This is a genomic window from Actinoplanes sp. NPDC089786 (assembly GCF_040684855.1).
In the GTDB taxonomy this organism is placed as follows: Bacteria; Actinomycetota; Actinomycetes; order Mycobacteriales; family Micromonosporaceae; genus Actinoplanes.
This window is the reverse complement of sequence record NZ_JBFBGU010000022.1, coordinates 1-115343: the sequence shown is the minus strand read 5'-3', so window position 1 is coordinate 115343 and position 115343 is coordinate 1. Positions and strand designations below refer to the sequence as shown.

General features: G+C 71.0%; 102 protein-coding genes, 2 pseudogenes and 1 riboswitch (1 of these 105 running past the window's edge). Of the genes and pseudogenes, 57 read left to right on the top strand and 47 right to left on the bottom strand.

Annotation, left to right across the window (positions count from 1 at the left end; genetic code table 11):
* Positions 1 to 680, top strand: the 3' portion of a protein-coding gene (locus tag AB0O15_RS39045; RefSeq protein ID WP_364330058.1) for an ATP-binding protein. 112 nt of this gene lie to the left of the window's left edge; 680 of the gene's 792 nt are visible here — the last part of the coding sequence; the start codon falls outside the window, past its left edge; the stop codon is at positions 678 to 680.
* 105 nt (positions 681 to 785) lie between these two features.
* Here the strand turns inward: AB0O15_RS39045 and AB0O15_RS39040 are convergent, their stop codons facing one another.
* Entirely contained in the window at positions 786 to 1226 is a 441-nt protein-coding gene (locus AB0O15_RS39040; RefSeq protein ID WP_364330055.1) for a prepilin-type N-terminal cleavage/methylation domain-containing protein, read from the bottom strand.
* 87 nt (positions 1227 to 1313) lie between these two features.
* Positions 1314 to 1877: a TetR/AcrR family transcriptional regulator gene (locus tag AB0O15_RS39035; protein WP_364330052.1), complete on the bottom strand. Its 564-nt coding sequence runs from the start codon at positions 1875 to 1877 to the stop codon at positions 1314 to 1316.
* 109 nt (positions 1878 to 1986) lie between these two features.
* Between AB0O15_RS39035 and AB0O15_RS39030 the strand changes: the two genes are divergently transcribed.
* Complete coding sequence (locus tag AB0O15_RS39030) at positions 1987 to 2820, top strand: alpha/beta hydrolase (RefSeq protein ID WP_364330049.1); 834 nt, start codon at positions 1987 to 1989, stop codon at positions 2818 to 2820.
* Between the two features lie 88 nt (positions 2821 to 2908).
* A complete protein-coding gene (locus AB0O15_RS39025) occupies positions 2909 to 3757 on the top strand; it encodes a helix-turn-helix domain-containing protein (RefSeq protein WP_364330046.1) in 849 nt (282 codons plus the stop codon).
* Here AB0O15_RS39025 and AB0O15_RS39020 read toward each other — a convergent pair.
* Positions 3754 to 4593 (bottom strand): SDR family oxidoreductase, encoded by an 840-nt coding sequence (locus AB0O15_RS39020; RefSeq protein WP_364330043.1) that lies wholly within the window; start codon positions 4591 to 4593, stop codon positions 3754 to 3756. The two genes, AB0O15_RS39025 and AB0O15_RS39020, sit on opposite strands and share 4 nt — an antisense overlap.
* Positions 4594 to 4749: 156 nt before the next feature.
* Positions 4750 to 4839, top strand: a riboswitch (glycine riboswitch).
* Between the two features lie 145 nt (positions 4840 to 4984).
* Between AB0O15_RS39020 and AB0O15_RS39015 the strand changes: the two genes are divergently transcribed.
* Together AB0O15_RS39015 and AB0O15_RS39010 are read left to right on the top strand one after the other, a co-directional pair.
* Positions 4985 to 6340 (top strand): L-serine ammonia-lyase, encoded by a 1356-nt coding sequence (locus AB0O15_RS39015; protein WP_364330040.1) that lies wholly within the window; start codon positions 4985 to 4987, stop codon positions 6338 to 6340.
* 46 nt (positions 6341 to 6386) lie between these two features.
* Complete coding sequence (locus AB0O15_RS39010; protein WP_364330037.1) at positions 6387 to 6779, top strand: ankyrin repeat domain-containing protein; 393 nt, start codon at positions 6387 to 6389, stop codon at positions 6777 to 6779.
* Here the strand turns inward: AB0O15_RS39010 and AB0O15_RS39005 are convergent.
* A complete protein-coding gene (locus AB0O15_RS39005) occupies positions 6776 to 7711 on the bottom strand; it encodes a hypothetical protein (protein ID WP_364330034.1) in 936 nt (311 codons plus the stop codon). The two genes, AB0O15_RS39010 and AB0O15_RS39005, sit on opposite strands and share 4 nt — an antisense overlap.
* Before the next feature lie 31 nt (positions 7712 to 7742).
* On the bottom strand, positions 7743 to 8915 hold the full coding sequence (locus AB0O15_RS39000; protein ID WP_364330134.1) for an RNA polymerase sigma factor: 1173 nt from the start codon (positions 8913 to 8915) through the stop codon (positions 7743 to 7745).
* Positions 8916 to 9197: 282 nt separating this feature from the next.
* Between AB0O15_RS39000 and AB0O15_RS38995 the strand changes: the two genes are divergently transcribed.
* Together AB0O15_RS38995 and AB0O15_RS38990 are read left to right on the top strand one after the other, a co-directional pair.
* A complete protein-coding gene (locus tag AB0O15_RS38995) occupies positions 9198 to 12176 on the top strand; it encodes a glycosyl hydrolase 115 family protein (RefSeq protein WP_364330031.1) in 2979 nt (992 codons plus the stop codon).
* Positions 12173 to 13408, top strand: a complete 1236-nt coding sequence (locus AB0O15_RS38990; RefSeq protein ID WP_364330028.1) for an SGNH/GDSL hydrolase family protein — start codon at positions 12173 to 12175, stop codon at positions 13406 to 13408. The genes AB0O15_RS38995 and AB0O15_RS38990 overlap by 4 nt, the downstream gene beginning before the upstream one ends.
* Positions 13409 to 13565: 157 nt before the next feature.
* Here the strand turns inward: AB0O15_RS38990 and AB0O15_RS38985 are convergent, their stop codons facing one another.
* On the bottom strand, positions 13566 to 14114 hold the full coding sequence (locus AB0O15_RS38985; RefSeq protein ID WP_364330025.1) for a TetR family transcriptional regulator: 549 nt from the start codon (positions 14112 to 14114) through the stop codon (positions 13566 to 13568).
* Positions 14115 to 14359: 245 nt separating this feature from the next.
* On the opposite strand from AB0O15_RS38985, the gene AB0O15_RS38980 reads away from it, so the two are divergent.
* Entirely contained in the window at positions 14360 to 15358 is a 999-nt protein-coding gene (locus AB0O15_RS38980) for an NAD(P)-dependent alcohol dehydrogenase (protein WP_364330022.1), read from the top strand.
* A gap of 3 nt (positions 15359 to 15361) precedes the next feature.
* Here the strand turns inward: AB0O15_RS38980 and AB0O15_RS38975 are convergent, their stop codons facing one another.
* On the bottom strand, positions 15362 to 16900 hold the full coding sequence (locus tag AB0O15_RS38975) for a phospholipase D-like domain-containing protein (RefSeq protein WP_364330019.1): 1539 nt from the start codon (positions 16898 to 16900) through the stop codon (positions 15362 to 15364).
* Positions 16901 to 16940: 40 nt separating this feature from the next.
* Positions 16941 to 21179, bottom strand: coding sequence for a CHAT domain-containing protein (locus AB0O15_RS38970; protein WP_364330016.1), 4239 nt, complete (start codon positions 21177 to 21179; stop codon positions 16941 to 16943).
* Between the two features lie 67 nt (positions 21180 to 21246).
* Here AB0O15_RS38970 and AB0O15_RS38965 point away from each other — a divergent pair, with 67 nt between their 5' ends.
* From AB0O15_RS38965 to AB0O15_RS38955, 3 genes are all read left to right on the top strand, one after another.
* The gene (locus AB0O15_RS38965) at positions 21247 to 21762 is read left to right on the top strand and encodes a putative immunity protein (protein ID WP_364330013.1); all 516 of its coding nucleotides are present in this window, start codon (positions 21247 to 21249) and stop codon (positions 21760 to 21762) included.
* An 86-nt stretch (positions 21763 to 21848) separates the two neighbouring features.
* On the top strand, positions 21849 to 22478 hold the full coding sequence (locus AB0O15_RS38960; protein ID WP_364330011.1) for a fasciclin domain-containing protein: 630 nt from the start codon (positions 21849 to 21851) through the stop codon (positions 22476 to 22478).
* Positions 22479 to 22518: 40 nt separating this feature from the next.
* The gene (locus tag AB0O15_RS38955; RefSeq protein WP_364330009.1) at positions 22519 to 24030 is read left to right on the top strand and encodes a molybdopterin-dependent oxidoreductase; all 1512 of its coding nucleotides are present in this window, start codon (positions 22519 to 22521) and stop codon (positions 24028 to 24030) included.
* Here AB0O15_RS38955 and AB0O15_RS38950 read toward each other — a convergent pair.
* The 3 genes from AB0O15_RS38950 to AB0O15_RS38940 all read right to left on the bottom strand — a co-directional run bounded on the left by AB0O15_RS38950 (position 24025) and on the right by AB0O15_RS38940 (position 27015).
* Complete coding sequence (locus AB0O15_RS38950; RefSeq protein WP_364330006.1) at positions 24025 to 24525, bottom strand: glutathione peroxidase; 501 nt, start codon at positions 24523 to 24525, stop codon at positions 24025 to 24027. The genes AB0O15_RS38955 and AB0O15_RS38950 overlap by 6 nt on opposite strands.
* Positions 24526 to 24604: 79 nt before the next feature.
* Positions 24605 to 26467: a serine hydrolase gene (locus AB0O15_RS38945; RefSeq protein ID WP_364330003.1), complete on the bottom strand. Its 1863-nt coding sequence runs from the start codon at positions 26465 to 26467 to the stop codon at positions 24605 to 24607.
* A 32-nt stretch (positions 26468 to 26499) separates the two neighbouring features.
* On the bottom strand, positions 26500 to 27015 hold the full coding sequence (locus tag AB0O15_RS38940) for a CocE/NonD family hydrolase (RefSeq protein WP_364330000.1): 516 nt from the start codon (positions 27013 to 27015) through the stop codon (positions 26500 to 26502).
* A gap of 30 nt (positions 27016 to 27045) precedes the next feature.
* On the opposite strand from AB0O15_RS38940, the gene AB0O15_RS38935 reads away from it, so the two are divergent.
* The gene (locus AB0O15_RS38935; protein WP_364329997.1) at positions 27046 to 27660 is read left to right on the top strand and encodes a YdeI/OmpD-associated family protein; all 615 of its coding nucleotides are present in this window, start codon (positions 27046 to 27048) and stop codon (positions 27658 to 27660) included.
* On the opposite strand, the gene AB0O15_RS38930 is transcribed toward AB0O15_RS38935, so the two are convergent.
* From AB0O15_RS38930 to AB0O15_RS38915, 4 genes are all read right to left on the bottom strand, one after another.
* On the bottom strand, positions 27646 to 27945 hold the full coding sequence (locus AB0O15_RS38930; RefSeq protein WP_364329994.1) for a hypothetical protein: 300 nt from the start codon (positions 27943 to 27945) through the stop codon (positions 27646 to 27648). The two genes, AB0O15_RS38935 and AB0O15_RS38930, sit on opposite strands and share 15 nt — an antisense overlap.
* A gap of 66 nt (positions 27946 to 28011) precedes the next feature.
* Positions 28012 to 29973, bottom strand: a complete 1962-nt coding sequence (locus AB0O15_RS38925; protein WP_364329991.1) for a GGDEF domain-containing protein — start codon at positions 29971 to 29973, stop codon at positions 28012 to 28014.
* A gap of 116 nt (positions 29974 to 30089) precedes the next feature.
* The gene (locus tag AB0O15_RS38920; RefSeq protein ID WP_364329988.1) at positions 30090 to 31823 is read right to left on the bottom strand and encodes a hypothetical protein; all 1734 of its coding nucleotides are present in this window, start codon (positions 31821 to 31823) and stop codon (positions 30090 to 30092) included.
* 147 nt (positions 31824 to 31970) lie between these two features.
* Positions 31971 to 32252 carry a M55 family metallopeptidase gene (locus AB0O15_RS38915; protein WP_364330131.1) on the bottom strand — a complete coding sequence of 94 codons (282 nt, stop codon included), beginning with the start codon at positions 32250 to 32252 and terminating at the stop codon, positions 31971 to 31973.
* Positions 32253 to 32595: 343 nt separating this feature from the next.
* Here AB0O15_RS38915 and AB0O15_RS38910 point away from each other — a divergent pair, with 343 nt between their 5' ends.
* Positions 32596 to 33192, top strand: coding sequence for an NAD(P)H-binding protein (locus AB0O15_RS38910; RefSeq protein ID WP_364329985.1), 597 nt, complete (start codon positions 32596 to 32598; stop codon positions 33190 to 33192).
* A gap of 39 nt (positions 33193 to 33231) precedes the next feature.
* Here AB0O15_RS38910 and AB0O15_RS38905 read toward each other — a convergent pair whose 3' ends face one another.
* From AB0O15_RS38905 to AB0O15_RS38895, 3 genes are all read right to left on the bottom strand, one after another.
* Positions 33232 to 34218 carry an LLM class flavin-dependent oxidoreductase gene (locus tag AB0O15_RS38905; protein WP_364329982.1) on the bottom strand — a complete coding sequence of 329 codons (987 nt, stop codon included), beginning with the start codon at positions 34216 to 34218 and terminating at the stop codon, positions 33232 to 33234.
* A 215-nt stretch (positions 34219 to 34433) separates the two neighbouring features.
* Positions 34434 to 35033: a nitroreductase family protein gene (locus tag AB0O15_RS38900; protein WP_364329979.1), complete on the bottom strand. Its 600-nt coding sequence runs from the start codon at positions 35031 to 35033 to the stop codon at positions 34434 to 34436.
* A 46-nt stretch (positions 35034 to 35079) separates the two neighbouring features.
* Complete coding sequence (locus tag AB0O15_RS38895; RefSeq protein WP_364329977.1) at positions 35080 to 35577, bottom strand: methyltransferase domain-containing protein; 498 nt, start codon at positions 35575 to 35577, stop codon at positions 35080 to 35082.
* Positions 35578 to 35838: 261 nt separating this feature from the next.
* Between AB0O15_RS38895 and AB0O15_RS38890 the strand changes: the two genes are divergently transcribed.
* A complete protein-coding gene (locus tag AB0O15_RS38890) occupies positions 35839 to 36252 on the top strand; it encodes a MerR family transcriptional regulator (RefSeq protein WP_364329974.1) in 414 nt (137 codons plus the stop codon).
* A gap of 33 nt (positions 36253 to 36285) precedes the next feature.
* On the opposite strand, the gene AB0O15_RS38885 is transcribed toward AB0O15_RS38890, so the two are convergent.
* Together AB0O15_RS38885 and AB0O15_RS38880 are read right to left on the bottom strand one after the other, a co-directional pair.
* The gene (locus tag AB0O15_RS38885; protein WP_364329971.1) at positions 36286 to 37149 is read right to left on the bottom strand and encodes a 2-dehydropantoate 2-reductase N-terminal domain-containing protein; all 864 of its coding nucleotides are present in this window, start codon (positions 37147 to 37149) and stop codon (positions 36286 to 36288) included.
* Positions 37146 to 39347, bottom strand: coding sequence for an MMPL family transporter (locus tag AB0O15_RS38880; protein ID WP_364329968.1), 2202 nt, complete (start codon positions 39345 to 39347; stop codon positions 37146 to 37148). Before AB0O15_RS38880 ends, AB0O15_RS38885 begins: the two co-directional genes overlap by 4 nt.
* A gap of 205 nt (positions 39348 to 39552) precedes the next feature.
* On the opposite strand from AB0O15_RS38880, the gene AB0O15_RS38875 reads away from it, so the two are divergent.
* Positions 39553 to 40128: a helix-turn-helix domain-containing protein gene (locus tag AB0O15_RS38875; RefSeq protein ID WP_364329965.1), complete on the top strand. Its 576-nt coding sequence runs from the start codon at positions 39553 to 39555 to the stop codon at positions 40126 to 40128.
* A 62-nt stretch (positions 40129 to 40190) separates the two neighbouring features.
* Here AB0O15_RS38875 and AB0O15_RS38870 read toward each other — a convergent pair whose 3' ends face one another.
* Entirely contained in the window at positions 40191 to 40784 is a 594-nt protein-coding gene (locus AB0O15_RS38870; protein WP_364329962.1) for a helix-turn-helix domain-containing protein, read from the bottom strand.
* Positions 40785 to 40837: 53 nt separating this feature from the next.
* On the opposite strand from AB0O15_RS38870, the gene AB0O15_RS38865 reads away from it, so the two are divergent.
* Both AB0O15_RS38865 and AB0O15_RS38860 read left to right on the top strand, forming a co-directional pair.
* The gene (locus AB0O15_RS38865) at positions 40838 to 41722 is read left to right on the top strand and encodes an SDR family oxidoreductase (protein ID WP_364329959.1); all 885 of its coding nucleotides are present in this window, start codon (positions 40838 to 40840) and stop codon (positions 41720 to 41722) included.
* A gap of 2 nt (positions 41723 to 41724) precedes the next feature.
* On the top strand, positions 41725 to 42924 hold the full coding sequence (locus AB0O15_RS38860) for an FAD-binding protein (protein WP_364329957.1): 1200 nt from the start codon (positions 41725 to 41727) through the stop codon (positions 42922 to 42924).
* A gap of 6 nt (positions 42925 to 42930) precedes the next feature.
* On the opposite strand, the gene AB0O15_RS38855 is transcribed toward AB0O15_RS38860, so the two are convergent.
* Entirely contained in the window at positions 42931 to 43455 is a 525-nt protein-coding gene (locus AB0O15_RS38855) for a peptidase inhibitor family I36 protein (protein ID WP_364329954.1), read from the bottom strand.
* 96 nt (positions 43456 to 43551) lie between these two features.
* On the opposite strand from AB0O15_RS38855, the gene AB0O15_RS38850 reads away from it, so the two are divergent.
* A complete protein-coding gene (locus tag AB0O15_RS38850; RefSeq protein WP_364329952.1) occupies positions 43552 to 44658 on the top strand; it encodes an NAD(P)/FAD-dependent oxidoreductase in 1107 nt (368 codons plus the stop codon).
* On the opposite strand, the gene AB0O15_RS38845 is transcribed toward AB0O15_RS38850, so the two are convergent.
* From AB0O15_RS38845 to AB0O15_RS38820, 6 genes are read right to left on the bottom strand one after another with little or no spacing between them, the layout of a single operon-like run.
* Positions 44630 to 45685 (bottom strand): hypothetical protein, encoded by a 1056-nt coding sequence (locus AB0O15_RS38845; protein ID WP_364329950.1) that lies wholly within the window; start codon positions 45683 to 45685, stop codon positions 44630 to 44632. The genes AB0O15_RS38850 and AB0O15_RS38845 overlap by 29 nt on opposite strands.
* Before the next feature lie 19 nt (positions 45686 to 45704).
* Entirely contained in the window at positions 45705 to 46493 is a 789-nt protein-coding gene (locus AB0O15_RS38840; protein WP_364329948.1) for an oxidoreductase, read from the bottom strand.
* 2 nt (positions 46494 to 46495) lie between these two features.
* On the bottom strand, positions 46496 to 47290 hold the full coding sequence (locus AB0O15_RS38835; protein ID WP_364329946.1) for an alpha/beta hydrolase: 795 nt from the start codon (positions 47288 to 47290) through the stop codon (positions 46496 to 46498).
* Between the two features lie 39 nt (positions 47291 to 47329).
* On the bottom strand, positions 47330 to 49960 hold the full coding sequence (locus tag AB0O15_RS38830) for a LuxR family transcriptional regulator (protein ID WP_364329944.1): 2631 nt from the start codon (positions 49958 to 49960) through the stop codon (positions 47330 to 47332).
* Positions 49961 to 49972: 12 nt separating this feature from the next.
* Positions 49973 to 51547 (bottom strand): MFS transporter, encoded by a 1575-nt coding sequence (locus AB0O15_RS38825; protein ID WP_364329941.1) that lies wholly within the window; start codon positions 51545 to 51547, stop codon positions 49973 to 49975.
* A gap of 20 nt (positions 51548 to 51567) precedes the next feature.
* A complete protein-coding gene (locus tag AB0O15_RS38820; RefSeq protein ID WP_364329938.1) occupies positions 51568 to 53049 on the bottom strand; it encodes a cytosine permease in 1482 nt (493 codons plus the stop codon).
* A gap of 60 nt (positions 53050 to 53109) precedes the next feature.
* Here AB0O15_RS38820 and AB0O15_RS38815 point away from each other — a divergent pair, with 60 nt between their 5' ends.
* Entirely contained in the window at positions 53110 to 53853 is a 744-nt protein-coding gene (locus AB0O15_RS38815; RefSeq protein ID WP_364329935.1) for a 3-hydroxybutyrate dehydrogenase, read from the top strand.
* A gap of 29 nt (positions 53854 to 53882) precedes the next feature.
* Here AB0O15_RS38815 and AB0O15_RS38810 read toward each other — a convergent pair whose 3' ends face one another.
* Entirely contained in the window at positions 53883 to 54581 is a 699-nt protein-coding gene (locus AB0O15_RS38810) for a 2Fe-2S iron-sulfur cluster-binding protein (protein WP_364329932.1), read from the bottom strand.
* 56 nt (positions 54582 to 54637) lie between these two features.
* Here AB0O15_RS38810 and AB0O15_RS38805 point away from each other — a divergent pair, with 56 nt between their 5' ends.
* Both AB0O15_RS38805 and AB0O15_RS38800 read left to right on the top strand, forming a co-directional pair.
* Positions 54638 to 55399: an ATP-binding cassette domain-containing protein gene (locus AB0O15_RS38805; protein ID WP_364329930.1), complete on the top strand. Its 762-nt coding sequence runs from the start codon at positions 54638 to 54640 to the stop codon at positions 55397 to 55399.
* On the top strand, positions 55396 to 56142 hold the full coding sequence (locus AB0O15_RS38800; RefSeq protein WP_364329927.1) for an ABC transporter permease: 747 nt from the start codon (positions 55396 to 55398) through the stop codon (positions 56140 to 56142). The genes AB0O15_RS38805 and AB0O15_RS38800 overlap by 4 nt, the downstream gene beginning before the upstream one ends.
* 66 nt (positions 56143 to 56208) lie before the next feature.
* Here AB0O15_RS38800 and AB0O15_RS38795 read toward each other — a convergent pair.
* A pseudogene (locus AB0O15_RS38795) lies at positions 56209 to 56577 on the bottom strand (Uma2 family endonuclease); the annotation flags it as partial.
* A 233-nt stretch (positions 56578 to 56810) separates the two neighbouring features.
* Between AB0O15_RS38795 and AB0O15_RS38790 the strand changes: the two are divergent.
* The 9 genes from AB0O15_RS38790 (at position 56811) to AB0O15_RS38750 (ending at position 63296) form a co-directional block, all read left to right on the top strand.
* On the top strand, positions 56811 to 57854 hold the full coding sequence (locus AB0O15_RS38790) for an acyltransferase (protein WP_364329924.1): 1044 nt from the start codon (positions 56811 to 56813) through the stop codon (positions 57852 to 57854).
* 92 nt (positions 57855 to 57946) lie between these two features.
* The gene (locus AB0O15_RS38785; RefSeq protein WP_364329922.1) at positions 57947 to 58405 is read left to right on the top strand and encodes a hypothetical protein; all 459 of its coding nucleotides are present in this window, start codon (positions 57947 to 57949) and stop codon (positions 58403 to 58405) included.
* 55 nt (positions 58406 to 58460) lie between these two features.
* Positions 58461 to 58853 (top strand): YbaB/EbfC family nucleoid-associated protein, encoded by a 393-nt coding sequence (locus tag AB0O15_RS38780; protein WP_364329919.1) that lies wholly within the window; start codon positions 58461 to 58463, stop codon positions 58851 to 58853.
* Entirely contained in the window at positions 58850 to 59161 is a 312-nt protein-coding gene (locus AB0O15_RS38775; protein ID WP_364329916.1) for a type VII secretion target, read from the top strand. The genes AB0O15_RS38780 and AB0O15_RS38775 overlap by 4 nt, the downstream gene beginning before the upstream one ends.
* 16 nt (positions 59162 to 59177) lie before the next feature.
* Positions 59178 to 59879 carry a hypothetical protein gene (locus AB0O15_RS38770; protein ID WP_364329913.1) on the top strand — a complete coding sequence of 234 codons (702 nt, stop codon included), beginning with the start codon at positions 59178 to 59180 and terminating at the stop codon, positions 59877 to 59879.
* A 2-nt stretch (positions 59880 to 59881) separates the two neighbouring features.
* Positions 59882 to 60634 carry a hypothetical protein gene (locus AB0O15_RS38765; protein WP_364329911.1) on the top strand — a complete coding sequence of 251 codons (753 nt, stop codon included), beginning with the start codon at positions 59882 to 59884 and terminating at the stop codon, positions 60632 to 60634.
* Positions 60635 to 60655: 21 nt separating this feature from the next.
* Positions 60656 to 61102: a hypothetical protein gene (locus AB0O15_RS38760; RefSeq protein ID WP_364329910.1), complete on the top strand. Its 447-nt coding sequence runs from the start codon at positions 60656 to 60658 to the stop codon at positions 61100 to 61102.
* A 150-nt stretch (positions 61103 to 61252) separates the two neighbouring features.
* Entirely contained in the window at positions 61253 to 62047 is a 795-nt protein-coding gene (locus AB0O15_RS38755) for a polysaccharide deacetylase family protein (RefSeq protein WP_364329907.1), read from the top strand.
* A 127-nt stretch (positions 62048 to 62174) separates the two neighbouring features.
* Positions 62175 to 63296: a peptidase gene (locus AB0O15_RS38750; RefSeq protein ID WP_364329904.1), complete on the top strand. Its 1122-nt coding sequence runs from the start codon at positions 62175 to 62177 to the stop codon at positions 63294 to 63296.
* Between the two features lie 108 nt (positions 63297 to 63404).
* Here AB0O15_RS38750 and AB0O15_RS38745 read toward each other — a convergent pair.
* From AB0O15_RS38745 to AB0O15_RS38725, 5 genes and pseudogenes are all read right to left on the bottom strand, one after another.
* Positions 63405 to 63590: pseudogene (locus tag AB0O15_RS38745) on the bottom strand (SAM-dependent methyltransferase); the annotation flags it as partial.
* Positions 63591 to 63666: 76 nt separating this feature from the next.
* Entirely contained in the window at positions 63667 to 67242 is a 3576-nt protein-coding gene (locus tag AB0O15_RS38740; protein ID WP_364329901.1) for a S8 family serine peptidase, read from the bottom strand.
* A gap of 77 nt (positions 67243 to 67319) precedes the next feature.
* On the bottom strand, positions 67320 to 68222 hold the full coding sequence (locus tag AB0O15_RS38735; RefSeq protein ID WP_364329898.1) for a carbohydrate ABC transporter permease: 903 nt from the start codon (positions 68220 to 68222) through the stop codon (positions 67320 to 67322).
* Positions 68219 to 69148 carry a sugar ABC transporter permease gene (locus AB0O15_RS38730; RefSeq protein ID WP_364329895.1) on the bottom strand — a complete coding sequence of 310 codons (930 nt, stop codon included), beginning with the start codon at positions 69146 to 69148 and terminating at the stop codon, positions 68219 to 68221. Before AB0O15_RS38730 ends, AB0O15_RS38735 begins: the two co-directional genes overlap by 4 nt.
* 3 nt (positions 69149 to 69151) lie before the next feature.
* A complete protein-coding gene (locus tag AB0O15_RS38725) occupies positions 69152 to 70465 on the bottom strand; it encodes a sugar ABC transporter substrate-binding protein (RefSeq protein WP_364329892.1) in 1314 nt (437 codons plus the stop codon).
* A gap of 234 nt (positions 70466 to 70699) precedes the next feature.
* Here AB0O15_RS38725 and AB0O15_RS38720 point away from each other — a divergent pair, with 234 nt between their 5' ends.
* The 9 genes from AB0O15_RS38720 to AB0O15_RS38680 all read left to right on the top strand — a co-directional run bounded on the left by AB0O15_RS38720 (position 70700) and on the right by AB0O15_RS38680 (position 80400).
* A complete protein-coding gene (locus AB0O15_RS38720) occupies positions 70700 to 71377 on the top strand; it encodes a response regulator transcription factor (protein WP_364329889.1) in 678 nt (225 codons plus the stop codon).
* A complete protein-coding gene (locus tag AB0O15_RS38715; RefSeq protein WP_364329886.1) occupies positions 71370 to 72809 on the top strand; it encodes a HAMP domain-containing sensor histidine kinase in 1440 nt (479 codons plus the stop codon). The genes AB0O15_RS38720 and AB0O15_RS38715 overlap by 8 nt, the downstream gene beginning before the upstream one ends.
* A 320-nt stretch (positions 72810 to 73129) precedes the next feature.
* Positions 73130 to 74305, top strand: a complete 1176-nt coding sequence (locus AB0O15_RS38710; RefSeq protein ID WP_364329883.1) for a hypothetical protein — start codon at positions 73130 to 73132, stop codon at positions 74303 to 74305.
* Positions 74292 to 76649, top strand: coding sequence for a nitrate- and nitrite sensing domain-containing protein (locus tag AB0O15_RS38705; RefSeq protein ID WP_364329880.1), 2358 nt, complete (start codon positions 74292 to 74294; stop codon positions 76647 to 76649). The genes AB0O15_RS38710 and AB0O15_RS38705 overlap by 14 nt, the downstream gene beginning before the upstream one ends.
* 15 nt (positions 76650 to 76664) lie before the next feature.
* Positions 76665 to 77123, top strand: coding sequence for a roadblock/LC7 domain-containing protein (locus AB0O15_RS38700; RefSeq protein ID WP_364329877.1), 459 nt, complete (start codon positions 76665 to 76667; stop codon positions 77121 to 77123).
* Positions 77120 to 77581: a DUF742 domain-containing protein gene (locus AB0O15_RS38695; protein ID WP_364329874.1), complete on the top strand. Its 462-nt coding sequence runs from the start codon at positions 77120 to 77122 to the stop codon at positions 77579 to 77581. Before AB0O15_RS38700 ends, AB0O15_RS38695 begins: the two co-directional genes overlap by 4 nt.
* Complete coding sequence (locus tag AB0O15_RS38690; protein ID WP_364329871.1) at positions 77559 to 78164, top strand: ATP/GTP-binding protein; 606 nt, start codon at positions 77559 to 77561, stop codon at positions 78162 to 78164. The genes AB0O15_RS38695 and AB0O15_RS38690 overlap by 23 nt, the downstream gene beginning before the upstream one ends.
* A 57-nt stretch (positions 78165 to 78221) precedes the next feature.
* Positions 78222 to 80138, top strand: coding sequence for a KUP/HAK/KT family potassium transporter (locus AB0O15_RS38685; RefSeq protein ID WP_364329868.1), 1917 nt, complete (start codon positions 78222 to 78224; stop codon positions 80136 to 80138).
* 43 nt (positions 80139 to 80181) lie between these two features.
* Complete coding sequence (locus tag AB0O15_RS38680) at positions 80182 to 80400, top strand: hypothetical protein (RefSeq protein WP_364329865.1); 219 nt, start codon at positions 80182 to 80184, stop codon at positions 80398 to 80400.
* 9 nt (positions 80401 to 80409) lie between these two features.
* Here AB0O15_RS38680 and AB0O15_RS38675 read toward each other — a convergent pair whose 3' ends face one another.
* Positions 80410 to 82326: a Xaa-Pro dipeptidyl-peptidase gene (locus AB0O15_RS38675; RefSeq protein WP_364329862.1), complete on the bottom strand. Its 1917-nt coding sequence runs from the start codon at positions 82324 to 82326 to the stop codon at positions 80410 to 80412.
* Positions 82327 to 82685: 359 nt separating this feature from the next.
* On the opposite strand from AB0O15_RS38675, the gene AB0O15_RS38670 reads away from it, so the two are divergent.
* A complete protein-coding gene (locus tag AB0O15_RS38670; RefSeq protein ID WP_364329859.1) occupies positions 82686 to 85520 on the top strand; it encodes an aminotransferase in 2835 nt (944 codons plus the stop codon).
* 26 nt (positions 85521 to 85546) lie between these two features.
* Here AB0O15_RS38670 and AB0O15_RS38665 read toward each other — a convergent pair whose 3' ends face one another.
* The 3 genes from AB0O15_RS38665 to AB0O15_RS38655 form a co-directional block, all read right to left on the bottom strand.
* On the bottom strand, positions 85547 to 87529 hold the full coding sequence (locus AB0O15_RS38665) for a M48 family metalloprotease (RefSeq protein WP_364329856.1): 1983 nt from the start codon (positions 87527 to 87529) through the stop codon (positions 85547 to 85549).
* Complete coding sequence (locus AB0O15_RS38660; RefSeq protein WP_364329853.1) at positions 87529 to 88002, bottom strand: hypothetical protein; 474 nt, start codon at positions 88000 to 88002, stop codon at positions 87529 to 87531. The genes AB0O15_RS38665 and AB0O15_RS38660 overlap by 1 nt, the downstream gene beginning before the upstream one ends.
* Positions 88003 to 88113: 111 nt before the next feature.
* Positions 88114 to 88719, bottom strand: a complete 606-nt coding sequence (locus tag AB0O15_RS38655) for a lysoplasmalogenase (protein ID WP_364330128.1) — start codon at positions 88717 to 88719, stop codon at positions 88114 to 88116.
* A 99-nt stretch (positions 88720 to 88818) separates the two neighbouring features.
* On the opposite strand from AB0O15_RS38655, the gene AB0O15_RS38650 reads away from it, so the two are divergent.
* Positions 88819 to 89664, top strand: coding sequence for a GNAT family N-acetyltransferase (locus AB0O15_RS38650; protein WP_364329850.1), 846 nt, complete (start codon positions 88819 to 88821; stop codon positions 89662 to 89664).
* Here the strand turns inward: AB0O15_RS38650 and AB0O15_RS38645 are convergent.
* Positions 89618 to 90571: an NADP-dependent oxidoreductase gene (locus AB0O15_RS38645; RefSeq protein WP_364329848.1), complete on the bottom strand. Its 954-nt coding sequence runs from the start codon at positions 90569 to 90571 to the stop codon at positions 89618 to 89620. The genes AB0O15_RS38650 and AB0O15_RS38645 overlap by 47 nt on opposite strands.
* A gap of 168 nt (positions 90572 to 90739) precedes the next feature.
* Here AB0O15_RS38645 and AB0O15_RS38640 point away from each other — a divergent pair, with 168 nt between their 5' ends.
* Genes AB0O15_RS38640 through AB0O15_RS38630 form a run of 3 tightly spaced genes read left to right on the top strand, consistent with a single transcriptional unit; the run spans position 90740 to position 93697 of the window.
* Positions 90740 to 91369: an NAD(P)H-binding protein gene (locus AB0O15_RS38640; protein WP_364329846.1), complete on the top strand. Its 630-nt coding sequence runs from the start codon at positions 90740 to 90742 to the stop codon at positions 91367 to 91369.
* Positions 91366 to 92229: an SDR family NAD(P)-dependent oxidoreductase gene (locus tag AB0O15_RS38635; RefSeq protein ID WP_364329844.1), complete on the top strand. Its 864-nt coding sequence runs from the start codon at positions 91366 to 91368 to the stop codon at positions 92227 to 92229. The genes AB0O15_RS38640 and AB0O15_RS38635 overlap by 4 nt, the downstream gene beginning before the upstream one ends.
* A 16-nt stretch (positions 92230 to 92245) precedes the next feature.
* The gene (locus AB0O15_RS38630) at positions 92246 to 93697 is read left to right on the top strand and encodes a glycosyltransferase family 39 protein (RefSeq protein ID WP_364329841.1); all 1452 of its coding nucleotides are present in this window, start codon (positions 92246 to 92248) and stop codon (positions 93695 to 93697) included.
* A 27-nt stretch (positions 93698 to 93724) separates the two neighbouring features.
* Here the strand turns inward: AB0O15_RS38630 and AB0O15_RS38625 are convergent, their stop codons facing one another.
* Entirely contained in the window at positions 93725 to 94435 is a 711-nt protein-coding gene (locus AB0O15_RS38625; RefSeq protein WP_364329838.1) for an SDR family oxidoreductase, read from the bottom strand.
* 56 nt (positions 94436 to 94491) lie between these two features.
* Entirely contained in the window at positions 94492 to 95358 is an 867-nt protein-coding gene (locus tag AB0O15_RS38620; RefSeq protein ID WP_364329835.1) for an aldo/keto reductase family oxidoreductase, read from the bottom strand.
* Between the two features lie 76 nt (positions 95359 to 95434).
* Here AB0O15_RS38620 and AB0O15_RS38615 point away from each other — a divergent pair, with 76 nt between their 5' ends.
* From AB0O15_RS38615 to AB0O15_RS38595, 5 genes are all read left to right on the top strand, one after another.
* Complete coding sequence (locus AB0O15_RS38615) at positions 95435 to 95875, top strand: helix-turn-helix domain-containing protein (protein ID WP_364329832.1); 441 nt, start codon at positions 95435 to 95437, stop codon at positions 95873 to 95875.
* A 39-nt stretch (positions 95876 to 95914) separates the two neighbouring features.
* Positions 95915 to 96310: a VOC family protein gene (locus tag AB0O15_RS38610; RefSeq protein ID WP_364329830.1), complete on the top strand. Its 396-nt coding sequence runs from the start codon at positions 95915 to 95917 to the stop codon at positions 96308 to 96310.
* Between the two features lie 235 nt (positions 96311 to 96545).
* Complete coding sequence (locus AB0O15_RS38605; RefSeq protein WP_364329827.1) at positions 96546 to 98573, top strand: SpoIIE family protein phosphatase; 2028 nt, start codon at positions 96546 to 96548, stop codon at positions 98571 to 98573.
* A 143-nt stretch (positions 98574 to 98716) separates the two neighbouring features.
* Positions 98717 to 99337, top strand: a complete 621-nt coding sequence (locus AB0O15_RS38600) for a M23 family metallopeptidase (protein WP_364329824.1) — start codon at positions 98717 to 98719, stop codon at positions 99335 to 99337.
* 307 nt (positions 99338 to 99644) lie between these two features.
* Positions 99645 to 100163: a GNAT family N-acetyltransferase gene (locus tag AB0O15_RS38595; RefSeq protein WP_364329821.1), complete on the top strand. Its 519-nt coding sequence runs from the start codon at positions 99645 to 99647 to the stop codon at positions 100161 to 100163.
* A 49-nt stretch (positions 100164 to 100212) separates the two neighbouring features.
* Here the strand turns inward: AB0O15_RS38595 and AB0O15_RS38590 are convergent, their stop codons facing one another.
* On the bottom strand, positions 100213 to 101412 hold the full coding sequence (locus AB0O15_RS38590; RefSeq protein WP_364329818.1) for an epoxide hydrolase family protein: 1200 nt from the start codon (positions 101410 to 101412) through the stop codon (positions 100213 to 100215).
* A 151-nt stretch (positions 101413 to 101563) separates the two neighbouring features.
* On the opposite strand from AB0O15_RS38590, the gene AB0O15_RS38585 reads away from it, so the two are divergent.
* The 6 genes from AB0O15_RS38585 (at position 101564) to AB0O15_RS38560 (ending at position 107967) form a co-directional block, all read left to right on the top strand.
* On the top strand, positions 101564 to 102190 hold the full coding sequence (locus tag AB0O15_RS38585; protein WP_364329815.1) for a hypothetical protein: 627 nt from the start codon (positions 101564 to 101566) through the stop codon (positions 102188 to 102190).
* A gap of 196 nt (positions 102191 to 102386) precedes the next feature.
* The gene (locus AB0O15_RS38580) at positions 102387 to 102782 is read left to right on the top strand and encodes a hypothetical protein (protein ID WP_364329812.1); all 396 of its coding nucleotides are present in this window, start codon (positions 102387 to 102389) and stop codon (positions 102780 to 102782) included.
* Between the two features lie 371 nt (positions 102783 to 103153).
* Positions 103154 to 104191: an LLM class flavin-dependent oxidoreductase gene (locus AB0O15_RS38575; protein ID WP_364329809.1), complete on the top strand. Its 1038-nt coding sequence runs from the start codon at positions 103154 to 103156 to the stop codon at positions 104189 to 104191.
* Positions 104192 to 104429: 238 nt separating this feature from the next.
* Positions 104430 to 105098 (top strand): uridylate kinase, encoded by a 669-nt coding sequence (locus tag AB0O15_RS38570; protein WP_364329806.1) that lies wholly within the window; start codon positions 104430 to 104432, stop codon positions 105096 to 105098.
* Between the two features lie 336 nt (positions 105099 to 105434).
* Positions 105435 to 106841: an amidase gene (locus AB0O15_RS38565; RefSeq protein WP_364329803.1), complete on the top strand. Its 1407-nt coding sequence runs from the start codon at positions 105435 to 105437 to the stop codon at positions 106839 to 106841.
* A gap of 247 nt (positions 106842 to 107088) precedes the next feature.
* Positions 107089 to 107967, top strand: a complete 879-nt coding sequence (locus tag AB0O15_RS38560) for a hypothetical protein (protein WP_364329800.1) — start codon at positions 107089 to 107091, stop codon at positions 107965 to 107967.
* Between the two features lie 507 nt (positions 107968 to 108474).
* Here AB0O15_RS38560 and AB0O15_RS38555 read toward each other — a convergent pair.
* Positions 108475 to 108606, bottom strand: a complete 132-nt coding sequence (locus tag AB0O15_RS38555) for a hypothetical protein (protein ID WP_364329797.1) — start codon at positions 108604 to 108606, stop codon at positions 108475 to 108477.
* A 537-nt stretch (positions 108607 to 109143) separates the two neighbouring features.
* Between AB0O15_RS38555 and AB0O15_RS38550 the strand changes: the two genes are divergently transcribed.
* Complete coding sequence (locus tag AB0O15_RS38550) at positions 109144 to 111021, top strand: RICIN domain-containing protein (protein ID WP_364330125.1); 1878 nt, start codon at positions 109144 to 109146, stop codon at positions 111019 to 111021.
* Positions 111018 to 112358, top strand: a complete 1341-nt coding sequence (locus AB0O15_RS38545) for a NucA/NucB deoxyribonuclease domain-containing protein (RefSeq protein ID WP_364329795.1) — start codon at positions 111018 to 111020, stop codon at positions 112356 to 112358. The genes AB0O15_RS38550 and AB0O15_RS38545 overlap by 4 nt, the downstream gene beginning before the upstream one ends.
* 68 nt (positions 112359 to 112426) lie before the next feature.
* On the opposite strand, the gene AB0O15_RS38540 is transcribed toward AB0O15_RS38545, so the two are convergent.
* The 3 genes from AB0O15_RS38540 to AB0O15_RS38530 all read right to left on the bottom strand — a co-directional run bounded on the left by AB0O15_RS38540 (position 112427) and on the right by AB0O15_RS38530 (position 115131).
* Complete coding sequence (locus AB0O15_RS38540) at positions 112427 to 112951, bottom strand: hypothetical protein (RefSeq protein ID WP_364329792.1); 525 nt, start codon at positions 112949 to 112951, stop codon at positions 112427 to 112429.
* A gap of 331 nt (positions 112952 to 113282) precedes the next feature.
* Positions 113283 to 114083, bottom strand: coding sequence for an alpha/beta hydrolase (locus AB0O15_RS38535; protein WP_364329789.1), 801 nt, complete (start codon positions 114081 to 114083; stop codon positions 113283 to 113285).
* 205 nt (positions 114084 to 114288) lie between these two features.
* Positions 114289 to 115131 (bottom strand): hypothetical protein, encoded by an 843-nt coding sequence (locus AB0O15_RS38530; RefSeq protein WP_364330122.1) that lies wholly within the window; start codon positions 115129 to 115131, stop codon positions 114289 to 114291.
* Positions 115132 to 115343: the final 212 nt, after the last annotated feature.

Below are 115343 nucleotides of genomic sequence, written 5' to 3'. Positions count from 1 at the left end.
AGGACCGGCTCCGCAGCTTCGTCGCCGACGCCAGTCATGAGCTGCGTACGCCGCTGGCCACCATGCACGGCTGGATCGATCTCTACGTCCAGGGCGGCCTGCGCGAACCCGGAGAGCTCGACCACGCGATGGAACGGATGCAGGCCGAGGTGGGCCGGATGCGGCTCCTCGTCGACGAGCTGGCGCTGCTGGCCCACCTCGACTCGGACCGGCCGCTGGACCGCCGGCCGGTCGACGTGGTGGCGCTGGCCGGCGAGGTGGTCGAGGACGCCCGGGTGGTCAGCCCCGACCGCGCCATCACCCGGCTCGGCGTGGCCGAGGCGGTCGTCGACGGTGACGGGCCGCGGATTCAGCAGGTGCTGCGCAACCTGGTCGGCAACGCGGTGCAGCACACTCCGCCCGGCACGCCGGTCACGGTCACGATCGACCAGCCGGGGCGCGAGGTGGTGATCGCGGTACGCGACGAGGGCGACGGGATCGCGCCGGAGCACCTGGCGCATGTGTTCGAGCGCTTCTACCGGGCCGATCCCAGCCGCAGCCGCGGCGGGGGCGCCTCGTCGGGCCTGGGCCTGGCCATTGTGGAGGCGATCGTGATCGCGCATGGCGGCACCGTCGGGGTGATCTCGGCGCCGGGGGAGGGCACCACCGTGCGGATCTTGCTGCCTTGTCGTACAAATTGACCATTGTGGATTTTTGTCCGGTCTCCTGACCGTCGTCACCTTCGGCCCCGCCTCTCGCCAGGCCGGCGAGAGGCGGGGGTACGGGTCAGCTGCAGACCATCGGGGTCAGCTGCAGGTGGCCAGGGTCAGCGCGCCGGCGGCCGAGCTGACCGAGCCGCCGTTGGCGCTGTTGTAGAGGTACCACTTGCCGCTGCCGCCGGTGTTGTTGGCGCACAACAGGTAGCTGGTGCCGTTGTTCTTGTACCCGAGCTGGGTCTTGTCCGACAGGGCGATGGTCTGCGCGGGGCCGGTCCCGCCGATCTGCAGGGTTACGCTGCCGGTGCCGGTGATGCTGTCCGGATAGGTGTTGTTGTTGCTGGTGTAGAACTGCTCCACCGCGCTGACCCCGCCGCGGACGTCGGACTGCGCCGACTTGTCCGCCGCGCCCTGGCGGTAGTTGAGATAAACCGGCACCGCGATCGCGACGAGCACGCCGATGATCACCACGACGACCAGGAGCTCGATGAGGGTGAAGCCCTCGTCGCCGGGTTTGATGCTGCGCTTCATTGGCAATCCTCCGTGTGGGTCGGCAGCCCGGGGGTTTGGCTGCCGTGCTGCCCTCGATCGGCGACCCGGCGGAGAACTTGAGGAAGGTCAGAGCGCGGCGTCGATCAGCGTCGCGGCGGCCGCGCGGGCGTGCCCGGCGGCGTCACTGGTGCCGGCGATGGCGGCGGTGGTCTGTGCGCCCTCGGCGAGGATGGCCAGCTGCGGCGCGAGCGCCGGTGGGCCGCCGGCCTCGGTGATCAGCTCGGCCAGGCGGGCCTGGAACTGCGCCTTGTGCTCGCGGACGATCCCGGCGATACCGGGCGCGGCGCCGCCCAGCTCGCCGAAGGTGTTGATGAAAACACAGCCGCGGAAGTCGTCCTCGTCGAACCAGCGGGACAGCATGTCGTAGACGGCGAGCAGCCGGTCACGAGGCGTCCCGCCGCTCGCCAGGGCCGCCTCGACGAGGTCGTCCCAGGCCTGGTGCCGGCGCCGCAGAACCTCTTCGACCAGGCCTTCCTTGGACGGGAAGAGCTGGTAGAGGCGCTTGAGGGAGACCCCGGCCTCGGTACGCAGCGCGTCCATCCCGACCGCCTGGACGCCCCGGCGGTAGAAGAGCCGGTCGGCCGCGGCCAGCACCTGCTCGCGAATCTCCTCGTCAGCCCCGACCGGCATGCGTGACCACCCTCACCTGGCGCTTCCCTTGGCACTGAGAACGTACGTTCTCTACGCTACTCCTGTCGCCGGAGAACGATCGTTCTCCGCCAGATCGAAGGAGACGGCGATGCCGTACATCAAGGTCGGAACCGAGAACAGCACCAGCATCGACCTCTACTACGAGGACCACGGGCAGGGGCAGCCGGTCGTGCTCATCCACGGCTACCCGCTCGACGGCCACTCCTGGGAGAAGCAGAGCGCGGCGCTGCTGTCCGCCGGCTACCGCGTGATCACCTACGACCGCCGCGGCTTCGGCCGGTCCAGCCAGCCCACCGTCGGCTACGACTACGACACCTTCGCCGCCGACCTCAACACCGTGCTGGAGACCCTCGACCTGACGAACGTGGTGCTCGTCGGGTTCAGCATGGGCACCGGCGAGGTCGGCCGCTACCTGGGCCGCTACGGCTCCGGCCGGGTGGCCAAGGCCGCGTTCCTGGCCTCCCTGGAACCGTTCCTGCTCAAGACCGACGACAACCCGACCGGTGTGCCGCAGGAGGTCTTCGACGGCATCCAGGCCGCGGTCACCGCCGACCGGTACGCCTACTTCACCGAGTTCTACCAGGGCTTCTACAACACCGACGACACCCTGGGCAGCCGCCTGTCCGAGGAGGCCCTGCGCAACAGCTGGAACGTCGCCGCCGGCGCCTCCTGGTACGCGTCCAGCGCCGTCGTGCCCACCTGGCTGACCGACTTCCGCGGCGACCTCGCCGCCATCGACGTGCCGGCCCTGATCCTGCACGGCACCGCCGACAACATCCTGCCGATCGACGCCACCGCCCGCGAGTTCCACAAGCGGGTCCCGCAGGCCGACTACGTCGAGATCGAGGGCGCCCCGCACGGGCTGCTCTGGACCCACGCCGACGAGGTCAACGAGGCGCTGCTGGCCTTCCTGGCCAAGTAGTCAGCGGCGAGCACGCCGAGCCCGCCCGCGATCAGCACGATGGACCCGGTCATCACGTCGTGCGCGGGCCGGCGTGGATCATTGCAGCATGCCGGTGGATCTGACCCGCACGCTCTTCGACAGCCGTGACGCCGGCTGGCGGTCGGTCGACCTGCGGCTTCTCTCGATCGCGGGGGAGGCCGACCGGGTCGAGCTGCCGGGCATCGGCGCGCAGCTGATCGACCTGCAGATCCAGGGCGCCCGGACAGTACGCAGCCGGCGCGGGCGAGGCTGGGCCGAGGGGCTGGTGCGGGCCGGGTCGCTGTCCACGACGGCGCCGCACGTCCCCAGCGACCTGCGGTGGACCTCGCCGACCGGCGACGAGCGGGTGACCCAGATCCGCCTGCTCATCCCGGCGCTGACGATGACCCGGGTCGCCGACGAGGTGGGTGCGACGCGCCCGGCCGACGCCCTGGCCTTCGACGACGACGTGCTCCGGTCGGTCCTGACCCGGCTGCATCGCGCGGCCCGCGCGGGGGTGAACGACCCGTACGCCGCGACGGCCGCCGAGTTCATCGCGGTGCACCTGCTGACCAACCACGGAACGGCGCCGGAACCGGCCGGGCCGCGCCGGGACGACGTACGCGTAGCCCGGGTTGTCGATCTTCTGCACGCACGCCTGGACACGCCGGTGTCGCTGGCCGAGCTCGCCGCCGCGGCCGGGCTCAGCCGGTTCCATCTGTTGCGCCTGTTCAAGCTGCACACCGGCGAGACGCCCGCGCAGTTCCATCTGCGGCTCCGGATCGAGCTGGCCCGGCGGCTGCTGCGCACCACCCGGGCCGGGGTCTCGGAGATCGGCCTGCGCTGCGGGTTCATCGATTCGTCCCACTTCGCGAGGACGTTCCGCCGGCACGTGGGCGCGTCGCCGTCGGACTACCGCGACCAGGCGCGGTCCTAGCCCTCGACGACGGAATCGGTGACGACGGAATAGGCGACGTCGCGCTGGGCGTCATGCTCGGCCAGGCGGGCGACCAGCGAGGCGCGGATGTCCTCGTACGTGTCCGAGCCCAGCGGCAGGCGCAGCGGCGTGCGGCCGGAGTCGACCAGGTCGACCATCGCCGCGGCGATCTTGCCGGCGTCGTTGGGCAGCCGGAACTCGCCACTGGCCAGCGCGCGCCGGACGTCGCCGGCCGGCGTCCCGTCGTACTCCGGCATGATCTCCGCGGTGTCGAGCGCGGTGCCGAACCCGGTCGGCGTCGCGCCCGGCTCGACGATGGTCAGGCCGATGCCGAACGGGGCGATCTCGCGGGCCGCCGTCTCGCAGAACCCTTCGATGCCCCACTTCGAGGCGTGGTAGTAGCCGAAGTTCGGGTAGGTGGTCTGCCCGCCGGCCGTCGACACCTGCAGGATGCGGCCGTGGCCCTGCGCGCGCAGATGGGGCAGCGCGGCCCGGATGACGTGGATCGACCCGAGCAGGTTGGTGTCGATGACCCGGCGGATCTGCTCGTCGGAGGCCTCCTCGACCGCGGCGAAGACCCCGTACCCGGCGTTGTTGACCACCACGTCGATGGCGCCGAGCGCGGCGAACGCCTCGGCCACCACCCGATGGGCCTGCTCGGCGTCGGTGACGTCCAGCCGGGCCACCCAGAGCTGGTCGCCGTACTTCGCGCTGAGGTCGGCCAGCGCCTCGGGCCGGCGCAGGGTGGCCGCGACCCGGTCGCCCCGGTCGAGCAGCCGTTCGGTGAGCAGCCGGCCGAACCCGGAGGACGTGCCGGTGATGAACCATGTCGTCATGGCCCGAAACTAGCGCCGGGCTGACCGCTCGTCCGGTCCAGGATTGCCATGTCGGGTGGCCGATGTTGCTGTCCGGCCATGTCCCGGCAACGCCGCAGCCCTGGTCGGGTCATGAAACACGGGCTAACCTCGACGGGACAACTGAAGATCCGCCGCGTACGTCGAGCGGGAGAGTCCCGAGGTCTTCGGGCGCCGTAGGAGCAACTTCTCCCCAGAATCTCTCAGGCACCGTACCGCTCGAACCAGGCGACTCTGGAAAGCCGGGACCCTCATGTCCCGCGCCGAAGGTGAAAGCCGCCACCCGGCGGTGAATCTCTCAGGCACCGATGACAGAGCGGGGAGGCTCAACCCAGCCCGGGGCGCGTGCTCCGGGAGAGAACGAGGCCTCCGCATGACCGTCAGCGCGTTCGACCTCTACTCGATCGGCATCGGCCCCTCCAGCTCCCACACGGTCGGCCCGATGCGCGCGGCCAAGATCTTCGCCTCCTCGCTGGGCGACGTGACCCGGGTGCGGGCCGAGCTGTTCGGCTCGCTCGCGGCGACCGGCCGCGGTCACGGCACGCCGGGGGCGGTCATGCTCGGCCTGGCCGGTGAGGATCCCGCGACCGTCGACGTCGACCGGGTCGAGGACCGCCTCCGGTCGATCCGCGAACATCGCAAGATCACGCTGCCGGGTGGCCGTACCGTCGTCTTCGAACCCGACCGCGACGTGGTCCTGCACCGCCGACGGTCGCTGCCGGCCCACCCCAACGGCATGACCTTCTCCGCGTACGACGAGCACGGCGCCGTGGTCGAGCAGCGCACGTTCTTCTCGGTGGGCGGCGGCTTCGTCACGGGCGCGCGGCCCGACGGCGGCATCGCGCTGGTCCCGGACACCACGGCCGTCGCGCACCCGTTCACCACCGGCGCCGAACTCCTGCGCCGCTGCCGGGAGACCGGGCTGTCGATCTCCGACCTGATGCTGGTCAACGAGCAGGCCTGGCGCACGCCCGAGCAGATCCGCGCCGAGCTGCTGGACATCTGGCGGGTCATGGCCGAATGCGTCGACCGTGGCTGCCGGCGGAGCGGCGTCCTGCCCGGCGGCCTGAACGTCCCCCGCCGCGCGCCGGACCTGTTCGCCAAGCTCAGCGCCCGGCCGGACGACGCCGACCCGCTGCACGTGGTCGACTGGGTCAACCTGTTCGCGCTGGCGGTCAACGAGGAGAACGCCTCCGGCGGGCGGGTCGTCACCGCGCCCACCAATGGCGCCGCGGGCATCATCCCCGCGGTGCTGCACTATTACGTACGCTTCGTCCCCGGCGCCTCCGACGACGGGATCGTGCGCTTCCTGCTCACCGCGGCCGCCATCGGCATCCTGATCAAGGAGAAGGCGTCCATCTCCGGGGCCGAGGTCGGCTGCCAGGGCGAGGTCGGCTCGGCCTGCGCGATGGCCGCCGGCGCCCTGTGCGAGCTGCTCGGCGGCAGTCCCGAGCAGGTGGAGAACGCGGCCGAGGTGGGCATCGAGCACAACCTGGGCCTGACCTGCGACCCGATCGGCGGCCTGGTGCAGGTGCCGTGCATCGAGCGCAACGCGATCGCCTCGGTCAAGGCCATCAACGCCGCCCGGCTGGCCCTGCACGGCACCGGCGAGCACACGGTCAGCCTCGACAAGGTGATCAGGACCATGCGCCAGACCGGCCGCGACATGCACTCCAAGTACAAGGAGACCTCGCGCGGCGGCCTGGCCGTCAACATCGTGGAGTGCTGACCCGTCCGGGGTGTGTAGGTACGGCCGGGGCGGGTAGTCGGACGACGTGGCTGACCTGGACGAGGAAGCGATCGCGTACGCCCACCGCATGTTCGACCTGGCACGCGCCGGCGACACCGAGGAGCTGGCCGGCAACGTCGCCGCCGGCCTGCCGGCCAACCTCACCAACGACAAGGGCGACACCCTGCTGATCCTGGCGGCGTACCGCGATCACCCGGACACCGTGGCCGCGCTGCTGGAGCTGGGCGCCGACCCGGACCGGGTCAACGACCGGGGCCAGTCCGCGCTGTCCGCCGCGGTGTTCCGGCAGAACGCCGTGACGGTGAAGGCCCTGCTCGCGGCCGGCGCCGACCCGGCCGCGGGCACGCCGTCGGCGGTGGCCACGGCGGAGTTCTTCAAGCTCCCGGAGATGTCGGAGCTGCTGCGCCCGGGGTCTTAGCCACGCTGGAAGGGGGCGACGGCGGACAGCAACCACAGGTTGGTCGGGACCAGCGAGCGGACCGGGCCCCAGGGCCAGGAGACGGCCAGCCTCCCCATCCGGCGGTAGCACCGGACCGCGGCGGCACGGTCGCCGAACCAGAAGAACGTGGTCGCGAACATGCCCAGGGCCAGCTCGGCGTCGATGCCGCCCGGCTCGAACCGCGGGTGCCAGACCGAGTGCCCGGCCGCCGCCCGGATCTCCGGCAGCGCGGCCCGCATGTGCGCCTTGGTCGCCGCCCGGGTGGGCATCTCCAGCGCGTGCTCCAGGTGGGCCTCCGCGACCAGGGCCGGCGTCGGCGACCCGGGCGCCGCGCTCTCCCACACCCCGAACGCGAACTTGTGCACCTGATACCAGTCGCCGCCCCACTTCGGCATCAGTTGCTGCAGGTGTTCGGTGTGGGCGAGCGGCTGCTGCGGGTCGATCGTGGACAGCCGGTGGTAGCGGCGCCACGCCTCGTCCAGGCCCACGTCCAGGCCACGGCCCGAGGTCAGCAGCATCGTCCAGACCGCCGGATCGCCCGGGTGCCGCGCGGCGCCCTCGAGGAGCACCTGCTCGGCCTGTTGCAGCCGCCGGCCGAAACCCTGGCGCCGCCGAGCGCTGACCCGCTCGAGGTCGCCGCGGATCTTCCACCCGAGGAACGTCAGGTGGTGGCCCAGCATCGCGTAGGGCGCGCTGTCCTCCGGATGGTCCCGGATCAGCCCGCGCAGCCAGTCCTCCAGGCCGCGGCCCTGCCCACCGACCCAGAGCAGCCGGGTGCGCTCGGCGGGCGTCGCCGCGTCCAGCACGGCGCGTCCGGCCGGCCAGTCACGCCGCTTCACCGCCGCCCGGAACTCGCGGGCGGCGGGCCATTTGGCGGCGGCCAGGGGTTGGAAGGCTCGTACGTTCGGCACGGCGCGCATGGTAACGGAGCCGGCCCGGGGTTCAGGCGAGCTGGTCGCGGCGGCGGGTGAGGTAGGCGGTCTCGGCGGTGTTGCCGGCCAGGTCGATGGCTTTGTCGTACGCGGACCGCGCGTCGCCACCTCGGCCCAGCCGGCGCAGCAGCTCGGCGCGGGCCGCGTGGTAGGCGTGGTAACCGGACAGCCGGTCGCCGAGCCGGTCGATGGCCGCCAGCGCCACGTCGGGGCCGTCGAGCTCGGCGACCGCGATGGCCCGGTTGAGGGCGACGACCGGTGACGGGTCGAGGACGACGAGCTGGTCGTAGAGGGCGACGACCTGGGACCAGTCGGTGTCCCGCACGTCGCGGGCCGAGGTGTGCACGGCGTTGATCGCCGCGAGGATCTGGTACCGCCCCGGCGCCACGCCGCTGGCCAGGCGTTCGCGCACCAGCCGGTGGCCCTCGGCGATCAGCGCCGTGTCCCAGGCCCCGCGGTCCTGGTCGGCCAGGGTGACCAGTTCGCCGCCGGCCGAGACGCGGGCGGTGCGGCGGGCCTCGGTGAGCAGCATCAGCGCCAGCAGCCCGGCCACCTCGCCGTCGCCGGGCAGCAGGCCGCGGATCAGCCGGGTGAGCCGGATCGCCTCGGCGGTCAGGTCGTGGCGGACCGGATCGGTGCCGGGGCCGGTCGCCAGGTAACCCTCGTTGAAGATGAGGAACAGCACGGTGAGGACGCCGGACACCCGGGACGGCAGGTCCTCCGCGGCCGGCACCCGGTAGGGGATGCCGGCCGCCTTGATCTTGTCCTTGGCCCGGGTGATCCGCCGTCCCATGGCGGTCTCCTGCACCAGGAAGGCCCGGGCGATCTCGGCCACGGTCAGCCCGCCGAGCATGCGCAGGGTCAGCGCCACCCGGCTCTCCGGCGCGAGGGCCGGGTGGCAGCAGGTGAAGATCAGCCGGAGCCGCTCGTCCTCGATGGCGCCGGTCGGCTCGGGCGGGTCGTCGACGGACAGCATCGTGGCCTCCTTCTGCTTGTCGTCCCGCTTGTTCTCACGCCGGATCCGGTCGATGGCCTTGCGGTTGGCGGTGGTGTTCAGCCAGGCGGCCGGATTGGGGGGTACGCCGTCGGCGGGCCACCGTTCGACGGCGGTCGTGAACGCCTCGGCAGCCGCCTCCTCGGCGATGTCGAGGTCGCCGAACCGCCGGGTCAGGGTGGCGACCATCCGCCCCCACTGCTCGTGGTGGGCCTGTGTGATCGCCTCGCGGATCTGATCCTCGCTCACCTGGCCAGCATCTCCTGTCGTCCGTGGGTCCCTCGCGGGCGGCCTGTCATCCGTTCTACGAACATCCTGGCCGCAATCCGACACCAGTTCGTCGGCGCCTGGAAGTTCCGGGATCTTGGCCGGCCGAAAGGCGCACTCCAGCGCTTGACGACATAGACGGACGCCTCTACGTTACGAATATTGTCCGGGATGTTTCCGGAACTTTCAGTGAGGTGTGTGCCGATGAGGTCGTTCCTTGCCCTGGCCCTGATCGCGCCCTTGACGGCGGCCCCGGCCACCCATCCGCCGGCTGCTCATCCGCCGGCCGCGTCGCCGGAGAAGGGTGGCTACGTCGCCTTCCACGACGGCCCCGGCCGCTTCCCGGTGGTGGCCGGCCGGCGGGCCGCGCCGATCGTGGTCAGCACCGCCGACCACGCCGGCGTCATCCGGGTCGCCGACGACGTGCGGGCCGACCTCGGCAAGGTCACCGGCGTGCAGCCGGTGATCGGGCACGACCGGGTGCCGGCCGGCGCCGACCCGGTCATCATCGGCACGCTCGGCAAGAGCCCGCTGATCGACCGGATCGTCGCACGGGGACGACTCGACGTCCGCGGGCTCCGCGGCAGGTGGGAGACCACCATCGAGCAGGTGGTGACCGATCCGCTGCCCGGTGTCCGGCGCGCGTTCGTGATCGCCGGCAGCGACCAGCGCGGCACGATCTACGGCGCCTACGACCTGTCCCGCCGGATCGGGGTCTCACCCTGGTCCTTCTGGGACGACGTGCCGGCCGCCCGGCACGACGCCGTCTACGTGCTTCCCGGCCGGCACACCCAGGGCACGCCGGCGGTCAAGTACCGCGGGTTCTTCATCAACGATGAGAACCCGGCCACCGGCACCTGGGCGCCCGGATACTTCGGTCCGGGCAAGGCGCCCGGTCATCCGGGCGGGCTCAACGCGGCCTACTTCGCCAAGGTGTTCGAGACCATGCTGCGGCTCAAGGCCAACTACCTGTGGCCGGCCGTGTGGGGCCGGGCGTTCGCCGAGGACGACCCGCTCAACCACGCCACCGCCACCCTGTACGGGGTGGTCATGGGCACCTCGCACGAGGCGCCGATGATGCGCGGCATCGAGGAGTGGAACCGGCACGCGGTCAACGGCACCGACCCGTACGGCGGGAACGGGCAGTGGAGCTTCGTCCGCAACTCGGCCGCGCTCAAGGCGTACTGGCGGGACGGCGCGCAACGGATGAAGGACCAGGACATCGAGGGCGTCATCACGCTCGGCATGCGCGGCAACGGCGACACCAGCCTGCCCGACGGCGACGGCATCGACCTGATGAGCTCCATCATCGACACCCAGCGGCAGATCCTGCGCGACACCGGCCTGATCGACCGGCCTCAAGTACAAACTCTGTACAAAGAAGTACAGCGCTACTGGGACGCGGGTTACCGGCCGCCGGACGACGTCACCGTGGTCTTCTGCGACGACAACTGGGGCAACCTGCGCAAGCTGCCGGACGCGTCGCTACCCGCGCGCAGTGGCGGGTACGGCATGTACTACCACTTCGACTACGTCGGGGTCGGGCGCAACTACAAATGGGCCGACACGGTCAACCTGACCAACACCTGGGAACAACTGCACCGTGCGTACGCCTCGGGCGTCGACCGGCTGTGGATGGTGAACGTCGGCGATCTGAAGAACGAGGAGGCGCCCACCCAGTTCTTCCTCGACTACGCCTGGGATCCGGACTCGATCCCGGTCACCGGCATCCAGCGCTGGCTCCGGGCGTACGCGGCGGAGAATTTTGGTCCTGGTCTCGCGCCGGCCGTGGCCGACCTGCTGCACGAGTACGCGACGCTCCAGTCGCGCCGCAAGCCTGAGCTGCTCAATCGGCGGATCACCGGCGAGACGCCCGAGGTGATCTACGACGACCAGGGCAACCCGTTCAGCCTGACCGCCTACCGCGAGATGGACCGCGTGACCGCGCAGTGGCAGACGCTCGCGGCCAAGGCCGATCGGGTCCGCCGGCTGGTCCCGGCCGCCCACCAGGACGCGTTCTACCAGCTGGCCTACTACCAGATCAAGGACACGGCGCTGGTGTACGCGCTCCGGCAGGCCCAGTTCACCAACATCGCGTACGCCGCGCAGGGCCGCGCCGCCACCAACGCCCGGGCCGACCGGGCCGAGGCGCTGTTCGCCCAGGACCAGGCGATGAGCCGCTACTACAACACCACGCTGGCCGGCGGGAAGTGGAAGGGCTGGCAGACCCAACCCAAGATCGGGTACGGCGACGTCGAACGGTACGGCCCCAACGCGCCGTGGCAGCAGCCCGAACTGAACAACGTGGCCCTGCCCGACGCGATCTACCCGCACCTGAAGCGGATCACCGTGCCCCCGGCCGCCGCGCTGGGCGTGGCCCTCGACGGCGGCGACCCGACGACCCTGCCGTCGTTCAGCCCGTGGCAGAGTCAGCCCGCGCAGTACCTCGAGGTCTACAACAAGGGCGCCACCCCGTTCAGCTACCGCATCACCGCCGCGAAGCCCTGGGTGCACGTCACCCCCGCCTCGGGCCGGGTCACCGACCAGGTCCGGGCCACCGTGACCGTCGACTGGCGACGGGCCCCGCATGGCACGACGACCGTGCCGCTCACCGTGACCGGCGCGGGAAGCTCGGTCGTCGTCCAGGCCCCGGTGCACCGTCCGTCGGTCGCTCCGTCGGGCTTCCTGGAGGCGAACGGTTACGTCGCCATGGAGGCCGACCACTACAGCCGCAAGGTCGGCGACTGGCAACTGCTGCCGGACATCGGGCGCACCGGCAACGGGCTCACCCCACGCGGGTCCTCCGGGCGGCTGGAGTACGCGATGACGCTGACCACCACCGGTCCGGTCCGCGTGGCGGCCTACCTGTCGCCCCGCAACAACGTGCTGCCGACCCCGGGCCTGCGCTACGCGGTCTCGATCGACGGCGCCACACCCCAGGTCGTCGACATCATCGGGGCGACCGGCTCGGACGACACCACGATGAATCCACAGTGGGCCCGCAACACCTCGGACAACGTCAACGTGACCCGGACCGTGCACCAGGTCGATCGGCCGGGCCGGCACACGCTGGCCTTCTGGATGGTCGACCCGAGCGTGATCGTGCAGCGTCTGGTCGTCGAGACCGCGCCGCTGCCGTACAGCTACCTCGGCCCGCCCTCGTCCCTGCGGGCCCGATCGTGAGGCGGCGAATTCTCCTCGGCCTCGGCGGCGCGGCCTTCCTCCCGGCGTTCCCGAAGCCGGCCCGCCGCCGCTGGGTGCACACCTGGGTCTCCATGCCGCAGCTGACCGAGCCGAACAACCTGCCACCCCCACCGTTCACGGGCGCCGCCTCGGTTCTCGTCGACACCACCCTGCGGCAGACCGTGCACACCTCGATCGGTGGTTCACAGCTGCGGGTACGGTTCTCGAACGCGTTCGGCGGCGCCGCGCTCCCGATCACCCGGGCCGCGGTGGCGCTGCCGGCCGGCGGGCGGGCCGGCGCCTCCGGCATCGTTCCGGGCAGCGGCCGGCCGCTCACCTTCGGCGGGCACACGTCCACGGTGGTTCCGGTCGGCGCCCAGGTGGTGTCCGACCCGGTGGCGATGCCGGTGACCGCCCGTACCAATCTGACCGTCACCGCCTACCTGGCCACCGGGCAGCAGACGCTGAACCTCACCTCACACCCCGGCTCGCGCACCACCAGCCATCTGATCAACGGTGACCACCTTCTCGACGCCGACCTGGCCGGCGCCACCCCGGTCGACCACTGGTACCTGCTCAGCGGCGTCGAGGTGCTCGCCGGCGGCGCCGCCCTGGTCATCGTCGGCGACTCGCTGACCGACGGCCGCGGCTCCACCACCAACGGCAACGACCGCTGGCCCGACCAGCTGCTCAACCGCCTGCCCGAGCGCGTGGCCGTGCTCAACCAGGCGGCCGGCGGCAACCGCGTCCTCAACGACGGCCTCGGCCCGAACGTGCTGGCCCGGCTCGACCGCGACGTGCTCGCCCTCGGCGCGGTCCGCTGGACGCTGATCTTCGAGGGCGTCAACGACATCGGCACGGCGGCCGCCACCGACACCGCCCAGCAGCAGGTCACCGCCGACCTGATCGCGGCCTACGGGCAGGTCGTCGCCCGCGCCCAGGCCCGCGACATCGACGTGTTCGGCGCGACGATCACCCCGTTCGGCGGCAACACGAACTACGACGACCCGGGCGGGCTGCGCGAACGTTCCCGGCAGACGGTCAACGCGTGGATCCGCCGAGGCGGCGCCTTCGACGAGGTGGTCGACTTCGACCGGGCCGTCCGCGACCCGGCCGCCCCACGACGTATCGCCCCGGCCTACGACGTCGGCGACGGCCTGCACCTGAACCCGGCCGGTTACGGGGCGCTGGCGTCAGCGGCGTTCAAACGCCTGCGTGACCGCCTGGGGTAGCGCCGTCCGGCGGCCGGACCGGCTGTGGCGTGCTGGTGTCAGCGGCGTCCGCGCCTTTCCGGGCGGCTGCCGCGTTCCAACGCCTGCCCGGCCGGCTGTGGCGTGCTGGTGTCAGCGGCGTTCGAACGCCTGCGCGGCCGGCTTTGGCGTGCTGGTGTCAGTGGCGTTCGAACGCCTGCGCGACCGCGTGGCGTAGCGCCGCCTGGTTCTCGTCGTGCCGGGCCGCGGTGGGCAGCGGACCCATCGCCGTCCAGGTCAGGGCCATCGTGGACAGCAGGGCCAGGATGTTCTCGGGGCTGATGGCCGGGTCGAGCGTGCCGGCGGCCTGGGCCTCGGCGATGGCGTCGAGCTTCGCGCGCAGGCCGTCCGCGTCCAGGGGCAACTCGACGCATTCGAGCCGGGCCCAGATCAGCAGGCGGATGACGTCGGGGCGCGCTCGGGCGGCTTCGTAGAGCGCAACCGCGTACCCCGGGAGGTCCTCGGCGGTGAACGGCGTCTCGTCGACGATGGCGTTCGCGTGGGCCCGGACCACCGCGCCGAACAGGGCGAACTTGTCGCCGTAGTAGGCGTACATCTGGGCCTTGCTGACCCCGGCCTCGGCGGCGATGCGGTCGACCCGGGCGCCGGCGATGCCGTGCTTGGAGAAGTCGGCGGTCGCCGCGGCGAAGATGCGACGGCGCTTCTCAGGGGGGTTCCGGGTTCTCACGGCCCTATGTTACCGACTAGTTGGTAGCAAGGCGTGCGGCCGTCGCGGCCCGGCGCCCCTAGTTACCGACTAGTTGGTAGCAAGGCGCGCGGCCAACGGGGCCCGGCGCTCCTAGTTACCGACTAGTTGGTAGCAAGACGTGCGGCTGGCACGGCCGGCGCTCTTAGTTACCGACTAGTTGGTTGCTAAGGGCGGCCCGAGGCTCGTACGTTAGTTACCAACTAGTCGGTAACTAAGGAGTTGCGGTGCTCAAGTACAGCGTCGACAAGCCCGGCGGCCCCATCAGCGTGATCGAGGCCGAGGCCCGGCCGCTCGGCCCACGCGAGGTCGACGTCCGGGTCACCCACTGCGGCGTCTGCAACACCGACGTCAGCCTCATCGACAACGCGTACGGCATCTCCCGCTACCCGATGGTCGTCGGCCACGAGGCGGTGGGCGTGGTCATCGGCGTCGGCGACGAGGTCGACCCGTCGTCGATCGCGGTCGGGCAGCGGGTCGGGGTTGGGGCGGTCGCCGGGTCGTGCCAGGCCTGCGAGTGGTGTCTGAGCGGACGGCAGAACCTGTGCCCGCGCAAGGATGTCACCGCCACCCGCGGCGGTGACGGGGGTTTCGCGAGCCAGGTCCGGGCGAGCGACTGGCGGCATGTGCAGCCGATCCCCGATGGGCTCGACCCGGCCACAGCGGCGCCTCTGCTCTGCGCCGGCGCCACCGTGTTTCCGCCGCTGCTCCGGCATGGGGTGAGGCCGATCGACCGGGTGGCGGTGGTCGGTGTCGGTGGTCTCGGCCACCTCGCGCTGCAGTTCCTCCGGGCGTGGGGCTGCCACGTCACCGCGATCTCGTCCAGCGAGAGCAAGGCCGGTGACGCGCGGCGGTTCGGGGCGCACGACGTGGTGGTGGTGGGGGAGGAGCCGCCGGCCGGCGCCTTCGACTTTGTCCTGTCCACCGTGCCCGCCGACCTGCCCTGGGACGCCTACCTGGCGGCGCTGCGGCCCGGCGGCACGCTCTGCCTGGTCGGCGTGCCGCACGGACGGCTGTCGTTCGCCCCGCTGGGGATGTTCACCGGGGAGCGCAAGGTGGCCGGCGGCAACGTCGGGACGCCGTCCGAGCAGCGGGCGATGCTCGGGTTCGCGGCCAGGCACGGCATCGCGGCCCAGGTCGAGACCTTTCCGGTCGCGCGGATCGACGAGGCGCTCGATCGGGTACGCCAGGGCACGGCCCGCTACCGCGCCGTGCTCGAGATGTGACGCCTACGGCGGGCCGACGAGGGTCAGCACGGTTTCGAGCGGGTCGAAGCCGTCCGGCATGCCGGGGGTCCGCCACGAGCCGGCCGGTTCCTTGGGCGGCAGCCACTCGGGGCGGAACATGCCGATGGCCAGGTCGAGGTTCTCCAGGTGGGGGCGCAGCTCGTCGCTGATCGGCGTACGCAGATGTTCGGCCCACAGCTGCGCCCGCAGGTCTCGCACGTCGTCGCCGGTGGTGACCACCGCCGTGGTCAGCTCGGTGTCCACCCCGGCCATCGACCGGCTGAAGAAGTTGGCCGAGCCGACCGCCGCGAACCGGTCGTCGATGATGACGATCTTGGCGTGCACGGTCAGGTGTTCGACCCGCCACAGGCCGACGTTGCGCCGCAGCCGCTGGGGCAGCGGCTCGATCACCTTCTTCTGCAGGTCGGCGTTGACCGTGCCGTTGATCAGCGGCGTGGACTCGGCCGGGTCGCGGGTGCCCGAGCCGACCAGGATCACCTTGACCCCGCGGGCCGCCGCCGCCCGCAGGTACGGGTACAGCTCGAAGCGGCGGTCACCGCCCGGGTACTCGCGGAAGTACTGGTCCTCGATGTAGATGTAGCGCTGCGCGGCGCCCAGCGCCTGCACCAGGGTCAGGTAGATCTCGTGTACGCCCTCCGGCGACCCGTCGCTGTACGGCCGCCGCTCCCACGGCAGCAGCGAGTCGATATACCACGGCCCGACCGACCGCAGAACCTGGCAGGCCGACCCCGGTGCCGGCTGGGCGGGCTGGGCCGGCGCCGGCGCGATCTCGGCGGCCATGCCCTGCGGGTTGAGCACCGGCAACCCCTTGACGGACGGCCAGACGTACCGCCGGCGCGGCAGGTTCACCGCCCCGATCCAGCGCATCCGCAGCGCCCGCCAGACATCGGTGGTGGCCGGGCCCCGGATGATCGTCCCCGCGTCGTGCCAGCCCCACCGCCCGCCGCGCACGGCCAGCCGCCGGTGGGGTGTCTCGTCGACCCGGCTGGCCGCGTAGTCGATGCCGCCGACGCCGGCCGTGAGCTCGTTGCCGCGCCGGATCAGGGTGACCTTCTGGTGGTTGGAGCCGACGCCCGACCCGGACCAGTCGAGCAGGACCCGGTCGGCCAGCGGCGGCGGATCCGTACGCGGGTCGCCCTTGGGCCGCCAGCGTCGCAGCCGATGGGCCGAGCTGACGTTCTGGTGGAACGGCCCGATCGTCGGCCGCACGATGCTGCTGCTGACCACGGCGCCGGCCAGGATCACCCGGACGTCGACGCCGTCTCTCGCCAGCCCGGCCAGGATCTCGCCCAGGGCCTGGTAGCCGGGCTCGCCGGGCTGCTTGCCGGTGAGGTCCATCGCGGGCTCCAACTGCAGACCGCAGATGTACGCCGCGTCGCCCGGCCCGAGCGACGTCAGCAGCTCGCGCATCCGCCGCATCCACACCCGCCCGTCCACGACGAACTCGACCGACGAGTTCTCGTAGTGCGGGGTGATCGCGGGGGAGAGGTACCGGTCCACAAGATCGTCGAGCGACGTCATGGCCAAGACCATATAAACGCCGCCCTGCTCACCGCGACCCTCAATCGAGACCGGGGTCGCCATGGCTGCCGCCGATGTGCACAAAACCGGCCCACAACAGCGGCTCGTCCGGATATCGCGCACGGAGCTGGACGACGGCGTCGGCCAGGGCCGCGGCGGTGTCGGCGGCGCCACCGATTCGCAGGCGCAGGTAGAAGGCGCGTGCCGCCCTCGCCGCGATCGCGTCGGCGACCGCCCACATCGTGCCGACCACGGCGCGGAAACCGGACAGGAACAACGCGGTGCCGAGGTGGATCGACTCGTCGGCGAGGCGGGCGCCGGTCGTCGCGGTCCGGCAGGCTGACAGGTAGGCGAGTTCGGCGTCGTCGCGGTGCGCGGCGGCCAGGTCGAGCACGGTCAGCACGCCGTCGGCCAGGGCAATGCCCCCGGCCGCGGGGTCGAGCCCGTTGTGGAGTCCGTGGCTGGCGACATGCAGGAAGCGGTGCCGGCCCAACTCGTCCAGGACGGTCCGCCGGGTCGCGCGGAGGTTCAGGAACGAGGAATGCCGGGCCTCGGGCACCGCCTCCATGACGGCCGCGACCTCGGCCCGGACATGCGGCAGGGGCTGGGCGGCGCGGTGCTCCTCCACGGCGATGGTGAGCAGGTCCTCGATCGTTCCGGCCGGCGCCGGCCGGGCCAGGGATCGGGCCAGGGCGGTCAGGCTGGGCACGTACGAGCAGATCGCGACGTCGGCCAGGCCCGACGCGCCGGCCCGATCGTGCGCGGCGTGCAGCGGGAGCAGCGACAGCAGGCCGGTCGGGCACCAGATCAGCCGGTGCCGGCCCGCGCCCGGTGGGATCGCGTCGAGGACCGGCCGGGCCACCGACTGCCAGAGCCAGCCGAGCAGCGGCCACAGCCGGCCGCTTGCGTCGGCGGCGCCGCCCCGCTCGTACTCGTGCAGCAGATCGAGGAACTCGCCGCATCGTCGCACCAGGTCGTCGTAGCGCAGATCCGGCAGTTCGACGACCCGCACCCCGCCGGCGGAGACCAGAATGGCGTCGCAGCGCCATGCCTTCACCACCACGACGATGACCAGACGGCGGCCCAGCCGGGCGATGAGATCGTCCAGCCGGAAGCCGTCGCCCTCCGCCGCCGGCACGTCCGCGGTGGTCTGCCGCCACAGGAGGAGGCGTCCTCGCTCGAGGTAGCCGACGGCCCGCTCGGGCTGCCCGGCCGCGACGGCGAAGGACGCGGCCGACGACGCGAGGTCCTGGAACTGTTCCACCGCCCTCTCCTGGTCGGCTCGCGGCAGGTCTTTCGGCGCGGCGATCTCCAGCAGGTCGACGACCTCGTCCCAGGCGTCGAGGGCTTCCTCCGGGGTGGCGTGCCGTTCGGCGACGTGTGTCCAGACGATGCCGGCGTTGAAGCGCGTCAGCGCGGACGGCAGGGTGGAGCGGACGATCTCGCGACACAGCTCCGTCACGTCGGCGGCCGTCGCCGGATCGTCGGCCAACAGCTGCGCCAGCGACAGGACGGCCTCGTACCGCAGAGGCTCGTCGGCGCCGTAGTGCGTCACCACGTCACGGAGGATCGCGAGCGCCTCCGTACGGTCGGACTCCTCCGCCGCCTCGGTCCTGGCCCGCCTGGCCAGGGCCCGGGCGAGCATGGCGTGCCGGTCGAGGCGCTGTGGATGGATCGACGGCGTAGCGTCCAGCGCCATCCGGAAATGAGTGACCACCTCGGTCAGATCCACGGCGTCATCACCCTCGCTGTCCATCTGCAGCAGGCATGACGCGAGGTTGTGGTGAACCGTCGCGTACATCCGCTGCGTCGGGTCCGAAACGAGGGTGAGCGCATCGCGCAACGCCTGAACGGCGCGGACGAGGTCGTCGGCGTCCCGGTCCAGCCGGAACCGGCGCCGGTACGCGCCGGCGACCCCGTTGTGGACCGAGATCCGGGTCGCCGCCGGGGTGTCGTCGTCCACGGCGGCCAGTGCGCGCTCGATCTGTTCGATCGACTCGTCGAGGTCGCGCCGGGCGCCACGGAGTTCGAACCGGTGGGCCAGTTTCTCGCTCAGGTACACCAGCCGGTCCCGGAACCAGGGCGAATCCGCCGTGGTCACCATGACCGAGTCCCGCATCGTCGCGATGGAGCGGTCCAAGTCACCGAGGTCGCCGCCGACGTTGTGCCGCGACGCCAAGGCCCCGGCGAGGTCCGAGAGGACGATGCCCCGCAGGCATCGCCCCATGATCCTGGGCAGCACCGCGTCGGCCAGGCCGACGCACTCGGTGAGGTCGCGTTCGTCGGAAGTCTCGGCTACCCGCGAGAACAGCACACTGACGAGTCTGACCTTGCTGACAACATCCCGGGGTTCCAGGAGCGCGGTGGCGCGCAACACGGCGGCTACGATCCGGGAGCTGACATCCCGGTTCCCTGGCCCGCGCGCGAGCCGATGGTCCCATTGCCGGAGGGTCAGATGTGACGTCGCCGATGTTGTGAGTCGCCGCGTCACGTCGAGCTCTTCAGCCCGGCCGGCGGCCGCCATGGCTCCGAGATCGGCGTCCATGACGTCCGAGAGAGGCGCCGCGTCCAGGATGTGGCCGGCGATGATGTCGAGGGCCCTCTCCTCTTCCCAATGGTCGGTGAGCGATCGCGCCCGATCGAGGATCGCCACCAGCCGGGCGGTGGCGGCCGTCGGGAGACCCGGTGCCAGCGAACGGCCGACCTCCCCCAGGACCAGCGCGTTGTACGCGTAGCCCATACGGACCCGCGGTTCCTCGACGGTCAGGATCTCGTCGGAGTCCAGGGCCTGGAATGCCCGGAACCAGTCCTCGACGACACCGGAACGCGCGTACCGCCAGAGCATGGCGTCGGCCAAGGCGAGTCTGGAGGTGCCGTCGGACGCGGTCTTCTCGGGGAGTGACTCCATCACCGCGATGGCGGCGTCCAGATCAGCCGGGTCCCCCAGCGCCTTGAACCGTGCCATCAACGCGTTGGCGTGCATGGGCATGAACGGTGGAAAGCTCGCACCCAGGGCCGCCGCCATCTGGACCATCACGGTCCCGTTCTCCTCGGTCTGGTCCCGGTTGAAGCGGCGCAGCGCCAACGAGTAGAGCGGCATCGCGACGACCGGTTGCCGGGAGCGGGTGAGGCGCGGCACCGCGGGCTCGGCTGCGCGGATAACCGCGTCGAGGGCAGCGGGCGGGTGCTCCAGATCGCGAGCCGCCCACCCGGAGATGAGCTGACCCAGCGCCGAGCCGATGTCATCGCGGACCTCCGGCGGCAGGTCCGGAAGGTCTACACACCCGGCCAGAATCGCTATCAGTCGTGCCAGGTCCGCGTGGGGCAGCCCAAGGTCGGTCAGCAGCCGATCCTGAAAGGTGACCCAGTAGCGCATCAGATCGAAGGCGATGTGTTCCCGGGCCGGACCGTCGTCGACGGCGTCGAACAGGTCGATGGCCGCCCGCAGATCGCACACCCGCCCATCGCTCTGAAACCGGGCCAGCATCGTGCCGAGAAGGAATTGCAGGGCGTCCTGCGCGACGGGCATGTCCCTCGCGGCGGCGGTCAGGGCTGACGCCAGGCGGCTGCCCGACTCGGCGTCGTCCGGGCATGCCCGGGTCGCGCGGACATACTCAGCGCCGACTCGCAGGTTGAAGTCCTCGTCCTCACCGCTGAGCAGCAATGCCCTCGCGGCGGCGCCGACCGAGTCGAAGAGGTCCTGCGAGTTGCCGTCGGCGTCATAGCGGTCGCACAACAGCGACGCGAGCAGCGCTTGGAGAGCGGCCGCCTGTTCGCCGTCGGGGGCCGCTCTACGGATCCGGGCCCGGATGCGATGAACCGCGGCTTCCAGGTCCGTACGCAGATAGGCGGCGTAGTAGCGCGACATCACCACGTAGTCGTACGCCTCCGAGCCGACGCCGTCGTCGTCCGCGTCGGCGCTCAGCTCCGCCAGCACCATGTCCAGCGTGTCCCGCGACGGGTCCAGCTCGGCCCGCCGGCGCCAGGCCAGAAGGCGGGCGGTCCGCGCCGCCCCGTCGGTCGTCGCCTCCGCCATCAGCTCGAAGAGGCTGATCGCCTCGCGGAACGACGCTTCCGTCCGGGTGAGCTCCCAATGGAGGATCAGTCCCGAGGCGAGCCGCCCCAGGTCGTCCGCGTCTGACGTCTGTTCCGCCAGGTCACGGGCGGCCGCAACGGCTTGCTCGGACAGCCCGGGGTCGTCGTCCTCGAGGACGCGGTCGAGCAGGTTGTCCGCGCGTTCCCGCCATGCGGCAAGGGTGTCCGGGGCATCCGCGTCCACCTGTCGACCGTAACAAGGCCGGTCGGCGCTGGCTCACACTCGTGGTGGAGCGGCGATAGGATCGGGCGTGATTCTGCCGAAGGTGCGTGATCCTCGCTTCGTGACGGTGCGGCGGGGCGGCAGCCTCACCGATGCCGATCACCAGCTGCTGGCGCTGTGGGCGGCCACCTGCGCTGAGCACGTGCTCGGCCTGTTCGAGGCGGTCCGGCCCGACGATCCGCGGCCGCGCCAGGCGATCGAGCAGGCCCGGGCCTGGGTGCGCGGCGAGGTCAAGATGATGCAGGCGCGCGCGGCGGGCGGCCACGCCATGGGAGCGGCCCGAGACCTGCGTGGGGCGGCCCGGTTCGCCGCGTACGCCGCCGGCCAGGCCGCGGTGGTCGCCCACGTCGCCGCGCATGAGCTCGGCGCGGCCGCCTACGCGATCAAGGCCGCGCGGGCGGCGGCGCCGGAGGGCGCGGGCGACGCGGCGGCGCGAGCCGAGTGCCAGTGGCAGCGCGACCAGCTGCCGGACGCCGTCCGCGGCCTCGTGCTGGACGATCAGAGGCTGCGCAACGACCTCTGCTGGTCGGCTTTCACCGGCTGACCGGAAAGCATTACCTTTTCCGACCCATCCGGCACCTGACTTGCCCCGAATGACTCATGACAGATCATGACGATGAGGGGTAAACGATGCGAATCACCAAGCTCACCGCGCTCGCCGCGGCCGGTCTTTTCACGCTTTCGATCGCCGCGTGCGGCAGTGACAGCGACACCGGCGGCGGGACCGAGGCGGCCGCGCCCGCTCCGACGACGATGGCCAGCTCGGCGCCGGCGATGATGGCCGGGGCCAACTTCGGGCCGGGCTGTTCGGCCGTGCCGACGGACGAGTCCAACCCGGGCAGCTTCGCCTCGATGGCCAAGGTGCCGGTGGCGACCGCCGCCTCCGGCAATCCGGTGCTCTCCACGCTGGTGGCCGCGGTCAAGCAGGCCGGCCTGGTCGACTCGCTGAACACCGCGCCGGATCTGACCGTCTTCGCGCCGGCCAACTCGGCCTTCGACAAGATCCCGGCCGCCGACCTGAAGAAGGTGCTGGCCGACAAGAAGACCCTGACCAGCATCCTCACTTATCACGTGGTGGCCGGGAAGCTCACGCCGGAGCAGCTGGCCGGCACCCACAAGACCCTCGAGGGCGAGTCGCTCTCGGTGGAGGGCAGCGGCGAGGACTTCAAGGTGGACGGGCAGTCGGCCGTGGTCTGCGGCAACGTGCAGACGGCCAACGCCAACGTGTACATCATCGACACGGTCCTGATGCCCAAGTAGTGACCACGGCCCCCACCCAGCGCTGAGGAGAAGAGGCATCATGCGCCGCATCATTCCGGCCGCGCTGCTCGGGGTACTTTCCGCCGCGGGCGGGGTGGCAGTGGGCGAGCTTCTCGCCGCCGCCACCCGCCCGCCGGCGGGGCCACTGGTGGCGGTGGGTGGCGCGATCATCGACGCCACGCCGACCCCGGTGAAGGAGTTCGCCGTCCGGCAGCTCGGCACCTACGACAAGCCGGTGCTGCTCGGCTCCATCGCGCTGGTGCTGGCCCTGTTCGCGGCCGGGCTCGGCGTGCTGACCGTCCGGCGGCGCGGGGCGGGGGTCGCCGGGGCCGTGCTGCTCGGGGTGGCGGGCGCCGCCGCCGCGGTGTCCCGGCCGTCGGCGGGGTGGTTCGACGCGGTGCCGTCGCTGGTCGCGGCGGCCGTGGCCGGTGGCGTGCTGATCGCGGCGACCACCCGGAGCGTCCAGGTCGCGCAAGAAGGCAAGCCTTTTCTCGTACGCGTGGATCGTCGCGCTTTTCTCAAGACCGCCGCCGTCATCGCGGGTGGAACCGTTGCCGCCGGTGGCGCCGCCGGAATCGTGCAGCGGGCGCGCGGCGGAGCCCTGACCGAGTCACGGGCGGCGATCCGGCTACCGGCGCCGGCCGACCCGGCCGCACCCCGCCCCACCGGCGTGGGAGCGGGATTCATGACCCGCAACGCCGACTTCTACCGCGTCGACACCGCGCTCACCGTCCCGCGCATCGACCCGGCGTCGTGGCGGCTGCGGCTGCACGGCATGGTCGGCCGCGAACTGAGCCTGAGCTTCACCGACCTGCTCGACCGGCCGCTGATCGAACGGGACATCACCCTGAACTGCGTCTCCAACGAGGTCGGCGGGCCGTACATCGGCACCGCCCGCTGGCTGGGCGTGCCGCTGGCCCCGCTGCTGCGCGAGGCCGGCCTCGATCCCACGGCCGATCAGCTGGTGGCCCGCTCGGCCGAGGGCATGACGATCGGCACCCCGGTGGCGACGCTGCTGGACGGCCGCGACGCGATGCTCTGTGTCGGCATGAACGGCGAGCCGCTGCCGCTCGACCACGGCTTCCCGGTGCGCATGCTGACCCCCGGCCTGTACGGCTACGCCGGCTCCTGCAAGTGGCTGACCGAGCTCGAGCTGACCACGTTCGCCGACTTCGACGCCTATTGGGTACGCCGCGGATGGGCCGCCCAGGCGCCGGTGAAGACCGCCTCCCGGATCGAGCGACCGCTGCCGTTCGCGCAGCTCAAGCCCGGTCCCGCAACGGTCGCCGGAGTGGCCTGGGCGCAAGGGCGGGGGATCAAGGCGGTTGAGGTACGGGTGGACGACGGCCCGTGGCGACCGGCCGAACTGCTGCCCGTGCCCTCGGCCGACACCTGGGTCCAGTGGCGGCTGACCTGGACCCCCGAACCGGGGCCGCACACCCTGGCGGTGCGCGCCACCGACCAGACCGGCGCCCGTCAGACCGAGGCCCGCGCGACCCCGTTCCCGTCCGGCGCCACCGGCTGGCACACGATCACCGTCACGGCCTCATGACGAGGGCAGCGCCGACTCGACGGCGGCGACCACCTCGGGGGAGTCGGGCTGGGTCTGCGGGCTGAACCGGGCCCGGATCGCGCCGTCCGGCCCGACCAGGAACTTCTCGAAGTTCCAGCGGATGTCGCCGGAGTAGCCCTCGGCGTCCGGCTCGTCGGTCAGCGCCCGGTACAGCGGGTGCCGCCCGTCGCCGTTGACCTCGACCTTCTCGGTCATCGGGAAGGTCACGCCGTAGGTCGCGCTGCAGAAGTCGGCGATCTCGTCGGCGGTGCCCGGCTCCTGGCCGCCGAACTGGTTGCACGGCACGCCCAGCACCGAGAACCCCCGCCCGGAGTAGCGCTCGTGCAGCTCTTCCAACGCCGCGTACTGCGGGGTGTTGCCGCAGCGGGACGCCACGTTGACGACCAGGGTGGCGGCGCCGCGGAACTGGGCCAGGTCGAGCGGCTTGCCGTGGAGATCGGCGATCTGGGCGTCATAGATGGTCGGCTGCGTCACGCGGTCCTCCTGGGGGCTCTGATCTTCCAGAACCCACAGTAGCGAGGCGCGACGCAGCCGACATCGACTCGGCCGTGGGTCAGCCGTTCAGGACCATGGTGCCGATCTCCTGGCCCAGCTTGGTGGTGTCGTGGCCGCGCCGGTTGCTCATCACCGCGACGACGATGTCATCGTCCGGGTAGACCTGGAGGTAGGAGCGGGCGCCGGTGTTGGCGCCGTCCTTGGCGGCCACCTTGTGGCCGCTCTCGGTGTAGACGCTCCAGCCGTACGAGTAACCGGACGCGCCCCACATGGCGGTCATCGACGGGGCCGACAGGATCTCGCCCTTGGCCAGCCGGTGACCGAACCAGGCCACGTCGGCCGGGGTCGACTCCATGCCGCCGCCACAGGTCTTGGCGCTCTCGTCCTCGAACGGGATCTTCTTGTTATCGGCGTCGTAGATCGGCGAACGGCGTACGCCGGTGTCGCTGAGCCGCTTGGCGCGCAGCGTGCCCAGCCCGTACGGCGTGGTCAGCCTGGTCCGGATCAGATCGGCGGTGTTCTGGCCGGTGGCCTGCTCCAGCGCCGCGCACAGGATGGTGTAGCCGTGGGTGCTGTAGTGGTACGAACCGACCGTGCAGACCAGCGGGTCCTTCCAGAACACCTGCGCCGACGCCAGCGAGGTCGCGTACGGCGTGTTGCCGCCGAAGCCGGTGCCCTCGTCGTAGTGCTGCACGCAGCCGGTGTTGTCGGCGAGCTGCTTCAGCGTGTGGGTGTGCTGTTTCGGGATGGCCGGCAGGTACTTGGCGGTCTTGTCACCCGGCTTGATCACCTTCTGGTCGGCCAGCTTCAAGGTCAGCGCGCCGGTCACCGCCTTGCTGACCGAGGCCAGGCCGAGCACGTGCTTCGAGTCGAGCCAGACGTCGTTCGCCACGTCGGCCTGCCCGAAGCCGCGTACGTAGCGGTACTGGCCCTTCTGCACGATCGCGACGCTGACGCCGGGCACCTTCTCGTCGGTCAGGTGCTTCTGGATCCGGGCGTCGATCGTGGACCGCAGGCTCCACGTGGGACGCTCGTTGTTCTGCCGCCAGATGCCCGCGTAGCGCACACCCGCCGAGGTCTGGTACCGCTCGTACGAGATGAGCCGGAACCCTTCGTCGGAGTAGCGGCTCCACCAGTTGTTCCACGCGGCGGCGGTCATGTCCCGGCGTTCGCGCCACTCCCGCTTGCCCGGGTTGGCGACCCAGACCCCGGCGTACCGCTGACCGGCCGGGGTGGTCGCCGAGTCGAGGGCCGTCATCCGGAAGGCGCCCTGGTTCTGGGTGAAGATCGTGCCGTACTGGGCGCTGGTCAGGTCGCGGTGCAGCTGCCAGGCGAGCTTCTCCTTGTTGTCCACCCAGACCGCGGCGTACCGCATTCCGGCCGGCGTGCGGTACTGCTCGACGTCCAGCGGCAGCCGCCCGGCCGCCTTCTGCTCGTCGTGCCAGGCGCCGAACGCGGCGCCGGTCAGGTCGTGCCGCATCGAGGAGCCCAGCTTCTCGACGTTCTGCACCCAGACCGCCGCGTACCGCCGCTGACTGCCGATCTGGTACACCTCGACATCGACCGGGCGCAGCCCGTCGGCGGTGGCCTTGGCCTTCTCGGTGGCGAACTGCGCCTCGGTCAGGTCGCGCAGCGAGCGCCAGTCACGGTTGTCGACGTTGCGCTGGAACACCGCGCCGACCTGGTACGGCCCCGGCGACGCGTCGACCTCCAGGTCGAGCACCAGGAAGCCGTCGGCCTTCATCGTGGCGAAGGTCTGCGCGAAGGCGGCGCTGGACTGGTCGCGGACGGAGAACCAGGCGACCGAGGCCGGGTCGAACACGGACGACGGGGGACCGGGGTGAGCCTCGGCCGGAATGGCACCGGCCGACAGGGCGACCACCAGCGCGGCGGTGACGCGCAGCTTTCGAGAAACGTACATGTCCAGATTATGCAGTCGTATCCACTTTGGGATCATTCAACGCGCGGGCGGTGGCCGCGCCGGAAGACGTACGCGGTGGGTGACAACCGCACGGCGACCTCGGTGATGCCCTCGGGCCGGACGGTGACCAGGTCGTCGCAGACGTTGATCGACCGGCCGCGCTCGTCGACGTCGCACAGCCGGACGAACAGGTCGTAGCCGGGCCGGTCGGCCCGCAGCCACACCTGCGCCGTGACCTCGCCGATGACCTCCAGGTCGGACTCGAGCGCCGATGAGGTGAAGGTCAGCACGTCGGCACGCTTCTCCAGCGGCCGGTTGTCCCTGGGGCCGGGTCGGTTACCGTCCAGCTTCGGCCCGCCCAGCGCCGGGGTCGGGTCGTCCGGGTCGTAGGTGAAGGTGCTCGGCGGCGAGGCCGGGTTCACACCCCGCTCCAGTGCCCCGCCGGAGCGCAGGTGCCAGCGCTGCCGGTGGCTACCTGCCCGCGCACCCGGAAGCCGTTCCCGCCGCCGCGGCCGCCGCGCTGACGGCAGCCGGCCGGCCGGAGCCACCCGGCATGATCGCTCGGCTAGCCTGCGGTGGTGGCGGAAACTGACCTGGACGAGTTGATCGTGGCCGACGGCGCGGCGCTACGCGCGTGGCTGCTGGAGAACCACACCGCCTCCCCGGGCGTGTGGCTCGCGCTGACCCGGAAGGGCGGCTCCGTCACCACGCTGACCTGGCAGCAGGCGGTCGACGAGGCGCTGTGCTTCGGCTGGATCGACGGGCAGGCCCGCAAGCGCGACGACGAGAGTTCCTGGCGGCGGTTGACCCCGCGCCGGTCCCGCAGCATCTGGTCCCAGCGCAACGTCGCCAACGTGGCCCGGCTGGAGGCGGCCGGCCTGATGTTGCCCGCGGGCCGCGCCGCGGTGGACGCCGCGAAGGCCGACGGGCGGTGGGCGGTCGCCTATGCGCCGCCGTCGGAGGCGCAGGTGCCGGCCGACCTGCTGGCCGCGATCGCCGCGGACCCGGCGGCGCAGGCGATGTTCGACGTGCTGACCAAGTCCAACCGCTTCTCCCTGATCGGCCGGGTCAACGGCGTCAAGCGGGCCGAGACGCGCAGCCGGAAGATCGCCGAGTTCGTGGCGATGCTGGCCCGGCACGAGACGATCCACCCGCAGAAGGCCAGGCCGGCCGGGGAGTCACCGCACCGGTAGCGGCACCCGCCGGCCCAGGCCGAACTGCGGAGCCTGGGTGTCGGTCACCATGGCGAAGGCGCCCGCGGGCACACCGTCGCGGGTCGCCACCCGGGACGCCGCCGCCAGCAGCGTCCTCTCGCCGGCGCCCGCGATGAAGAAGATGTAGGCGTCACCGAACTCCTCGCCGTCGTCGTACTCCTCGATGCCGAGCTCCTCCTCCAGATCGATCATGAAGTCACCGACGTCATCGATCCACTCGTCGTCAGCGGTCATCGGGAAGTGGATCTCCACCAGCACAGCCATGACACACATGATCCAGCACCAGCGGCCGCCACCCCTCGTCAGGTCGGCCGACCGGGGGAGGGGGACTCAGGCGTCGTCGTGCAGCCTGGTCAGCACCTCGTCGTGCATGCGCGGCTCGAAGACGGCCTGGCCGCCGTTGCGCTTGGCCCAGTACATGGCCGTGTCGGCGTCGCGGACCAGGGACTCCGCGTCGGCGGCGGTCGTGTTGTGGGCGAGTGCCAGGCCGATGCTGGCGGTGACCACGAGTTGCCGCCCGGCCAGCCGGTGGGGGCGGTTGAGCGCCGCCTGGAGCCGCTCGGCCATCGTCGCGGGAGTGTGGCCGTCGTCGAGCGCGTCCAGCAGGACCAGGAATTCGTCGCCGCCGAACCGGCCGGCCGTGCCGTGGCGGCCGAGCTCGGTGCGCAGGCGCTCGGCGACCTCCATCAGGATCTGGTCGCCGACGCTGTGCCCGTACGTGTCGTTGACCAGCTTGAACTCGTCGAGGTCGACGAACAGGACGGCGACGCCGGGGCCGGACGCCACCGCCGAGGCCAGCAGCTGCAGGAAGTACGGGCGGTTCGGCAGGCCGGTGAGGTGGTCGTAGAGGGCGCTCTCGCGCAGCTGCTCCTCCTGCGCGCGGAGGGTCCGCAGCACCGCCTGGTAGTCGAGGGCGACGGTCAGCAGCGCGGCCCACTGGTTGATCGGCTCGCGCCCGGTGGCCGCCTGCAGGTCGACCCGGTCGACCGTGGCGAGCAGTCCCCAGTCGCGGTTGCGGACCCGCACCGGCACGACGAACGTCAGCAGGCCGGGCTCGGCGCGGCCCGCGTCCAGGGTCGCCTGAGGAGGGAACCCGCTGGCCCGGACCGGCGGCAGCGGCCCGGTGCGGGTCGCGCGGTCGAAATGGCCGACGATGGCCAGGGGCTGATCGCCGGAGCCGGGCGTCTCGGTCCACAGCCCGAGGCAGCCGGCCCGCGCCGACGTGCGCCGCAGCCAGCCGAGCTGCCGGGGATCTTCCTCGTGGCTGCGCAGCAGGTCGAGGCTGATGTCGTACTGGTTGCTCAGGGCGAGCTGGAGCTTGGTGCGTTCCCGGTACTGCGACCGGCCCTCGGCCCGCAGCGTGTCGGGCGAGCGCACCGCGTCGGCCTCGCTGCCCGGGAACTCGGCCGCCGGGCAGCCGCACGACTCCCGCACGACCAGGTGGGTCGCCACCTCGTGGCGCACCGGCCCGCCGCCGCTGCCGTCGATCGCCGACAGCAGCACCTCGGCCGCGGTGGAACCGACCCGGAACAGCGGCTGCCGCACGGTGGTCAGGCGCGGCTCGGTGAACGAGGCGTCGGACAGGTCGTCGAACCCGACGACGGCCTGGTCGCCGGGGAGCCGGCAGCCGGCCGCGGTCAGCACCTCGATCAGGCCGATCGCGTTGAGGTCGGTGCCGGCCAGCACCGCGGTCGACGGCAGCCCGGCGGCGAGCATCGCGCGGGCCGCGCCCTCGCCGCCGGCCTTCTGGTTGTCGTCGGCCTCGAAGATCAGGTCGGGGTCGGGCGTGATGCCGTGCGCGATCAGCGACCGCCGGTACGTCTCACAGCGCTCACGCTGGTCCTGGGCGCCCATGAAGCCGGCGAACGCGATCCGCCGATGTCCGTGCCGGATCAGGTGTTCGACCGCCGCGCGCACGCCGACCCGGTTGTCCGGGAACACCGTCGGACAGTCCAGTTCGGGGTATTCGTGGCTGACCACGACGACCGGCCGGCCGCCGGCCTGGATCTCGTGCAGGTACTTCCCGCTCGCCGCGTTCACGATCACCACGAAGCCGGCGGCATGGTCCCAGGCCAGCGGATGAGGCGGGTGGGGCGGCTCGCTCAACTCGAGCTGATCGGTGCCCGCGTCCAACGTCTGCACGGCGACCACGGCCGCGCCGGCGTCGGCGGCGACCTGGGCGATCCCTTCGAGCACACCACCGAAGTACCAGCCACCGAGGAAGGGCGACAGCACGCCCACGACGGGCCTGACCCCGGACGGCTCGGGGTCGGACACCCCACTTTCGACCATCGTGCCCCTTCCGCGAGCCCGGGCGGATGTTACCCGGCACTACACAGAGGAGACGATACCGCTACAGCCGCCGGTAACCGACTGGCAAGATCTCGCACGGTCCGTACCGTAAATGATCAAAGCTTTCGCTTGCGGTCGGCGGGCACGCCGTGCGGGGGCGATTTCGGCAGCAGCCACACCGGGTTGGACGCCGCGATCAGGCGGTTGTCGGCCAGCCGCACCTGCGTACGCACGTAGGCGCCGGCCCCGGGACGAACCTTGAGCGACGTGCCCGCCGAGACCCGCTGGACCGTGACCGCCGGCGTCAGGTTCTTCAGGCCGGCGAGGTCGGTGACCCCGGTGATGATCTCCAGGACCGACCCGGCGGGCAGATCCGTCGCCACCGCGTCGACCGTCACCGACTTGTCCTTGGTGATGATCACGGCGCCCATCGCGGAACCGCCGGCCACCCGCAGGTCGAGCGAGCCCCGGTAGGCGGCCGGGTCGACGAACCAGGCCGCGCCCTTCTTCAGCGCCGGCACGACATCGGTACGCCGCCGGGTCGGCGCCCACGCGTACGTCAGCCAGCGCTCGGGCCCGGCCAGCCAGTCCTCGCCGTCGTGCTCGTCGCTGGCGCCCACCGCCGTGAAGAACATCGCGTTGCGGGCGGCGACGTCGAACACCCACAGCAGGTCCTCCTGCGGGTCGCGACCGATCTCGACCAGGTCGACGCCGAGCATCCGCTTCTCGATCATCAGGGTCGCGAGCTGCTCGCGGGTCGCCACGTCCATCGGATGGTTCCAGCACACGATGCCGCCGTGGTCGTGCAGGAAATCGACCATCCTGCCCATCGCCGCGGGGTCGTCGTCGCGCACCGGCGGGGACGGGAAGGCGGGCAGCGTCTGGTCTCCGCCGTACCAGTTCAGGTGGCGGACCAGCGAGATCTCGTACGCGCGGTAGTGCTTGACGTCGGCGTACTCCTCGTCGTACGCCGAAAGCACCTCGGCCCTGAGGTCTTCACCCGCCTGACCGGCGCGCCGCTCCCGCTGGAAGGTGAGCCGGTCGACCACGAAGCCGGCCTGCCGGTCCGGTCCGGCCGCGACACCCACCCGCAGGCCGCGCATGCTGTTGTCGCCGGCCACCAGGCCCGGCCAGAGCCGCTTGACGTCGTCGGCGAGCCGCAGCGTGAGCCGGGTCCAGACGCCGGCCGGGGCAGGAAGATCAACAACCCCGAGCAGACCATTGCTGGTGTACGCCGGGAGCACGGCGCCGCCGATCCGGTAACGCAGCACGTACTCGCCGGCCGGTAACCCACCCCGGGCCGGGTGGTACGACAGCTTCATCTGCACCAGCAGCGTCGCGTCCGGACCGGCCAGCTCCGGCAGGACGTCCAGGCTGAGCACGGTGTCGGCGATGCACGTGTGATAAACCGTGTTCCAGGCCGAGCCGACCTGCCACAGGATCCCGCCCGTGGCGCCGGCCCCGCGCGCGGTGAGCCGCAGCGCCCGGCCCGGGTCGTCCGGACTGTGCGGGCCGTCCACGAACGCCGACGCGGCCGTGGTCAGCAGTCCCTCGATGCTCGGCTTCCACGTCCAGGCCAGGCCGGCCTCGAGCTCGACGAGCCCGTCGAAGTGGACCGCCTTCCGATGGTCATGAGCGGCGATCCGCCAGTCGTGATCGGTCCACCACACCAGATCCACGGCGTGCTGCCGGGCCTGCTGAAGGTGGGCCTCGAAGCTGGCGCCGCCCTCACTGAACGGCCCGTGGATGTGCATCGCCATGCTGATCGGCTTGAGCACCGGTTCGGCGGGTTCGGTGGCCGTGATCCCCACTCCAGCCACCGCGGCCGCAAGAACGGAACGGCGTTTCACCGCCACAGCATATCTACGCCTTACGGAGAATATCCGCCCTTTCGTCCGTCCGAGCGGCCACCTTGTTACCAACTAGTCGGTAGCGTTCGCTGAGCTCCGCCGACCGGTCGACCGGGAGCGGCTACTCGACGCGATGCCCCGGCGTGGTCACAGCGCGCCGAGAACGGCGATGAGCTCGATCATCCGATGGGCCGCCGGAAAGTCGGGAGCCGCGTAACGCAGAGTGCATCCGTCCAGGCGTTCGATTCCCGGCACCAGCAGGGCGTGGTCGGTCATGTCGGGCCGTAGCACGTCGACCTGGAGCTCGACCGCACCGGTGAAACCAAACGGTTGGACGGCGCCGCGGCCGGTCAGCGCCGGCGGCACCGCGGCCTCGATGTCGTCGCAGGCCTGATCGGGATGGGTGACCGCGGCGGCCTGGAAGCCCAGGGCGGTCCGCGGCCGGCATCATGAGCCGGCGCATCATCATGCCGGGTCACGGCGAGAAGCCGCCGGCCGGGAGCGCGCCGTGGCCCGGTTCAGGCAGCCGCACCGCTCGGGTCGGCGCCTCCCCGTCGGGGTAGGTGATGCCGAGACGGCGCCAGAAGTCGGTGAAGATCCAGATGTCGTCCAGGGTGCAACGGTCGTCGACACCACCGCCGCGTCACCATCGCAGCCATCGCCCCCGTCCTACCGCGTGGCAGCGCCGAAGGCCGTCGTCGGCTTCGTACAGTGACCTTCACCAAGGTCCAGGTTGGACCCAGACGATACGGAAGTGCTGACGATGCGGGTGTTGCTCACCGGGGCGACCGGATTTATCGGGTCAGAAACCCTTCGACAGCTGGTCGACCGGCCCGACGTGAGCAGGGTGACGTGTTTGGTGCGGCGTCCGGCGCCGGTCGACTCGGACAAGGTCGAGTCGCTCGTGTTGGGCGACTTCGACGTGTACGGCACCGAGGTGGTCGACCGGTTGGCTGGTCACGATGCCTGCATCTGGGCACTGGGCAGCCGCTTCGCTCCGGGCGGCGACAAGGCCCTCCATCATCGATTGACCGTCGATTACCCGATGGCGTTCGTCGACGCGTTGCCGCCCGGCGATTTTCGATTCTGCTACGTCAGTGGTTGGGGCACCAAGCCGGAGAGCGTGAAGGGACGGGCCGAGATCGCGCTGCGCGAGTTCGCGGCGCGGCGGCCAGGCATGGAGGTGTTCTGCTTCCGCCCGGCGAAGGTGCTTCCGCGGGGGACGAATGCCTTGGTCCGCGCGCTCTACGGGCCGCTGTCGGTCGGGGTCGACGTGCTGGCCCAGGCGATGATCCGGGTTGCTCTGGACAAGCCCACCGAAACCACCGAGGTCATCGAGAACAAGCACATCCGGACGCTGGGCCGGTGAACCCGGGCCCGTGCGTGGTCCGGTCGCTTGTGGACGGGTTCAACGCGCGACCTCGAGGAAACGCTCGAGCTCCCGCTCTCTGTCAGGACCGCACGGCTGGAAGACGATCTCCGTGATCCCCTGCGAGCTGATCTTGTCGAGCTTCTCGCGCATTTGCGCCCGGGTCCCGGTGAGAGTGACGTCGCGCAGCGTGACGTTGCCGCCGGCGTTCCAGGCGGCCTGGTCGGCCTCGTTGAGGCCGACACAGTGCTGGGCGTGGACGGCAAGGTGACGCTCGGCGGCCGGTGCTCGCTCCACCACGTCCATCCACTGCTCACCGCCCGGAAGCGCGCGGACGGCGTCCGGCCCGCCGAACTCGAAGGCGCCGTGCAACGACAGTGCCCATCCCGGGCCGCCGGCAGCACGAGCGTGCTCGGAGTCGTCGCTCTCGTCGTCGTCCAGGACGGTGCCCCAGGCCAGGTAGGCCGACCAGGGGTAGTCGTGTGCGAACTCCGGCAGCAGCAAGGTGGTGAACAGTCCGTCGCCGAGCTCGTTGGCCACCTTGTTGCCCTTCGGGCCCAGTGCGCCGACGATCACCGGGACCTGCACCGGACGGTGTGGGGCGTGCCCGTCAGGGTGCAGCATCTGCATGCTGGCTCCTTCCCACTCGACCACCTCACCGCGCAGGAGGCCTTGGTAGGCACGGATGTAGGAGTCCATGAACGACCAGGTGACCGCCCCGTAGCCCATCGCCCGGCGGCCGGTGAACCCGGTGCCGAACGCCACCGCGACCCGGCCCGGAGCGAGGGCACACAGCGTCGCCGTGGCGGCGGCGTTGACCATCGGGTGCCGCAGGCTGGGGACCAGGACACCCGGGCCGAGGCCAATGCGCTCCGTCCGGACCGCGGCCAGGGCCAGTGTCATCCACACGTCCGGGCTTTGTTGCGGGGTGTCATAGACCCACGCCCGCTCGTAGCCGAGCGTCTCTGCCACCGCGATCATGTCGGGCGAGTCCAGAGCTGTCGGGAACGCACACGACACCTTCATGGTCAGTCCCTCATCTGTAACAGGTGGGCGCCTCAGCTCCGCAGCACGCGGCAGGCCGACATTCGCCGAGCGAGCGCTTACTAAGCGCATAGTCACAGGCTGCGCTCAAGTGTGTCAACCCTCACGCCTCACCCCTGGACGACCTTCGTTGCAGTGCGCAGGAAAGGCGTCATCACCAGCTTGGCTGCACCACGGCAGGCGGCAGCCACGAATGGTCAATCGAGCCAGGTGACCAGTTCGTCGAGGGGTTTCCGACGTGACGACAGCCGGCTCGTCCGGGCGGCCGAGTCGTCGGACTTGTGGCCGAGGGTCATGACGCCGGTGAGCATGGTGCCGTCGGGGAGTTCGGCCACCTCGGCCAAGGCGCCCAGTTCGTCGGGTGCGGCCGGGCTGTAGAAGCCGCTGGCGAGTCCTTCGTTCGCGGCGGCAAGTTGGAGCAGGACGAGCAGCGCGCCGGCGTCGAACCACCAGAACGGGACCGGCCAGGGGATCTCGGCGCCGTCGTCCTGGATCTTGTCGGGTTCCTGGTAGCGGTCGTGGTAGGCGCCTTCGCGGATGCCGAGGGCCAGGTGCACCGGTGCCTGAGAGATCCAGGACTGGTGGCCGTGCCGCAGGTACCAGGGTTCCGCGATGGCGGCGAGCCGGGCGCGCCGAGCCGGATCGGTGATCACGACGATGCGGTGCCCCTGACTGAATCCCGCGCTCGGGGCGCGGTGCACGACTCCGACGATGCGTCGGACAACGTCGGCGGGAACCGGGTCCTGGCGGTATTGGCGGGTCATCCGCCTCTGGCGCAGGAGGTCGGTGAAATCCATGGGGTCTCCCTACGTGGGGGCGGTGCACGGAGTGGGGCGGTGAGGATCAGAGCGGCGTGTACCCGATGACGCACGCCGCCGGCGGGTCGAGATCGAGCATCTCGATGCGCAGGCGCTCGAATCCGGCGTCGGTGAGCGTCTCGGCCAGCGTTTCCGCGGCTGTTGCCGAGGTGGCCGCGGTGGCGCCGGGACAGCGGGGTTGCGACAGCACGGCGAAACGTCCGCCTGGCCTCAGCATCCGGCCTATCTCCCGGATCCGGGCAGTGGGTTCGGGCCACATCCCGACCGTGTTGACCGCGAGCGCGGCATCGAACGGCCCGTCGCCGACCGGCAGGTTCTGGACCGACGCGTGAACCAGCCGTACCCGACCGGCTCTCACCGCGGCGCGGTTGCGGCGACGAGCTTGACGGATCATGACCGCGGAATGGTCGACGCCGACGATTCGTCCACGGGTGGCCCGGGTTGCCAGGGCAGCCACAGCCACCCCGGGACCGCAGCCCACCTCGATGACGCGATCCGCCGGCTGGATGTCGAGCAGTCCCACCGCCCACCGGTTGCGTGCCACGTTGGACGGGCGCCGGCCCATGATCCAGCCGGCGGCCTGTCCCGCCAGCCCGCTCGGTTGATGAAACTGGGCCAGGCCGCCATGGGACGACCACCACAGCAGAAGGCGGTCCAGTGATCTCCGCTTGATGTCCATAGGCCGAGGCTTGATGTCCATCGGCCGAGAACATCACTTCGAGTACGCTCGAAGTCAATGCCCAGTCCGGAGCGCACCCAGGCTTCCCCTGCGACACCGGCTCCCTTGTCGATCGGGGACCTGTCGCGGCAGACCGGCGTGCCCGCCACGACGCTGCGGTACTACGACGAGCTCGGATTGGTGAAACCCGACTCCCGCGCGGCGGCCGGTCGGCGGCGTTATGCCGCCTCGGCGGTCAGGGCCGTCGGCGTGATCGTCTTCCTCCGCGAGGTCGGCCTCTCGTTGGCCGACATCGGTGACTTCCTCGCCGGTGACCGGCCGAGCCAGCATCACATCATCGATCGCAAGCTGGCCGACCTGGCCGAGCAGCAGGACCGCATCGAGACGGCCCGTACCGCTCTGGAACACGGCAAACGGTGTCCCGCCGCGGAACCCATGCAGTGTCCTCGCTTCTGGTCGATCATCGAACGACTCCAAGGCGGGCTCACCGTGAAGGAAAGCCATTCCCGAGCCCATTGACGCAGGCCCCTGTGCGGTGAGACCAGGGATCGCCTACTGGGCGCGCATCTGGTCGGCCAGCCGTTCGAGTTCGGCCGCTTCCGTCGCGGGTGACGTGTTGCTGAGCCCGCTCTGTGTGGCCGTCGGGCTTCGCAGGAACCGCCGGATGACGGGCACGAGCACTCCGTCCGGCAGGGTGCGCACCGCGGCGAAACCGCGCGGGACCGGCGGCGTCGGCAGGGCGGCCAGGTTCTGCCGCATGCGGCGGATCATGCCGCGGACCGCGTCCGGATCGCCGGCGAGCGCCGCCGGGCCGCCCGCCGCGGCCGCCGCCTGCCCGAGGGGCACCGCGAATGCGGCGTGCGTCTTGAGCCAGGCGTCCATCCGCGGCTCGGCCCTGGCGTTGATCCCGGCGGTGCGGAACGTCCGCACGATCCGCTCGAGTCGAGGGCTGTCGCGCCCGCCGGGTTCGCCGATCGGCATCGGGACGCGGCGGGTCACGAAGCTGGGCGTACGGTGGCGGACCACGTCCCCGTCCATCGTGCCGCCGCCGGTGGGGAAGCCGAGCAGCACCCGCTCGTGGCCGATCACCGCGCCCAGCGGCTCGGCGCCGGCCGCCCACGCGTGCAGGAACAACACGTCGCTGTCGAGGCCGGCGACCGATTCCAGGACGGGGTCCACCTGATGGGCGCGGACCACGACGGCGATCAGGTCGTACCCGTCGGCCGGGTCCTCGACCACCGGCACCGGCACTTGCCGGACGACCGGGCTGTCGCCCTCGGCGAGCTGAATGCCGTGCCGGCGCAGGGCGGCCAGGCGCTCGCCCCGGGCGAGGAGCGCGACGTCGTGCCCGGCCTCGTGCATGCGGGCCGCGAGCAGGCTGCCGAGGACCCCGGCGCCGTATACGAGCAGCCTCATGCCGGCGTCCGCTCGGGGATGCCCACGACCGGTTCGAGGGGCACGTCGTCGAGCCGATGGCGTAGTTTCTCGCCGTCGACATCGAGGTCGGGCAGGAGCCGGTTCAGCCGGCCGGGCAGCCACCAGGCGGCCCGGCCGAGCAGCGTCATCACGGCCGGCACGATCGTCATCCGGACGACGAACGCGTCGAAGAGCACGGCCACGGCGAGCGCGAAGCCGATCGACTTGATGACCGGGTCGGGCGCGAGGATGAATCCGGCGAAGACGCTGACCATGATGATCGCGGCGGCGGTGACCACCCGGGCGCCGTGGCCGAAGCCGGTGATCACGGCCTCGCGGGGTGCGGCGCCTCGTACGTGGTCCTCGCGCATCCGGGTGACCAGGAAGACCTGGTAGTCCATGGCCAGGCCGAACACGATGCCGATCAGGATGACGGGCAGGAAGCTGATGATCGGCCCGGTCCGTTCCACGCCGAGCAGGCCGGCCGCCCAGCCCCACTGGAAGACCGCCACGACGGCGCCGAAGGTGGCGGCGACGCTGAGCAGGAACCCGAGCGTGGCCTTGATCGGCACCAGCACCGACCGGAACACCAGCATGAGCAGCAAAAATGCCAGACCGACGACAATCGCCAGGTACGGGATGAGCGTGTCGCCGAGCTTGGTGGAGACATCGATGTTGATGGCGGTCAGCCCGGTGACGCCGATGCTCGCACCGGCGATGGTGCCGTCCAGTCGCCGGACGGCCTGCACCAGGTCGCGGGTGGTGGAGTCGCCGGGTCCCCCGGCCGGGACGACGGTGAGCAGGGCGGTGTCCCCGGCGGGGTTGACGGCGCTGACGGCCGCGGCGGCGACACCGGGCAGGCCGGTGATTCTCCGCGCCACCTGCGCGGCGGAGGTCTTCGCGGCGCCGGCCGGGGTGTCGACCACGACGGTCAGCGGCCCGTTGAAACCGGCCCCGAAGCCGGCCGCCAGCAGGTCATAGGCCTTGCGCTGGGTGGTGTCCGGTGCGGCGGTGCCGTCGTCCGGCATGGCCAGGCGCAGGTCCAGCGCCGGGACGGCGACGATGCCGAGCGCGGCCACGGCGACCATGAGCGCGACGACCGGCCGGCGGGCGATCCGGCGGGCCCATCGGGTGCCTGAGGTGGTGGTTCGGCCGGCTGCGGGCTCGCCGGCGGGCCGGCTCCGGGAGCGTCGACCGAGGACCCGGCGTCCGGCGAAGCCGAGCATCGCGGGCAGCAGCGTCAAGGCGATGACCACGGCGACCGCCACGGTGAACGCGGCGGCCAGGCCCATCTGGGTCAGGAGCGGCACGCCGACGACGGAGAGCGCGGCCAGCGCGATCACGACGGTCAGCCCGGCGAACACGACCGCCGAGCCGGCGGTGCCGACCGCCCGGCCGACGGCGTCCAGGGGGTCGCGGCCGTCGCCGAGCTCCTGGCGATAGCGGGAGACGATGAACAGGGCGTAGTCGATCGCGACCGCGAGGCCGAGCATCAGCGCGAGGATCGGCGTGGTCGAGGACAGGTCGACGAAGCCCGTGGCGGCGGTGACCGCGCCGACGCCGACGCCGATGCCGAGCAGCGCGGTCAGCAGAGGCAGGCCGGCCGCCACCAGCGACCCGAACGTGATCACCATGACCATGGCGGCCACCGCGACACCGATCACCTCGCCGAGGCCCTGCTCGTTCGGCGGCTGCAGCGCGTCACCGCCGACCTCGACGGTCAGGCCCGTCCCGCGGGCCCGCTCGGCGATGCCGATGAGCGCGTCCCGGTCGCCGTCGGTCAGATCCTGCGCGGCCACGCGGTAGGTCGCCTGCGCGAAACCGATGACGCCGGCCGGGTTCACCGCTCCGGAGGAGAACGGGTCGGTCACGGAGACCACCTGGGGGGCCCGTCGCAACTCGTCGACGACCTGTTCGACGGCCGCTTTCGCGGGCGCGTCGGTGAGGCGCTGCCCGGCCGGTGCGGCGAACACCACCCGTGCGGTGGCGCCGCCGGCTGAGGCCTGCGGGAACCGTTCCCGCAGCAGGTCGATCGCCTCCTGCGACGGTGTCCCGGGAATGCGGAGCGCCCCGGACGTCGGGCCGGACAGCGCCACGGCGCCGGTCAGGGCGGCCGCCAGGACGGCCAGCCACAGCCCGGTGACCAGCCATCGCCGGCGGAACGCGAACCGGCCCAGCCGGTACAGGAACGAAGCCATCTCGGGTCTCCTCCGGAAAGTTGGTGTGCTCCGGAAGCTAGCCGATCGTGCAGTCGAATGCTGCACGATCGTGAAGTAGCTCACTTTACGATCGTACAGTTATGAGCTTTACGATCGTGCAGTTGTCTCCTGAACGATCGGCCAGTTAGGCTTCGTGGCATCACCGGGTTCGCGAGGGCACCACCGGGTTCAGCAAGGAGGACGCATGTCCGTGACCGCGGTCCGGGCGCCGGACAGCCGGCACCGTTTCGTCGACGCCGCGATCCGCCTGTTCGCCCGGCACAGCTTCGCCGGCACGTCGCTGCAGATGATCGCCGACGAGGTGGGCGTCACGAAGTCGGCCGTGCACCACCATTTCCGCACCCGCGAGGAACTGCTCACCGCGGTGGTCGAGCCGCTGGCCGGGGAGTTGCGGGCGGCCATTGGGGCGGCCGAGACGCAACGGACCCGGCGGGCCCGCGCTGAGCGCATGCTCACCGGCTTCATCGACATCGTGATCCGCAACCGCGTTCTGGTCCCCGTGCTGGTCGGCGATCCCGGTGCGATCGAGATCCTGCGCTCGCACGCGGACATGAGTGCCCTGGGCGAACGTCTGCTCCAACTGCTCGCCGACGTCGATCCCGGCGTGGGCGGGTGGATCAAGGCCGATCTCACCGTCTCCGGGATCGCCTGCGGGATGGGCATGAGAGCGCTCGAACTCGACGACGACCTGCTGCGCGAGCACCTGGTCGGAGCCGGCCGGCGCATCCTCGGGCTGCGTGCCCCGCGCTGCCTCCGCTGACCCCGGCGGCCGCCGACAGGCGGCGGCCGGCGCCGCAATGTGAGCCGCACGGCACGGAACCCTCAGGGCGGCGAGTCGAGCAGGGGACGGGTGACGCGCAGCAGGTGCCGTCGGACGTGCTCCGCGGGACTGCCGTCGTGGCCGGCCATTCCCCACGTGATCATGGCGCCGTTGTAGGTGGCATGGATCGTCTCCGCTGTTCCCTCCTCGACGCGGGCGGGGTTCAGCTCGCCGACGTCGGTCGCGGCTTGGAGCACCGCGCCGATCGCCGTCTCCACGGCGGCGGCGTACTGGCGAGTGATCTGCTGAAACTCCGGATTCGACAGGTCCATGAGCAGAAACGCCAGATGGTTGGCGAACTCGGCCGCGTTCCGGACGGTGCCGGCCATCGCCACCAGGGTCTCGATCAGCGCCGTCATCGGGCGTTCGGCCGACCGCGCGGCGGCCAGGCGGGCCGGCACGGTCGCGACGGCGTCGCCGGCGAGCGCCAGCAGCAGTCCATCCTTCGAGCCGAAGCGACGCAGCAGGGCGGCGGCGGTCAGCCCCACGCGATCGCCGATCTGCGCAAGAGTCGCGTTCGCGGGTCCGGCCTGACCGACGGCGTGGGCAGCGGCGGCGAGGATGGCGGCATCCGAGACGGTCCGCGGTCGAGCCATGGGTTGCACACTAGCGGGTCGCAGCAGTTAGTAAATCGTGATTCACTAACGTCATGCAGACGTCGCTGACCAAGCCATTGACGGACAAGATCGCCCTGGTGGCGGGGGCCACTCGCGGAGCGGGACGGGGCATCGCCGTGGAACTCGGCGCCGCGGGCGCGCGGGTTTACGTCACCGGTCGCAGTTCGCGGGCCGGGCGGTCGGACATGGACCGGCCCGAAACGATCGAGGAGACCGCCGACCTGGTCACCGCGGCCGGTGGCCACAGCATTGCCGTGCGCTGCGACCACAGCGACGTGCGGCAGGTGGCGGCGCTCATCCGGCGGGTCGAGGACGAGCAGGACCGGCTCGACGTCCTGGTCAACGACATCTGGGGTGGAGATCCGCTGACCGAATGGGGCACGCCGTTCTGGCAGCTGGACCTGGCCGCGTTCCGCGCCATGTGGGAACGCGCGGTGCTGACCCATCTCATCACCAGCCAGCACGCCGTCCCGCTGATGATGCGGCGCCGCACCGGCCTGATCATCGAGGTGACCGACGGGCTGGGTCGCGAGTACCGCGGCAACCTCGCCTATGACCTCACCAAGACCGCCGTCAACCGCCTGGCCCTGGCCCAGGCGGAGGAACTGCGCGAACACGGGATCACCGCGCTGGCCGTCACTCCGGGCTTCCTGCGGTCCGAGGCGATGCTCGACCACTTCGGCGTCACCGAGGACAACTGGCGCGACGGCGGCGACCGCGACCCCCACTTCCTGGCCTCCGAGACGCCTCGCTACATCGGACGCGCGATCAGCGCGCTCGCCGCCGATCCGCACATCGCCGAACGAGCGGGTCAGGTCCTCACTTCCTGGGACCTCGCCGAGCACTACGGCCTGCACGACGTCGACGGGCGCCAACCGAACTGGGCTCGGCACATCGGCAGCGCGGTCCCGGCGTAGCCGTGGTTCTCGCCCGCTTCGCCCACATCCGGCCGGCCGCGGTGCTGCCCTGCGCCACGACGGCCGACGTCGCCGCGGCCCTCGCCACGGCGCGGCGGCGGCGCCTGCCCGTGGCCGTACGGGGTGGCGGCCACTGCTTCGCCGGACGATCCACCACGACCGGCGTCGTGATCGATACCAGCCCGATGGCCGGGGTGCGGCTCGACGGCAGCCGCGCCGTCATCGGCGCCGGCACGCGCCTCGCCGAGGTCTACGACCGGCTCGGCGCCCACGGCCGGACCATCCCGGCCGGGTGCGGGCCCACCGTGGGCATCACCGGGCTCACGCTCGGCGGCGGGCTCGGTATCCTCGGCCGCCGTCACGGACTGACCTGCGACAGCCTTCTGGCGGCAACACTGGTCCGGGCCGACGGCCGGACGGTCGAGGCTGACGACGACCTGCTGTGGGCCATGCGCGGAGGAGGCGCCCCCGGCGTGGTCACCTCCCTCACCTTCGCGACCGTGGCCGCGCCCACCCGCACCGCCTTCCGGTGGAGCTGTCCCGCCGATGGCGCGGCCGACCTCCTCGACGCCTGGCAGCACTCGCTACCCGAGCTCGACGAGACGACCGCGCCCAGCCTCACCATCACCGCTCCGGCAGACCCGAGGCTCGCACCCCGCGTCGCCGTCTTCGGTGCCGCAGCCGACGGCGCCGCGGTCGACCTGCTGCGCCGCCGCCTCGGGCAACGGCCCAGCGCTGACGAACGGCACCACGACACCGTGCAGGTGGTGAAGAGGTGGCTGGCCACACCGGACGACGGCGGTACCCGTTTCGCCTACCTGCGCTCCGAGTTCTTCCGGTCCACGCTTCCCGCCGCCGAGCTGCTCGAACGACTCATCACCGACCGGACACCCGGCGAAGAACGAGAACTGGACTTCACCCCGTGGGGAGGCGCCTACAACCGGCTGCCGGCCGACGCGACGGCCTTCCCTCACCGCGACGCCCGATTCCTGCTCAAACAGACCGCCACCGTACGGGCCGACCAGCAACCCAGCAGTTGGCTGGACGACTCCTACCAGCTCACCCATCTCCACGGCACCGGCGGCGCCTATCCCAACTTCCCCGAGCCCCAGCTGAACACCGAGGCCTACTACCTGACCAACACGGACCGGCTACGCCGGCTCAACGCCGTCCACGACCCCTCGAGCCTGTTCACCCACTGACAGCGGTCACGGTTGCCAGGTGATGTGGTAGACGAAGGTCGGCGTGGTGCACGTGTTGTTCTCGTCGTACACCCAGCCGTCCATGATGTAGCTGAACGGCGTGCTGCCCCAGATGTAGTTGTTGGGGAGGTAGCCGTACTTCGAGTAACGGTACGAGCCGTCGTGCGCCCGGTCCCAGATCGTGATCCAGCCGGTCGTGCGGTTCCAGATGGAGTACGTGTGGTCCTGCCAGACGCTGCCTTCGAACCGCCAGCCGTGGCACAGGATGTCGGCGCGGGGATAGAAGATGCCGTACCCGGTGAAGTTGGTCCCGGTCCAGACGCAGATCCGGTCGACCGGGCACTTGTAGCTGTAGCTCTCGGTGCTGTGCCAGATCTGGGCGCCGCTGATCGTGGTGATCAGGTGTGGCGCCTCGGCGGTGGTCGCCCGGGCGGGCGGGCTGCCGGCCAGCAGCGCCATGCCGAGGGCGGCGGCCAGGGCCAGCACGGCCGCAGTGCGCCGGATTCGCGATGGGTCGCGCGTGACGATCATGTTGTCTTCCCTTCCGGGCGGCGCGGGCGCGTCGCGTAGGGGGCCATCGGAGCACGCGGCGCCTTCATTCCGCCTTCACCGCCGTACGCTTGTCCGGTGATCACCGCGAATCAAGCCACGGCGACGGTCATCGGGGGCGGGCAGTCCGGCCTGTCGGCGGCCTATCACCTTCAGCGGCGCGGGATCGATCACGTGGTGTTCGACGCCGAGCGTGGGCCGGGTGGCGCCTGGCAGCACCGGTGGGAGTCGCTGCGGATGGCCACCGTGAACGGCATCTTCGACCTGCCGGGGTTCCCCAAGCCGCCGATCGACCCGGCGGAACCGAGCCGCACCGCCGTGCCGGAATACTTCGCCGGCTTCGAACGGGCCACCGGTCTGTCGATCCGGCGCCCGGTGCGGGTCACCGCGGTGCGCCGGGCCGGCCGCGAATTCCTGGTCGAGACCAGCGCCGGTCGGTGGACCGTCCAGGCGGTGATCAACGCTACCGGCACCTGGACCAACCCGGTCCGGCCGCACTATCCGGGGCAGGAGACCTTTGCCGGGCTCCAGCCGCACACGCACGACTACGTGTCGGCCGAGCAGTTCGCCGGGATGCGGGTGGCCGTGGTCGGCGGCGGGATCTCGGCGATCCAGCAGCTCGAGGAGATCTCCCGGGTGGCGACCACGTTCTGGTACACCCGCCGCGAGCCGGTCTTCCGGGACGGCGCGTTCGAGCCCGAGATCACCGGCCGCGAGGTCATCGCCAAGGTCACCGCGGACGTCGAGGAGGGCCGCCCGACCGGCAGCGTCGTCTCCTACACCGGCCTGCTCTGGACGCCCTACGCGCTGGCCGCCAAGAAGCGCGGCGCCCTGGAACGCCGCCCGATGTTCACGGCCATCAAACCTTTTGGGGTACGCGAGGAGGACGGCTCCTTCACCTCGGTGAACGCCATCCTCTGGGCCACCGGCTTCAAGGCCGCCCTCAGCCATCTCGACCCCTTGGGCCTGCGCAACGACCGGGGCGGCATCCGGCTGATCGGCACCCAGGTCGCCGGCGAGCCCCGCGTCCACCTGATCGGCTTCGGCCCGTCCCAGTCGACCATCGGCGCCAACCGCGCCGGTCGCGAGGCGGCCGGCGCCATCGCCCGGCTGCTCAAGGACACCGGCGCGGTCTTCGCCGAACCCGGAGGGCGTTCTACCGCTCGACCGCCAGCGTCAGGGTGACGTCGGAGCTGTCGGTGATGGATCGCGTCCGCGGGCGCTTCCCGGCCTCGGTGACCAGCGTGCCGCCCGAGGTGAGGGTGAACGTGACGTCCTTGAGGCCGGCCGGCTCGGGCACGTCGATGGACGCGTTGAAGCCACCCTGGGCGATCTCGAGGACCTCGATCTTGGTGCTGAGCGGGTGCGCGGCCAGGCCCGCGCCCTTCACGGTGAGGTGCCGGCCGAGATCCAGTTCGAGCCGCCAGGCGGTGGTGTCCCGGGGCTCGGATCGGCCCTGGTGCTGGACGGTCAGCAGGAGCCAGGCGTGGCCCGGGGCGGCCCACCCGCGCTGGAAGCTGTACGCGCCGAGCCTCGCGTCGATGTCGAACTGCGCGTTGTAGGCGGTCACCGTGCTCGCCAGGCCGGTGCCGGGGGTGAACAGCGTCGCGTTGCCGCTCTTCAGGGGGTAGTAGGCGGCCGGGCTGTAGCCGCCACGGTCGCCGGTGCGCAGGCTCAGCGTCTGGGTCTTACCCAGTTCGGTCGCCGCCAGCAGGGGCTCGCTGCCGGCCGGGATGCTGGCGATGAGCAGGCCCCCGGCCTCGGTGAGGACGGGCAGGCCCTTGACCGGGATGTCCACGTCGCCGGCCTTCAGCGCCACGGTCGGGTCGGCGCCCTCGCGCACGATCTCGCGTGTGAGGGCGCCGTCCTCGGCGTACGCGATGACCAGCTCCCGGCCCGGCCCGGCGGTCACCCCGACGTCGTAGTCGTCGGAAAGGTCGAGAAAGCTGGCCTGGGCGCCGGTCAGCGCCGGCGTGACGAAGACGTATTCGAAGCTCAGGCCGTACCGCGGGCCGGTGATGCGGATGGAGGCGGTGCTGTGCTTCAGCTCGTGCAGGGTCTCGAGGTCGTGGGCGTCGCCGCGGTCGGCGTCGGTGCGGTAGACGGCGTAATTCGCGTCCACTGTGGTCGACTTCGGCGCGGCTTCGCCGCAGCCAGCCGCCGCGGCGGGGAACATGACGACGGCGACGGCCGCCCAGACCCTCGGATTCATGACCTCAACGCTAACCGTCTCAGAGTGTCGTGATGAGACCGCCGTCGATGGCGATGTCGGCGCCGGTGATGTTGGCGGCCCGGTCGCTGGCCAGCAGCAGGACCAGGTCGGCGACCTCCTCCGGCTCGGTGAACCGGCCGGTGGCCGACTCGGCGGCGGCGCCCCGGGCCACGCCCTCGGGGTTGGCCCCGGAGGCCTGGGCGACGGTGGCCGCGACGCCTCCGGGACCGAGCCACAGGGCGGTGGCGACCGGTCCGGGGCTGACCGTGGTGACCCGGATGCCGTGCGGCGCCACCTCCTTGGACAGCGACTTGCTGAAGCTGGCCAGGGCGGCCTTGGCCGCGCTGTAGTCGATGACCAGCGGGTCGGGCAGGCGGGCGTTGACCGAGTTGACGGTGACGATCGCGCCGGCGCCGCGGTCGATCAGGTGCGGCAGGGCGGCGCGGGTGGTGCGTACGGCGGCCAGGAAGTTGATCGTCAAGGTCGTGGCCCAGTCGTCGTCGGTGACCGACAGGAACCCGCCGGTGCGGGGCACGACGGCGCCGACGTTGTTGACCAGGATGTCGAAACCACCGTGTTCGGCCACGGCGGTCTCGATGAGCCGGGCCGGACCGCCGGGGGTGGCCAGGTCGACCGCCACCGGGTGGACGGCGGCGCGGGCGGCGAGGTCGGACAGTTCGGTGGTGGCGGTGCGCGCCCCGGCCACGACGGTGACGCCCTCGCCGGCCAGGGCCCGGGTGATGGCCAGGCCGATGCCCTTGCTGGCGCCGGTCACGACCGCGGTCTTTCCGCTCAGACGCAGGTCCATGGTCAGAGGGAGTGCTTCTCGAGCCACGACAGGGTGGCGTCGGCGACCTCGCGCCAGCCGTTGTCGATGGTCAGCGAGTGGGCCCGGTCGGGGAACTCCACGATGTCGGTGACGGCGTCGGAGTGCCGGTACTGCTTGAGCGTGGCCCGGGTGACCGACTCGGGCACGGTGTGGTCGCGGCCGCCCATCATCAGCAGCAGCGGGCCGCGCAGCTCGTTGGCGGTGTCGACCTTGGCCGGCGAGTGCGGGTCGAAGTTGGCCGCGGCGGCCTCGAAGAGCGGCTTGCCCGGCGCCGGGATCGCCCAGCGCTCGAACAGCTCGGCGGACTCCTGCTCGGTGATCGCGTTGCCGAACGCGTACCGGAACTGCTCGGCGGTCAGCGACACCGCCTTGTGCCGGTTGGCCGGGTTCTTGAACACCGGGAAGGTGGCCCGCAGCGAGGACAGCGGCACCGGCAGCACGCCCTTGATCTGCGCGGCGTCGATCGCGACGGCGGCCGCGGCGAGGTCCTGGCCGAGCAGCTTCTGGGCGACCATGCCGCCGAACGAGTGCCCGACCAGGATGGGCTTGGCGTCGAGCCGGTTGATGATGGCCGTGTAGTGGGCGACCACGTCGTCGATGCCGTGGTCGGCGAGGCTGTCCGGGTTGGCCCGGGCCGCCTCGACGGTGTCCGGTTCGCCCGGCCAGCCCGGCGCCGAGGTGTCGTACCCGGCCGCCTGGAAGTGGGTCTGCCAGCTCGCCCAGGAGGTGGAGGACAGCCAGAGTCCGTGGATGAAGAGCACATGCTTGTTCGCCATGGACGGAACGTACGTGGCGGCGCCGGCGCTTCGCTTACGTCATGTGACGGTATCGCGCAGCTCGGCCCGCGAGGTGATGCCGAGTTTGGGGAAGATCCGGTGCAGATGGGAGCTGATCGTCCGATGTGAAAGGTAGAGCCGCTGGCCGATCTCGCGGTTGGTCAGCCCGCCCGCCGCCATCTGGGCGATCTGGAGCTCCTGCGGGGTGAGCCGGTCGCGGGCGTCGGGGACCCGGCCGCGGCTGGTCTCGCCGGACGCGCGCAGCTCGGCCCGCGCGCGGTCGCCCCACGGCGGCAGGCCCAGCGCGTCGAACGTGTCGCGGGCGGCCCGCAGGTGGGCCCGTGACTCGGCCGCCCGCCGCCGGCGGCGCAACCATTCGCCGTACCCGAGCTGGGCCCGCGCCCGCGGGAAGGGCCAGGCGTCGGTGGCCGCCTCGTACAACGGTTGCGCCGCCCGGTCATCGGCCAGCAGGGCGTGCGCGTACCGCAGGCCGATGTGCAGCACCGGCGACGGCGTACGCCGCCCGACCGCCGTCATCTCGGCCACCACGCCCCGGACCGCGTCGGGCTGCCCGCTGCGCACCGCCGCCTCGGCCAGGTCGCCGACGGCGTGACCCCGGATCGCCGGGTGGTACGCGGGATCGGCCGGGTCGAACATACGCCGCAACTCGGTCAGCGCGTCTTCGTGGCGGCCGTCGGCCAGCGCCGCCGCGCCGCGGGCGTGCTGCACGGCGGCCAGCACGGCACGCGCGTCGCCCGGCAGCGCGGCCTTCTCGGCCTCGGCCGCGTGCCGGTGGGCGTCGTCCTGTTCGCCCCGCACCGCGGCCAGCATCGCCTGCGCGGTCCGCGCGGTGGCGGCGATGAGCGGCTGCGAGGTGTCCCGGGCCAGCCGGTACGCCTCGTCCGCGGCCGGCATCGCCACGCCCAGGTCGACCAGGTAGGCGCAGCTGCGCGCCTGCAGCGTGAGGGCCCGGGCCAGCAACGCGAGCCGGCCCTCGGCCCGCAGGCCGGCCAGCGAACCGGCGAAGAACCCGGCGGCCAGGTCGAAGGCGCCGATCGCGTGGGCGGCGTTGCCCAGCATCCGGGCCGCACGCCCGTCGCCGGCCACCCGGTTGCGCCGGAGCCGTTCCAGGACGACCCCGCCGTGCTCGATCGGCGAGGCGAAGGCCAGCACCATCAGCAGCCGGGGGTCGTTCTCGTCCACCGGCACGTGCGAGGCGGCGGCCACCACACTCTGCCGGGCCTCCACGCCCGGCTCGGTCCACCAGCACCGCAGCGCCGCTCCGTACAGCAGGTTCAGGGCGAGATCGGGGTCGTCGGCCGCGGCCCGCTCGGCGACCTGCGCCAGCGACCACGCGGCCTGGGCCCGGCCGAGCACACCGTCGTCGAAGCTGTCCCGGATCCACGCCGTCCGCCAGCGCTGCCGCTCGGACAGGCCGGCCCGCTCGGCCTCGGCCAGCAGGCGGGCCACCCCGTCGCTGCGGCCCAGCTCGAAGGCGAGTTCGGCCGCGCGGAGCAGGCGCTCGCCGCGTACGACGGGGTCGCGGGTCAGCTCGGCCGACCGCTCCATCGCGGCCGCGCCGGCGGCGACGCCACCCCGGCGCTGGGCCCGGACCGCCGCCGCCTCCAGCTCGGCGGCGACCGCCGCGTCCGGACCGGAGGTGGACGCGGCCCGGTGCCAGACCCGGCGGTCGTCGTCGGTCACCACCTCGGCCAGCGCGGCGTGGGCGGCGTGCCGGCGGCCGAGGGTGGCCCGCTGGCGGATGGCCGAGCGCATCAGCGGGTGCGGGAAACGCAGGCGATCGGCGTCGACCTCGACCAGCCTCGCCGCGATGGCGGGTTCCAGGTCGCCGACGGCGCCCCCGGACCCGGCCAGCGTCTCGGCCAGGGCGTCGCCGTCGTTGAGCGCGGCGACCAGCAGCATGGTCTGGGTGACCGGCGGCAACTCGGTCACCCGGGCCGCGAACGCGTGCTCCAGCCGCGCGGTCAGGGGCAGCACGGCCGAGGAGGCGTCCACGATGGTGGGCAGCTCGACCAGCGCCAGCGGGTTGCCCGCCGCCTCCCGGAGCACCCGCTCGCGCACCTCGGGCCGCAGCCCCGGCGCCCGCGCGTCGACCACCAGCTCAGCCTGGGCGCGCTCCAGCCGGGGCAGCGCCAGCTCGGGCAGCCCGCTGCCGGCGAACGGCCCGTCGAACCCGTCGCGCACCGCCGCCAGCAGCACGATGGGCTCGAAGTCGAGCCGCCGCGCCACGAAGACCAGCACCTCCGCGCTCTCCCGGTCGAGCCATTGCGCGTCCTCGACCAGCAGCAGGACCGGCGCCTGGGTGGCCGCCTCGCCCAGCAGGCTCAGCGTCGCCAGGGCGATCAGGAACAGTTGCGGCGCGGCCGGGCCGCTGCGGCCGAACGCGGCCAGCACGGCCTCGCGTTGCGGCGGCGGCAGGCGGTCGGCCTGGTCGAGGATGGGCCGCAGGAGCTGGTAGAGGCCGGCGAACGCGATCTGCGCCTCGCTCTGCACCCCGGTCGTCGTGAGGATGAGCGCCGGCCGGGCCCCGGCCCGCCGGGCCACCTCGGACAGCAGCGCCGACTTGCCGATCCCGGCCTCGCCGCGCACGACGGTCGTCCGGCCGGCCTCGAGGACGCGGAGCTCGTCGTCGCGCCCGAACAGCTCCATGCCGACATCCTGCTAGATCGGGCCGAACTCGGCCCCCTCGGCCGGTGTGAAGGACAGCACCAGGACACGGTCGGCCTGAAGGTAGATGGACAGGTCGGCGGCGACGCTCCGCATGTCCGCCGCCGGTGTCACCGCGATCGCGAGCGCGCCGGCGTCGACGTAGTCGCCGAGCAGGAGCGCGTCGCGGCCGAGTTCGGGCCGGCGGACCGGAACCGCCACCACGCGGTGGCGGGGGAGCCGGTACCGCAGCCCGGCGGCCATCGTGCCGGGCTGTTCCCCCTCGCCGGCGCCGTAGACGATGACCAGCTCGTCGTTGGCGGCGAGGTCGGCCAGCTCGGCCACCACCGCGGCCGCGCCCAGCCGGGTCTCCGGCTCGCCGACGACCGCGATCGTCATCGACGTGGGTCCCGGCTCGGGCTCGGATCGCACCGCCAGCCCGAGCCCGACGGACAGGCCGTGGGTGCCGACGTAGACGGCCGCCACCAGCAGCAGGGCGGCAAGAAGGAGCCAGGCCGCGGCGTACGAGTGGGTCAGCCCGATCGCCCCCGCCACCAGCGCCGGCGGAACCAGCGCGCCGAGCGCACCGACCGAGCCGGTCACGCCCATCACCGCCCCGGCGTCCCGCGGTCGCGCGGCCTTGCCGATCAGGGCCAGCAGGGCGCCGCTGGCGACCCCGTCGCACACGGCGATCCCCGCGACCACCGGCACCAGCAGCCACCACACCGGCGGCAGCATCGCCCCGACCGTGTAGAGGCCCGCGGCCGCGCCGTAACAGATCATCACCAGCCGGGCGGTCGGCCGCCGGTCGGTCCACCAGCCACCGGCCAGCCGCGCGGCCGCGGCCAGGACGACCACCACGCCGCTGGCGGCCAGAGCCCGGAACCAGCCGAGGCCGGCGGCAACGGTCAGGAACACCGGCAGGTAGGCCGCGATCGACACGATCCCGCCGAGCGCGAGCAGGTAGAGCAACGACAACGAGGTGGACGAGGCCAGCCGGACCATCGCCCCGCACTGACGGACCAGGGACCCTCGGGGACGGGCCGGCACCGGATCGCGGAGCACCGCCGCGGCCAGCCCGGCGAAGCCGGCCAGCGCTCCCGCCAGCACGAACGCGGCGTGCCGTCCCGTTGGGTCGAATCGCCACGACACCGCCGAGATCGCCACCGCGACCACCACACCGAGACCGAAAAACCCCAGACCCAGACCACGCCGGCCGTACGGCAGGACGCGGGCCGCCAGGGCGCCGCCGACCACGAACGCGGCCCCCGCCACGCCCGCCGCGGCCCCGGCCACCACGACCGCGGGCAGCGAGCCGGCCAGTCCCAGCCCGGCCACCGACAGCGCCGACACCAGGCTGACCGCGGGCATCATCACCCGGGCGCCGTACCGATCGGTGAGCACACCCACCGGCACCCGCACCAGCGCCGCGACCAGCAGCGGAAGCCCGATCAGCAGGACATGGAGCCCGGGGCCGGCGACGAACCGTTCGTGCAGCTGCGGTCCGATCAGGATCGAGGCGCGCAGGTTCAGCCCCAGCCCGAGGGTCGCCACGGCCAGGGTGGTCGTCGTCCGTCTCGGCACGGTCATGTTGCCCCTGGCCGAGCGTGTCACGAGGCCGGGGACGGGCGGACGGACAAGCGGTCCGGCTCGCTCTCCTGGCGGCGGACCGCCCGGGCGCCGCCGATCAGGGTGCCGACCAGGCCGATCACCAGGGCGACCAGGATGCCCAGGCCGGCGTACGCCCACGGGCCCTCGCGCCCGCCCAGCCCGAGCGGGCCGAGCAGGTAGCCCTGCCAGCCCAGCCAGCCGGCGAACGAATTGGTGACCAGCCCCCAGCCCACCGCCGTCCCGACCACCACCAGCGTCAACGGCAGCGGGCGGACGTTGCCGTAGCGGCCGCGCGGGTCGAACAGCTCGTCCTCGGCGTAGTCGCGGCGGCGCAGGGCCACGTCGGCCAGCATCACGCCGCACCAGGCGGCGATCGGGACGCCGAGGGTGATCAGGAAGCCCTGGAACGCGCCGATGAAACTGTTGCCGAAGAAGACCACGTAGATGGTTCCGGCGATCATGATGACGCCGTCGACGGCGGCGGCCAGGTAGCGCGGGATGCGCACGCCGGCGGTCAGCAGGGCCAGGCCGGACGAGTAGATGTCGAGCACCGCGCCGCCGATCAGGCCGAGCACGGCGCCGATCGCGAACGGGACCAGGAACCAGGTCGGCAGCAGGGTGGTCAGCGCGCCGATCGGGTCGGCGCCGATCGCGTCGGACAGGCTGGTGGACGAGCCGGCCAGCAGCAGCCCGAAGACCAGCAGGAGGACCGGGCCCAGCGCGGCGCCGAAGGTGGTCCAGCCGAACACGCCCCGGCTCGACGCGCTCCGGGGCAGGTAGCGCGAGTAGTCCGCCGCCGCGTTGACCCAGCCGAGGCCGAAGCCGGTCATCAGGAAGACCAGCGCGCCCATCACCTGCTGGGCCGAGCCGGCCGGCAGCGACGAGACGGCCGGCCACGAGATGTGCCCGGCCGCGAGCACCATGTAGACCACCGTGAGCACGGCCGTGACCAGGGTGATGATCGTCTGCAGGCGCATCACCACGGCGAAGCCGGCCACCCCGGCCAGCACGGTGACGGCCGAGACGACGATCAGCGCGACGACCTTGGTGCCGGTGCCGCCGCCCCAGCCCAGCCGGGTGAACACGGTCGAGGTGGCCAGCGTGGCCAGGATGACCAGGACCGTCTCCCAGCCGACGGTCAGCAGCCAGGACAGCGCCGCGGTCAGGCGGTTGCCGTTGACGCCGAAGGCGGCCCGGGACAGCACCATGGTCGGCGCCGAGCCCCGCTTGCCGGCCAGCGCGATCACGCCGCACAGCGCGAACGAGATCACCACCCCGATCACGCCGGCGATCGCCGCCTGCGCGAACGAGACGCCGAAGGCCAGCGTGAACGCGCCGTAGCTGACGCCGAGCACCGAGATGTTGGAGGCGAACCAGGGCCAGAACAGCGACCGGGGCCGCCCGGTCCGCTCGGCCTCGGTGATCACCTCGATGCCGTTCCGCTCGAGTCGGAGCAACTCGGTCCGGGCGTCGGATGCCATCCCCTCATCCTGCCCCGGCCGCGGGCCGCGATCCATAAGGTGTGACGAGGGAGGTGTCCGATGACGTTGGACGGGCGTACCGCGGTGGTGACCGGGGGAGCGAGCGGGATCGGGCGGGCCTGCGCGGAGCGGCTGGCCGCCGAGGGCGCCGCGGTCGTGGTGGTCGATCGGGACGCCGGCGGCGCGGCCGAGGTGGCCGGGAAGGTGGGCGGGCGCTCGATCGCCCTCGACCTCACCGACCTGGCCGCGATCGACGCGCTCGACATCGAGGCCGACATCCTGGTCAACAACGCGGGCATGCAACACGTCGCGCCGATCGACGAGTTCCCGGCCGAGGTGTTCTCGATGATGATGCGGCTGATGGTCGAGTCGCCGTTCCGGCTGGTGCGGCGCTTCCTGCCCGGCATGAAGGCGCGCGGCTGGGGCCGGGTCGTCAACATCTCGTCGGTGCACGGCGTGCGCGCCTCGGAGTTCAAGGTCGCGTACGTGACCGCCAAGCACGCCCTGGAGGGCCTGTCGAAGGTGGTCGCGCTGGAGGGCGCGGCGTACGGCGTGACCTCGAACTGCGTCAATCCGGCGTACGTGCGGACGCCGCTGGTCGACAAGCAGATCGCCGCCCAGGCCGCCACCCACGGCATCGCCCCCGACGAGGTGGTGGAGCGGATCATGCTCGCCCCGGCGGCGCTCAAACGGCTGATCGAGCCCGAGGAGGTCGCCGAGACCGTGACCTACCTCTGTCTCCCCGCGGCCTCGTTCATGACCGGCTCGTCGGTGATGATCGACGGCGGCTGGAGCATCCATTGAGCCTCGAGCTGGTCAACGCCGGCTGAGGCTCAGAGGTCGAGCACGACCGGTCCGGTGGGCCGGGCCGAACAGATCAGCACGGCCCCGTCGGCCGGCGGGTCGACCGGTTCCGCGGTGTAGTCGACCGCGCCGGACAGCAGGCCGGTCTCGCAGGTGTGACACACCCCGGAGCGGCAGGACCAGCGGGCCGGCACGTCGCACGCCTCGGCCAGGTCGAGCAGGCTGGCGCAGCCGGACGGCCACGGGACGGTGAGGTCGCTGCGGACGAAGGACACCGCCGGCCCGTCGCCGGTCGCACCCTCCGGCGCGTGCGGCGGGCGGCCGGGCTTGGCGCTGATGCCCGGGGTGAGCCCGGGCTGGGCCCCGAAGATCTCGGTGTGTACGCGGCCGGCCGGCACGCCGGCCTCGGTCAGCGCGGCGAGGACGACGGTCTGGAAGGCGGCCGGACCGCAGACGTACGCCTCGGCGTCGGACGGCAGTCCGAGGGTACGCAGCACAGCACCCGACAGGTGGCCCGCGCTGTCGTAGACGTCGTCCGGGCGGGGCCGGCTGAGGAAGACGTGTGCGTGCGCGTTCGGCAGGGCGGCGAGCAGCCCCGCCACCTCGGCGGTGAACGGCCGCTCGGCCCCGTCGCGCGCGGCCTGGATCCACCACACCTCCCGCGCGGACTTCTGCGCGGCCAACGCGTGGAGCATGGCGAGCCCTATGGCATCAATGTGGCTTGCCATGGCATCACTGTGGTGTCATAGTGGTGCCACACCGGCATCACCGAACGGGAGACGCGATGATGGAGAAGCAGGGACCGGCGATCCGGGTCAGCGGATTGCGGAAGTCGTACCAGAAGCTGGACGTGCTCAAGGGCGTCGATTTCGAGGTGGCGCGGGGCAGCATCTTCGCGCTGCTCGGCTCGAACGGCGCCGGCAAGACCACGATCGTGCGGATCCTGTCCACGCTGCTGAGACCGGACGACGGCGCGGCCGGCGTCAACGGGTACGACGTGGTGTCGCAGGCGGCGCGGGTGCGTGAGTCGATCAGCCTGACCGGGCAGTTCGCGGCGGTCGACGAGATCCTCACCGGCCGCGAGAACCTGGTCATGATCGGCCGGCTCCGGCGCGTCGACGACCCGCGCAAGGTGGCCGACGACCTGCTCGAACGGTTCGGGCTGGCCGAGGCGGCGGGCCGCCGGGTGGCGACCTACTCCGGTGGCATGCGCCGGCGCCTCGACATCGCCATGAGCCTGATCGGCGACCCGCCGATCATCTTCCTCGACGAGCCGACCACCGGACTCGACCCGGAAGGCCGCATCGAGGTGTGGCAGGTGATCCAGAAACTCGCGCACCACGGGACGACCATTCTTCTCACCACCCAATATCTCGACGAGGCCGAGAAACTGGCCGACCGGATCGCCATCCTGCACAACGGCACGATCATCCGGTCCGGAACGCTGGCCGAACTGAGAGAACTGCTACCACCGGCCAAGGTGGAGTACGTCGAACGGCAACCGACCCTCGAAGAGATCTTCCTGGCGATTGTGGGGCAGCGATGAACGACATCCGCGTCATGCTCGGGCGGTCCATGCGACACGTGACCCGCAGCCTGGACACCATCATCACGGTCACCATCACACCGATCGCGCTGCTGCTGCTGTTCCGCTACGTGTTCGGCGGCGCCATCCAGACCGGCGGCGGCAACTACACCAACTACCTGATGCCCGGCATCCTGCTGATCGCGATCGCCAGCGGCATCTCGTACACCGCGTTCCGGCTCTTCAACGACATGAAGTCGGGCATCTTCGAACGCTTCCACTCGATGCCGATCGCCCGATCCTCGGTGCTGTGGGGCCACGTGCTGACCTCACTGGTGTCCAACGCCATCTCGGTGGTGGTCATCGTCCTGGTCGGGCTGATCATGGGCTTCCGCTCGCCGGCCGGGGTGCTGTCCTGGCTCGCCGTGGCCGGCATCCTCGGCTTCTTCACGCTCGCCCTGACCTGGCTGGCCGTGATCCCCGGCCTGACCGCGACCACCCCCGACGGCGCGTCCGCCTTCTCCTACCCGCTGGTCTTCCTGCCCTTCGTCAGCTCGGCCTTCGTCCCCACCGGCACGATGCCCGGCCCGGTGCGGGCCTTCGCCGAGAACCAGCCGGTCACCTCGATCGTCAACGCGATCAGGGCATTGTTCGACCAGCAGCCGGTCGGCAACGACATCTGGATCGCCCTCGCCTGGTGCGCCGGCATCCTGGTCGTCGCGTACGCCTTCGCGATGGCCGCCTACCGCCGCAAGATCGCCTGAACCCGCGGCCGGTCCCCGGACCCCTTGCTCAGCCGGGCAAGGGGTCCAAGGTCGTTCCGTGACCCGGAACCTCGCGTACTGATCGGTCTTGACGACCCGATCGGTCGTCTCCGACCCCGGAGAGACCACCTCGATCACCAGAAGCACATGCTCGGGTCGTGTCGGAGTCACATCGATGGTCTCCGCCCGGTACACCGTCACGTCCGGACGACGGTTGTTGAGCGGCACATCCTGAAGCCGGACATCGAAGTCGGTGTCAGCGGTCCAATCCGGCCCCGCGGCCGCATCCAGGGCGTTCGCCAGCAGCCGGGCCAGGCGGTTGTGCCGCTTGGACGCGCTCGGACAAACGAGAGCCATGCCGTCCACGATCTCGATACCCGCACACTGCTCTTCCGTCCATGACGCGTACTGCTCGGCCGTGACCTGCTGATGCATCCAGGCCGGCGCGACCATCTCGACAGTCATACTCCTCCTGGAGGGCCCGGCGCCATGCAGCTCGAACGGCGCCACGACTTGACGGTTCTTGCGGTCTTCGACGACCGGTCAAGGGGCCGGTGGGGTTCGAAGAGCCGGATACCGTACTGTGCTCGCGGTTCTGATGTCGCAGTGGGAATTCGGGGGAACTCATTGTGTCGACCGGCCTCGAGCTGCATAAGCCCGTGCCCGTCGTGGCGACGCCGCGTGTCGGTGGGCGGCTCGCCGTGCTCGACGGGCTGCGGCTGTGTGCCGCGCTGGCGGTGGCCTTCTTCCACTTCACCGCGATCAACGCCGACAAACTGTGGGGGCCGGGTGAGGCGCCGTTCCAGCGGGCGGTGCATGTCACCTCGTACGGCTGGCTGGGTGTCGAGCTCTTCTTCATGATCAGCGGGTTCGTCATCTCGCTGAGCTGCTGGGGACGCACCGTCGGGGCCTTCGCGCGGTCGCGGCTGATCCGGCTGTTCCCGGCCTACTGGGCCGCGGTGCTGCTCACCGCGGCGGTGGTGACGATCTGGCCGTCCTTCGAGAAGCCGGTCAACCCGCAGCAGGTCGTGGTCAACCTGACCATGCTGAACGAGCCGCTCGGCATCCCCGCGGTGGATCTGTCGTACTGGACGCTCTGGGCCGAGGCCCGGTTCTACCTGCTCTTCGCCGTGGTGGTCGCGCTTGGCGTGACCCGCCGGCGGGTCCTCTGGTTCGGGTACGCCTGGCTGATCGCCGCGGCCGTCTCGGTCAAGGCCGGGCTGCCGGTGCTGACCATCCTGCTCCAGCCCGCGTACGCGCCGTACTTCGTGGCCGGGATCGGCTTCTTCCTGGTCCACAAGTTCGGCTCGGACATCCGCCACTGGGGCCTGATCGTGTTCTCCTGGGCGATGGGCATGTACTCGCTCGGCGCCCGGGTCGCGGCCACCGGGAAGACCGAGCACCGCGAGCTCTCGCTGACCGTCGCCATGCTGATCGTGACCATGTTCTTCCTGATCGTGGCCGCGGTGGCGCTGGGCTGGACGGCCCGCGTCCGGTGGCCCTGGCTGGCCACCGCCGGGCTGCTCACCTATCCGTTCTACCTGCTGCACCAGCACATCGGCGGCACGCTGATCCAGCACCTGCCGGAGATGCCGCGCCCGGTCACCGTGGTCCTGGTCATCGCGGCCATGCTGGCCCTGGCGTACGCGGTGCACCGGCTCGTCGAGCGCCCGCTGGCGGCGTACCTGAAGAAGCGTCTGACCGCCTCCTGACCGGCGGTTTCTCCAAGGACAGCGGTGGTCAAGGCGCGTGACACCCGTCCCATTTCACGCCGATCTTGACCGGATGGCCGAGAATGGGACGCATGATCGCGAGACGGATCGCCGCCGTGGTTGCCGCCCTGCTGGCCGGCGCCGGGGTCGGCGCCTGTGGCAGCGCCACCACGGCCGAGGCTCGGCGTAACGACCAGCCCGCCGCGATCGCGCCGGCGCCCGAGGCTCGGCGGGCCGCGTCCGGCGTCCGGGCGGTGGCTCGAACCTCGGCGGTCGTCCGGAATGTCCCGTCCGCGTTCCCGCTGCCGGCGGGCAGCCGGGTGGCCGACCTGTCCGACCCCGAGTCGGGCGCCTCGTTCACGCTGACCGCGCCCGACCCGGCCGCGGTGCTGTCGTTCTACCGCCGCGAGCTGCCCCGCGCCGCGTTCACGATCGTCGCCGACCGGGTCGAGGACGACGCGACCAGCCTGTCCTTCCGTGACGCGCACGGCTGGGCGGGCGCCATCTTCGCCACCACCCACCGGGTCACGGTCGCCGTCAAGCGCGCCTGACCTGCCGTTGCTAGACTCCTCGGCCTATCGGCGTACGTCTCTCGACGGGGGTGTCATGACGGCCGCAGGAGGTCCGCTCGACCCTGACTCGGCGCTGGACTACCTGCAGAACTGGCAGGGGCGCATCGAGCGGATGGCGGCCGACACCCAGGCCATGAGCGACCGGCTCGGCGAGCTGCGGGTGTCCGCCGAGGACGGCGACGGCATCGTCGCGGTGACCATCGACTCGACCGGTGTCCTGGCCGACCTGCGGTTCACCGAGCGCGTCCAGCGGATCGCCCCGGACGCGTCGTCCCGGGCGGTGCTGACCGCGTTGCGCGCGGCCCGGCTCAAGGCGGCCGAGCGGTCCCGGCAGATCATCGAGGAGACCGTCGGCCCCGATTCGATCGCCGGCCGCACCATCGCCGAGCGGATGGAACAGCAGCTGAACGGGGGATCAGAGGCATGACGGACGCGGTTTCGGTGGACGGGCAGCAGATCCGGTCACATGTCAGCAACCTCGACGGCCTGCGCGACCGGGTGGCGGCGATCCGGAGCGCCAGCGCGTCGATCGCCCAGGACGACGAGGCGTACGGGCTGCTCTGCGGGTGGATGTCGGGCATTCTCGAACGCCGGCACCAGGCCCAGGAACAATTCTTCGCGCAGGTGGCCGAGAACCTGAGCCTGGCCGGTGACGCGCTGATCCAGACCGCGGACGACTACGACGAGGCCGACAGCGAGGCCGCGGACGGGGTCCGCCAGGCCGGTGGCCGGTAGCGCCGGGGAGCTCACCATGTCTGACCGATCACTGGTCGCCGACGTCGCGACGACCCGCACCGCCACCACCGCCGCACCGCTGGCCGACAGCTTCCAGGGGCTGCAACAGGCGATCAGCGGCGGCAGCTGGGTCGAGGGGGCGCTGGCCGGCGGCGCGTTCGCGCTCGAGGTCACCGCGACCGTGCTCGACCCGTTCAGCACGCTGCTGGCCGGGGGTCTGAGCTGGGCGATGGAGTACTTCGAGCCGCTGCGCGAGATGCTCGACCAGCTCGCCGGCATCCCGGACCGGGTGGCGGCGCACGCCGAGACGTGGTCGAACATGTCCGGCGAGCTGGCCGCCCTGGCCCAAGACCTGCAGGCCGGCCTCGACGCCGACTTCCCGGACTGGCAGGGCGCGGCCGCCGACTCGTACTACAGCCTGATGTCCTGCAATGTGGACGCGCTGGGCGGGCTCAGCGTGCTGGCCTCCGGGATGGCTTCGGCCACCCAGGCCGCCGGCAACCTGGTGCAGTTCACCCGCGACATCGTCCGCGACCTGATCGCCGACCTGGTGGCGCGGGTGATCGTCTGGGCCGCCGAGTCGCTGCTGATCGTCACCATCCCGGTGGTGGCGGCCCAGATCGTCTCGGCCGTGGCCAAGTGGGCCGGGCGGATCCTGTCGTACACGACCGCGCTGGTCACGAGCCTGCGGAACCTCACCGCACTGCTCGAGGGGTAGCGGTGGCGGGACGTAATCGAGGCGGCGGGTCGGACGGCGGCGGGGACGAGCCGGAGTTCCGGCCGTTACGGCCGCGCGCGGGGCGGTCCGCGGGCAGCATGCGGCAGGCCGAGGCCGCGGTCGGTGACGCCACCCGAGGCGGGCAGGTCGGCTCGGGCGCGCCCCGCCCCGCCCGGAGCCGGCCGGGGCGGGGGACACCCGGGCGTACGCCGCCGGGCACGACGACACCGGACGGCCGGCCCTGGCCGCCGACCGGGCCCACCGGCCGCAAGCCGGTCGCCGGTCAGCCCGGCGCGGCCGAGTGGCGGTACGAGCGCTACCGGCAGAAGGCCTACAACAGCGGCAAGTCGCCCGACGACCTGCTGTCCTTCGACGACTACAAGCGGCTGCACTACGACCAGGCCGCCTCCGGTCAGCGCCCGGGCCGGTCCGGCGGGCCGGAACAGGTCGCGGCCAAGCGGTACCTGACCGAGAACCACGGCGTGGACCAGGTCGAGAACGTCAACCTCGGCGGCCGGTTCCCGGACGGCGTACGCGACAACAACTCCGGCGGCACCGATTACTTCGAGGTCGGCGCGACCACCCAGGGCGGCCTGCCGGAGAGCCGGGAACGCAAGAAGATCGCCGAGGAACTGGGCGTCCTGGGGCCGAACGACACCCTCCAGTTCGTCGACAAGAAGGCGCCCGAAGAGGAGAACTGGATCAAGTACAGTGCAGGTGACGATCCGCACTCCAAGCGCCGACCCACCCCCTGACCTGCTGCGGAAGGCCGCGTGATGTCCCAGTTCCACAACATCTTCTGCGCCTCGGACGCGCCGATCTCCCGGCGCGACATCGCCGAGTACGCGGTCGACGGCTGGTACGGCGACGGGGAGCCGATGTTCAGCCCCGACCCCAGCGATGACGACGACGCGGGCTGGGAGAGCATGCAGATGCGCCTGCCCGGCGTGGCCAAGCCGATCATCTTCCAGCACGACGTCGACGCCGCCACGATCAGCGAGCTGGTGGCGGAGGCGATCGCCGAGCGCCGGGTCACCGAGGAGACCGCCGGGCGGCTGCGCGCCGGCCGGCAGATAATCGGCATCGAGCTGTTCCCGGAGACCTTCGACGACGACGCCTGGGAGCTGCTCGACCAGATCCAGGCGTTCATCGCGACCCGCCTCAACGGCATCCTGGTCACGACCGACGGCGTCTACGACAACAACCTGCAACACCTTGATTAGGGGGCCTTCCCTAGGCCGATAGGCCGAGCTTTCTCCGGGCGCGACTCCGCCGTGTGGGGGAAGCGCCGACCACCGATGATCCACAATGCTGCGAGCCACACATCGAGACGGGGGAATGTGGTGGCTGCGGGGTTGAGTCGGCGTGCTGTCGTGCGGGGGGCTCTGCTGGGTGGCGCCGGGGTGGCGGTCGGCGTGGCCGCGGCGCCCGCGGTGCGGCACTGGTGCGGGTGGGACCGGCCTCCGGTGGCCGGCGGGTACGCGGCCGCCGCCGACGACCTGGGCGCGGTCGCCCACCCGGACGTGAAGATCCACTACCGGGGGCGGACCGAGGAGCCGCTGGTCGCCTTCACCTTCGACGACGGGCCGGCCCCGCATTGGACGCCGGACGTCCTCGACGTTCTCGACCGGGCCGACGCGCCGGCCACCTTCTTCATGGAGGGCCGCAACGTCGCCCGCCACCACGACCTGATCCGCGGCCGGATGGATCGGCACGCGATCGGCAACCACTCCTGGTCGCACCCCGATCTGGCCACGCTCGACCTGCGCGGGGTGTACGACGAGCTGCGGCGCACCGACGACGTGATCCGCCGCTACACCGGTCGCACCCCGACCCTGTTCCGGCCGCCGTTCGGCCACCTCGGCGGCTCGACCGTGCTGGCCGCCGCCAAGATGGGCTACGACCTGGTGCTGTGGTCGGACGAGATGCACGAGCGCAGCTTCCGCGGCGACCCGGGCGCCCAGGCGGCGTTCATCGTGGACTCGGTGCGGCCGGGCGCGATCGTGCTGGCCCACGACGCCGGTGACGATCGCCGGCTGATCACCGTGCGCGGCCTGGCGGCCATGATCGACGGCCTCCGGCGGCGCGGTTTCCGCCTGGTCACCGTCCCGGAGCTGCTCGCCGCGGCCGAGCCGGAGACGGAAGGCCCGGTGCGAGCCCTGCACTGAGGGGTTCCGCAGATGCTGCGAGGGGGTGGCGTCGCGGCTGCTGGAAGGTTAGTTTCCATTTACATCGATCGATGGAAGCTCCCGACCTCACGTCGTCATCCCCAGGAGGCTGAACACAATGACATCGATGTCACCGTACCGTCGATGGCTGGCCGCCGCCGCGGCCGCCGTACTCATGACCGCCCTCGCCGCCTCGCCCGCGGAAGCAAATCCGGAAGCAAAGCTGTCCGACCTCCAGCGCATGACCCGGCAGCGTCCGCTGGTCGCCGCCGCCTCCACCGTCCGATGGGAGATCGAACACCGCGCCTACCCGGGCTACGCCGGGATCGTCCTCGAGGAATCGAGCGTCGCCCTGTGGTGGAAGGGCGCCGTGCCCGCGTCCATGCGGCGGGTCATCGCCCAGGCCTCCCGGTCAGCGCCGGTGCGGGTCCACGAGGCCGACCACTCGATGGCCGAGCTGCGCGCCGCCGCCGGCCGGCTGCGGGCGAGCTGGCCGGGCGGCGGTGACGCGGTCCAGGCGATCAAGCTGCGGCCCGACGGCGGCGGCCTGGTCGTGTCCGTCCCGTCGTCGCTGCGGGCCGCGGTGCCGGACGTGGGCGTGCCGGTCGACGTGGCCGTGGAGGCGCCGCTCGAACCGACCAGCCGGGACGACGACCGGGCGCCGTGGCGGGGCGGGGCCACGATCGTGAACACCGACCAGGGCACCGCCTGCACCTCGGGCTTCGGCGTGCGTAACGGGTCGGCCAGCTACATCCTCACCGCCGCGCACTGCGGGCAGACCGGCCAGCGCTTCACCGACGGCCGGGGCGAGGCCATCGGCACGATCGGCGCGCGCAACCAGGACCACGACGTCGAGCTGGTGCCGACGTCCAGCGTCGACGGGTACGTCTACGTGGGCACGCCCACCGACAACGTGACCGCGTCGGTCGAGGGCTGGGGCTGGACGTTCGTCGGCGAGTACCTGTGCCAGTCCGGCGTCACCAGCTCGCGCCAGCTCGGCCGCCCGGTCTGCAACCTGAAGGTGCTGTTCTTCTACGCCGACCGGGAGGATCTGGTCGAGGCGGAGCAGACCGAGGGGCAGACGGCGGCCCGGCCGGGTGACAGCGGCGGCCCGATCTATTCGGTGTCGGCCAACGGCAAGATCCGGGCCAAGGGCACGACCACGCGCACGGCCGGGGCGCGGATCGGGTTCCAGGACTACGGGACGGCGTGGCGCGACTTCGGCGGCATCGTCCCGGCCACCCGGTAGCGCCTACGGTTTGCGGGCGACGCCGCCGTACGAATCCTGGTGGGCGTCGTCCGCGCCGGGCTCCGGCCGCCACCGCGAGATCGTGACCACGCCGGGTTCCACCAGCTCGAGGTAGGCGCGGCAGGCCTGGGCGTTCTCCACGATGGCCGGGAAGACCGCGCTGACCTGGTCACCGACCTCGCGGTCGGCGGCGTAGTTGTCCTTGCCGCCCAGCCAGTAGTTCCAGACCCGGGCGCTGTGCGGCACGCCGGTGTCGAACTTGGGGGCGCTGGAATCCGGCGTGGCGGTGGTCATGAGGGGTGCCTCTCATGTGGACGCGGACGGGGCCTGCCAGCAGGCAGGGTACTGGGCCGGCCCCGGCCGCGCCACGTCACGTCAGCCCGAATGCCCGGGTGATCCGCTGGTCGACGGTGTTGCCCTTGGTGTCCCGGGCGGTGGTGCGCAGGGAGACGAATTGCGCGGTGGCCGGGGCGTCGAGGTGCGTACGCCAGCCGCGGTTGCCCTCCCGCAGCCGGCCGGGCCGCCAGGTGACGCCGTCGTCATAGGACACCTCGAGCGCCACCGACCGGATCGGACCGGCGCCCGTGGCGGTGGGCAGGGTGAGCGCCGAGATCGTCAGGCCGGCGTCCCGGGCCGCCCTGCCCGCGACGTCGGTGTCCACCGCGTAGTCGAGCTGGATCAGCGCCGGGACCTCGATCGGAGCCCCCGGAGCGACGGCACCCGAGGTGAAACCCCACTCCGTGCGGGTGTCGATCGAGTACGGACCGGCCCACGCGTCGCGCTTGTTCTCGGAGACCAGCCGGTAGGGCAGCCGTTCGTCGGCCAGGTTGCCGGCCTTCAGCTGCCGGTCGTAGCGATCGGTCTGGCCGACCAGCCGGTCGCCCTGGTAGAGCCGGATGGTGTTGTCCGCGTCCCAGGTGAACGTGTTGCCCTCGTGCGCGGCGCCCGAGTCACCCCAGCCGGGGATGACCGCGAAGAACCAGCCGCCCTCCTGCCGGAACACCGGGTTCGACGTGGCGTCCGGGATGAGGCGTGGCCGTTGCACCGGCCCGAACCAGTGCTCCTTGCGCACCGAGCCGGCCGGATACACCGTCGGGGCGTTGCGCTGGCCCTGCTCATCCAGGATCTGGACGTCGGTGGTCCAGGGAACCCCGGCGGTCACCCAGTCGACCCGGTCCCCGATGGCCGGGGTCACCGTGTACTCCAGCGAGCCGTTGACGTCCGAGCGGTTCTCCAGCAGCTGGGCCGGCCGCCAGTTGCGGAACGACGTGTTGATCCGGGCCAGGTTCTGGGCGGTGGCGCGGTAGGTGAGGTCGGCCGGCATCCGGGCCGGATAGTCGTGCACCAGGTCGTAGACGTACTCGGTGGACGGGCGCGAGGTCAGGGCGAGCCGGACGCGCCGCTCCGCCTGGATCCGGGTGATCAGCCGCTCGCCCTCGTCGCGGGTGAGGGTGGCCACGGTCAGCGGCGGCGGGTCGGCCGGCGCCCACACCGAGTCCGGCCAGGGCGCCGGCCGCCCGATGCCGTCGTTGACCACGACCAGCAGGCTCGCGCCCGCGGCGGCGGCCTCGGCGGCCTGCTGTTCGAGCGGGACCGTGTCGGTGCGGCGGACCACCAGGGCCTTGCCGCGGGCGTCCCCGCCGAGCACGGCGTCGACCTGGCTGTGCCCGCGGGGGAGGGGCGTCCGGGCCCGCTGGACGCGTACGTCGTCGTACGTCTCGCCGCCGGAGGCCACGGTCAGGGCGGGCTGGGTGAGGCGCCAGCGGCTGCCGAAGGCGAAGGTTCCCTCGGTCACCTTCCGGCTGGTGGGCAGGACCCACACGCTGTCGTACTCGGCGCTCGGGTTCCAGGCGTCCACCCACGAGCCGGCGCCGAAGTCGCGCTCGATCCGGTAACGCGACGCGGTCACGACGGCCGGCTGCGGTGTGGTCGCGGCGACCGGCTTGGCCTTGGCCGCGTCGAAGACGACCGTACGGTCCTGGTCGAGCTCGATGACCGGCACCGGCATGATGGCGAGGCCGCGGGACGACGGGCCGTGCGCGCCCTCGACGTCGGTGCTGAGCCAGGCGGTGTAGCCGCCCTCGGGCAGCCGCAGGGCCAGGGTGCCGGTGGCGTCGATCTGCTCGGTCCGGTTGAGGCCCGGCCCGAGCAGGACGAGCTGGCCGCCGGTCGGCTTCCCGGCGCGGTTCTTGGCCTTGAGGGTCAGCAGATGGCGTACGCCCTCGCGGCCGGCCGCGAGCGACGTCCGGATCGCCTGGTGGCCGGTCGCCGTCGCGCTGATGAACCCGGAGTGCAGCCGGTCGGCGGGCACCTGGTCGAACTCGAGGCTCGCGGTGACCGAGGCGGAGCCGTGCGCGGGCACCGTGATCTGCCGCGCCGACAGCGTGACGAAGTCGAGCCCGTCGAGCCTCAGGTCGAGGGTCACGGCCTGGTCGCCGGTGTTGGTGTAGCGGATCTCCCGGTCGACCGGGCCGTCCGGGGCGGTCGGGTAGGCCGGGTAGCCGAAGTTGACGACACCGGTCGCGAACACCGGGGCCGCCGTCGCCGCGGCCACGTCCAGTCGTCCGCTGCCGGCTTGGTAGATCGACACGTCCGGGGTCGGCTTGGTCGTGCTGACCAGCGCGTCCTTGAGCTGCTGGGCGGTCAGTCCCGGGTGTTCGGCGGCCAGCAGCGCCGCGGCGCCGGCGACGTGCGGGGCGGCCATCGAGGTGCCGCTCATCGTCAGGTACGAGCCTTCGCCCTCCGGGGCGTACTGCGAGCGGGCGGCCAGGATGCCGGCGCCCGGGGCGGTGAGCTCGGGCTTGACCGCCCGGTCGCCGAGCCGCGGTCCCTGGCTGGAGAAGAAGGTCAGCAGGTCGTCGTGGTCGACCGCGCCGACGGTCAGCGCGGCGTCGGCGACGCCCGGCGTGCCCACCGTGTACGCGCTCGGCCCGTCGTTACCGGCCGAGATCACGAACAGCGCGCCGGTCTCGGCGCTGAGCTGGTTGACGGCCATGCTCATCGGGTCGGTCCCGTCGGTCGGGTCCGCGCCCAGGCTCAGGTTGACGATGCGGGCGTGCTGCTCGCGGGTCGCCCACTCCATCGCGCTGATGATCCAGGACTCCTGGCCGAAGCCGTCGTCGGCGAGGACCTTGCCGATGTGCAGCCGCGCGCCGGGCGCGACGCCGCGCTCCAGGCCGCCGGAGGCGGCGCCGGTGCCGGCGATGGTGGACGCGACATGGGTGCCGTGGCCCGCGCCGTCCTCCACCGACGCGACGCCGGGCACGAAGGACCTGGTCGCCGCGATCTGACCGGCGACGTCCGGGTGGGCGGTGTCGATGCCGGTGTCCAGCACCGCGACGTCGACGCCGGCGCCGGTGTTGCCGGTCTTCCACACCTCGGGCGCGCCGATCTGCGCGGTGCTCTCGGCCAGCGCGCCCTTGGCCTTGCCGTCCAGCCAGACCTTGGCGATGCCGCTGGTCTTCAGGTTGGCGAGGAACGCGCCCGAACGCTCGGCGCTCAGGGCGGCACTGCGGATGCTGTTCAGCGGCCGGACGCCGGAGGCCCCACGCAGGGTGGTGGCGGTGCGCTGGGCGGCGGCCGACCGGTAGGTGACGATCAGCGGGATCCGGGCGCTGTGGGCGTCGTCGTACCCGTACTCGATCAGCTCGCTGAGGTTGAAGAGATCCTTGTCGAGCCGGCCGGAGGCCAGATAGGGCAGCGCGGCGTGCGGATAGACGTACGTGTCACCACCCTCGCGATGCTGGAGGAAGCCGGTCAGCCGGCCCTCGGCGTCGCGTACCTCGGGGTTCGACTCACCGCCGGTGACCTTGTCCCCGGTGATGAGCGTGACAGCGGTTCCGGCGGGGGCGGCCGGTGGTGCGGCGGCTGCGGCCGAGGCCGGGGCGACAACGGCCTGGGCGACGAGGATCGCCGCCAGCCCGAACCCGTGGAGGCGCAGAGACAACGAGAACCTCGCATACGTCGATCGATGGGAGCGTTCCCAGGATGATCAACGTATGTTACGAGGACAAGTCTCCGGACTCAGCCTTTGATGCCGGTTTCGGCCACACCCTGCACCAGATAGCGCTGGAGCAGCACGAACACCAGCACCAGCGGCGCGATCGAGACCGCGGCGGCCAGGAACAGCTCGTGCAGATTGATCGTCTGGGCGGTGAGGAACGTGCTCAGCGCCACCTGGACCGTCCACTTCGACGAGTCCTGGCCGACGATCAGCGGCCACAGGAACTGGTTCCAGTTGGTGATGAACGTGATCACCGCGATCGCCGAGAAGAAGGCCCCCGAGTTGGGCACCACGATCCGCCAGAACGAGCCGAACCAGCCCAGCCCGTCGATCCGGGCCGCCTCCTCGAGACCGCGCGGGAAGTTGAGGAAGTACTGCCGGAACAGGAACGTGGTGAAGCCGCTGAACAGGACCGGCACGATGATGCCCTGATAGGTGTCCACCCAGCGCAACTGGGACACGATGATGAACGTCGGTATGAACGTCACGGCCGGCGGGATCATCAACGTGACCAGCACCGCGTAGAAGATCGGGGTGGCCCAGCGGTACGGGATGCGGGCCAGGCCGTAGCCGGCCATCGAGCACAGCAGCAGCATCCCCAGGGTCTGCAGGACGGCCACGATCGCCGAGTTGCCCAGCGCCTGGAGGATGTTGACCGACGGGTCGGTGAACAGCTCCCCGAAGTTCTCCCAGTGCAGGGTGGTCGGGAACAGCTTCCAGTCGGCCGCGGTGATCTCGGTGTCGACCGAGAGCGCGTTGCGGACGATCAGATAGAACGGCACCAGGAAGAGCACGGCCGCGATGGTCAGGACGAGGTAGCGGGCCGAGGTGGCGAGCGCTTCGGCCGGCGTGCGGCGACGGGGGTTGGGCGGTGGCGAGGCCTCGTCCTCGGCGGCCACGGCCGGCGTCGTGGTGACGGTCATTCAGCCCTCCCGAAACCGAAGATCCGGCCCTGTGCCAGCGTCACGATCATGATCAGCAGCGCCAGGATGACGGCGCCGGCCGTGCCGTGCCCGTAGTCCTGGTTGCCCTGCGCCGTGTAGTACAGATAGACCAGCGGTGGCCGGGCGAACGACGAGTTGCCGAGCAGGTTGAAGAACTCGTCGAAGGCCTGGTACGCGTTGATCAACAGGAGCAGCAGGACCGCCACCGACGTCGCCCGCAGCTGCGGGAAGGTGATGTAGCGGAAGGTCTGCCAGCCCCGGCCGGCGCCGTCCACGTCGGCCGCCTCGTAGAGCTCCTTGGGAATCCGCTGGAGCCCGGCGATGAACAGGATCATGTAGAAGCCGAGCTGGAGCCAGAGCCGTACGGTGACGAGCACCAGCCAGTACCAGGGCGGGTCGCTGGAGGCCAGCCAGGCCACGTTGTCCACGCCGAACCAGCCGAGCACGGTGTTGGCCAGGCCGAACCGCACCCCGTTGAAGATGGACAGCTTCCAGACCAGCGAGGCCACCACGTACGAGCAGGCGGTCGGCAGGAAGAACACCGACCGGAAGAACGTGCGCATGAACCGGATCCGGTTGAGCAGCAGCGCCAGCCCCAGCGCCAGCGCGAAGGTCAGCGGCACGATGAACGCGGCGAAGACGGTGAAGGTGACCAGGCTGTCCAGGAACGGGCCGGGCTTGAGCAGGTCGATGTAGTTGCTCAGCCCGACCCAGTCGCCCGGGGTCACGGTGTTCTGGGCCCGCGAGAAGCTCAGGATCACCGACCAGATGATCGGCACGTAGACGAAGACGATCAGGCCGATCAGGAACGGGCCGACGAACACCCAGAACGCCGGGGCGACGCCGCGGACCCGTCCCTTGTTGCGCGCCGGGCTCGGCGGCGCCGCCACTTCGGTGGTGGCCATGCCTCAGCCGAAGAGCCGCTTGAGCTCAGCGTTGACGGCCTTTTCCGCCGTGGCGATGCTGCTGTCGATGTTGGCGCCCTTGCGGACGATCGCGGTGGCGGCGTCGGCGTAGGCGCTGTTCATCTTCGGCGTCCAGGCCGGGTTGGCGGCGACGGCGTAGTCGTTGAAGATCTTCAGCGCGTCGGCGGCCGGGCCCGCCTGGAGCTTGCTCGCCTTGGCGGCCAGCGACTTGCGCGGCGGGACGTGGAACCCGTAGCTGAGGTTGAAGTCCTCCTGGTTCTTGAGGTTCTCGATCCAGAGCCATTTGATGTACGCCTTGGCGGCGTCGACGTTCTTGGCCTTGGCGCTGACCATCGCGCCCCAGCCACCGGCGAAGGTGGACGGCTTGCCGACCGTCTTGCTGAAGGCCGGCCAGGGTACGACGCCGAAGTCGTCACCGACGGCCTTCTGGATGCCGGGCATGGCCCACAGGCCGCACCACTGCATGGCCGCCAGGCCCTGGGTGAACGAGGAGGGGTCCCACCAGTCGGTGGGCGAGCCCAGCAGGATCGACTTGGAGTTGAAGAGCTCCTGCATCTTGGCGAACGACTGCTTGGCCTCGGGGCTGGTGAAGCCGGGCTTGTTGTCGGCCGTGAGGTAGTCGCTGCCGACCGACCAGAGGATCTGGCCGAGCAGCGATCCGCCGCCGAACGCCGGGGTCACGCCGGCGTCGTTGCCGATGAACAGGCCCTTCTGCTCCTTGGTGTTCAGCGCCTTGGACGCCGCGATCAGCTCGTCGATGGTGGTCGGCGGCTGGATGCCGGCCTTGGCCAGGACGCTCTTGCGGTAGTAGAGGACGCCCATGTCGTCGACCATCTTGATCATGTAGATCTTGCCGTCGACGGTGGACGACTTGATGTCCGCCTCGGTGTAGTCGCTCTTCACGTCGGCGATGATGTCGTCCAGCGGCACGATCTGACCGCTTCTGACCTGGTCGATGTTGGGCGTGCTCTCGAAGACGTCCGGTCCCGACGTGGACAGCAGCCCCGAGTTGAGCTTGGAGGTGTAGTCGCCGGGCGTCCACTGGACGTTCACGGCGGCCTTGTCGTACTCCTTGGCGTAGCGCTCGACGGCCTGTTGGGTGCCGGCCTCGCCGTACTGGTGGTACCAGACGTTGAGCGGCGGCTTGGACCCGCTGCCTCCACCGCTGCTGCTGCCGCCGGACAGGCCGGAACTGCCCCCGCTGCACGCGGACAGGATGGGTCCGGCGGCGAGACCCGCCGCGCCGAGGCCGAGCCCTCGAAGGAGTCGTCGGCGATCGATTCCGTGGTCCTCCATGGCCAGCTCCCTGCCTGATTCGAGGCCGGTGAACTCGGCGACCCGAGACCACGACCGGGAACGTTTTGACACATATGAAACATGCTTGCAATCTGGTGCGACCGACCCTAGTACGCGTTCGTCGGCCGCGCACCTATCAAATTGATCACGGCGGTGACCGGGCCGTTCACGGTGCCGGCCGAGCCTGAAGCTCGCTTCAGGTCGGCGATACCGCGGCCTGGCATCATGTCGCCGGTGCGCATACTGCTGGTCGAGGACGAGCGCGACCTGGCCGCCTCGCTGCGGGCCGGGCTCGAGGCCGAGGGGTACGCGGTCGACGTCGCCCACGACGGGCGGGACGGGTGGAACCTGGCCCGGCTGTACCGGTACGACGTGTTCGTCCTCGACCTCATGCTGCCCGGCCTGAACGGCTTCCAGCTGTGCGAGCGCGTCCGCCGGGCCGGCCTCACCGCGCCGGTGCTGGTGCTCACGGCCAAGGACGGGGAGTACGACGAGGCGGAGGCGCTGGACACCGGCGCCGACGACTACCTGACCAAGCCGTTCTCGTACGTCGTCCTGCTGGCCCGGCTCCGGGCGCTCCTGCGCCGCCGGCCCGGACCCGCGCCGACCGAGTTGCGGGTCGGCGACCTGATCATCGACCAGGTCCGGCGCCGCTGCCGGCGTGGCCCGCAGGAGATCCCGCTGACCGCCAAGCAGTTCGCCGTGCTGGTCGCCCTGGCCCGCCGGCCGGGCGAGGTGGTCAGCAAGACGGAGATCATCGAGGAGGTGTGGGACATGGCGTTCGACGGCGACATCAACATCATCGAGGTGTACGTGTCCGCGCTGCGCCGCCGCGTCGACCTGCCGTTCGAGCGCCGCAGCATCGAGACCGTGCGCGGCGTCGGCTACCGGCTGGTCGACGGCCGTGCTTAGGCCGAGGCTCACCTCGGTCCGGGTCCGCACCACGCTCGCCGCGACGGCGGCGGCCGCGATCTGCTTCGGGTCCGGGGCCCTGTGGCTGCGCCACGAGCTCTACGACAACCGCTTCCAGGCGTCCACCGCGCAGACCGCGATCGGCGCGTGGGCTCTCGCCGACGCGGACGCCTCCGGTATCGGACGCCCGCCGGCCGACGGCTCGACCCGGTGGCTCGCGATCGACGGCGACAATCACGTGCGGGCGACCGAGAGCACCGATCGGCGGCGGGCGGCCGGGCTGACCGGCCACGGCGACCTGCCGGCGAAGGTCGACCCGGCGCGGCTGAGGGCCGGCCGCCGGCACCTCGCGAGCGGGATCAGCCAGGTCACGGTCCGGCTCGACGGCCGACCGGCCACGTTCGTCGCCGCGGACGTCCCGGCCGGCACCCGGACGTTCGTCGCCGCGGATGTCCGGGCCGGCGCCCGGACCGGGGTCACCTACTTCGTGCTGGTGTCGCCGGCCGAGGCCGAGGCCGCCGTCGACGCGGTCGACCCGGTCCTGGCCACCGGGTTGCCCGTCGCGGTGCTGCTGGTCGCCGCGGTCGCCTGGTTCACCGCGGGGCGGGCCTTGAAGCCGGTCGCCGCCCTGGTCGAGGCGGTGAGCGACGGGCTGGCCGCGATCACCTCGGCCGAACTGGACCTGCGGGTTCCGGTGCCGGACACCGGCGACGAGATCGAGGCGCTCGCGCTGACCGCCAACGCCACCCTGAACCGGCTCGAGGAGGCCGCGGTCCGGCAGCGCCGCTTCATCACCGACGCCGCCCACGAGTTGCGCAGCCCGCTGGCCGGCCTGCGCAACACGGTCGAGGTGGCCCGGGCCGGCGCCTTGGCCGCCGACCGGCCGGCCGCCCTGGACGTCGTGCTGGCGTCGGCGCGGCGGTTGCAGGACCTCACCGAGGACCTGTTGCTGCTGGCCCGGCTGGAACGACCGGGAACGCGGCCGGAACACCACGTCGACCTGGCGGCGATCGCGGAGGAGCAGGTGGCGGAACGGCGGTACGGGGGTGGTGGCCGGGTCGCGTTCACCGCGGTGGTGACCGGTCCGGCGGTGGTGACCGGGGACCAGCTTCAGCTGGAGCGGCTGGTGCGCAACCTGCTGGACAACGCGGACCGGCACGCCCGCGCCGCGGTGACGATCACGGTCTCGGCCGGGGGCGCCGAGGTGGTCACCGAGGTCGTCGACGACGGCGCCGGCATCGCGGCGGCCGACCGTGAGCGGGCGTTCGAACCGTTCACCCGGCTGGACGAGGCCCGGGCCCGGGACGGCGGCGGCTCCGGCCTGGGGCTGGCCATCGTCCAGGACATCGCGGCCCGGCACGGCGGCCGGATCCAGGTCGACAACGCTCCCGGGGCCCGGTTCACCCTCCGGTTTCCGGCCGCCGCGACCTGAGCCCGGCCGCGAGGAGCGGTGATCATACGACTCGCAAGATCACAGGACAAGGTTCGAACATGATCACTGTCTGAACGCCCATCATTCCTAACTGGATCTCCGTAACAATCGGTCAAGGCTCCTTAACTCGTTGCGGTTCAACGTGAGTAAATTCACCCCGACCATCCTGCGGTTTGTTCCCAGGACGGACTGTTTCGGAGCAAGCGCGGTGTTCGCGCCGAGGGTGAGTGAAGATGACTGCAGGGACGCGTCAGCGTCGGCGTGGGTGGCCGTTCGGCTCGATCTCGCGGAGGCTGTACCCACTTGTCATGATTGTTCCGGTGACCTTGCTCTTCTCCATGGTCTGGCAGTCGGTGGGGGAGCAGGTCTCGTTCGCCGACCTCGAGCGTGACGGCGTCCGGTACATCCAGGCGCTGGTGCCGCTGGAGATCGCGCTGGCCAACGCCGAGTCGGCCGCGGTCAGCGGGGCCCCGCCCCAGCGCGAGGTGCTGATCCGCGCGGTCGACGCGGTCGCCGCCGTCGACAGCGAACTCGGTGGCCGGCTGCGTACCCAGGACCGATGGACCGGACTTCGCACCAAGATCGAGTCTCTGCCGGCCAGCGGCACCCCGGCGACGATGATCGACGCCTACAGCGGAACCAACGACCTGCTGCTGGCCCTGATCGACAAGGTACGCAACAACTCGAAGCTGATCCGCGACCCGGACGCCGACAGCTACTACCTGGGTGACGGCGCGGCCCAGGAGCTCCCGGAAGGCATCACCGCTGCCGCCGGCTACACCGATCGCCTGATCAGCGCGGCCGGACTGACCGGGTCGGCCCGGGCCGACGCCCTGGTCGACATCAACGCGGCGCGCTCCGACCTGGTCAGCAATGCTCGCGACCTCACCGACGACGTCCGGCTGGCCGTCGAGGGCACCGGCAGCCGGAGCCTCGGCGGCGCCCTGCTGAACAAGCTCGACCGCTTCAACCGGTCGATCGACAGCCTGCTGCCGCTGATGACGCCGCTGACCTCCGGCCGGGGCCGCATCGACGTGGCCCAGGTCGGGCGGGCCCGCGTCGAGATGCAGGCCGCGGCCGCGGATCTCTCGGCGGCGCTGCTCGACCAGATCGACATCGCGCTGCGCGACCGGCTCTCGTCGCTCAGCCAGCGCCGCCTGCTGACCATCGGGACGCTGGTGCTGGCCGCGCTGCTGATGCTCGCGCCGATCGTGCTGGGCCTGGTCCGGCGCGACCGGGGCACGACCGCGGGCCGGCCGGACCGGCCGGCGCCGCCACCGGGTCCCGGCCGGTCGGCTCCGGCGCGCCCGGCTCCGGCCCATCAGGCTCCGGCCCATCAGGCTCCGGCGCATCCGGCCCCGGCCCATCAGGTTTCGGCGCGCCAGCCGGCCATGCACCAGACCGCCGCGCCGCCGGCCCAATGGCCCCCGGCCCGGACCGCGGCCGCGTCCGACCCGGAGTTCGCACGATGGGAGCGTTTCGGTGCTCCTCAGTAGGCTCCGCATCCGCGGCAAGCTGACCCTGCTGGTGATGATCCCGCTGCTGGCGATGGCGGGCCTGGTCGTGCCGGTGGTCCGCGGCCTGGTCGCCGACGCCGGGCAGGCGACCGAGATCGACAACGCGGCCACGGTGGCCGGCCGGATCGGCGGGCTGCTCCAGGACCTGGAGCGCGAGCGGCTGCTCTCGGTCGGGTTCGTGCTCGGTGTGGTCGACGAGGACGACCTCACCCTGCAGACCGCGCTGGTCACCGACCGGGTCCTCGACGTCCGGGAGGATCTGGGCGACGAGGTGCCGCCCGCGCTGGGCGCGGTGACCGAGGCGCCGATGGTCGCGATGCGCAGCCGGGTGCGGCTCAAGCGGATCCCGCCGCAGGAGATCCTCGACCGGTTCGGTCCGGTGCTGGACGGCCTCATCGAGTCGCTCGAGCTGGTGCGGCACGCCGACGCCGACACCGCCGCCGGCCGGCAGCTCATCGCGCTGGACGCGTTGCTGCGGATGGACGAGGCCAGCACCGAGAGCACCGCCCAGCTGGCCATCATGGCCGGCGGCAACGTCGGGCGCCAGGACGTGAAGTACCACGAGGAACGGGCCGAGTACGACACCAACCTGGCCCGGTTCGCGGCCTTCGCCACCGAGCCCCAGCAGCGCCTGTACGACCTGGTCACGGCCGCCTTCGACCAGCGTGTCGGCGACAACTTCGAGGACGATTTCGAGGCCGATCCGAACGGCACGATGGCCGGGCTGCCGATCGGCACGCTGTTCCCGGCCCTCCAGTCGTTCAACTCGCTCGGCAGCTTCGTCGAGAAGCGCCTCGTCGACGACGTCACCGCCCTGGTCTCGGACCAACGGCAACGGCAGCTGACCACCGCGTACGGTATCGGCGCCCTGGCCCTGTTCGTGCTGCTCGCCGTGCTGATCCTGGTGGCCGCGGTGGCCCGGGCCGTGGCGGTGCCGCTGATCCGGCTCAGCCGCTCGGCGGCCCAGGTGGCCGAGGCCGGCGAGACGGAACTGCGGCGGGTCGCCGACGACGAGAGTGAGACGGTCGAACCGGTGCACCTCGAAGTGCTCCAGGTGAGCTCGAACGACGAGATCGGCGACCTGGCCCGCGTCTTCGAACGGGTGCAGAGCACCTCGTCGCAGCTGGTCGAGCGCCAGGTGCTCAGCCGGCGCAACGTCGCCGAGATGTTCGGCCACATCGGCCGGCGTACCCAGAACCTGGTCGGCGGGCAGGTGAGCCTGATCGACGAGCTGGAGAACGAGGAGGCCAACCCGGACCGGCTGGCCAAGCTCTACCGGCTCGACCACATCGCCAACCGCCTGCGGCGCAGCGCCGACAGCCTGGTCGTGATCTCCGGGTCCGAGCGGGAGGAGAGCCACCGGTCCCCGGTCCGGCTGGTCGACGTGGTGCGGCTGGCCCTGGCCGAGATCGAGGAGTACACCCGGGTCGACGTCGACGTCCCGCTCGACCTGTCGGTGGCGCCCGCCCTGGTCAGCGACCTGGTGCTGATCTGCGCCGAGCTGCTCGAGAACGCGACCAGCTACTCCCCGCCGCACACCCGGGTGAGCGTCAGCGCCCGGGCCGTGCCGGACGGCGTCCGGCTGGTCGTCGTCGACCACGGCATCGGCATGCCCGACGAGCGGCTCACCGAGGAGAACGCCCGGATCGCCCGCCGCGAGCGGCTCGACCTGGTGCCGAGCCAGGTCCTCGGCCTGTTCGTGGTCGGCCGGCTGTCCCGGCGCCACGGGCTCGAGGTCGCGCTGGCGCACACGCCCGGCGGTGGAGTCACCGTCGGCGTGAACATCGGTGACGCGCTGCTGGCCGGCGATCCCGTGGCCCCGGCGATGCCGGTGTCGCCGGCCGTGCCGGTACGGCAGATCGTGCCCGCCCCGGCCGTGGTCCCGCTGACCGAGTGGTCACCGTCGCCGTGGGACGACGCCGGCTCGGCCGGGACCGTGCCTCGGAGCCCCGGCGGGCTCCAGCCCACCGAGACCGAGGCGCTGTCCCGGGTCAGCGACCTGATGCGGCGCGAGCAGTTCTCCTGGAACGCGTTCGAGGTCGTCCGCAGCCTGCCCGCGGCGCCGCCGCGCCAGGAAGCGCCCCCGCCCCCACCCGCACGGCCCGAGCCGCCCGCGCCGCAGCCGGTGGCCGACGCCGACGGCCGGTCGCTCAGCCGGCGCGTGCCCGGCGCCACCCTGTCCCCGCACGACCCTCCGCCGGCCCGGGCCGCCGGTCTGTCCTCGGTCGAGCAGGACCCGGACGCGGCCCGCAGCCTCATCGAGCAGATCGAGTCGGGGGTGGCGCGCGCGCTCCACGACGCATCGCACCGGAACCACCAGTGAAAAGGGAGCACCACGATGGACGGCATCCATACTCACGACCGCAACATCCCGGTCGTGGAGTACAGCGCCGAAGTGAAGACGTTCAACTGGCTCCTCGGCTCCTTCACCACCCGGACGGCCGGTGTGGAGGAGGCGATCGCGGTGTCGTCGGACGGTCTGCTCATGGCGAAGGCGTCCAAGCGGGACCGGGGCAGCTCCGACCGCCTGGCCGCGGTGGTGTCGGGCATGACCAGCCTCGCGGGCGGCGCGGCCGAGTGGTACCGGCTGGGCGCGCTGAACCGGGTCGTGGTCGACCTGGCCGACGGCTTCCTGCTCGCCACCACGATCAGCCGGGGTTCCGTCCTCGGCGTGATCGCGAGCCGGTCGGCCAACCTCGGCACCGTGGCGTACGAGATGACGCTCTTCGGCTCGCGCGCGGGAGCGACCCTCACGCCGGGCCTGATCGCGGAACTGAAGAGAGCCGCGCAGATGTGAGTGAGCCGATCGGGAGAATCCCCCCGTACCTGCGGACCCCACCGGCCGCCGCGGCGCCGGCCCCACCTCCGCCCCCGATCCACCACGACGCGGGTCACGCCGGCGGCGACCAGGTCCGGCAGCGCCCGTTCGTGCTGACCTCGGGCCGGGTCAACGCGGTCGACCGCGAGATCGAGTTCGAGACCCAGGTGACGCTGCGGCCCTACGACCCGCGGACCGGCCGGGTGCCGCTCGCCTCGCTGGGCCCGGAGATGCAGGCGATGGTCGCGCTGTGCCAGGAGCCGACCTCGGTCGCCGAGATCTCCGCACGGCTGCGCCTGCACCTCGGCGTCACCAAGATCCTGGTCGCCGACCTGCGCGCCGCGGGCTACCTCGACGTCCACGTGGCCGACACCATGAGCCCCCATTCCCCCGAACTCATCCTGCGAGTGATGCGTGGACTACGTGCGATCTCCTGACGCGGCCGTCACCACCCGGCGACCGCCGGTCCCAGTCAAGATCATCGTCGCCGGCGGCTTCGGCGTCGGCAAGACGACCACGGTGCGGTCGATCTCCGAGATCGCCCCGCTGACCACCGAGGCCGAGATGACCGAGGTGTCGGTCGGCGTCGACCGGACGCGGTCGGAGAGCCTGAAGACCACCACCACGGTGGCCATGGACTTCGGCTGCGTGACCATCGACCACAGCCTCAAGCTCTACCTGTTCGGCACGCCCGGTCAGGACCGGTTCGGCTTCATGTGGGACGACCTGATCAACGGCGCGCTGGGCGCGCTCGTCGTGGTGGACTGCTCCCGGCTGGACGACTGCTTCCAGGCCGTCGACTACTTCGAGCGGGCCGGGCTCCCGTTCGCGGTCGCGCTGAACACCTTCGACGGCCGGCTCCCGTACGACATCACCGAGGTCCGCTGGGCCCTGGCCGTCAACGACCGGGTGCCGGTGGTGGCCTTCGACGCCCGGACGCGCACCTCGGTCCGCGACGCCCTGCTGGTCGTCCTCGAGAAGGCCCTCGACCAGGTCCTGCACCCCGCGGCCCCACGTTAGCGTTAAGAAGGCGTCAAGAGGCGGGCGGGCCCGGGCCGGGTCGCGCATCCTGGCGGGATGAACGTGAGCGGGCGGGACCCCGTGCGTCTGGCCGTCGTGGTCGGGGCGCTCGGTGTGGTGTTCGGGGACATCGGCACCAGCCCGATCTACACCCTGCAGACCGTGTTCAACCCGGAGGACCCCCATCCCGTGCCGGTGAGCACGGGCAACGTGTACGGGGTGGTGTCCCTGGTGTTCTGGTCCATGATGATCATCGTCACGGTCACCTACATCCTGCTGGCCATGCGGATCGACAACGACGGCGAGGGCGGCATCATGGCGCTCATCGCCCTGGTCCGCCGCCGGGGCGCCCAGCAGGGCCGCCGCACCGCCGTGGTGCTGGCCGCGGTCGGCCTCTTCGGCGCCTCGCTGTTCTTCGGCGACAGCATGATCACCCCGGCCATCTCGGTGCTCTCCGCGGTCGAGGGCCTGAAGGTCGTCGAGCCGTCGCTGGGCGCCCTGGTCGTGCCGATCACCGCGGTGATCATCGTGGTGCTGTTCGCCGTGCAGCGGCGCGGGACGGCCGCGGTCGGCCGGGTCTTCGGGCCGGTGATGATCCTCTGGTTCGTGGTCATCGGGCTGTGCGGGGCGATCGGCGTCGCCGGAAATCCGGCGATCCTCCGGGCGCTGTCGCCGACGTACGCGATCGGCTTCCTGACCGGCCACTTCGGCATCGCGTTCTTCGCGCTGGCCGCGATCGTGCTCGCGGTGACCGGCGCCGAGGCGCTGTACGCGGACCTGGGCCACTTCGGCCGGCGCCCGATCAGCCGGGGCTGGCTGTTGCTGGTCTTCCCGGCCGGTGTCCTCAGCTACCTCGGCCAGGGCGCGCTGATCCTCGAGGACCCGGCCAACATCAGCAGCCCGTTCTTCCTGCTGGTGCCCGAGTGGGGCCGGCTGCCGCTGGTGCTGCTGGCCACGGCGGCCACGGTGATCGCCGCCCAGGCGGTGATCACCGGCGCGTTCTCGGTCGCGTCCCAGGCGGCCCAGCTCGGTTACCTGCCGCGGCTGCGGATCGCGCACACCTCGGAGTCGTCGATCGGCCAGATCTACGTGCCGTGGATCAACTGGCTGCTGCTGGTGTCCGTACTCACCCTGGTCTTCGCCTTCCGTTCCTCGGCCGCGCTGGCGTACGCCTTCGGCATGGCCGTCACCGGCACGATCACCATCACCACGCTGCTGTTCTTCTATGTCGCCCGGTGGAAGTGGAACGCGCCGCTGTGGCTGATCGGCGTCGGCGCGACCGCCCTGCTGCTGGTGGACCTGCTGTTCGTGGCGGCCAACCTGACCAAGCTGGCGCACGGGGCCTGGCTGCCGCTGCTGATCGGGCTCACCGCGTTCACCCTGATGACGACCTGGCAGCGCGGCCGGCAGATCGTCACGGCCGAGCGGGAGCGGCGCGAAGGATCGCTGCGCGAGTTCATCGACGACCTGCGGGACAACGCGTCGTCGATCGCGCGGGTGCCGGGCACCGCGGTCTTCCTGAACCGCGGCAAGCTGACCGCGCCGCTGGCCATGCGGGCCAACGTCGAGCACAACCGGGTCCGCCACGACCAGGTCGTGATCCTGTCGTTGCAGACCGAGCCGGTGCCGCGGGTGCCGGCCGAGGACCGGATCAGCGTCGACGACCTCGGGTACGACGAGGACGGCATCATCCACGTCATCGCCCGGTTCGGGTACATGGAGACCCCGGACGTGCCGGCCACCCTGCGCACCCTCGCGACCTCGTCGGCCGAGGCGACCGAGGGGCCGCTGCAGCTGGATCAGGCGTCGTACTTCCTGTCGAAGATCGAGCTCCGGTCGGGCCACGGGCCGACGATGGCGGCCTGGCGGAAGCGGCTGTTCGTGGCCACCTCCTACGTCACCGCGGACGCCGCCGAGTACTTCGGCCTGCCCCGGGACCGCACCGTCATCATGGGTTCGCACATCGAGGTGTGACCAAGATTGCAACGTCGCACCCTGGTTGTTCGTAGGTAAGACGGTGAAGAGCCTGCTGGCCGACGCGCCCTCGATCGAGCCGGCCCCGGAGCGTGACCCCGGGGCCGTGCTCGATCATCTCGTCCGCCGCGGCGTGCGCTACACCACCTGGGCCGGGTGGCAGCGCCTGGACGCGCACGAGATCGCCCTCGGCGTGCCACACGACCGCAAGCGGATCAAGGTCGTCGACCGCCAGGAGCTGATCGACATCTGCGCCTCGTAGGACCGCCCATCAGGGCAGCTGACGCAGATCCGGGCGGCGGAGCGACGACGTGGCCGGAGCCGGCGCGGTCTTCACCTGGGGTGCCGTGGCGCCCGCCGGCGGCAGTGAGCCACTGGCCACCGGCAGCGTGAGCGAGCTGCCGGCCAGGTCCAGGCTCAGGGTCGCGCCCATGGTCGACGGGGTCGAGTACTCGTTGTCGCTCTGCTGCAGGATCAGCCCGAGGACGTGCCCGGTGCGCACGATCTGGTCGGTGGCCTGCAGCGGAACGTCGATCGTGTACCAGCGGCCGGGCGTCAGCGGGGTCCGGAACCGCAGCGACACGTGGTGGGCCGCGTCCTGCCAGCCGCGGGTCAGCACCGCGTGGTCATCGGTGACCACGTCCTCGGCCGTGTCGAGGTAGCAGGCGTCGTCGGCCGCGGTCGACGATCCCCAGCACGACTCGGTGCCCAGCGTGGTGATGCCCTCCTCGGGTCCCTGGTAGTTCACCCGGGCCGCGGTGCCGTAGTCGACCAGCCGCGCGGTCAGCTCGGTCGTCGGCCGGTCCACCTTGACCTTGAGCGTGGCCGTGGGGATGCCGGAGAGCCGCAGGTCGCGACGCAGGGGAGCGGACAGGAAGGCGACCCGGCCCGGTACCGGCGTGTTCGGGGTGGCGGTGGCCTCGGCCTCGAACAGGTCGGGGTTGTCGGTCCAGGTGCGCTTCGCGTTTCCGGAGGAGCCGCCGAGCGTGCCCGTCACACCGTCGCCGTTGCCCAGGCCGACCCGCACCGGGCGGGTGCCGGCGGCCGGCCAGGTGCGCTGGTCGACCCAGGTGCCGGGCGCGGTCTCGACGCTGGCCTGCGGCGCCCGGTCGATGCCGTTGCGCAGCCCCTGCAGATAGAAGTCGAACCAGCGGTGCAGTGTCTCGACCCAGGCGGCGCGGCGGAAGTCGAACGGGTCGACATGGCCCTGCTGCGCGAGCCAGATCTTCTTCGGCGTACGCAGGGCGCTCCACCAATGGGCGAACTGCGAGGTGGTGACGTTGGTGTCGTTGACGCCGTGCACCACGAACACGCTGGCCTTCACCCGGCTCGCCTTCGGGCGGTAGTTGCGCTCGGCCCAGAAGGCGTTGAGGTCGCCGGTGTCGTCCCCGCTCCCGGTGGCCAGCTCCGCCAGGTTGGCCGTGCACGCCTCGGGCCGGCTGCTGACGTACTCGCTGAGGAAGGTGGCGTAGCCCGGGGAGCGGATGACGCCGTTGAAGCGGGTGTAGTCGTACCAGCTGGAGATGCCGGCGATCGGCACGATCGTCTCGAGCCCCTCGACGCCGGTCGCGGCCACGCCGTTGGCGATCGACCCGTCCCACGACTTGCCGATCATGCCGACCTTGCCGTTGGTCCACCGGGTGGCCACCGCCGGGCTGCCGTCGGCGTACGTGGCCCGGGCCCGGCCGTTGAGCCAGTCGACGACCGCCTTGGCCCCGAGCACCTCGTTCCGGCCGCCGACGTCCTCACAGCCGGTGGAGCGGTTGGTGCCCGGCAGGTCGACGGCGACGAAGGCGTACCCGCGGGGCACGAAGTAGTTGTCGTAGAACAGCGGTTCCTTGGCGATGGTTCCGTTCGCGTCGTACTCCTTGAGCTCGCCCTCGTTGCCGCGGCCGCAGCACGCGTAGTAGGGCGAGGCCTCCATGACCACGGGCACGCGCTGGTGCGCGGCCGCCGTCTCCCGAGGGCGGACGAGATCGACCGCGACCTTGTCCGGAACGCCGTCGAGGTCACCGTCCAGGGTGGTCTGCACCCAGACGCTCTCCCGGATGGCGTTCTCGTACGAATAGGCCGGCACTGTGCTGGTCCCGCGCACGTGCGGGGCGGTGGGCGCTGCTTGCGCCGGCGCCGCCGCAAGGGCGAGCGCGGTCGCCGCCCCCGCGACGGCGGCCAGGATGGTCTTCATCATGAACTTCGATGAAAGGGTACGGCGGGCCGAACCGCAATACCCCCTGCTTACCGGGCTCCGATGTGGGTCGGGCCCGAACCCCGCTGTCTCCGCCGCCTACGACGCGGAGGGCGCCGGGCGCGGGCATCTGGCCGACGCCGTCGAGCTCGTCCGGCGGTGGGCGGTTGAGCTCGGCTGCCCGGGGCTCAGGCCACCGTGGTCGAGCTCGACGGCCGATCGCCGGTTCTGCTGATCGAGGTTCCGTCGCCCGACCTGCTGGACCGGCGCGCCACCCGGTAACGTCCCTGACCTGCGCCGCCGCGGACGCCGTTCGGTTCGCCGCGGTGCTCGACGACGTACCGGGCCGGGACGGGTGAGCCATGACGAGCACGTTCGACTTCTTCGAGCACGACGCGCTGCCCGCGCCCGACCTGCCGGTGGATGAGGCGCGCTCGCTGGTGGCCCACCGGTGGGGGATCGAGGGTACGGTCACCGCGCTCGGCAGCCAGCAGGACGCGAACTTCCGGGTCGGCGGACCGGCCGGCGCGTACGTCCTGAAGATCGCCAACCCGGCCTTCACCGAGGCCGATGCCGCGGCCCAGGAGAGCGTCGCGGCGCACCTCGCGGACTGTGAACCCGGCTTGCTGGTGCCCTCCTCGCGGCCGGGTCTCGATGGCCGGGCGCTGCAGATGGTGACGGTCGGTGGCCGACCGGCCGTGGCCCGGCTGATGAGCTTCCTCGACGGGGGAGTGCTCAGCGAGAGCCGTTACCTGGCGCCGGCCGTCGTCTCCTCGTTGGGTGATCTGGCCGGTCGGGTGTCCCGGGCGCTGTCCACATTCGACGGCGAGGTGCCGGTTCGGGCCCTGCAATGGGATCTGCGCCATGCCGCCGGCGTGGTGACCAAGCTGGCCGGCCACGTCGCCGTGCCGGGCGGCGCCGACCTGGTGCGTGCCGCCGCGTCGCGGGCCGGCCGGGTGCTCGACCCGTACCGGGAAAGGCTTCCGGTGCAGGCGATCCACGGCGACCTCACCGACGACAACGTGATCGCCGCCGCGGATCGGGCCGGACGGCGGCATCCGGCCGGTGTCATCGACTTCGGCGACCTGACCCGGAGCTGGGCGATCGCCGAGCTGGCCGTGACCCTCTCCTGCCTGCTCTCCTACGACGCGCCGGATCTGAGCGTGGTCGTCCCGGCCGTCCGCGCGTACGACCGGATCCGGCCGATCTCCGACGACGAGCTGGCCGCGCTGTGGCCGCTGGTGGTGCTGCGGGCCGCGTCGCTCGTGGTCAGCGGGCAGCACCAGGCGCACATCGACCGGGACAACGCCTACGCGACCGGGAACCTGGACCGCGAGTGGCGCATCTTCGAGCGGGCGGTCTCGGCGCCGATCGAGGTGATGACCGCCCTGATCCGCGGTGCGCTGCGCCCCGGTGAGTCGCCGGCGCCGATCGCCGGTGACCGCATCGTCGGCGGGGGTGCGCCCCTCGACCTCTCCACGACCAGTCCCGCACTGCACGGCGGTGCTTTCCTCTCGTACACACCGCCCGACGGGTTTGTGCCCTACCTCCAGCCGCGTTTGACCAGGACGGTCCTCAACGCCGCCACCACGCCCGCGACGGTCGGGCTGGGCGTCGAAGTCGTTGCGCGGGAGAGCCTGCATGCCCCCTGGGCGGGCGTCGCCGAGCGACACGATGACGCCGTCGCGATCCGCGCTACGGATCGCCCGACGTTGTGGCTCAGCGGGGCGGATCTCGCTGATGGCGCGCCGGTTTCTCCGGGGCAGCCGATCGGGCGTGGTCCCGCCAGGATCCAGCTCTGTTCGCTGGCCGAGCGGCCGCCGTTCTTCGTGACCGCCGCGATGGCGCGGGCGTGGGCGGCCGTCTGCCCTGATCCGACGCCGCTGATCGGTTCGGCCGGCGGAGTTCCGCCATCGGACGGCGCTCTTCTGGACCGGCGGGACGCGGCCTTCGCCACGGTTCAGGAGCACTACTTCGAGGCGCCGCCACAGATCGAGCGCGGCTGGCGGCACCACCTGTTCGACATGGACGGCCGGTCGTACCTGGACATGCTCAACAACGTGGCGATCCTCGGCCACGGGCACCCGCGGCTGGCCGAGGCGATCGAGCAGCAGTGGCGGCTGCTCAACACCAACTCACGGTTCCACTACCGGGCCGTGGTCGAGTTCGCCGAGCGGCTGGCCGCGCTCTGCCCCGATCCGCTGGACACCGTGTTCCTGGTCAACAGCGGCACCGAGGCGGTCGACCTGGCCCTGCGGTTGGCCTGGGCGAACACCGGACGGCAGGACGTGGTCGCGGTGCGCGAGGCCTACCACGGCTGGTCCTACGCCACCGACGCGATCTCCACCTCGGTGGCCGACAACCCTGGCGCGCTCGGCAGCCGCCCGCCCTGGGTCCACACGGTCGCCGCGCCCAACTCGTTCCGCGGCGAACACCGCGGAGATCGGGCCTTCCGGTACGCGGAAGACGCCGTCGCGTACGTCGAGAGGATGGTCGCGGACGGCCGGCCGCCGGCGGCGTTCCTGGCCGAGCCGTTCTACGGCAACGCCGGGGGAGTGCCGTTGCCGGACGGCTACCTGGCCCGGGTGTACGCCGCGACCCGGGCGGCCGGCGGCCTGTGTGTGGCCGACGAGGTCCAGGCCGGGTACGGCCGGCTCGGCGCCCACTTCTGGGGCTTCGAGCAGCAGGGCGTCGTGCCCGACATCGTGACCGTGGCCAAGGCGATGGGCAACGGGCACCCGCTGGGCGCGGTCATCACCACCAGGGCCATCGCCGACGGCTTCCGCGGCCAGGGCTACTTCTTCTCGTCCGCCGGCGGCAGCCCGGTCAGCAGCGTCGTCGGCCTGACCGTGCTCGACGCACTGCGCGACGAGGGCCTGCAGGAGAACGCCCGCGAGGTCGGCGAGCACCTGCGGCAGCGGCTGCTCGCGCTGGCCGGCCGGCACGAGATCATCGGCGCGGTGCACGGGATGGGGCTCTACCTCGGCGTCGAGCTGGTCCGCGACCGCGGGACCCTGGAACCGGCGCCGGAGGAGACCGCCGCCATCTGTGAACGCCTGCGCGAACTCGGCGTCATCATGCAGCCGACCTCGGACCGGATGTGCGTGCTGAAGATCAAGCCGCCCCTGGGCATCGGGCGGGCCGAGGCCGACTTCTTCGCCGACACCCTCGGCCGCGTCCTCAGCGAGGGCTGGTGAGTATTGCCCTCCCGCCGTACGCGGCACTACTGAGGGTGGCGGCGCCGGGCCGGTAGGAGCAGGGCGATCAGCCCGCCGGCCAGATAGACCGGGCCGAGCGCGGCGAGCGCCGAGGTGAGGTACTGGCCGGCCGCCGCGCCGGGGTGGCCCCAGTCCTGGGCCCAGCGCAGCCAGATCGCCGCGCCGATCAGGAGGGTGGCGGCCGGGGCGAGGGCCATCGCCGGGACCAGCCCGGCCGCGCCGCGGCGGGCGAGCAGGACGGCCACGACCGCGCCGCCGGCCGCCATCATCGCCCACAGGTCGCGGTGCAGGACGGTCGCCTGGTCGGCGGGGCTGGTGACGACCAGCCACCGGACGGCCAGCGCGGCGGCCGCGGGCACGAGGACCAGCAGGGCGGCCCGGGAGCGGCCGGGCCGATCGGCGGTCCAGCGGAACGCGAGCACCCCCAACACCACCACCGTCAGCGCGCCGGGCCGGCTCATGGCGTAGTAGCCCAGGGTGTCCCGCACCCCGGCCGCCCAGCCACCGGACGCGGGCACCAGCGAGAAGATGTCGCAGCTGATCCAGAGGGCGCCGGTGAACAGCAGCGTGTTCAGGACCGCGATCGCCGCCCAGGTCGGGCCGGCCACGGGAGCGCCGGCCGTGCGCCGGGCCCAGGCGCGGGCCAGCAGGCCGGCCACGGTGGCGGCCGCGCCGATCGCCGGCGGCAGCATGGCCAGCATCCGGGCGCTGTCGAACACGCCCTGCCCGACCGCCGGCGTCCCGGCGACGTGGGCCAGCAGGCCGGCGGCGGTCGCGGCGGCCAGGGCCACCGAGGTGGCGCGCAGCCGCATCGGCCGGCCGGTGCGCTCGGCGACCAGGGCGGCCCGCCACAACGCGGTGCCCCAGGCCAGCGCGAACAGGATGCCCGCGACCAGGCCGGTCAGGTGGGTGGATTGGGAGAGCACGCCGTTGTCGGGGTTCACCGGCAGGGCGAGATGCAGGACCGGCGTCATCATCGCGATCAGCAGGCCGGCCGCCGCGGCGTCCAGGGGACGCAGTTCCATGGTGCGATGCGGGTCGTCGAGGGCCTGGAGGCGGCGCCGGGGCGAGGGGTGGATCGCCTGGAGGCGGCGCCACCACGAGGGCCGCGGCGCCGGCGCGTCGCCCAGCAGGCCCCGCAGCCCGGCCTCGTCACCCGCGGCGGCGGCCAGGTCGGCCTCGTGCTCCCGGGACCGGAGCACAGCCGCCGCCACGGTGGCCGCCACGAGCAGCAGGAGCAGGCTGCGCAGCGTGTAGTTCAGGTAGAAGGCGCGGGCGAACATGCTACGCAGCGCGCCCAGCGGGTCGTCGGCCAGCTCGGCCCGATAGGTCAGCAGGATTGGGAGGTTGATCAGCAGCAGGGGTGTGAGCAGGGCCGGGATCAGCGCCCACCACATGCCGCGGGTGAGCCACACCAGCGTGACGTCGCCGGCGCGGACGTGGGCGGCCTCGTGCCGGAGGACCGCGTCGATCTGCCCGGGCGGCAGGCGGCGCAGGCCCCGCGGAAGGATGATCCGGGTGCCGCGGAGCGTGCGTACGGTGAACGCCTCCTGCAACTGCCCGCCGCCGAAGAACACCGCGGGCGGGCGTGGCAGCCGGAGGCGCCGGGCCGCCTCGGCGAACCGGCCGGCGATCTCGGCCTCGGCCGGGCGTAACGGTCCGGCCCGCCGCAGCAGCCGGTACGGCAGGAGCACCATCAGCATCGCCCCCAGCAGCAGCACGGCCAGCGCCCCGGCGAAGGTGTACCCGGCCCGGTCCTGCTCCACCGCGCTCACGCACCGCAGGTAGATCGCGCTGGTGGCGACGTCGGGCACCGCGTCGAGCGGGCGTCCGGCGGCGCACCCCTTGACCACCTTCAGCCACCGCGGACCCTGGAGCGCGTTGAACGTGGTCTGCCCGGCGAACAGGCCGGCCGCGGCCAGCAGCAGCAGGATCGCGCCGTACCGGGCCACGCCGGGTGACGGGAGCCGGGGCGCGGCCATCGTCATCAGGCGGGCCGGTCCCGGCGTCGCATCGCGGCCACGATCTGCGTCGCGGTCGCCTCGGCCAGCTCGGGCCGCATGCCGCGCTCGACCAGCAGCGTGACCCAGAGCGAGGTGAGCTCGTCCCAGACGGCCTCGGGGTCCGTGCCGACCGTGTTCGCGGCTGCGCCGCGGCCGAACACCTTCGCGATCTTCTCGTACGCCGCGGCGCTCAGCCGTGACATGGCCCCCTCGACCAGGTTCGTGGCGGCCGCGGCGGCCACGAACGACAGGGCCGAGACCAGCAGGGGCGTGGCCGCGGCGAGGTCGATGCCGGTGCCGACCGGCGCCCGCAGCCGCCGGAGGTCGGTGCCGCCGGTCGCCAGCTCTCGTGGCAGCAGGTCGAGTTCGTCCGGGTAGGCCGCGGTCACCACCTCGGTGGCGATCGTGGCCACCATGGGGTCGGTGCGGGTGGTGGTCGCGCGGCGTAGTCCGAACAAGCTGTCCTCCGGTGGCTGGTCGGGCCGGCCGAAACTGTCACAGCGACGGGCTTGATCGCAGATTCGTGAAACCCGCCAGGCCCGACAATCCGCCGCTATCCGGACCGGGCTTCAGTCGATCGGGTTCGCCGGTTCCGGTGCGTTCGCCCAGCCGGTGGCGATCAGGGCCAGCGCGGCGGCATAGGTGGACATCACCAGCACGTCGTGCGCCGGCAGCGGGAAGCCGGCCGACCGCAGGCCGATCAGCAGGTCGGAGACGACGAAGAGGACCGCCCCGGCCCCGACGCGACGACCGTGGCCGGTGGCCGCGGCGGCCATCGCGACCAGGGCCAGGCTGTAGAGGAGGATCGGGACACGCAGCCCGCCCAGGTGGTTCCACAGCAGCGCGTTGGCGGTCAGCCAGAACAGTCCGCCGATCACGAACGTGGGCCACCGCGGCCGCGACCGGCGGAGGAAGGCCACCAGCAGGCAGATCTGCGTACCCAGAAAAAACACCATGCCGACCAGGAACCAGGTCTGGCCCCGGGCCAGCAGGACCACGTCGCCGGCGCAGGCGAGGACCAGCGCGACGGTCACCAGGTCGCGTCGCCCGGCCCGGAGCAGATAGCCGATCAGGGACAGCGCGAGCAACGGCTTGGCGATCCACTGGAGCACGGTGAGATCCGCCGCCACCGCGACCAGTTCGGCCGCCGCGGCGACGAGGAAGAGTCCGAGCATCTCGCCCACGAACCTACTCTGATGAGCAACGGCTACGACCCGTTCTCGTGCGGCCCGGCCGGGGTGAAATCGGGTTGACCGGCGTGATGGAGTGGCGGCGTGGTCACCCTCTCCGCAGGACTCACCCCGACGGCCCTCAGCGCCATCGAAGATCTGGAACACCGTGTGGTCGAGGCCGACGGCGGGCGGCTGAAACTGGAGTGGAACGCGTTGCGCCGCCGGTCCGGGAAGGACATCGAGGACGTCCTGTGGTGGGACGGCGAGCGGCTGCTGGGCTTCCTGGGGATCTACCGTCACGGTGCGCCCGACCTCGAGCTGGCCGGCATGGTCGACCCGGCCGCGCGCCGGCGCGGCATCGGCGCGGCGCTGCTGGACGCCGGGTTAGGTCAATGCCGGCAGCGCGAGCACGACGCCATCCTGCTGGTCGTGCCCCGGCACTCGGTTGCCGGACGCTCCCTGGCGCAGCGGAGGCACGGCCGCCTCGAGCACTCCGAGCATGCGCTCCAGTTGCTCGGCGCGCCGGTCGAGGTGCCCGCCGATCCCCGGCTCACCGTCCGCGCCGCCGCTGCCGCCGACCAGCCGGCGGTGCGGGAACTCCTGCGTCTGGGATTCGGCTGGGAGCCTCCCGAGGTCGCCGGCCCGGACCCGGACGCGTTCGTGGTCGAACGAGCCGGCCGGCTGATCGGGACCGCCCGGTTGATCCGCGAAGGCGACCGGGCCGGTGTCTACGGCTTCGTCATCCACCCGGACCACCAGGGACAGGGTTACGGGCGTGACGTGCTGCACCGCTTGTGCCGCACGGCCCTCGGGGACGGCGCCACCGCCGTACACCTGGAGGTGGCCACTGGCAACGACCGGGCCCTGCGTCTCTACACCTCCCTCGGCTTCCGGCCGGTGATCACCGAGGACTACTACGCGCTGCCTGGCGGTCCTGCTCCAGGCTGAGCACGAGCTTGCCGCGCCGGGAGCCACGCTCGATCGCCCGGTGGGCGTCGGCCGCCTTCTCGACCGGGAAGACGGCCTCGACCGGCACGGCGAACCGGCCCTGGGTGAACAGCTCGGCCGCGGCGCTCAGGCCGTGCCGGCCGTCGGGCTCGCCGGCCAGCCGGCCCATGGACAGCCGCACGCCGTGCTCCCGGGCGGTGAAGTCGGCCAGGGTCAGCACCGCCGCCGGGTCGCCGGTCAGCGCGATCAGGTCGGGCAGGGATCCGGCGCCGGCGACATCCAGGGCCCGATCCACCGTCCGGGCGGCCACCCGGCCGGCCAGTCCGGGTCCGTAGGCGACCGGCGTGGCGCCGAGCCCGGTGAGGAAGTCGTGGTTGCCGGCCCGGGCGGTGCCGATGACGCGGACCTCGCGGGCCGCGGCCAGTTGCACCGCCATGCTGCCCACCCCGCCGGCCGCGCCGTCGACCAGGAGGGTCATCCCCGGCCGCAGGTCGAGCCGGTCGAGGGCCCGGGTGGCCGTCTCGACGCTGGTGCCCGCCGCGCCGGCCTGGGTCCACGGCATGGCGGCGGGCTTGGGGGCCCACATCTGAAGCACGGCGTACTCGGCGCCGGCGCCGCCGAGTGTCGCCACGTCCACCAGGCCGAACACGTCGTCGCCGACGGCCACACCGGCCACGCCGTCGCCGATCGCGTCGACCACGCCGGCCGCGTCGACGCCCGGGATGTGCGGCAGGGTCAGCCGGGCGCTCATCGGCGTGCTTCCGGACCGGAGGCCGGCGTCGACCGGGGACACCCCGGCGGCCCGCACGCGGACCCGAATCTCACCGGCGCGCGGCTCGGGCACGTCGGCCGTACCCAGGTGAAGCACTTCCGGACCACCGAACCGGTCGAACTGCACGGCGAACATCAACGGCTCCTCTGCCTCGGCAACGTGATCTCTGCCGGGTCGAAGGCCCGGACGGGAGCCGCTGTTCCGCGATCGGGCGAAGTGGGAAGACCTCGGCGGCAGGTGTCTCAGAAGCCCGCATCTATGAGACAGCTTGACGCATAGTTCGGCATGGGGCATCCTCGAACTGTGAGACAGAATGTATCGCAGAAGATGACGGTGGCCGTGCTCGGCGCCTCGGGCGCGACCGGACGGCAGGTGGTGTCGACGGCGCGCCGGCGCGGGCACAAGGTGATCGCCCTGGTGCGCCGGCCAGGCACGTTCGAAACCGGTGAAGCGCTCTGGCCCGACGTCACCGACGCTTCGGCTCTCGCCGGCGCCCTGGCCGGCGCCGACGTGGTGATCAGCGCCCTGGGTGGCGCGGGCAAGGGGCCGACGACGGTGTGCACCGACGGCATCCGTTCGGCGGTGACGGCGATGCGGTCGGCCGGGGTGACGCGCCTGATCGCCGTCAGCGCGCACGGCGTGCTGGAGACGCACGACAAGTCGCTGTACTCGCGTGCGGTGTGGGCCGGGGTGGCCGACCGGATGCGCGACAAGGAGACGATGGAGCCGCTGATCACCGCCTCCGGTCTGGAGTGGACGATCGTGCGGCCGCCCGCGCTGTCCGACCACGACGGAGCCGGCGACCACCGGACCGGCGTCGATCTGCCCATTCGGCTGTGGAGTTCGATCGGCCGGGCCGGGCTCGCCGCGTTCCTGATGGACGAGGCCGAGAGCCCGCGGTACGTGCGCGCCTGTCCCCGGATCACCCGATGAGCGTTGCGGTGGTCACCGGCGCGACCGGTGGCATGGGCCGGGTCATCGCCGAGCGTCTCGCGCAGGCCGGCGTCCACGTGGTCGCGATCGTCCGTGACCCCGCGCGCGCCGAGGCTCTGCGCGCCCAGCACGGGGTCGACGTCGTCACCGCGGATCTCTCCCGCCGGGCCGACGTCCGCAGCGCGGCCGAGCTCATCGCCGGCCGCCACGAGCAGATCAACCTCCTGGTCAACAACGCCGGCGCCCACTTCGGCGAGCACCGCGTCTCGCCCGACGGCATCGAGATGCACATCGCCCTCGACTACCTCGCGGCGTACGGCCTCATGACCTTGCTGGCCGAACCCCTGCGGCGCGGCCGGGCCCGGGTGGTGAACGTGGCCAGCGACACCCTGAACGACACCCGCCAGGTCAAGCTGGCCGGCCGGCCCCGCCCGGCCACCCTCGACCTGACCGGCGTCGGCGACCTGGCCGAGCTGAACCCGGCCCGGGGGTTCGTGCCCTTCGAGGCCTACGCCCGCGCGAAGCTCATGACCGTCACCGCCGGCTTCGCCCTCGCCCGGCAGCTCGCGCCCGACTCGGTGACGGTGAACGCCCTGCACCCCGGCATCGTCGCCACCGACATCATCGACGACCTGGTGCCGACCGGCCTGCGCCCGTTCCGCTCCCTGATCCGCCGCGGCCTGCTCAGCCCGGCCGACGGGGCGAGCACCGCGCTGCGCCTCGCGACCGACCCGGGCCTGGCCGACACCACCGGCCGCTACTTCAACCGCGACCACGAGGCGACCACCCCGCCGGTCACCCACGACCCCGCCACCCAGCGGAAACTCCTGGCCCTGAGCGAGGCCCACTTCGCCAGGTAGGGGGTTAATCTGCCTTGTGCGCCGAGTCCGTCCAGAGTGGTATGCGGCGGTCGCGCTGCTGGTGCTGCTGGTGCTGACCAGCTCGCGGTACGGCTGGCATCGCGACGAGCTGTACTTCGTCGTGGCCGGGCGGCATCCGGCGTGGGGCTACCCCGACCAGCCGGTGCTGACCCCGCTGCTGTCGGCCGGGCTGTACCGGCTCGGCGGCGGTTCGCTGGTCGTCCTGCGGACGGCGGCGGCGCTCGCCTCGGCCGTGACCGTGGTGCTGACCGGCGTGATCGCGGGGCTGCTCGGCGGGTCGGAGCGGGCGCGGCTGCTGGCGTCGGTGATGTGGGCGGTCGGGGTGGCCGCCCTGGTCACCGGCCATCTGGTCAGCACGGCCACGTTCGACGTGATGTTCACCGCCGGCGTGATCGCCTGCCTGCTGAAGGCGCTGACCTCCGGGCGGCCGGGCTGGCTGATCGCGGCCGGCGCGGTGCTGGGCGCCGGCTTGCTGAACAAGCTGGTGGTCGGGTTCGTGGCCGCGCTGATCTGTGCGGCGGTGCTGGTCCTGGGGCCGCGACGGCCGCTGCTCCGATGGCCGGCCCTGGCCGGTGGCCTGCTCGCGGTGCTGGGCGCTCTGCCGTACCTGATCTGGCAGACCGCACACGGCTGGCCCCAGTCGGCGGTCGCGGCGTCCATCGCCGGCGAGGACAACCGGATCGCGGTGATCCCGATCCAGCTCGTGCTGGTGTCGATCTTCCTGGCGCCGTTCCTGGGCGCCGGCCTGGTGCGCCTGCTGCGGCGCGGCGCCGGGCCGGGGCGTGCCTTCGGGTACGCGTACACGGCGCTGATCGTGCTGTTGCTCCTGGCCGGCGGCAAGGGGTACTACGCGGCCGGGCTGATGCCGGTGATCGTCGCCTCGGCCGGGATCGCGACCGACGGCTGGCTCGCCCGCGGCCGGCGGCGGCTCCGGACCGCGCTGGTGGGCGTCGCGGTCGCGGTGTCGCTGGTGCTCAACGCCATCAACGGGCTCGCCGTGACCCCGGCCGCGGACCTGCAAGCGAGTGGCATCAACGAGCTCAACCAGGAGGCGGGGGAGCAGGTCGGCTGGCCGGAGTTCCGCCAGGCCGTCCGGGCGGCGGCTCGGACGCTGCCGCCGGATCAGCGGGCCCGCGCGGTGGTGTTCGCGTCCAACTACGCCGAGGCCGCCGCGGTCGAGCTGGGCCGCGGCCTGCCGCCGGCCTACAGCGGCCACAACGGGTACGCGTTCTGGCCACCGCCCGCGTCGGCGACCGGCCCGGTCATCCTGCTCGGCTTCACCCCGGGCGATCGCGCCAGCCGGCTCTTCCCGGGGTGCCGGACGGCCGGTCGGGTCGACAACGGGTACGGGCTGGACAACGACGAGCAGGGCGCGTTCCTGCAGGTGTGCGACGGCCCGGCGGGCGGCTGGCCCGCCGTCTGGCCGTCGCTCATCCACTACGACTAGCCCGGGTTTTGAAACACGGCCTAGGTGTCAGCTGAAGAGGGCGCCGGGGATGTCGGCGTAGAAGTCGGCGGGATCGCGGGAGAGCGAGGCCTTGACGTTGGCGGTGGGACGGTCGGCGATCACCTCGATCTGGCCCGCTTCCAGGCCGTCCAGGGCGGTGGCGACGACCTCGTGGGGCGGGAGCTTGGCGATGTCGACCGCGGCCATCATGTCGGTGTCGGCGATGGCCAGGGCCAGGGCGGTGACCTGGGTCTTCTGGTCGGCCAGCTCGAGCCGGACGCCGTTGGTGAGCGACCACTCCGCGGCCTTGGAGGCGGCGTAGCCGTTGCTGGAGGGCGCGAAGGCGTACCAGCTCAGCGCCGAGATGACGTTGAGGATGGCGCCACCGGCGAGTCGGGGGGCGAAGGCGCGGGTGACGTTGAGGGTGCCCCAGAAGTTGGTGTCGAACTCGCGGCGGATGTTGTCCGTGGAGGGCCCGAGCAGGGGCGCGTCGGTGGAGATGCCGGCGTTGTTGATGAGGAGATCGAGGTCGCCCACCTCGGCGGCCGCGGCGTCGATGGACGCCGGGTCGGTGATGTCCAGCCGGAGCGGAACGACGCCGGGGATGTTGATGCTCTCGGGGCGGCGGGCGGTGGCGTAGACGGTGGTGGCGCCGCGGGCGACAAGAGCCTCGGCGAAGGCCTTGCCGAGCCCGCGGTTGGCGCCGGTTACGAGGGCTTTGGAGCCGTTGATCTGCATGCCACCAGGCTAAAACCTCACATTGACGTCAGAGGCAAGTAATGCGAGGCGGGTCACTATGAACCGATCTTGTCCAGCTCGGCCAGGTCGTCGGCGGAGAGGGTGAGCCCGGCGCCGGCGACGTTCTCGCGCAGGTGGGCCACGGACGACGTGCCCGGGATCAGCAGGATGTTCGGTGACCGTCGCAGCAGCCAGGCCAGGGCCACCGACATCGGGGTCGCCCCCAGCCGGTCGGCCACGGCCGTGAGGGCCGCCGACTGGAGCGGGCTGAATCCGCCGAGCGGGAAGAACGGCACGTACGCGATGCCCTCGGCGGCGAGCCCGTCGATCAGGTCGTCGTCCTGGCGGTGGGCCAGGTTGTACATGTTCTGCACGCACACGATGGGCGCGATCGCCTTGGCCTCGGCGACCTGCTCGGGCGTCGCGTTGCTCACCCCGAGGTGCCGGATCAGGCCCTCCCGCCGCAGGTCGGCCAGGGTCTCGAACGCCTCGGCGAGCGAGCCGGGCTGCGGCCCCTCAGCGTTGCCGAGCCGCAGGTTGACCAGGTCGAGCCCGTCGAGGCCGAGCGTCTCGAGGTTGTCGTGGACGGCCCGGCGCAGGCTCGCCGGGTCGCGGGCCGGGGGCCAGCCGCCCTGCTCGTCGCGGGTCGCGCCGACCTTCGTCACGATGTGCAGCGACCCGGGGTACGGGTGCAGGGCCTCGCGGATGAGCCGGTTGGTGACGTGTGGCCCGTACGCGTCGGCGGTGTCGATGTGGGTGATGCCGAGCTCGACCGCGGCGCGGAGCACGGCCAGCGCGCCGTCGTGGTCGGCCGGCGGTCCCATGACCCAGGGGCCGGCGAGCTGCATGGCGCCGTAGCCGAACCGGGTGACGGTCAGGTCGCCCAGCGTCCAGGTGCCGCCGGGAAGAGAAGTGGAGGTCATGGACTCCACTCTGATGGGGTAACTTTCTTTTGGGAAGTAGGCACCTGAAGGTGCGTAACGCACCAGACCCGGGAGAGTGGCGATGGCGACAGCAGCCCAGAAGCGGGCGCGGGCGAAGGCCGACTACGACGCCTTCCTGGCCGTGTGCCCGAGCCGCAAACTGCTCGAACGGATCTCCGGCAAGTGGGTCACGCTGATCCTGGCCGCCCTGGGCAGCGGTCCCGACTGCGCCGGCGAGCCGCGCCCGATGCGCTACTCCGAGCTGTCCCGGCTGCTGGCCGGGGTGAGCCAGAAGATGCTGACCCAGACGCTGCGCGCCCTGGAACAGGACGGGCTGGTCCTCCGTACGGTGGTGCCGACCGTGCCGGTCACGGTCTCCTACGAGCTGACCGACCTCGGCCTCTCCCTGTTTGAGCTGACCCGCGGCCTCAAGTCCTGGGCCGAGAACCACATGGACGCCGTGCTCGCCCACCCAGGCGTTCCGGACCGGCCCACTGCCGGCGAGACGAGGCGGTGACCGGCCGCTCTCGTTGCGCCTCAGGCGCATCATCGGGTGATGAAATACTTCCGGGACGTCTCCTGCGCCTACCGGGACCTCGATGCCGGCCGCCGGTTCTTCACCGAGGCCCTCGGCTTCGTCGAGCGGTCGGTGCAGCCCGACCGGGTCGAGCTCGTCTTCGAGACCTCCGACCGGCTCATCGCCACCCGGGCCGAGCCGGGCCGGGTGGAGCCCCCGTCAGAGCACTACCAGGGCCGGTTCCTGATGGGCGCCAACTCGGATGCGATGGACCGGCTGGTCGACCGGGCGAGGGCGGCCGGCGCCGAGGTCGTCGACGTCGAGGTGGGCAGCTACGACGACGGGGACGAGTTCAACGGCGTCTACACCTTCACGGTGGTGGATCCGGAAGGTCACCGCTGGCGCTTCGACGGGGGCGTCGCCCTGAGCGGCTGACGGCCGCGTAGGCGGCCGTGTCGCCATGATTCCCATCCGCCTTTCATCGGACCGCGCGCCGGACGGCCCCGCCTCGGGGGATGCGAGCCGTGACCGGGACGGCACCACATGTCACCTCCAGCCGCGCCACCGCGGCACGGCATCCCGGCGTGAGCCGTGAAAAGTCACCCGTCCGGTGGCCCAGGTGGGCGGTTACGCTGGTAGGTGATCGCGACGGCCGATGAGTGGGGATGCAATGAGCGCGTGGCCGTCGGCGGAGCTCGTGGGTCTGCTGGAAGGCGATCCGCACGGATGTGCCCTGGCGACAGCGGTCCGCGGTCAGGACGGCGACATCATCGATTTCACCCTCACCTACCTGAACGAAGCCGGTAGCCGGTTCCTGCAACGACCCCGCGACGAGCTCATCGGCCGTACATATCGGGAGCTGTGGCCCGAGACCGTCACCGACGGGACGCTCCCGCTGTACCGGCAGGTGGTGCAGGAGCGGGTGCCGACAGTACGCACCGTCTACTACGACCGGGCGACCGTGGCCGGTCACTTCGAAATTCGGGTCATGCCGTTCGGCGACGGGTTCGTCGCCCGGTTCGTCGATCTTTCCAAGCTCACGATGGGATCCGAAAGCGAGGGCGGCGCCCGGCTCTACGACGCGCTCGATGCGGCCTTCGACGGGTTCGCGCTCCTGCGAGCCATCCGCGACGACGACGGTGTGATCGTCGACTTCACCCGCGAGTACGTCAATCAGGTCGGTGCGAAACTCGCCGGCCGTCCCGTCGAGGATCTCATCGGGAAGCGGATCGCCGCGCAGTCGTCCGGCGCCGCGGAGGTCGACCTGGTGCCACACCTGAGAACCGTTGCCGAGACCGGCGATACGTGGCATCACCAGGTGACCTCGTCGAGCACCGCGCAGGTGTGGGAACTCAAGGCGATCCGCGTCGACACCGGTTTCGTCGCCGTCTCCTATCGGGATGTCACCGAGCAGGTCGATCACCAGCGGCAACTCGAACACAGCGCCGCGCAGGCCCGCACTGCGGCGCAACGGACCACGGCGCTGCAGCGCGTCACCGCGGCGCTGGTCGCGGCCAACACCCCGGACGAGGTCTACCGGGCCATGGGCACCGTCCTCCGGCCCTCCGCCGGCGGGCACGGCCTCGCCGTCCTGCTCATCGAGCAGGGCCGGCTGGCGTTGCGGTACTCCGCCGGCTACGAGATCCACGTCGTCGACCAGCTCAGACAGGTGCCGATGGCGCACCCGTACCCCGCAGCCGGCGTAGCCCGCACCGGGCAACCCCGCTACCTCAGCTCCCCGCGGGAATTCGCCGCCGCCCAACCCGACCCCGCCGCAGCCATCTCCGGTGGCAACCGCAAAGCGTGGGCGTTCCTGCCGCTGACCACCGCTGGACAGGTCCTCGGCACGCTGGTGATCGGCTACCAGCGGCCCCGGAACTTCGACGACGACGAACGGGCCAACCTGACGGCCTTCAGCCGGCTGGCTGCCCAAGCACTCCAGCGTGCCCTGCTCTACCAAGCCCAGCTGTCCATCGCCGCGGACCTGCAACGCGCACTGCTGCCCGCCGCCCTGCCCAGCATCCCCGGCGCCCAGCACGCGGTCCGCTACCTACCCTGGACCCACGGTGCTGATGTCGGCGGCGACTGGTACGACGCCATCCACATCGACGCCGACCGGGCCGCCATCGTGATCGGTGACGTCGCCGGCCATAGCCCTCAAGCCGCGGCGACGATGGGGCAGCTGCGCAGCGCGTTACGCGCCTACGCCGCTGACGGCAGCCCACCCGCCGAGGTGATACGCCGTGCGAACGAGCACCTGCTGCGCTACGAACCGCAGGCCATGGCGACCTGCTGCTACCTCGAACTCCACCTGTCCCATGGCATCGCCACCGCGGTCCTCGCCGGCCATCCCCCGCCCGTCCTGCGGTCCGACGACCACACCGGGCCACTGCACGTGCGACCCGGACCACCGCTGGGCACCCGGCGGGCCACCTATCGCGACCAGATACTTCCGCTGCCACCGGGATGCAGCATCGTGCTGTACACCGACGGACTCATCGAGGACCGCCGCTACACCGTCGACCGCGGCCTGACCGAACTGTCCGAAGCGATCCGGTCCGGGCCCACGGACGACCCCGCAGATCTGGTCGAGCACATCCTGAACGCCAACGTCGGCCCCCACCCGCGCAGCGACGACGTCGCCATCCTCGCTCTCACCCTCCGCACGCCACCGCCACGCAACCCAGACCCGGACTGACGCCCAAGCCAACGGGTTTCTTCGCACGACGTCGCCTCAAAGGGGAATTGACGGCAATGGCGGGGCCCGCAGTCGGGTACCACTTGGTGTGGGTAGCCGACATCCGTCAAGATCGGGTAGTGAAGCGCCGAACCGTTGTGCTCATGGCTGGTGGCATCGCCGCCGCCCTCGCCCTGGCCGGCTGGGTGTTCGCGCCGCGGATCTTCGAGTCCGGACCGCGACCAGCCTTCCAACTGCCGGTGGCCTGCGGCGAGGCATGGCTGCTCGGCACCTACCCCGGCCACGACGACTTCGACATCGACCTCTTCCCGGCCAGGGGACCAGCGTGGGGGCGGCCCGTGCTGGCCTCGTACGCGGGAACCGTGATCGAGGCCGGCATCAACGGCACGCTCGGCGCCCGTACCCAACAGAACCCGAAAGGTCCTCGAGGCAGCGGCGGCGGTTACTGGGTACGGCTCGACCATGGCGGCCGGTGGCAGACGCAATACCTGCACCTGCTGGAGCCACCGATGGTCGAGCAGGGGCAGCGCGTGCAGATCGGTCAGCAGATCGGCAAGGTCGGCAGCACCGGCCGGTCCGGCGCCGCGCACCTGCACTACGAGCAGAGGATCGGCCGGCAGAAGGTGGAGGCGTACTTCGCCGGCCGGCCATCGGGCATCACCACCGACGACCGCGAGTATGAGGTCCGGCACGTCAGCGAGAACTGCCCGGCGCCGAGCCCAGCTCGCAGCAACTCCGGCACGCGACTCCCCGGCAGCGGGTAGCCCATCTCCCTCATTCTCATGCCGATGACAGTGCACGCAGCAAGTCCCAGGCGGCTAAGCCTCGTACTTCGGCGTCGTCCTGAGTTGGTCGTATCCGGTGGCCGCCCATGCGGCGGCGACCAGTGGGCGGTGGAGGTCCGCACGTCGGACGCACACGCCGATGTTGAGTTCGCCGGGGCTGGAGGGTGCGGAGACGGTGTGCAGCCGATTCCGGGCGTTGCTGTGTCGCAGGACGAGGTCGGGAACGATGCCGTGACGCCTTGTCATCGCGGGCAACAATCGGACATGCCGATGACAGGATGGTGGCGTGGCTACCGATGAGACGACACTTCTTGACGGGGACATCGTGCTGCGCGAGTGGGCCGAAGCCGATCTACCGCAGATGATTCTGGTCTTCGACGACCCGGAGATCGCGTATCGAACACCGATTGCGAGCCCTTTCGACAATGCGGCTGCGAAGGCCTACCTGAGCAGCGTTCGTCAGGCGCGACAGGCCGGCACGCGACTCCACCTGGCGATCACGGTGGACGACCTACCGCGGGGCGAAGTCATGCTGAACCTCGCCACAGCCAGCATTGCCTACGTCGTCGGAGCCTCGTATCGAGGCCAGGGCCTGGGAAGACGTGCCGTTGCCCGGCTCGTCACGCATGCCTATGACGTCCTCGGCCTGCAGCGGACGTACCTCGAAATCGAAGCAGACAACGTCGGAAGTATTTCGGTCGCACGCTCAGCCGGATTCCGTCCCACCAATGAAGAACCCGAGTTCGTTGAGGACAAAGAGCGCAGATATGCCATACACCGCTGGACGAATCAGAGAACGCGGTAGATCCATGTAGTGCCACCAAGGCTCCGGAACCAGACAGGTGTCCGGCGGTTCAGTCAGAGCTACCCTCTGCCGTTCGGGGCGCAGGTTTACGAGGTTCTCCTGAGGATCGAGCCGGCGAAGAATGTGCGGATGTCGCGGACGAGGAGGTCGGGCGTCTCGTGTGCTGCGTAGTGGCCGCCCTGGTCGTAGGTGTTCCAGGACACGATGTTGGCGTGGTCGCGCTCCGCGTACGTCCGGATTGCTTGGAGGTCGTGCGGGAACTGGGCCAGGGCCAGGGGCACGGTGGTGGGGCCGGGGGGGGGGGCGGTGACTCCCGGCCGTGTTCGGCATAGATCCGCATCGCTGATGTGGCGGTACCGGTGAGCCAGTAGATCGTGACGTGGGTGAGCAGCGTCTCCCGATCGAGGCCGTGCAACACCTGGCCGTTCCACGCGAGCAGGCCGACGGGTGAGTCGGTGAGCGCGAATCCGAGTGTGTCCGGCCGCTGGGCGTGAACGTGGGCGTACGAGCCCGCATGGCGTTGAAGATGGCGAAGCCCGTCCAGTGCGGCTCGGTCGGCCGGCGTCATGTCTTCGTGGTCGGCCTCGACGGTTGGCGGGTAGGACAGCCACTCGCCGTCGGGGAACGAGAACAACTGTGTCACGTGCACGCCGACGACGGCGTCCGGAGCGGCCCGGCCCAGTTCCGGAGCGATGTGCGATCCCCAGTCGTTGCCGGCCGCGCCGTACCGCCGATAGCCGAGGCGATCCATCAGCGCTGCCCAGGCATGGGCGATACGGCGTGGACCCCAACCGGTGTCCGGGGTGGGACCGGACCACGCGAACCCCGGCAGGGACGGGATGACCAGATGGAACGCGACCTGCGGGTCGTGGCCGTATCGGCGCGGATCGGTCAACGCCTCGATCACGTCCAGGAACTCGACTACCGTTCCCGGCCAGCCGTGACTGAGGATCAGCGGCAGCGCCCCCGGCTCCGGCGACCGGACATGCAGGAAATGCACGTTGGTCCCGTCGATCGTGGTGTGGAACTGCGGATACCGGTTGAGTCGTGCCTGCCAGGTGCGCCAGTCGTAGGAGTCGCGCCAGTACTCCGAAAGCTCACGTATCCAGGCGCCGGAGACGCCGTACCGCCCGGCCTCACCCGCCAGAGCGGGCGCCCGGCGTGTCCTCGCCAACCGTTCGCGTAGGTCGGCGAGGTCGCCATCGGGAACATCGATGATGAAGGGGCGGATCTCCCGAGGATCGTGCATGTCGCTCACCTCTTGTGCTCCGCGCTCGCGTTCAGACCTGTCGGCCTAGCCATTCCAGGGCCGATTCAGCGTGGTTGACGATGGTGAAGTGGCTGTCGCCCGGGCAGAGCCGAAGCTCGGCCGTCGGGCAGTGCGCGGCCAGCCACGAGCCGTGACTGGCTGGGATGATCCGGTCCTCGGTCCCGTGCAGCAGCCGGACCGGGGCGCCGATGGCAGCGGGATCGCAACCCCAGGGCAGGGTGTACGAGACATCATCGTCGATCTGGCCGTACGGCCCGGCGTCGAGAGCGGGCCCTGCGACCTTTCCCAGCCAGCCCCACGACCCCTCGACCTGCGCGACACCGGACTGTCGGTGCCCGCAGGCAGCGTCACCCGGCTGCCGGCCAGCTACCGGCACACCGACTCCGGTTTGGTCCAACTCGAACCGGCCGCCGGTGGGTTCTACGCCGGGCACCCGCCGTTCGACGTGAGTCACGTCGAACTCGTCTCGACAGTGGCCGACTACACCCGCTTCGCCCGGATGCTGGCCGATGGCGGCCGGTTCGAAGGGCGGCAAATCGTGTCCGAGGAGCACCTGCGGCTGATGACCGGCGACCAGGTGCCGGCTGCCGCCAAGACATCGGACAGCTTCATCCCCGGCTTTTGGGATCGGACCGGCTGGGGCTTCGGCGTCGGTGTCGACACCGAGAGCGGGCGGCCGGCCGCTACGGGTGGTCCGGCGGACTGGGCACCAACTTCTTCGTCGAAGCCGCCACACCTGACGGCGGCGAGAACCTGAGGTCAGCACGATCAGCCGTGGCAACGTCTCCTCCGTGAATCGGAGAGCAACGATGGGATGCCTCGTTCAAGATCACCTACGGTGACACTGTGACATGTGCCGCGTTATCGGGCGTGGTGTGTCCCGATCATCTACATTGTGAGCGCAGCTCGCTTTTGCGGGCATATCCGTCCGTTACCGGAGAAAGGGACCCATTTTGAAGTCTCGCATTGTTGCCGCCGCCGTCCTCGGTGGACTCGTGGCCTTGACCGCCTCGGCCGCTCCCGCCCTGGCCGCCGCGCCCCGCACGTTCACCACCACGGTTTCCGGCACCTGCGACACCGGCACCGGCGAGTGGGTGGTCGACTGGGCCATCACCAACAACTCGGACACCAACGCCCTGACGATCCTCACCTCGTCGACCCCGTCCGATCACGCCCTGACCAGTCTCCCGTCGCCGGGCGCGGGCGCCACCGAGCACGCGATCCAGCGCATCCCCGGCGACAGCACGGGCGCCCACCTGCAGTACATCGCCGTGTGGACCGACTTCCCCGGCGGCAGCTACCAGAGCACCACCGACTTCACCGCGCCGTCGGTCTGCACCCAGGCCTGATCAACACCGGGTGCGGCGGCGGTCAGGCCCTCGCCGCCGCCGCACCCACCCGGCGCTCTGCTGAACGAAACAGTTTCGTTCAGAAGACAGCCAGCACGCCCCGCCGCACCCGCCCCGCAGTCGCGCAAACCGGCTCACCGCCGGACCCTTCGGCGAGAAACTCCAACTCCCCGGTCAGCGGCCGGCGATCGCCCGCACCGACGTCCCCGTCCGCGAGTCCCGGCGGATCGCCGCGAACAGGTCAACCTTCGACATCAACGGCATCGGCGGGCTCCCGTCCAGACCCGGCGATACTCCCACCGGCCCGAGTGGGTCCGAAACTCGCGACCATCGAATCCACCCGTCTCGGCGCCGTGAGTAGGCTGTTGCCGATGTCGCGATCGGCAGGGCCTGAGCCGGCCTCGAACGTACGGCTGTCGGTGTTGGATACCGCGCCGATCGTCCAGGGGTCGACGCCCAGGCAGGCGTTGCAGAACATGGTCGATCTGGCGACGTTGGCCGATGGGCTGGGGTATCACCGCTACTGGGTGCCCGAGCATCATGGCATGCGCGGCGTGGCGAGTTCCGCTCCCGCCGTTCTCGTCGGCCACCTGGCCGACGTCACGGCTCGTCTCCGGGTCGGCGCGGGCGGGGTGCTGCTGCCCAACCATGCCCCGATCGTGGTGGCCGAGCAGTTCGGCACGCTCGCCGCGCTCCATCCAGGACGTATCGATCTGGGCGTCGGCCGCGCGCCGGGCGGGCCCAGGGCCGTGGTGGAGACCGTCCGTTCCGAGGCGGAGCGGACCGCGAAGCCCTTTCGCCAGCAGTTGCAGGAGCTCCTGGCCCACCTCGAACCGGCTCAGGACGCGCCGTTCGCGGCGATCCCCGTGCTCGGCGGAAACGTGCCGTCAGTGTGGCTGCTCGGCTCTACGACCGCCAGCGCCGAACTGGCCGCGCAGTTCGGTCTGCCGTACGCGTTTGCCCACCATCTCAATTCGGCTTCGGCGGTGGATGCCACACGCCTCTACCGGCAGCGATTCCGTCCTTCACAGCACACGGCGACACCGACCACGCTGGTCAGCGTCTCCGTCATCGCGGCAGAGGACGATGAGCGCGCCGAATGGCTTGCCGGCTCTACCCGGTTGAAGGTGCTCAGTCGCGTACGGGGGAATCGGATTTTGTTGCCGAGCCCGCACGACGCCGCAGCCTATCCCTACACCGACGACGACCGCGTCGAGATCGCAGCCCGCGCCGGCGGTGTCCTCGTCGGTGGCCCGGAGACGCTGACCAAGCGCCTGCGAGAAGTGCTCGACGGCACCGGCACTGACGAGCTAATGGTGACCACACCGGTGTACCACCACGCGGATCGGCGGCTGTCCTATGAAGTGCTCGCGTCCATCTCCGACCGGCTCCGCCGCAGCCGCACGTGAGGGGTCCTGGATGCGTGCCGACGCGGTCGTCTCGTCCGTGACTTTGACGCGCAGCGGTCACTCTCCGTGCCTGTGGGCAACGCCATGGCCGGCGTCCAGCTATAGCCGATGTGAGTGCGCGAGGTGCCGGGTCATCGCAGAAGCACGGCGACAACCGCCTCCGACAGAACCGTTTGCGGGCCTGCCTGTTGACGCGATTGTGTGCCGGTCCCATGCGGCCTCTGGCATCATCGCGTCGATGACTGCGATCCGGAAACAGGTGCTTGGCGAGGTGTCCGACCGGATCCTCGCGCTGCGGCTGGATCACCCGATACGCGTGGGGATCGACGGCCACTCCGCGGCCGGCAAGACGACCCTGGCCGACGAACTGGCCGCCATCCTGCGTAGCAGGACGACGCGGCCCGTGCTCCGGGTCACGATTGATCACTTCAAACGGCATGTCGGCCTGCGTACGCAATATCCGCCCGGGTCGCCGGAGAGCTACTACTTCGAGATGTTCGACGTCGATGCCATCCGCGACGAGTTGCTGGTGCCGCTCGGTCCGGGTGGCAACCGCCGCTACCGGAGCCAGATCATGGACGTCAGCGGTCGTACGCCCATCGACTCCGGCGTCCAGGTGGCCCCGGACGACGCGATCCTGGTGGCGGACGGCGGGTTCCTGCAGAAGCCGGCCCTGTCACGACACTGGGACTTGCGCGTCTACCTCCACATTGACACGGCGGAGGTGCTGCGCCGCGGCACGATCCGCGATCAGGCGTGGATGGACTCGCCGGAGGCGGCGGCGGCGCGGTACCGCACGTACTACATCCCCGGCGAGGAGCTTTATCTGGCCGAGATCCGCCCGGCGGAACGAGCCGACATCGTCATCGACAACCGCGACTTCGAGGCACCCTGCATCGTGCATTAATTTCCCAACCAAGGTCATTAGTATTGACCGTGGGTGCTTGGCTGCGGATGATCGCTACACCGCGTGAGTGTCTCTCGTACGCGAGTGCGCTGTCATGCCGATGTGAGTGCCTTGATTGATCAGATCGTGCGCGGCGCTTGATGCGGCCTGCTTACTCTCATGCCGCGAGCAGTGTGTTTCGCCGGAGGCGTGCGACCGCAGAAGACACCCTGGTGATGGTGGTGCGGCGCGGGCGGGCGCCGCGGGAAGAGGCTGTCGGTGGGGTGATACTGGGCGGGTGGCAGCGACGTATCGCCCGGTCCGGGTTCGTATCATCGGCCACGCGTGAGGTAGACGATGACCGATCTGACCCGCCTGACGGCCACTGAACTGATCGCCGCGTACCGGGACGGTAGCGTGTCCCCGGTTGAGGTGACCCGGGCCACGCTGGCCGCGATCGATGCCGGCAACGACGACGTCAACGCCTTCGTCCTGGTCGATGCCGACGGTGCGGTGGCTGCCGCCGTGCGGTCCGAGGCCCGTTGGCGTAGCGGCAGCGTTCTCGGGCCGGGTGACGGCATACCGACCTCGATCAAGGACCTCCTGTACTGCCGTGGATGGCCGACGCTGCGCGGCACAAACCTGATCGATGAGCGCGGGTTATGGACCGAGGACGCCCCGGCGGTGGCCCGGCTCCGGGAAACAGGGGCTGTCCTGCTGGGCAAGACCACCACGCCGGAGTTCGGCTGGAAGGGCGTCACCGACTCGCTGCGCCACGGCCCCACCGGCAATCCATGGGATGCCGCGCTGACTTGCGGTGGATCGAGCGGGGGCAGCGCGGCGGCGGTCGGGCTCGGCATGGGTGCGTGGTCGGTCGGCACCGACGGCGGTGGATCACTACGCATTCCCGCCGCGTTCACCGGTACGGTCACGATCAAGCCGACGTACGGGCTGGTCCCGGTATGGCCCGCGAGCCCATTCGGGACCCTCTCGCACGCCGGCCCGATCACCCGCTGCGTCGCCGATGCCGCTTTGATGCTCGACATCCTCACCGGCTTTGACTCGAGGGACTGGTCGGCGTTGCCCACCCCGACCGCGTCGTTCCTGGACGGACTGGACGACGGCGTGCGCGGCGTGCGCATCGCGTTCTCACCGGATCTGGGCTACGCGCGCAACGATCCACAGGTCGAGGCCGCAGTGCGGGCCGCTGCCGCGGTCCTGGCCGATGCCGGTGCGCACGTCGAGCAGGCCGATCCCGGTTTCGCGGATCCGGTCGAGGCCTTCCATGTGCTGTGGTTCGCGGGCGCAGCCAAGGTCCTTGAGGCCTACGGAACGGACGCCCTGCGGCGCGTAGATCCCGGCCTGCGCCGCGGCGTGGAACGGGCTGCTGGCGTCAGTACCGCGGACTATCTAGAGGCGACCGCGCTACGGGCGGATCTCGGCGTACGGATGGGCCGCTTCCACCAGTCCTACGATCTGCTGCTCACACCGACCCTGCCGATCACCGCGTTCCCGAAAGGTAGGGACGTCCCACACGGTTGGCATTCGGTGGACTGGACCAGTTGGACTCCCTATACCTACCCGTTCAACATGACCCAGCAGCCGGCCGCGAGCGTGCCCTGCGGATTCACTTCCGGCGGCCTTCCAACCGGCTTACAGATCGTCGGCCCTCGCCACGCCGACGCACTCGTACTCAGAGCCGCTCGCGCCTACGAACGGGCCACCGACTGGACCCGCACCCGGCCACCACTGCCCCGCGGCTGACAACCCGCCACCTGAGCGCGAACCTTGTACCACCCGGCCAGCACCAGCAGCCCGGCACCTCATCACACAGCGCTACGGCGAACCAGCAGGAATCCGCGCACGGACATGCCGATGAGCGGATGCTCGAGCCGCAGCTGTCGTGCTGAGGTAGCTGGCGCTTAACGATGCGGGTTCGCGACGGTTACGCTGTTGTCGCGACCCGGACGGATGGGTCTGGTTACGAACAAATCGAACTAGGATCGGCGCAATGCCGGATCCTGATAACTGCCCCGAGTTTCATTGGAATCCCATGGCGGCCGGCGCATCCCATTCTCAGTTCGCAGGAACCCTGGCCGCAATCGTTCTGACGGCAATGGTCGTGCTCCTCAGCACGCAACGCCGACACGCGAATCAAACGTACGCCCTGCCCTTGTTTCTGACGTCACTCTTCTCCCTGACGTTCACCGCGTACGCGTTCTCACTTGTCGCGGGAATCCAGGACTGCCGCCAGGCTTGGACACTCCTGATGGCCGCCAGCGCGGGACTGGGCGTCGGAATTCTCGGGGTATTCGGTGGACTCTCGTGGCTAATCATCTCCGACGGAGACACCGAGACCATGGCCTACGATTTCACGATCAAGATAGCGTTCGTTGTCGCGGCAATGGCGGTCACAGACGTCGCAGGAACTGCTCGGAATCTTCTCCACATTCTGTTTCGCACTGTTCAATATTCTACCGTGATCGCGGTGCACGCCGCTTACGTGGCCGCCGTCATGGCCGCGTTTTTCGCCGTGGGGCGAAACCGGCGGAAAGGGTGTCGCAACTATCCAAGAGCCGTCAGGCGCGCCGCCGGCTCGACGCTTGGATGCGCGTTAGCCGCAGGACTGATCCTAGAGGTGACCCTGGCCACCGAGCGCTGGAACGACTCCACCACCTGGATCAGCGTTTGCGCATCTTTTCTCGGCATCGCCATAGTCCCGGTCGCGGCAGTCGCTCACCTCTGCGCCCTTCCGACGCGAAGCGACCGTGTGGCCGTACTAGGTCGGCTCGCCTCGCGCGGAATCCCCCCTCAAAAAAAGGGAACCGACGTCAGCGACCATGGCAACACAAAGCGGACACGCAGAAAGAACCGGAACCAAACTCGTTGATACGCTCACGAGAACAACGAGCTCTCAAGGATCCTTTTTCGCTCCTGAAGACGGAACCACCTTCAAAACGACATCGTTCAGAGCGCGGTTGTCCCCGGCCACACCCACTGCCCGCTCCATCGTACTCAGTTCGAGATCGAGGCAGCGCGATGGCCGGACACAGGACCAGGCCCGCCTACATCTTGCAATCCTTCGAGATCCCCGAATTGGGCTCCAACAGCCTTTCGGTGGCGGAAAGGCGCATCCTCTTCTGCCGCCGGTCGTATACGACGGCCGTTCAGCGTCGTCACAGTGAGCGAGTCCGATCCGACCCTTTTGCTCAGACGTGCATCGGATGCGCCTGCCACCAGGTACAACGTCAGCTCCACGGTGGACTGCGTTAGGTACTACACGACTACCAGAGTCAGCACCACGGCGGAGTAGATCGCTGTCGAGGCCCAGAAACGTGTGCGGACGGCTGTGGCTGTACCCGCTCCGCGAACAGCTCACCGCACAAGTCCTGGCCGCCTACACCGGCGTGGCCGCCGCCAGCCCACCCGCCGAGGCCGTCGCACTGCTGAGCGCGGCGATCACCGTCGGCCCTACAACGATCATGTCCACCAGCCCGCCATGCAGAAACTGCACGACACCGGCGATCACACCGCAGCAACCAGGTCGCACACCGCGTACCTCGAGCGTGTCGCCGCGGCAGGGCTCCAGCCGCCACCGCCCACCGGCTGACCCGGTCGCCGCAGAACACCGGAGAGCGCAGCGCCAACCGGTGCCGGTGCCGGTGCCGGTGCCGCGTCGTGCGTTACCGAAGGCGGCACTCGCCGCGCCGGTGCTACCTGCCGTCGGCCTTCAGAGTGGCTTGCTCGGCCAGCGACGCGATGCAGACGCACGGCACGCGCCCGCAGCTCATCAGGATACTTCTTCGCTGCCGCCACGGATACTTCCTCACCATGATCAGTCGATCATGCTTGAGAAGCTCCCTCGAGGTGGGGCTGACTCACTCACGGGACGTCGATTCGGCCGAGCAGCCGAAGTCAATGGCGTGTTTGTTCACTCACTCTGTGTGCGGCAAGCTCTTGACACGTTCCAGTGCGGATAGGCAATGATCGATCAGAAGACGGCGTCCACTGTGGTCATCGGGACCCGTGGCGCCATCGCGACCTAAGGAGATCTACGTTGACGCTCGTGCTCCGAGCGCGCATCGCAAGATGCCTGCGATCCGGCACCGCTCACGCGCCGATCCGCGGGAGAACCCGAAAAGATCCCCTGCTACAGGGCCGATGGCGTTGGGTGATCGGCATACCGTCCGTTGCCGCGCTCGCCGCCGGCCTTCTGGCCATCCCGGCGGCACCAGCGATGGCTGCGTATCTGGCGCCGACCGCTGTCGGGGCCGGCGCCGCCACCGACAACAGGGTATGGACCGCGGTCGGCACCGCAGCTGGATCGTTGGTGCGGGCACGCGTGTACGTCGCAGGACTTCCCGGGGCGCTAGTCGACAACCAACGGTGGCAGTGGGAAAGGGTCGCGTCCAACGCCACCGCGGGAATCACCTTCCGCATCCGCAATGTCGCCAGCAGCCGGTGCCTCGACCAGACGAGCGCCGGGCTCGTCATCAACAACTGCGGAACCGCGGCGACCCAGCGGTGGCGTGCTCCACTCACTGACCCAAATGGCGGATGGACGCTGATCAACCAGGGAAACTCGCAATGCCTGGCAGCCAACAGCGTCGACGCCGGTGCGATCATGAAGACCGCCGCGTGCGACCGAAGCGCACTGCAGCGCTGGCGGCTGCGTCCAGCGTCGCTGGACTGCACCATCCGCAGTCGGGATTGGACCATGACCGAGGTCTGTGCGCTGCAGAGTGCGGAGCGAATGAGGGGTGTCACGAGTAATTGGCGGCACTATCCTCTGAGTATGCCGTGGGTAGATCCCGAGGACTACGTACTCACCCATACCGTCAAGAGTTACGTACAGACACGGCCGTTGACGCCGTCAGGCGGGCAGGGGCAGACGGGCGTGGAGTTCGGTTTGCAGGCGGATCGCAGCATCCAGCCGTCCGGTACGGTCTCGTACAAGGCGTATTGGCTTGAGTGGAATACCACCACTGAGCAGGTGCATCCGCTCAGCACCGTGATAGCCCCGCGGTCGAATACTGCCGATGGCCGCAACCACACGTTCATGATGCTTGGCAACGGCGACGCCGGCCAGTGGGACCTGCTGTACGACTTCGATACCGTGGCCGAGACGACGCTGCAGGCGGGCGGTACCACTCGCCTGTCTCGCACGGGGATGGCCATTCGCTATCCGCATGCGGTCACGGCAGAGCAGTCGTTCGGTTTTCGGATGCAGGTGATGAATAGTGGCGAGGTCTGGCGTCTGCCCTACCTGACGGAGACGGGCCTGGCTGAACCGAAGAAGTGCGACTCGCCTCCCCGGTACGAGGATTGGGGCTACGACACTGTCAACCTTCCACCGAACTGCATGACGTCGTCCTACAAGGCCCTCTCAGGTGAAAATGCCACGGACCCCGCAGTACTTGATTCGTTCGGGGTTGGTAAACCGGCCACGGCCATGGCGGAACCGGCTGGCCCATTGCCGCCGTCCCTCGCCGAAGCCGCTCCTGCCACCTACAACGGCGTTGACCAGAAGGCGCTGGCCACTTGCCTGGAGACAGACGCCAGCCAGTGCCTCAGCACGGTGCCCGGCCTTGCCGGTTGTGTCGCCGCCCGCCTGCGTTGCAACGTCACCGCCCCGGCCGGCGCGGTGACCGCCCCGCCGGGAGCCGCCCTGACAGCAAACCAGGCGCTTGAAGAAGCACGCCGCATCTTCTCGGTCCTGAAACCGGCCACGGCTAAGGTGACCACCCGCCGCGGCGCTGATGCCAAGTCAGCGGCACCGGGTACACACGGCGGCCCTGTACATGTCGTGACCTCGGACGCGCTCGTGCGGTCGACCGCCGCGTCGAACCCGGCCGTCTATCGCGGCTATCGAGCCGTCTTCGACGTGCAGACCGGTCGCATGACCTACGCCTGCCTCGGCGTCGGATGCAAGGAGGCGGTATGAGACCGGCCACGTGGACCGCTCGTCCAGAAAGGAAAGTGCTGATGCGCATGCGAAGTGTCGGTTTGGCTGGGGCCTTGCTCCTTGCCTTTCTCCCGGCGGCATCAGCCAATGCGTCACCAGACGATTCGCCTTCAGCACCGCACGCCTTTGTGGAGCACGGCATCAGGGGCAAGCCGCTGACGTTCTCGTCGCCCGACCCGAACGCGTTTGTCGAGAAGGGATGGCGGAAAGCGCCGGCCACGCTGCCGCCAGGCGGAGTTCTGCTGGGGCGCCCCGCCGCGGCAGATGATCCTGACGAACCTCCCCCGCCGCCCACTAAGGAGCAGTGCCTCAATAGGCCGGAGGCCGAGGTCACCCCTCCCGAACCGGGCGACGAGAACGACACTCTGGCGGGCTGGTACAAGGATCGTTACGGCTGGTGTGCCTGGGGCACGATGAAGGCCGAAGGTAAAGACGCCGAGACTGGCCTGGAAGTCGCCGAGTTCACAGTGCGGTTCGTAATTATCGGATACGGCAACAACGGTGCACGCCAGTTCGACTACAACGTCTACCTCGATCGCTTTGACTACGTCGGCCCTATCAAATGGGATCTGGCGACCATGTCGGTGAGGATATCCGGATGCAACGAGACAACCATGGACTGCCCGACAACGCGTCATGGCACCCTCCCGGCGTGGCAAGCCGCTCCGAACGCCGCCTTCACTGTCACTTCGCCAGAGGTCAGCGGCGGGGGTGAGCAAATCCTGAGCGGAGACCTTCAGGTGGCAATCGACTTTGCTACTCCGGCAGAGCCTGAATGGGTGTGGGGGGCGCCCAACGGTGTGACCGTTGCGCACACACCGATCCGCTACGACTCGGCGACGTATGTTGGACGGGCGCGCGGTGCGATCTTCCCGGCGTATCGGCTGACGTTCGTCGTCGACAGCATCGCCGATAACCAGGACGAGAGCGCTCTGCATATCAAGCAGGCGTTCGAACGGCCGCAGCTGACCTGGCCGAGCTGGCAAGGTAAAACCGTGCCGGGGAGAACTGAGCCGCTGACACGCATGTACAATCCGGCCGCGAACTCAAGCAACCGAAATAAGTCAGAAAATATGTGCAGAAAGATATACGGCGATTGGGACTCGAACCTTGACAATTGTGATGAGTTTCCATTCGCGTCCACCTACGAGGGCTCAAAGACAGGGCCGGACAAATATGGGTGGGGCGAACGGTACTCAGTTCGGCTGATCGATAAGACAGATAATCAATACGTTGGCAGGCAGATGCTAGAAACGGAGTTCTACCGCCCTTTGAGGGTGCTCGACGGCGACCCGTTCTACGTCGCAGTACGTTAATAGTCACAAGACTGCGGAAAAGGCCGCTCAGCGTTCGCATTGACAACCTTACGCTGGCCGGGCTTTAGCTAGTCCTCGTCGTCGTCTGGCCAGCTGGGTTCGCTGGAGATCTGCCACAAGCTGATCCGATATCGTTCGATACCGACCTGGGCTTCGGCGACCGCGTAGATGTCATCTGGCTCGACGGCAGCGTCGCGGAGTTCCCGAACGCGACGGCGGCCATAGCCGGCGACGCGTACACCGTAGGTGCCCGGACCCGGTGGAAGGGGCAGGCCGACCTGGAAGTCCCCGTCGACAGACTCAGGAATGCTGACCTGGCCGCCGGGCAGCTCCAGTTGGCCCTCCCTCAGCAGTTCGGCGGAATCGTCTGTCGGCGGCGCGGCTTGAACGACCTCCACCTGCACCCCGAGCGGCGCCAGGTCGGTCGCCGACTCCACCAAGAGAGCATTCGTAGACCAGCCCACCGCATCTTTGCTGATGGCTGACGTTGCCTCGGCGTAGTTCGAGATCTCCTCGCAAGTCGGGTCGTGCAGCCCGAACAAGCAATGATTGGCATAGACCGTGGTGGCCCATGCCGCGGTGGTATCCGTCATAGCCATCCGTCCTCTTGGGTGAGCGTGCGGCAGTCATCTGCTCAACACTGGTGACCTTCGAAGCCAATCAGCGCAAGCCAACGACCAAGTATCTCGTGCCTATTGCTTTGATCACAAAGGGTCGGGGTGTTGGTCGGCGGTGAGTACGACGCTGGCGTGGCCATATCGGGCTCGTGAGAAGACCACCGGCCTGCCGCACCGCCAACATTGTGGTGCCATCCCGCCTCTGTCGCCCACCGCCCGATCTTCACATGTGCTCATGCCAGCCGGGAACGACACGCTCATCTGCCGCAGACAATGCGCGTTGCGGGACGGCTCGTGGTCAGGGTCGTCACCTAGGAGGGCTGGTCTGGTGACGGTCGACGCCATCCCACCACTGCATGAGGATCCGGGCGAGCGCGTCGCGGTGGGTCCAGATCATCGTGTGGCCGGCCTCGGCGATCGTAGCGGTCTGAGCTGCGTCTATGGCTTGCGCCAGCATCGTGGCGTGGTGCGCGGGTACGGCGAGGTCGCGCCCGCCGGACACGACGAGTGCGGGAACGTGTAGCTGGTGCAGCCAAGGCCTGCTGTCGAAGCGGGAAAGTTCGGCTGCTGCTCGGGCCATCTGCGTGGTGGCGTTTGTCGCGAGCATGTCTTGAAGCCATGCGACCTGATCGGGTGCCAGGGGCGGGCCTCCGCCGGTACCGGGGCGGGCCACTATCCGGGCGAACCGCCGCATGCCGAGCAGGCGGACCATGTGCGGTGCCAGCCACCCTTCGACCTGCTCGCGGCGTGTTGTGGTGTTGTAGGCGTACGTCGCCACCAGGGCCAGTGAGCGAACCAGGTGGCCGGCGTCGCGGGCGAGGTGCTGGGCGACCGTGCCGCCATGCGAATAGCCCATCACGTGGGCGTCATGGACTCCGCGAGCCTCGAGCGCCGCGCCGACGCGGGCGGACATCGCCTCGACCGTGTAGGGGCCTGGCACGGTCCCGCTGCCGCCGTGACCAGGCAGGTCGGGAATGACCAACCGGAATCGGCTCGTCAGCGGTTCGGACAACCAGCGGAACATTTCCCCGGTCGCCATCAGCCCGTGCAGCAGCACGACCACGGGCCCGTCGCCTCGCTCGGTGATGTGCAGACCCTCTGTGGTCATGCGAGCCTCCGCGAGATGGCAATCGCTGTCTGATCCGGACGGCTCCATGATCCCAGGGAAAATCGTGGGAGAGGAATGACCCGCATCCGCGGCCTCGGACGAAGGGGCTGGCTGCCGGCGTTCCGCCACGTGACCTTGTTCAAGACCGCGTACGCCTGCGGGCTGCGCCGCAACGAGACCCGGATTCCTGCCTGTTGGGCGTACGTCAGTGAACAGCGCGTGGCAAGCCCATCGGATTGGGGTAAGGCACGACTGCACCGGCGGCGTCGGCCAGCGGGTTCAGCAGGTCTGACAGTCGGATCTGATCGGCTGAGCTGAGCGTGGTCCAGGGTTGGGCGGCGAGCTGATCGGTGTGCCTTTCAACGGCTCGGTGTGCGGCCTGGGCCGTCGCGGTGGGTCGGCCGTCATGGTCGAGCCAGCCGCGCTGCGTCAAGGCCCGGGCTGCGGCGTCCCACTCGCTGTCGGTCCAGCCCCGGTTCGGTTGCAGTTGTTCCCTGTCGCCATGCAGCGCATTGCGTAGGACCAGCGCTTGACAGCCCGTGATCTCGGCGGCCACCAAAGCGGCGATGTGCCCGTCGCCGCGGTGTTCACGCAACACGGTGGCGGCGCGCCAAAGCCGGGCGAGTACGTCACTCGGCTGGGGGAGAGCCGCGTTGGCCGCGCCGAGCGCTCGGCCGTCGGTCACGGCTGCCCGAGCCGCGACCTCCAACAGCTCGGCGGCTTCCGCCCATCGCTGCGGCTCGGATGGCAGGACGTCCCGCAACGCGTCCACCGCACCATGGAGGCGGGCAGCCAGGGCTTGTTCCGGGGAGACACGCTGCCACACCTCGGGTAAGGCTCGAGCCACCATGGCGGGTGCGAAGGAGTAGAACAGGGCAGTCACCGGTGCGGCCGCCACTGCGCCCAGCGGAGCTGCTCGCCCGGCGAAGTATCCGCGCCAGAAGCCCCGCAGTCCGACGCCTTCGAAGGCGATCCGGGCCTGAGGTGCGAAGTAGGTGACCGCATGCAAGGGCTCATACAGTTGCCACAGGTGCCGAACCAACGACATATCGGCAATCTTTGCGCAGTTCCCGCTGCCGGCGAACACCCAATTTCTCCAACGCGGCTCGCCATCTTCGGTCATCGGGTCCAGTACCAAGCCGGCACCTGCCGTGCACTGATCTGTCGTTGCGACACGAGGTCGCACTTTGCGAGTGGACTCGCAGTTAGGAGGGTCGACATGGTGTCGGCTGTGTAGTTCCGGGCGCGTGCTCGATGCCT

Bases quoted from the DNA above. Each gene is read 5' to 3' on its own strand.
- AB0O15_RS38725 (WP_364329892.1), bottom strand. From the start codon at position 70,465: ATGGAGGACCACGGAATCGATCGCCGACGACTCCTTCGAGGGCTCGGC.
- AB0O15_RS39020 (WP_364330043.1), bottom strand. From the start codon at position 4,593: ATGACGACATGGTTCATCACCGGCACGTCCTCCGGGTTCGGCCGGCTG.
- AB0O15_RS38905 (WP_364329982.1), bottom strand. From the start codon at position 34,218: ATGAAGGTGTCGTGTGCGTTCCCGACAGCTCTGGACTCGCCCGACATG.
- AB0O15_RS38900 (WP_364329979.1), bottom strand. From the start codon at position 35,033: ATGGATTTCACCGACCTCCTGCGCCAGAGGCGGATGACCCGCCAATAC.
- AB0O15_RS39025 (WP_364330046.1), top strand. From the start codon at position 2,909: ATGCCGGTGGATCTGACCCGCACGCTCTTCGACAGCCGTGACGCCGGC.
- AB0O15_RS38730 (WP_364329895.1), bottom strand. From the start codon at position 69,148: ATGGCCACCACCGAAGTGGCGGCGCCGCCGAGCCCGGCGCGCAACAAG.
- AB0O15_RS38575 (WP_364329809.1), top strand. From the start codon at position 103,154: ATGTCGCGATCGGCAGGGCCTGAGCCGGCCTCGAACGTACGGCTGTCG.
- AB0O15_RS38685 (WP_364329868.1), top strand. From the start codon at position 78,222: ATGAACGTGAGCGGGCGGGACCCCGTGCGTCTGGCCGTCGTGGTCGGG.
- AB0O15_RS38785 (WP_364329922.1), top strand. From the start codon at position 57,947: ATGATCGCGAGACGGATCGCCGCCGTGGTTGCCGCCCTGCTGGCCGGC.
- AB0O15_RS38540 (WP_364329792.1), bottom strand. From the start codon at position 112,951: ATGACGGATACCACCGCGGCATGGGCCACCACGGTCTATGCCAATCAT.
- AB0O15_RS38675 (WP_364329862.1), bottom strand. From the start codon at position 82,326: ATGATGAAGACCATCCTGGCCGCCGTCGCGGGGGCGGCGACCGCGCTC.
- AB0O15_RS39000 (WP_364330134.1), bottom strand. From the start codon at position 8,915: ATGGTCGCCACCCTGACCCGGCGGTTCGGCGACCTCGACATCGCCGAG.
- AB0O15_RS38750 (WP_364329904.1), top strand. From the start codon at position 62,175: ATGTCACCGTACCGTCGATGGCTGGCCGCCGCCGCGGCCGCCGTACTC.
- AB0O15_RS38800 (WP_364329927.1), top strand. From the start codon at position 55,396: ATGAACGACATCCGCGTCATGCTCGGGCGGTCCATGCGACACGTGACC.
- AB0O15_RS38875 (WP_364329965.1), top strand. From the start codon at position 39,553: ATGTCCGTGACCGCGGTCCGGGCGCCGGACAGCCGGCACCGTTTCGTC.
- AB0O15_RS38825 (WP_364329941.1), bottom strand. From the start codon at position 51,547: ATGACCGTGCCGAGACGGACGACGACCACCCTGGCCGTGGCGACCCTC.
- AB0O15_RS38605 (WP_364329827.1), top strand. From the start codon at position 96,546: ATGAGCGCGTGGCCGTCGGCGGAGCTCGTGGGTCTGCTGGAAGGCGAT.
- AB0O15_RS38655 (WP_364330128.1), bottom strand. From the start codon at position 88,719: ATGCTCGGACTCTTCCTCGTCGCCGCGGCGGCCGAACTGGTCGCGGTG.
- AB0O15_RS38880 (WP_364329968.1), bottom strand. From the start codon at position 39,347: ATGGCTTCGTTCCTGTACCGGCTGGGCCGGTTCGCGTTCCGCCGGCGA.
- AB0O15_RS38565 (WP_364329803.1), top strand. From the start codon at position 105,435: ATGACCGATCTGACCCGCCTGACGGCCACTGAACTGATCGCCGCGTAC.
- AB0O15_RS38865 (WP_364329959.1), top strand. From the start codon at position 40,838: ATGCAGACGTCGCTGACCAAGCCATTGACGGACAAGATCGCCCTGGTG.
- AB0O15_RS38625 (WP_364329838.1), bottom strand. From the start codon at position 94,435: ATGCAGATCAACGGCTCCAAAGCCCTCGTAACCGGCGCCAACCGCGGG.
- AB0O15_RS39040 (WP_364330055.1), bottom strand. From the start codon at position 1,226: ATGAAGCGCAGCATCAAACCCGGCGACGAGGGCTTCACCCTCATCGAG.
- AB0O15_RS39015 (WP_364330040.1), top strand. From the start codon at position 4,985: ATGACCGTCAGCGCGTTCGACCTCTACTCGATCGGCATCGGCCCCTCC.
- AB0O15_RS38570 (WP_364329806.1), top strand. From the start codon at position 104,430: ATGACTGCGATCCGGAAACAGGTGCTTGGCGAGGTGTCCGACCGGATC.
- AB0O15_RS38945 (WP_364330003.1), bottom strand. From the start codon at position 26,467: ATGTACGTTTCTCGAAAGCTGCGCGTCACCGCCGCGCTGGTGGTCGCC.
- AB0O15_RS38610 (WP_364329830.1), top strand. From the start codon at position 95,915: ATGAAATACTTCCGGGACGTCTCCTGCGCCTACCGGGACCTCGATGCC.
- AB0O15_RS38835 (WP_364329946.1), bottom strand. From the start codon at position 47,290: ATGGCGAACAAGCATGTGCTCTTCATCCACGGACTCTGGCTGTCCTCC.
- AB0O15_RS38845 (WP_364329950.1), bottom strand. From the start codon at position 45,685: ATGAATCCGAGGGTCTGGGCGGCCGTCGCCGTCGTCATGTTCCCCGCC.
- AB0O15_RS38620 (WP_364329835.1), bottom strand. From the start codon at position 95,358: ATGACCTCCACTTCTCTTCCCGGCGGCACCTGGACGCTGGGCGACCTG.
- AB0O15_RS38535 (WP_364329789.1), bottom strand. From the start codon at position 114,083: ATGACCACAGAGGGTCTGCACATCACCGAGCGAGGCGACGGGCCCGTG.
- AB0O15_RS38925 (WP_364329991.1), bottom strand. From the start codon at position 29,973: ATGGTCGAAAGTGGGGTGTCCGACCCCGAGCCGTCCGGGGTCAGGCCC.
- AB0O15_RS38995 (WP_364330031.1), top strand. From the start codon at position 9,198: ATGAGGTCGTTCCTTGCCCTGGCCCTGATCGCGCCCTTGACGGCGGCC.
- AB0O15_RS38780 (WP_364329919.1), top strand. From the start codon at position 58,461: ATGACGGCCGCAGGAGGTCCGCTCGACCCTGACTCGGCGCTGGACTAC.
- AB0O15_RS38815 (WP_364329935.1), top strand. From the start codon at position 53,110: ATGACGTTGGACGGGCGTACCGCGGTGGTGACCGGGGGAGCGAGCGGG.
- AB0O15_RS38955 (WP_364330009.1), top strand. From the start codon at position 22,519: ATGCGCCGCATCATTCCGGCCGCGCTGCTCGGGGTACTTTCCGCCGCG.
- AB0O15_RS38975 (WP_364330019.1), bottom strand. From the start codon at position 16,900: ATGACGTCGCTCGACGATCTTGTGGACCGGTACCTCTCCCCCGCGATC.
- AB0O15_RS38645 (WP_364329848.1), bottom strand. From the start codon at position 90,571: ATGTTCGCCGTGCAGTTCGACCGGTTCGGTGGTCCGGAAGTGCTTCAC.
- AB0O15_RS38670 (WP_364329859.1), top strand. From the start codon at position 82,686: ATGACGAGCACGTTCGACTTCTTCGAGCACGACGCGCTGCCCGCGCCC.
- AB0O15_RS38960 (WP_364330011.1), top strand. From the start codon at position 21,849: ATGCGAATCACCAAGCTCACCGCGCTCGCCGCGGCCGGTCTTTTCACG.
- AB0O15_RS38870 (WP_364329962.1), bottom strand. From the start codon at position 40,784: ATGGCTCGACCGCGGACCGTCTCGGATGCCGCCATCCTCGCCGCCGCT.
- AB0O15_RS38735 (WP_364329898.1), bottom strand. From the start codon at position 68,222: ATGACCGTCACCACGACGCCGGCCGTGGCCGCCGAGGACGAGGCCTCG.
- AB0O15_RS38545 (WP_364329795.1), top strand. From the start codon at position 111,018: ATGAGACCGGCCACGTGGACCGCTCGTCCAGAAAGGAAAGTGCTGATG.
- AB0O15_RS38775 (WP_364329916.1), top strand. From the start codon at position 58,850: ATGACGGACGCGGTTTCGGTGGACGGGCAGCAGATCCGGTCACATGTC.
- AB0O15_RS38590 (WP_364329818.1), bottom strand. From the start codon at position 101,412: ATGCACGATCCTCGGGAGATCCGCCCCTTCATCATCGATGTTCCCGAT.
- AB0O15_RS38810 (WP_364329932.1), bottom strand. From the start codon at position 54,581: ATGGCAAGCCACATTGATGCCATAGGGCTCGCCATGCTCCACGCGTTG.
- AB0O15_RS38600 (WP_364329824.1), top strand. From the start codon at position 98,717: ATGGCTGGTGGCATCGCCGCCGCCCTCGCCCTGGCCGGCTGGGTGTTC.
- AB0O15_RS38855 (WP_364329954.1), bottom strand. From the start codon at position 43,455: ATGATCGTCACGCGCGACCCATCGCGAATCCGGCGCACTGCGGCCGTG.
- AB0O15_RS38840 (WP_364329948.1), bottom strand. From the start codon at position 46,493: ATGGACCTGCGTCTGAGCGGAAAGACCGCGGTCGTGACCGGCGCCAGC.
- AB0O15_RS38885 (WP_364329971.1), bottom strand. From the start codon at position 37,149: ATGAGGCTGCTCGTATACGGCGCCGGGGTCCTCGGCAGCCTGCTCGCG.
- AB0O15_RS38930 (WP_364329994.1), bottom strand. From the start codon at position 27,945: ATGGCTGTGCTGGTGGAGATCCACTTCCCGATGACCGCTGACGACGAG.
- AB0O15_RS39035 (WP_364330052.1), bottom strand. From the start codon at position 1,877: ATGCCGGTCGGGGCTGACGAGGAGATTCGCGAGCAGGTGCTGGCCGCG.
- AB0O15_RS38635 (WP_364329844.1), top strand. From the start codon at position 91,366: ATGAGCGTTGCGGTGGTCACCGGCGCGACCGGTGGCATGGGCCGGGTC.
- AB0O15_RS38560 (WP_364329800.1), top strand. From the start codon at position 107,089: ATGCCGGATCCTGATAACTGCCCCGAGTTTCATTGGAATCCCATGGCG.
- AB0O15_RS38820 (WP_364329938.1), bottom strand. From the start codon at position 53,049: ATGGCATCCGACGCCCGGACCGAGTTGCTCCGACTCGAGCGGAACGGC.
- AB0O15_RS39030 (WP_364330049.1), top strand. From the start codon at position 1,987: ATGCCGTACATCAAGGTCGGAACCGAGAACAGCACCAGCATCGACCTC.
- AB0O15_RS38805 (WP_364329930.1), top strand. From the start codon at position 54,638: ATGATGGAGAAGCAGGGACCGGCGATCCGGGTCAGCGGATTGCGGAAG.
- AB0O15_RS38665 (WP_364329856.1), bottom strand. From the start codon at position 87,529: ATGACGATGGCCGCGCCCCGGCTCCCGTCACCCGGCGTGGCCCGGTAC.
- AB0O15_RS38760 (WP_364329910.1), top strand. From the start codon at position 60,656: ATGTCCCAGTTCCACAACATCTTCTGCGCCTCGGACGCGCCGATCTCC.
- AB0O15_RS38700 (WP_364329877.1), top strand. From the start codon at position 76,665: ATGGACGGCATCCATACTCACGACCGCAACATCCCGGTCGTGGAGTAC.
- AB0O15_RS38770 (WP_364329913.1), top strand. From the start codon at position 59,178: ATGTCTGACCGATCACTGGTCGCCGACGTCGCGACGACCCGCACCGCC.
- AB0O15_RS38530 (WP_364330122.1), bottom strand. From the start codon at position 115,131: ATGTCGTTGGTTCGGCACCTGTGGCAACTGTATGAGCCCTTGCATGCG.
- AB0O15_RS38830 (WP_364329944.1), bottom strand. From the start codon at position 49,960: ATGGAGCTGTTCGGGCGCGACGACGAGCTCCGCGTCCTCGAGGCCGGC.